The sequence below is a fragment of the Amycolatopsis sp. NPDC045836 genome, from assembly GCF_056431745.1.
Window position 1 is genome coordinate 53,882 of record NZ_JBWKKF010000016.1, and the last position, 108,300, is coordinate 162,181.

The 108,300-nt window shown below is 71.0% G+C and carries 116 protein-coding genes, 1 tRNA gene and 3 pseudogenes (2 of these 120 only partly in view); 57 read left to right on the forward strand and 63 right to left on the reverse strand.

All coding sequences use genetic code 11. The annotated features are described in order from the left end of the window. The 6 genes from AC07EG_RS28185 to AC07EG_RS28210 form a co-directional block, all read right to left on the reverse strand. Window positions 1-13, reverse strand: the beginning of a protein-coding gene (locus AC07EG_RS28185) for a HemK2/MTQ2 family protein methyltransferase (protein WP_478256219.1). The gene continues 710 nt to the left of window position 1, outside the view; the window shows 13 of its 723 coding nt (coding positions 1-13); it begins with the start codon at window positions 11-13; its stop codon lies beyond the left edge, outside the window. A 115-nt stretch (window positions 14-128) separates the two neighbouring features. Next, a complete protein-coding gene (locus AC07EG_RS28190; protein WP_478256220.1) occupies window positions 129-1,094 on the reverse strand; it encodes a zinc-binding dehydrogenase in 966 nt (321 codons plus the stop codon). A 95-nt stretch (window positions 1,095-1,189) separates the two neighbouring features. Further along, complete coding sequence (argG, locus tag AC07EG_RS28195; RefSeq protein WP_478256221.1) at window positions 1,190-2,635, reverse strand: argininosuccinate synthase; 1,446 nt, start codon at window positions 2,633-2,635, stop codon at window positions 1,190-1,192. Window positions 2,636-2,716: 81 nt separating this feature from the next. After that, complete coding sequence (locus tag AC07EG_RS28200; RefSeq protein WP_478256222.1) at window positions 2,717-3,856, reverse strand: DUF222 domain-containing protein; 1,140 nt, start codon at window positions 3,854-3,856, stop codon at window positions 2,717-2,719. A 140-nt stretch (window positions 3,857-3,996) separates the two neighbouring features. Further along, a complete protein-coding gene (locus AC07EG_RS28205) occupies window positions 3,997-4,437 on the reverse strand; it encodes a hypothetical protein (RefSeq protein WP_478256223.1) in 441 nt (146 codons plus the stop codon). Continuing rightward, on the reverse strand, window positions 4,434-5,027 hold the full coding sequence (locus tag AC07EG_RS28210) for a TetR/AcrR family transcriptional regulator (RefSeq protein ID WP_478256224.1): 594 nt from the start codon (window positions 5,025-5,027) through the stop codon (window positions 4,434-4,436). Before AC07EG_RS28210 ends, AC07EG_RS28205 begins: the two co-directional genes overlap by 4 nt. Window positions 5,028-5,111: 84 nt before the next feature. On the opposite strand from AC07EG_RS28210, the gene AC07EG_RS28215 reads away from it, so the two are divergent. Then, window positions 5,112-5,993, forward strand: a complete 882-nt coding sequence (locus AC07EG_RS28215) for an aminoglycoside phosphotransferase family protein (RefSeq protein ID WP_478256225.1) — start codon at window positions 5,112-5,114, stop codon at window positions 5,991-5,993. Here the strand turns inward: AC07EG_RS28215 and AC07EG_RS28220 are convergent. From AC07EG_RS28220 to AC07EG_RS28245, 6 genes are all read right to left on the reverse strand, one after another. After that, window positions 5,990-7,531 (reverse strand): glycosyltransferase family 39 protein, encoded by a 1,542-nt coding sequence (locus tag AC07EG_RS28220; protein WP_478256226.1) that lies wholly within the window; start codon window positions 7,529-7,531, stop codon window positions 5,990-5,992. The two genes, AC07EG_RS28215 and AC07EG_RS28220, sit on opposite strands and share 4 nt — an antisense overlap. A gap of 111 nt (window positions 7,532-7,642) precedes the next feature. After that, complete coding sequence (locus tag AC07EG_RS28225; protein ID WP_478256227.1) at window positions 7,643-7,774, reverse strand: hypothetical protein; 132 nt, start codon at window positions 7,772-7,774, stop codon at window positions 7,643-7,645. Between the two features lie 143 nt (window positions 7,775-7,917). Then, window positions 7,918-8,400, reverse strand: a complete 483-nt coding sequence (locus AC07EG_RS28230; RefSeq protein ID WP_478256228.1) for a hypothetical protein — start codon at window positions 8,398-8,400, stop codon at window positions 7,918-7,920. Next, on the reverse strand, window positions 8,388-9,203 hold the full coding sequence (locus AC07EG_RS28235) for a TRAP transporter large permease subunit (protein WP_478256229.1): 816 nt from the start codon (window positions 9,201-9,203) through the stop codon (window positions 8,388-8,390). The genes AC07EG_RS28230 and AC07EG_RS28235 overlap by 13 nt, the downstream gene beginning before the upstream one ends. Window positions 9,204-9,241: 38 nt before the next feature. Next, entirely contained in the window at window positions 9,242-10,063 is an 822-nt protein-coding gene (locus AC07EG_RS28240; protein ID WP_478256230.1) for an HpcH/HpaI aldolase/citrate lyase family protein, read from the reverse strand. Further along, window positions 10,060-11,247: a CaiB/BaiF CoA transferase family protein gene (locus tag AC07EG_RS28245; protein ID WP_478256231.1), complete on the reverse strand. Its 1,188-nt coding sequence runs from the start codon at window positions 11,245-11,247 to the stop codon at window positions 10,060-10,062. Before AC07EG_RS28245 ends, AC07EG_RS28240 begins: the two co-directional genes overlap by 4 nt. A 121-nt stretch (window positions 11,248-11,368) precedes the next feature. On the opposite strand from AC07EG_RS28245, the gene AC07EG_RS28250 reads away from it, so the two are divergent. Beyond that, window positions 11,369-12,040, forward strand: a complete 672-nt coding sequence (locus AC07EG_RS28250) for a GntR family transcriptional regulator (RefSeq protein ID WP_478256232.1) — start codon at window positions 11,369-11,371, stop codon at window positions 12,038-12,040. Here the strand turns inward: AC07EG_RS28250 and AC07EG_RS28255 are convergent, their stop codons facing one another. After that, a complete protein-coding gene (locus AC07EG_RS28255; protein ID WP_478256233.1) occupies window positions 12,041-12,640 on the reverse strand; it encodes an FMN reductase in 600 nt (199 codons plus the stop codon). A 20-nt stretch (window positions 12,641-12,660) separates the two neighbouring features. Further along, window positions 12,661-13,761 carry an LLM class flavin-dependent oxidoreductase gene (locus AC07EG_RS28260; RefSeq protein WP_478256234.1) on the reverse strand — a complete coding sequence of 367 codons (1,101 nt, stop codon included), beginning with the start codon at window positions 13,759-13,761 and terminating at the stop codon, window positions 12,661-12,663. Window positions 13,762-14,192: 431 nt separating this feature from the next. Here AC07EG_RS28260 and AC07EG_RS28265 point away from each other — a divergent pair, with 431 nt between their 5' ends. Further along, window positions 14,193-14,681: a MarR family winged helix-turn-helix transcriptional regulator gene (locus AC07EG_RS28265; RefSeq protein ID WP_478256235.1), complete on the forward strand. Its 489-nt coding sequence runs from the start codon at window positions 14,193-14,195 to the stop codon at window positions 14,679-14,681. On the opposite strand, the gene AC07EG_RS28270 is transcribed toward AC07EG_RS28265, so the two are convergent. The 8 genes and pseudogenes from AC07EG_RS28270 to AC07EG_RS28305 form a co-directional block, all read right to left on the reverse strand. Next, entirely contained in the window at window positions 14,670-15,356 is a 687-nt protein-coding gene (locus AC07EG_RS28270; RefSeq protein ID WP_478256236.1) for a hypothetical protein, read from the reverse strand. The two genes, AC07EG_RS28265 and AC07EG_RS28270, sit on opposite strands and share 12 nt — an antisense overlap. A gap of 82 nt (window positions 15,357-15,438) precedes the next feature. Then, window positions 15,439-16,989, reverse strand: coding sequence for an outer membrane protein assembly factor BamB family protein (locus tag AC07EG_RS28275; protein WP_478256237.1), 1,551 nt, complete (start codon window positions 16,987-16,989; stop codon window positions 15,439-15,441). Beyond that, entirely contained in the window at window positions 16,986-18,785 is a 1,800-nt protein-coding gene (locus tag AC07EG_RS28280) for a flavin-containing monooxygenase (protein ID WP_478256238.1), read from the reverse strand. The genes AC07EG_RS28275 and AC07EG_RS28280 overlap by 4 nt, the downstream gene beginning before the upstream one ends. Before the next feature lie 23 nt (window positions 18,786-18,808). Then, window positions 18,809-20,005, reverse strand: a pseudogene (locus AC07EG_RS28285) (cytochrome P450). After that, window positions 20,002-21,186, reverse strand: coding sequence for an NAD(P)/FAD-dependent oxidoreductase (locus AC07EG_RS28290; protein WP_478256239.1), 1,185 nt, complete (start codon window positions 21,184-21,186; stop codon window positions 20,002-20,004). The pseudogene AC07EG_RS28285 and the gene AC07EG_RS28290 overlap by 4 nt, the downstream one beginning before the upstream one ends. Further along, the gene (locus AC07EG_RS28295; protein ID WP_478256240.1) at window positions 21,183-21,380 is read right to left on the reverse strand and encodes a ferredoxin; all 198 of its coding nucleotides are present in this window, start codon (window positions 21,378-21,380) and stop codon (window positions 21,183-21,185) included. The genes AC07EG_RS28290 and AC07EG_RS28295 overlap by 4 nt, the downstream gene beginning before the upstream one ends. Window positions 21,381-21,406: 26 nt before the next feature. Then, window positions 21,407-22,045 carry a TetR/AcrR family transcriptional regulator gene (locus AC07EG_RS28300; RefSeq protein ID WP_478256241.1) on the reverse strand — a complete coding sequence of 213 codons (639 nt, stop codon included), beginning with the start codon at window positions 22,043-22,045 and terminating at the stop codon, window positions 21,407-21,409. A gap of 546 nt (window positions 22,046-22,591) precedes the next feature. Then, entirely contained in the window at window positions 22,592-23,254 is a 663-nt protein-coding gene (locus AC07EG_RS28305) for a TetR/AcrR family transcriptional regulator (RefSeq protein ID WP_478256242.1), read from the reverse strand. 242 nt (window positions 23,255-23,496) lie between these two features. Here AC07EG_RS28305 and AC07EG_RS28310 point away from each other — a divergent pair, with 242 nt between their 5' ends. Then, a complete protein-coding gene (locus AC07EG_RS28310) occupies window positions 23,497-24,906 on the forward strand; it encodes an MFS transporter (RefSeq protein WP_478256243.1) in 1,410 nt (469 codons plus the stop codon). A gap of 39 nt (window positions 24,907-24,945) precedes the next feature. Next, a complete protein-coding gene (locus AC07EG_RS28315) occupies window positions 24,946-25,167 on the forward strand; it encodes a hypothetical protein (protein WP_478256244.1) in 222 nt (73 codons plus the stop codon). Here AC07EG_RS28315 and thrS read toward each other — a convergent pair. The 5 genes from thrS to AC07EG_RS28340 all read right to left on the reverse strand — a co-directional run bounded on the left by thrS (window position 25,164) and on the right by AC07EG_RS28340 (window position 29,991). Further along, window positions 25,164-26,369, reverse strand: a complete 1,206-nt coding sequence (gene thrS, locus AC07EG_RS28320) for a threonine--tRNA ligase (protein WP_478256245.1) — start codon at window positions 26,367-26,369, stop codon at window positions 25,164-25,166. The genes AC07EG_RS28315 and thrS overlap by 4 nt on opposite strands. 165 nt (window positions 26,370-26,534) lie before the next feature. Continuing rightward, the gene (locus tag AC07EG_RS28325; RefSeq protein ID WP_478256246.1) at window positions 26,535-27,419 is read right to left on the reverse strand and encodes an aminoglycoside phosphotransferase family protein; all 885 of its coding nucleotides are present in this window, start codon (window positions 27,417-27,419) and stop codon (window positions 26,535-26,537) included. An 8-nt stretch (window positions 27,420-27,427) separates the two neighbouring features. After that, window positions 27,428-28,396, reverse strand: coding sequence for a glycosyltransferase (locus AC07EG_RS28330; protein ID WP_478256247.1), 969 nt, complete (start codon window positions 28,394-28,396; stop codon window positions 27,428-27,430). Continuing rightward, the gene (locus tag AC07EG_RS28335; protein ID WP_478256248.1) at window positions 28,397-29,647 is read right to left on the reverse strand and encodes an RNA polymerase sigma factor; all 1,251 of its coding nucleotides are present in this window, start codon (window positions 29,645-29,647) and stop codon (window positions 28,397-28,399) included. It abuts the gene before it with no gap. Window positions 29,648-29,652: 5 nt separating this feature from the next. Beyond that, window positions 29,653-29,991, reverse strand: a complete 339-nt coding sequence (locus AC07EG_RS28340; RefSeq protein WP_478256249.1) for a YciI family protein — start codon at window positions 29,989-29,991, stop codon at window positions 29,653-29,655. 126 nt (window positions 29,992-30,117) lie between these two features. Here AC07EG_RS28340 and AC07EG_RS28345 point away from each other — a divergent pair, with 126 nt between their 5' ends. From AC07EG_RS28345 to AC07EG_RS28355, 3 genes are all read left to right on the forward strand, one after another. Further along, on the forward strand, window positions 30,118-31,110 hold the full coding sequence (locus AC07EG_RS28345; RefSeq protein ID WP_478256250.1) for an NAD-dependent epimerase/dehydratase family protein: 993 nt from the start codon (window positions 30,118-30,120) through the stop codon (window positions 31,108-31,110). Window positions 31,111-31,123: 13 nt separating this feature from the next. Beyond that, on the forward strand, window positions 31,124-31,318 hold the full coding sequence (locus AC07EG_RS28350) for a DUF2795 domain-containing protein (RefSeq protein WP_478256251.1): 195 nt from the start codon (window positions 31,124-31,126) through the stop codon (window positions 31,316-31,318). Window positions 31,319-31,560: 242 nt separating this feature from the next. Beyond that, entirely contained in the window at window positions 31,561-31,953 is a 393-nt protein-coding gene (locus AC07EG_RS28355; protein WP_478256252.1) for an STAS domain-containing protein, read from the forward strand. Here the strand turns inward: AC07EG_RS28355 and AC07EG_RS28360 are convergent. From AC07EG_RS28360 to AC07EG_RS28375, 4 genes are all read right to left on the reverse strand, one after another. Further along, a complete protein-coding gene (locus AC07EG_RS28360; protein WP_478256253.1) occupies window positions 31,917-33,017 on the reverse strand; it encodes an endo-1,4-beta-xylanase in 1,101 nt (366 codons plus the stop codon). The two genes, AC07EG_RS28355 and AC07EG_RS28360, sit on opposite strands and share 37 nt — an antisense overlap. A 91-nt stretch (window positions 33,018-33,108) precedes the next feature. Next, window positions 33,109-33,996, reverse strand: coding sequence for an alpha/beta fold hydrolase (locus AC07EG_RS28365; RefSeq protein WP_478256254.1), 888 nt, complete (start codon window positions 33,994-33,996; stop codon window positions 33,109-33,111). A 100-nt stretch (window positions 33,997-34,096) separates the two neighbouring features. Then, window positions 34,097-35,335: an alpha/beta fold hydrolase gene (locus AC07EG_RS28370; RefSeq protein WP_478256255.1), complete on the reverse strand. Its 1,239-nt coding sequence runs from the start codon at window positions 35,333-35,335 to the stop codon at window positions 34,097-34,099. Then, window positions 35,328-35,807 carry an AAA family ATPase gene (locus tag AC07EG_RS28375; RefSeq protein WP_478256256.1) on the reverse strand — a complete coding sequence of 160 codons (480 nt, stop codon included), beginning with the start codon at window positions 35,805-35,807 and terminating at the stop codon, window positions 35,328-35,330. Before AC07EG_RS28375 ends, AC07EG_RS28370 begins: the two co-directional genes overlap by 8 nt. 117 nt (window positions 35,808-35,924) lie before the next feature. On the opposite strand from AC07EG_RS28375, the gene AC07EG_RS28380 reads away from it, so the two are divergent. From AC07EG_RS28380 to AC07EG_RS28390, 3 genes are read left to right on the forward strand one after another with little or no spacing between them, the layout of a single operon-like run. Then, on the forward strand, window positions 35,925-36,968 hold the full coding sequence (locus AC07EG_RS28380) for a FecCD family ABC transporter permease (RefSeq protein ID WP_478256257.1): 1,044 nt from the start codon (window positions 35,925-35,927) through the stop codon (window positions 36,966-36,968). A 1-nt stretch (window position 36,969) separates the two neighbouring features. Then, entirely contained in the window at window positions 36,970-37,752 is a 783-nt protein-coding gene (locus AC07EG_RS28385; RefSeq protein WP_478256258.1) for an ABC transporter ATP-binding protein, read from the forward strand. Further along, window positions 37,749-38,726: an ABC transporter substrate-binding protein gene (locus tag AC07EG_RS28390; protein WP_478256259.1), complete on the forward strand. Its 978-nt coding sequence runs from the start codon at window positions 37,749-37,751 to the stop codon at window positions 38,724-38,726. Before AC07EG_RS28385 ends, AC07EG_RS28390 begins: the two co-directional genes overlap by 4 nt. Here the strand turns inward: AC07EG_RS28390 and AC07EG_RS28395 are convergent. The 3 genes from AC07EG_RS28395 to AC07EG_RS28405 form a co-directional block, all read right to left on the reverse strand. After that, window positions 38,723-39,064: a VOC family protein gene (locus AC07EG_RS28395; RefSeq protein ID WP_478256260.1), complete on the reverse strand. Its 342-nt coding sequence runs from the start codon at window positions 39,062-39,064 to the stop codon at window positions 38,723-38,725. The genes AC07EG_RS28390 and AC07EG_RS28395 overlap by 4 nt on opposite strands. Before the next feature lie 9 nt (window positions 39,065-39,073). Next, window positions 39,074-39,220: a hypothetical protein gene (locus AC07EG_RS28400; protein ID WP_478256261.1), complete on the reverse strand. Its 147-nt coding sequence runs from the start codon at window positions 39,218-39,220 to the stop codon at window positions 39,074-39,076. Window positions 39,221-39,680: 460 nt separating this feature from the next. After that, on the reverse strand, window positions 39,681-40,445 hold the full coding sequence (locus AC07EG_RS28405) for an SDR family NAD(P)-dependent oxidoreductase (RefSeq protein WP_478256262.1): 765 nt from the start codon (window positions 40,443-40,445) through the stop codon (window positions 39,681-39,683). Window positions 40,446-40,532: 87 nt separating this feature from the next. On the opposite strand from AC07EG_RS28405, the gene AC07EG_RS28410 reads away from it, so the two are divergent. The 4 genes from AC07EG_RS28410 (at window position 40,533) to AC07EG_RS28425 (ending at window position 43,190) form a co-directional block, all read left to right on the forward strand. Continuing rightward, window positions 40,533-41,372 carry a helix-turn-helix transcriptional regulator gene (locus AC07EG_RS28410; RefSeq protein WP_478256263.1) on the forward strand — a complete coding sequence of 280 codons (840 nt, stop codon included), beginning with the start codon at window positions 40,533-40,535 and terminating at the stop codon, window positions 41,370-41,372. A gap of 105 nt (window positions 41,373-41,477) precedes the next feature. Then, window positions 41,478-41,711: a hypothetical protein gene (locus tag AC07EG_RS28415; RefSeq protein WP_478256264.1), complete on the forward strand. Its 234-nt coding sequence runs from the start codon at window positions 41,478-41,480 to the stop codon at window positions 41,709-41,711. A gap of 37 nt (window positions 41,712-41,748) precedes the next feature. After that, entirely contained in the window at window positions 41,749-42,588 is an 840-nt protein-coding gene (locus AC07EG_RS28420; protein WP_478256265.1) for a class I SAM-dependent methyltransferase, read from the forward strand. Beyond that, a complete protein-coding gene (locus tag AC07EG_RS28425) occupies window positions 42,588-43,190 on the forward strand; it encodes a TetR/AcrR family transcriptional regulator (protein WP_478256266.1) in 603 nt (200 codons plus the stop codon). Before AC07EG_RS28420 ends, AC07EG_RS28425 begins: the two co-directional genes overlap by 1 nt. On the opposite strand, the gene AC07EG_RS28430 is transcribed toward AC07EG_RS28425, so the two are convergent. The 5 genes and pseudogenes from AC07EG_RS28430 to AC07EG_RS28450 form a co-directional block, all read right to left on the reverse strand. Beyond that, window positions 43,180-43,521, reverse strand: coding sequence for a DoxX family protein (locus AC07EG_RS28430; protein WP_478256267.1), 342 nt, complete (start codon window positions 43,519-43,521; stop codon window positions 43,180-43,182). The genes AC07EG_RS28425 and AC07EG_RS28430 overlap by 11 nt on opposite strands. Before the next feature lie 82 nt (window positions 43,522-43,603). After that, window positions 43,604-43,828: pseudogene (locus AC07EG_RS28435) on the reverse strand (prolyl oligopeptidase family serine peptidase); the annotation flags it as partial. Window positions 43,829-43,991: 163 nt separating this feature from the next. After that, window positions 43,992-44,183 (reverse strand): annotated as a pseudogene (locus AC07EG_RS28440) (prolyl oligopeptidase family serine peptidase); the annotation flags it as partial. Between the two features lie 142 nt (window positions 44,184-44,325). Next, a complete protein-coding gene (locus AC07EG_RS28445; RefSeq protein WP_478256268.1) occupies window positions 44,326-44,796 on the reverse strand; it encodes a hypothetical protein in 471 nt (156 codons plus the stop codon). Window positions 44,797-45,050: 254 nt separating this feature from the next. Then, window positions 45,051-45,281 (reverse strand): hypothetical protein, encoded by a 231-nt coding sequence (locus AC07EG_RS28450; protein WP_478256269.1) that lies wholly within the window; start codon window positions 45,279-45,281, stop codon window positions 45,051-45,053. Window positions 45,282-45,316: 35 nt separating this feature from the next. Here AC07EG_RS28450 and AC07EG_RS28455 point away from each other — a divergent pair, with 35 nt between their 5' ends. Next, complete coding sequence (locus tag AC07EG_RS28455) at window positions 45,317-46,006, forward strand: nitroreductase family protein (RefSeq protein WP_478256270.1); 690 nt, start codon at window positions 45,317-45,319, stop codon at window positions 46,004-46,006. A 3-nt stretch (window positions 46,007-46,009) separates the two neighbouring features. Here the strand turns inward: AC07EG_RS28455 and AC07EG_RS28460 are convergent, their stop codons facing one another. Beyond that, window positions 46,010-46,345, reverse strand: a complete 336-nt coding sequence (locus AC07EG_RS28460) for a hypothetical protein (RefSeq protein WP_478256271.1) — start codon at window positions 46,343-46,345, stop codon at window positions 46,010-46,012. Window positions 46,346-46,489: 144 nt separating this feature from the next. Here AC07EG_RS28460 and AC07EG_RS28465 point away from each other — a divergent pair, with 144 nt between their 5' ends. The 9 genes from AC07EG_RS28465 (at window position 46,490) to AC07EG_RS28505 (ending at window position 53,271) form a co-directional block, all read left to right on the forward strand. Further along, the gene (locus AC07EG_RS28465; RefSeq protein WP_478256272.1) at window positions 46,490-46,888 is read left to right on the forward strand and encodes a hypothetical protein; all 399 of its coding nucleotides are present in this window, start codon (window positions 46,490-46,492) and stop codon (window positions 46,886-46,888) included. A gap of 10 nt (window positions 46,889-46,898) precedes the next feature. After that, on the forward strand, window positions 46,899-47,534 hold the full coding sequence (locus AC07EG_RS28470; protein WP_478256273.1) for a class I SAM-dependent methyltransferase: 636 nt from the start codon (window positions 46,899-46,901) through the stop codon (window positions 47,532-47,534). A gap of 278 nt (window positions 47,535-47,812) precedes the next feature. Next, on the forward strand, window positions 47,813-49,126 hold the full coding sequence (locus AC07EG_RS28475) for an ATP-binding protein (RefSeq protein ID WP_478256274.1): 1,314 nt from the start codon (window positions 47,813-47,815) through the stop codon (window positions 49,124-49,126). Beyond that, complete coding sequence (locus tag AC07EG_RS28480; protein ID WP_478256275.1) at window positions 49,123-49,554, forward strand: roadblock/LC7 domain-containing protein; 432 nt, start codon at window positions 49,123-49,125, stop codon at window positions 49,552-49,554. The genes AC07EG_RS28475 and AC07EG_RS28480 overlap by 4 nt, the downstream gene beginning before the upstream one ends. After that, entirely contained in the window at window positions 49,551-49,904 is a 354-nt protein-coding gene (locus AC07EG_RS28485; RefSeq protein ID WP_478256276.1) for a DUF742 domain-containing protein, read from the forward strand. Before AC07EG_RS28480 ends, AC07EG_RS28485 begins: the two co-directional genes overlap by 4 nt. Continuing rightward, window positions 49,882-50,475 (forward strand): GTP-binding protein, encoded by a 594-nt coding sequence (locus AC07EG_RS28490; protein WP_478256277.1) that lies wholly within the window; start codon window positions 49,882-49,884, stop codon window positions 50,473-50,475. Before AC07EG_RS28485 ends, AC07EG_RS28490 begins: the two co-directional genes overlap by 23 nt. After that, complete coding sequence (locus tag AC07EG_RS28495) at window positions 50,472-51,854, forward strand: cytochrome P450 (RefSeq protein WP_478256278.1); 1,383 nt, start codon at window positions 50,472-50,474, stop codon at window positions 51,852-51,854. The genes AC07EG_RS28490 and AC07EG_RS28495 overlap by 4 nt, the downstream gene beginning before the upstream one ends. Next, window positions 51,836-52,942, forward strand: a complete 1,107-nt coding sequence (locus AC07EG_RS28500; RefSeq protein ID WP_478256380.1) for a cytochrome P450 family protein — start codon at window positions 51,836-51,838, stop codon at window positions 52,940-52,942. Before AC07EG_RS28495 ends, AC07EG_RS28500 begins: the two co-directional genes overlap by 19 nt. Before the next feature lie 20 nt (window positions 52,943-52,962). Next, window positions 52,963-53,271 carry a DUF6191 domain-containing protein gene (locus AC07EG_RS28505; protein ID WP_478256279.1) on the forward strand — a complete coding sequence of 103 codons (309 nt, stop codon included), beginning with the start codon at window positions 52,963-52,965 and terminating at the stop codon, window positions 53,269-53,271. On the opposite strand, the gene AC07EG_RS28510 is transcribed toward AC07EG_RS28505, so the two are convergent. Continuing rightward, on the reverse strand, window positions 53,231-53,710 hold the full coding sequence (locus AC07EG_RS28510) for a hypothetical protein (RefSeq protein WP_478256280.1): 480 nt from the start codon (window positions 53,708-53,710) through the stop codon (window positions 53,231-53,233). The two genes, AC07EG_RS28505 and AC07EG_RS28510, sit on opposite strands and share 41 nt — an antisense overlap. Before the next feature lie 161 nt (window positions 53,711-53,871). Between AC07EG_RS28510 and AC07EG_RS28515 the strand changes: the two genes are divergently transcribed. Next, the gene (locus AC07EG_RS28515) at window positions 53,872-55,725 is read left to right on the forward strand and encodes a GTP-binding protein (RefSeq protein WP_478256281.1); all 1,854 of its coding nucleotides are present in this window, start codon (window positions 53,872-53,874) and stop codon (window positions 55,723-55,725) included. Here AC07EG_RS28515 and AC07EG_RS28520 read toward each other — a convergent pair. The 4 genes from AC07EG_RS28520 to AC07EG_RS28535 all read right to left on the reverse strand — a co-directional run bounded on the left by AC07EG_RS28520 (window position 55,691) and on the right by AC07EG_RS28535 (window position 59,833). Next, entirely contained in the window at window positions 55,691-56,359 is a 669-nt protein-coding gene (locus AC07EG_RS28520) for an enoyl-CoA hydratase-related protein (protein WP_478256282.1), read from the reverse strand. The genes AC07EG_RS28515 and AC07EG_RS28520 overlap by 35 nt on opposite strands. 2 nt (window positions 56,360-56,361) lie before the next feature. Beyond that, window positions 56,362-56,991: a TetR/AcrR family transcriptional regulator gene (locus AC07EG_RS28525; RefSeq protein ID WP_478256283.1), complete on the reverse strand. Its 630-nt coding sequence runs from the start codon at window positions 56,989-56,991 to the stop codon at window positions 56,362-56,364. Window positions 56,992-57,143: 152 nt separating this feature from the next. Continuing rightward, on the reverse strand, window positions 57,144-57,443 hold the full coding sequence (locus AC07EG_RS28530) for an NEW3 domain-containing protein (RefSeq protein ID WP_478256284.1): 300 nt from the start codon (window positions 57,441-57,443) through the stop codon (window positions 57,144-57,146). Beyond that, window positions 57,440-59,833: a glycoside hydrolase family 95 protein gene (locus tag AC07EG_RS28535; protein ID WP_478256285.1), complete on the reverse strand. Its 2,394-nt coding sequence runs from the start codon at window positions 59,831-59,833 to the stop codon at window positions 57,440-57,442. The genes AC07EG_RS28530 and AC07EG_RS28535 overlap by 4 nt, the downstream gene beginning before the upstream one ends. Before the next feature lie 167 nt (window positions 59,834-60,000). Between AC07EG_RS28535 and AC07EG_RS28540 the strand changes: the two genes are divergently transcribed. The 5 genes from AC07EG_RS28540 (at window position 60,001) to AC07EG_RS28560 (ending at window position 64,418) form a co-directional block, all read left to right on the forward strand. Continuing rightward, window positions 60,001-61,281 (forward strand): hydroxyacid-oxoacid transhydrogenase, encoded by a 1,281-nt coding sequence (locus tag AC07EG_RS28540; protein WP_478256286.1) that lies wholly within the window; start codon window positions 60,001-60,003, stop codon window positions 61,279-61,281. Next, window positions 61,275-61,694: an acyl-CoA thioesterase gene (locus tag AC07EG_RS28545; protein ID WP_478256381.1), complete on the forward strand. Its 420-nt coding sequence runs from the start codon at window positions 61,275-61,277 to the stop codon at window positions 61,692-61,694. Before AC07EG_RS28540 ends, AC07EG_RS28545 begins: the two co-directional genes overlap by 7 nt. 18 nt (window positions 61,695-61,712) lie before the next feature. Next, complete coding sequence (locus tag AC07EG_RS28550) at window positions 61,713-62,837, forward strand: hypothetical protein (RefSeq protein ID WP_478256287.1); 1,125 nt, start codon at window positions 61,713-61,715, stop codon at window positions 62,835-62,837. Window positions 62,838-63,021: 184 nt separating this feature from the next. After that, window positions 63,022-63,453 carry a hypothetical protein gene (locus AC07EG_RS28555; RefSeq protein ID WP_478256288.1) on the forward strand — a complete coding sequence of 144 codons (432 nt, stop codon included), beginning with the start codon at window positions 63,022-63,024 and terminating at the stop codon, window positions 63,451-63,453. Between the two features lie 68 nt (window positions 63,454-63,521). Beyond that, entirely contained in the window at window positions 63,522-64,418 is an 897-nt protein-coding gene (locus AC07EG_RS28560; RefSeq protein WP_478256289.1) for an alpha/beta fold hydrolase, read from the forward strand. Here the strand turns inward: AC07EG_RS28560 and AC07EG_RS28565 are convergent. After that, on the reverse strand, window positions 64,415-66,829 hold the full coding sequence (locus tag AC07EG_RS28565) for a glucan 1,4-alpha-glucosidase (RefSeq protein ID WP_478256290.1): 2,415 nt from the start codon (window positions 66,827-66,829) through the stop codon (window positions 64,415-64,417). The two genes, AC07EG_RS28560 and AC07EG_RS28565, sit on opposite strands and share 4 nt — an antisense overlap. Window positions 66,830-67,116: 287 nt before the next feature. Here AC07EG_RS28565 and AC07EG_RS28570 point away from each other — a divergent pair, with 287 nt between their 5' ends. The 6 genes from AC07EG_RS28570 to AC07EG_RS28595 all read left to right on the forward strand — a co-directional run bounded on the left by AC07EG_RS28570 (window position 67,117) and on the right by AC07EG_RS28595 (window position 74,743). Beyond that, window positions 67,117-69,075, forward strand: coding sequence for a hypothetical protein (locus tag AC07EG_RS28570; RefSeq protein ID WP_478256291.1), 1,959 nt, complete (start codon window positions 67,117-67,119; stop codon window positions 69,073-69,075). Further along, entirely contained in the window at window positions 69,072-70,553 is a 1,482-nt protein-coding gene (locus tag AC07EG_RS28575; protein WP_478256292.1) for a type 1 periplasmic-binding domain-containing protein, read from the forward strand. The genes AC07EG_RS28570 and AC07EG_RS28575 overlap by 4 nt, the downstream gene beginning before the upstream one ends. Window positions 70,554-71,227: 674 nt before the next feature. Beyond that, the gene (locus tag AC07EG_RS28580; RefSeq protein WP_478256293.1) at window positions 71,228-72,307 is read left to right on the forward strand and encodes a sensor histidine kinase; all 1,080 of its coding nucleotides are present in this window, start codon (window positions 71,228-71,230) and stop codon (window positions 72,305-72,307) included. Continuing rightward, window positions 72,300-73,373, forward strand: coding sequence for a histidine kinase (locus AC07EG_RS28585; RefSeq protein WP_478256294.1), 1,074 nt, complete (start codon window positions 72,300-72,302; stop codon window positions 73,371-73,373). Before AC07EG_RS28580 ends, AC07EG_RS28585 begins: the two co-directional genes overlap by 8 nt. Beyond that, a complete protein-coding gene (locus tag AC07EG_RS28590; RefSeq protein WP_478256295.1) occupies window positions 73,352-74,008 on the forward strand; it encodes a response regulator in 657 nt (218 codons plus the stop codon). Before AC07EG_RS28585 ends, AC07EG_RS28590 begins: the two co-directional genes overlap by 22 nt. A 102-nt stretch (window positions 74,009-74,110) precedes the next feature. Continuing rightward, window positions 74,111-74,743, forward strand: a complete 633-nt coding sequence (locus AC07EG_RS28595; RefSeq protein ID WP_478256296.1) for a hypothetical protein — start codon at window positions 74,111-74,113, stop codon at window positions 74,741-74,743. Here the strand turns inward: AC07EG_RS28595 and AC07EG_RS28600 are convergent. Then, entirely contained in the window at window positions 74,727-75,521 is a 795-nt protein-coding gene (locus tag AC07EG_RS28600; protein WP_478256297.1) for an SDR family NAD(P)-dependent oxidoreductase, read from the reverse strand. The genes AC07EG_RS28595 and AC07EG_RS28600 overlap by 17 nt on opposite strands. A 92-nt stretch (window positions 75,522-75,613) precedes the next feature. Here AC07EG_RS28600 and AC07EG_RS28605 point away from each other — a divergent pair, with 92 nt between their 5' ends. After that, entirely contained in the window at window positions 75,614-76,102 is a 489-nt protein-coding gene (locus AC07EG_RS28605; protein ID WP_478256298.1) for a beta-class carbonic anhydrase, read from the forward strand. A gap of 5 nt (window positions 76,103-76,107) precedes the next feature. Here AC07EG_RS28605 and AC07EG_RS28610 read toward each other — a convergent pair whose 3' ends face one another. Next, window positions 76,108-76,446, reverse strand: coding sequence for a hypothetical protein (locus AC07EG_RS28610; protein ID WP_478256299.1), 339 nt, complete (start codon window positions 76,444-76,446; stop codon window positions 76,108-76,110). Between the two features lie 67 nt (window positions 76,447-76,513). Next, on the reverse strand, window positions 76,514-77,536 hold the full coding sequence (locus AC07EG_RS28615) for a YdcF family protein (protein WP_478256300.1): 1,023 nt from the start codon (window positions 77,534-77,536) through the stop codon (window positions 76,514-76,516). Window positions 77,537-77,735: 199 nt separating this feature from the next. Here AC07EG_RS28615 and AC07EG_RS28620 point away from each other — a divergent pair, with 199 nt between their 5' ends. Next, window positions 77,736-78,113 carry an STAS domain-containing protein gene (locus AC07EG_RS28620; RefSeq protein ID WP_478256301.1) on the forward strand — a complete coding sequence of 126 codons (378 nt, stop codon included), beginning with the start codon at window positions 77,736-77,738 and terminating at the stop codon, window positions 78,111-78,113. On the opposite strand, the gene AC07EG_RS28625 is transcribed toward AC07EG_RS28620, so the two are convergent. Then, the gene (locus tag AC07EG_RS28625) at window positions 78,097-81,051 is read right to left on the reverse strand and encodes a glycoside hydrolase family 3 protein (protein ID WP_478256302.1); all 2,955 of its coding nucleotides are present in this window, start codon (window positions 81,049-81,051) and stop codon (window positions 78,097-78,099) included. The genes AC07EG_RS28620 and AC07EG_RS28625 overlap by 17 nt on opposite strands. A 198-nt stretch (window positions 81,052-81,249) precedes the next feature. Between AC07EG_RS28625 and AC07EG_RS28630 the strand changes: the two genes are divergently transcribed. The 6 genes from AC07EG_RS28630 (at window position 81,250) to AC07EG_RS28655 (ending at window position 87,945) form a co-directional block, all read left to right on the forward strand. After that, a complete protein-coding gene (locus AC07EG_RS28630; protein ID WP_478256303.1) occupies window positions 81,250-82,254 on the forward strand; it encodes a LacI family DNA-binding transcriptional regulator in 1,005 nt (334 codons plus the stop codon). Between the two features lie 63 nt (window positions 82,255-82,317). After that, complete coding sequence (locus AC07EG_RS28635; protein WP_478256304.1) at window positions 82,318-83,532, forward strand: sugar ABC transporter substrate-binding protein; 1,215 nt, start codon at window positions 82,318-82,320, stop codon at window positions 83,530-83,532. Further along, the gene (locus AC07EG_RS28640; RefSeq protein ID WP_478256305.1) at window positions 83,529-84,419 is read left to right on the forward strand and encodes a carbohydrate ABC transporter permease; all 891 of its coding nucleotides are present in this window, start codon (window positions 83,529-83,531) and stop codon (window positions 84,417-84,419) included. Before AC07EG_RS28635 ends, AC07EG_RS28640 begins: the two co-directional genes overlap by 4 nt. Beyond that, window positions 84,416-85,225, forward strand: a complete 810-nt coding sequence (locus tag AC07EG_RS28645; RefSeq protein ID WP_478256306.1) for a carbohydrate ABC transporter permease — start codon at window positions 84,416-84,418, stop codon at window positions 85,223-85,225. The genes AC07EG_RS28640 and AC07EG_RS28645 overlap by 4 nt, the downstream gene beginning before the upstream one ends. A 9-nt stretch (window positions 85,226-85,234) precedes the next feature. Continuing rightward, window positions 85,235-87,184: a glycoside hydrolase family 31 protein gene (locus AC07EG_RS28650; RefSeq protein ID WP_478256307.1), complete on the forward strand. Its 1,950-nt coding sequence runs from the start codon at window positions 85,235-85,237 to the stop codon at window positions 87,182-87,184. A 32-nt stretch (window positions 87,185-87,216) separates the two neighbouring features. Next, window positions 87,217-87,945 carry a hypothetical protein gene (locus AC07EG_RS28655; protein WP_478256308.1) on the forward strand — a complete coding sequence of 243 codons (729 nt, stop codon included), beginning with the start codon at window positions 87,217-87,219 and terminating at the stop codon, window positions 87,943-87,945. Between the two features lies 1 nt (window position 87,946). Here AC07EG_RS28655 and AC07EG_RS28660 read toward each other — a convergent pair whose 3' ends face one another. Next, complete coding sequence (locus AC07EG_RS28660; protein WP_478256309.1) at window positions 87,947-88,456, reverse strand: hypothetical protein; 510 nt, start codon at window positions 88,454-88,456, stop codon at window positions 87,947-87,949. A 92-nt stretch (window positions 88,457-88,548) separates the two neighbouring features. After that, window positions 88,549-88,974 (reverse strand): nitroreductase family deazaflavin-dependent oxidoreductase, encoded by a 426-nt coding sequence (locus AC07EG_RS28665; RefSeq protein ID WP_478256310.1) that lies wholly within the window; start codon window positions 88,972-88,974, stop codon window positions 88,549-88,551. Window positions 88,975-89,062: 88 nt separating this feature from the next. On the opposite strand from AC07EG_RS28665, the gene AC07EG_RS28670 reads away from it, so the two are divergent. Beyond that, window positions 89,063-89,136 (forward strand) — tRNA-Ile (locus tag AC07EG_RS28670). Window positions 89,137-89,307: 171 nt separating this feature from the next. Here the strand turns inward: AC07EG_RS28670 and AC07EG_RS28675 are convergent. Further along, window positions 89,308-90,582, reverse strand: coding sequence for an AfsR/SARP family transcriptional regulator (locus AC07EG_RS28675; protein ID WP_478256311.1), 1,275 nt, complete (start codon window positions 90,580-90,582; stop codon window positions 89,308-89,310). Between the two features lie 157 nt (window positions 90,583-90,739). Here AC07EG_RS28675 and AC07EG_RS28680 point away from each other — a divergent pair, with 157 nt between their 5' ends. The 3 genes from AC07EG_RS28680 to AC07EG_RS28690 all read left to right on the forward strand — a co-directional run bounded on the left by AC07EG_RS28680 (window position 90,740) and on the right by AC07EG_RS28690 (window position 94,042). Next, complete coding sequence (locus tag AC07EG_RS28680; protein WP_478256312.1) at window positions 90,740-92,218, forward strand: PucR family transcriptional regulator; 1,479 nt, start codon at window positions 90,740-90,742, stop codon at window positions 92,216-92,218. A 295-nt stretch (window positions 92,219-92,513) separates the two neighbouring features. Further along, window positions 92,514-93,614, forward strand: a complete 1,101-nt coding sequence (locus AC07EG_RS28685; protein WP_478256313.1) for a C1 family peptidase — start codon at window positions 92,514-92,516, stop codon at window positions 93,612-93,614. A gap of 8 nt (window positions 93,615-93,622) precedes the next feature. After that, entirely contained in the window at window positions 93,623-94,042 is a 420-nt protein-coding gene (locus AC07EG_RS28690) for a hypothetical protein (protein WP_478256314.1), read from the forward strand. Here AC07EG_RS28690 and AC07EG_RS28695 read toward each other — a convergent pair. The 5 genes from AC07EG_RS28695 to AC07EG_RS28715 form a co-directional block, all read right to left on the reverse strand. Continuing rightward, window positions 94,030-94,383, reverse strand: coding sequence for a protease inhibitor I42 family protein (locus AC07EG_RS28695; protein ID WP_478256315.1), 354 nt, complete (start codon window positions 94,381-94,383; stop codon window positions 94,030-94,032). The two genes, AC07EG_RS28690 and AC07EG_RS28695, sit on opposite strands and share 13 nt — an antisense overlap. A gap of 40 nt (window positions 94,384-94,423) precedes the next feature. Next, on the reverse strand, window positions 94,424-96,070 hold the full coding sequence (locus AC07EG_RS28700; RefSeq protein ID WP_478256316.1) for an alpha-amylase family glycosyl hydrolase: 1,647 nt from the start codon (window positions 96,068-96,070) through the stop codon (window positions 94,424-94,426). A gap of 92 nt (window positions 96,071-96,162) precedes the next feature. Next, entirely contained in the window at window positions 96,163-96,957 is a 795-nt protein-coding gene (locus AC07EG_RS28705; RefSeq protein ID WP_478256317.1) for an ABC transporter permease, read from the reverse strand. Next, a complete protein-coding gene (locus tag AC07EG_RS28710; protein ID WP_478256318.1) occupies window positions 96,957-97,715 on the reverse strand; it encodes an ABC transporter permease in 759 nt (252 codons plus the stop codon). Before AC07EG_RS28710 ends, AC07EG_RS28705 begins: the two co-directional genes overlap by 1 nt. Before the next feature lie 3 nt (window positions 97,716-97,718). After that, window positions 97,719-98,675, reverse strand: a complete 957-nt coding sequence (locus AC07EG_RS28715; RefSeq protein ID WP_478256319.1) for an ABC transporter ATP-binding protein — start codon at window positions 98,673-98,675, stop codon at window positions 97,719-97,721. Window positions 98,676-98,829: 154 nt separating this feature from the next. On the opposite strand from AC07EG_RS28715, the gene AC07EG_RS28720 reads away from it, so the two are divergent. Beyond that, window positions 98,830-99,255, forward strand: a complete 426-nt coding sequence (locus AC07EG_RS28720) for a DUF2000 domain-containing protein (RefSeq protein ID WP_478256320.1) — start codon at window positions 98,830-98,832, stop codon at window positions 99,253-99,255. 88 nt (window positions 99,256-99,343) lie between these two features. Next, window positions 99,344-100,300, forward strand: coding sequence for a DMT family transporter (locus tag AC07EG_RS28725; protein ID WP_478256321.1), 957 nt, complete (start codon window positions 99,344-99,346; stop codon window positions 100,298-100,300). Here the strand turns inward: AC07EG_RS28725 and AC07EG_RS28730 are convergent. Continuing rightward, the gene (locus AC07EG_RS28730; protein ID WP_478256322.1) at window positions 100,251-101,429 is read right to left on the reverse strand and encodes a pyridoxal phosphate-dependent aminotransferase; all 1,179 of its coding nucleotides are present in this window, start codon (window positions 101,427-101,429) and stop codon (window positions 100,251-100,253) included. The genes AC07EG_RS28725 and AC07EG_RS28730 overlap by 50 nt on opposite strands. Before the next feature lie 257 nt (window positions 101,430-101,686). On the opposite strand from AC07EG_RS28730, the gene AC07EG_RS28735 reads away from it, so the two are divergent. From AC07EG_RS28735 to AC07EG_RS28750, 4 genes are all read left to right on the forward strand, one after another. Continuing rightward, window positions 101,687-102,343, forward strand: coding sequence for a type 2 periplasmic-binding domain-containing protein (locus AC07EG_RS28735; protein WP_478256323.1), 657 nt, complete (start codon window positions 101,687-101,689; stop codon window positions 102,341-102,343). An 83-nt stretch (window positions 102,344-102,426) separates the two neighbouring features. Next, the gene (locus AC07EG_RS28740; protein WP_478256324.1) at window positions 102,427-103,188 is read left to right on the forward strand and encodes a formylglycine-generating enzyme family protein; all 762 of its coding nucleotides are present in this window, start codon (window positions 102,427-102,429) and stop codon (window positions 103,186-103,188) included. Then, a complete protein-coding gene (locus AC07EG_RS28745; RefSeq protein WP_478256325.1) occupies window positions 103,185-103,820 on the forward strand; it encodes a molybdopterin-dependent oxidoreductase in 636 nt (211 codons plus the stop codon). Before AC07EG_RS28740 ends, AC07EG_RS28745 begins: the two co-directional genes overlap by 4 nt. A 38-nt stretch (window positions 103,821-103,858) precedes the next feature. After that, complete coding sequence (locus AC07EG_RS28750) at window positions 103,859-105,235, forward strand: class II 3-deoxy-7-phosphoheptulonate synthase (protein ID WP_478256382.1); 1,377 nt, start codon at window positions 103,859-103,861, stop codon at window positions 105,233-105,235. A 3-nt stretch (window positions 105,236-105,238) separates the two neighbouring features. Here the strand turns inward: AC07EG_RS28750 and AC07EG_RS28755 are convergent, their stop codons facing one another. From AC07EG_RS28755 to AC07EG_RS28770, 4 genes are all read right to left on the reverse strand, one after another. Further along, complete coding sequence (locus AC07EG_RS28755) at window positions 105,239-106,054, reverse strand: TrmB family transcriptional regulator (RefSeq protein WP_478256326.1); 816 nt, start codon at window positions 106,052-106,054, stop codon at window positions 105,239-105,241. A gap of 88 nt (window positions 106,055-106,142) precedes the next feature. After that, complete coding sequence (locus AC07EG_RS28760; protein WP_478256327.1) at window positions 106,143-106,445, reverse strand: hypothetical protein; 303 nt, start codon at window positions 106,443-106,445, stop codon at window positions 106,143-106,145. Next, window positions 106,438-106,773: a DUF3253 domain-containing protein gene (locus AC07EG_RS28765; RefSeq protein ID WP_478256328.1), complete on the reverse strand. Its 336-nt coding sequence runs from the start codon at window positions 106,771-106,773 to the stop codon at window positions 106,438-106,440. Before AC07EG_RS28765 ends, AC07EG_RS28760 begins: the two co-directional genes overlap by 8 nt. Window positions 106,774-106,777: 4 nt before the next feature. Continuing rightward, entirely contained in the window at window positions 106,778-107,257 is a 480-nt protein-coding gene (locus tag AC07EG_RS28770) for a hypothetical protein (protein ID WP_478256329.1), read from the reverse strand. 251 nt (window positions 107,258-107,508) lie between these two features. On the opposite strand from AC07EG_RS28770, the gene AC07EG_RS28775 reads away from it, so the two are divergent. Both AC07EG_RS28775 and AC07EG_RS28780 read left to right on the forward strand, forming a co-directional pair. Then, window positions 107,509-107,952 carry a Fur family transcriptional regulator gene (locus AC07EG_RS28775; RefSeq protein ID WP_478256330.1) on the forward strand — a complete coding sequence of 148 codons (444 nt, stop codon included), beginning with the start codon at window positions 107,509-107,511 and terminating at the stop codon, window positions 107,950-107,952. Then, window positions 107,949-108,300 carry the 5' portion of a catalase gene (locus tag AC07EG_RS28780; protein ID WP_478256331.1) on the forward strand. It continues 1,163 nt past the right edge of the window, so 352 of the gene's 1,515 nt are visible here — the first part of the coding sequence; the start codon lies at window positions 107,949-107,951; the stop codon falls past the right edge of the window. The genes AC07EG_RS28775 and AC07EG_RS28780 overlap by 4 nt, the downstream gene beginning before the upstream one ends.

Genomic DNA, 108,300 nt, shown 5'->3' on the forward strand with positions numbered 1-108,300 from the left:
TCAGCGCGGCCAACGGCACAACCGAGCGTGACGAGTGGCCAGACCACCCACTCAACCCTGAATCTCCACTTCGGAGCCCGCGCAGGTCGAGAATAACGGCCGTTTTCCCACTCGACCCGCTGTCGAGGTCACGGCACGAGCACGACCTTGCCGGACGTGGCGCGACTCTCCAGCGCGGCGTGCGCGGCGGCGGCTTCAGCGAGCGGGAAGGTCTGCACAGCGGGCACCAGCACCCCCTCGGCCGCCGCGGCCAGCGCACGGGCCTCGAACCTCGGCCCCTCGCCGAGCCGGTCGAGCAGCACCACAAGCGCGTTGGTGACGGTAATCCCCCGCGCGGCAGCGAGCTCCGGATCCGGCGTGTAGCTCTCCTGGGAGGCGTTGCCAATGGTGACGAACCGCCCACCGTCAGCGACCAGGTCGAAAGCCGCCCTGGCCTTCTCACCGCCGACACCGTCGAGCACCGCCGTGACCACCCGGCCCCCGACCGTCGCCTCCCAATCCGGTTCGTTGTAATCCACGGCCAAGTGCACGCCCAGCGCGCGCACCATCTCGACCTTGCCCGGCCCACCAGCCGCGCCGATCACGGTGGCACCGAGGTCGCGTGCGTACTGGACGACCAACTGCCCGATCCCACCCGCAGCCGAGGTCACCAGCACGGTGTCGGCAGGCGTGAGCCGGGCGACGTCGAGCAACTCGAGCGCAGTGGTGCCGGTGACCACCATGGCGACCGCCGCTTCGAACCCCAGATCGCCAGGGATCCGATGCAGCGCTGTCACGTCAGCGACGGCCAGTTCCGCATAACCACCCGGGCTGCTCGCACCCACCACCACACGCGTCCCTAGCCACACCGGATCGACACCCGGGCCGACGGACTCCACCGTACCGGCTACTTCGCCGCCGAAGATCGACGGCAACTCGGGCGGCGGCGGTGCCAACTCCATCGAAATCCCGGACCGCATCACCGTCTCGATGAAGTGGACTCCGGCCGCCCGGACCGCGATTCGAACCTGGCCGGGCCCCGGTTCGGGGTCGGCGACCTCCTCGTAGCGCAGGTTCTCCGCCGGGCCGTATTCGTGCAACACCGTCGCGTACATGACCGCGAGTCAACAACCTCAACCAAGATTCAGGTCAAGTGCACGTCCCTCGCCACTGGATCGCCAGCGGCGAGGGACGGCCGGTGCAGCAGCAGTCAGTCGGTGCCGGATTCCATCGCGGCACGATCCAGTATTTCGTCGCTCGACGCGCGGCCACGAGACGCGATGGCCTCGGCGCCGCCCTCCGGCATCGCACCGATCAAGCCGGTGGACGCCGCCTGGGCCGCACCGATCAACGCGGGATGCCCGGTGCCGACCATGCCGAGCCCGGCGTACTGCTCCAGCTTGGCGCGGGAGTCGGCGATGTCGAGGTTGCGCATGGTCAGCTGACCGATCCGGTCGCCAGGACCGAACGCGGAGTCCTCGGTGCGTTCCATCGACAGCTTGTCCGGGTGGTAGCTGAACGCCGGTCCGGAGGTGTCCAGGATCGAGTAGTCGTCGCCGCGCCGCAGCCGCAGGGTCACCTCGCCGATCACCGCCGTGCCGACCCACCGCTGCAGCGACTCCCGCACCATCAGCGCCTGCGGGTCGAGCCAACGGCCCTCGTACATCAACCTGCCGAGGCGCCGACCCTCGTTGTGGTACTGCGCCAGGGTGTCCTCGTTGTGGATGGCGTTGACCAGCCGCTCGTAGGCGGCGTGCAGCAGGGCCATGCCCGGGGCCTCGTAGATGCCGCGGCTCTTGGCCTCGATCACCCGGTTCTCGATCTGGTCCGACATGCCCATGCCGTGGCGGCCGCCGATCGCGTTCGCCTCCATCACCAGGTCGACGGCACTGGAGAACTCCTTGCCGTTGATCGTCACCGGACGGCCCTGGTCGAAGCCGATCGTCACGTCCTCGGTCGGAATCTCCACCGCGGGGTCCCAGAACCGCACGCCCATGATCGGGTCCACGGTCTCGATGCCGGTGTCGAGTTGTTCCAGCGTCTTCGCCTCGTGGGTGGCGCCCCAGATGTTGGCGTCGGTCGAGTACGCCTTCTCGGTGCTGTCACGGTAAGGCAGGTTGTGAGCCTGCAGCCACTCCGACATCTCCTTGCGGCCACCGAGTTCGGTGACGAAGGCGGCGTCGAGCCAGGGCTTGTAGATGCGCAGTTGCGGGTTGGCCAGCAAGCCGTAGCGGTAGAACCGCTCGATGTCGTTGCCCTTGAAGGTGGAGCCGTCACCCCAGATCTGCACGTCGTCTTCGAGCATCGCACGGACCAGCAGGGTGCCGGTGACCGCGCGGCCGAGCGGGGTGGTGTTGAAGTAGGTGCGGCCCGCCGACCGGATGTGGAACGCGCCGCAGCTCAGCGCCGCCAGGCCCTCCTCGACCAGTGCCGCACGGCAGTCGACCAGGCGCGCGATCTCGGCGCCGTAGGCGGTCGCCCGCCCGGGCACCGAGGCGATGTCGGGCTCGTCGTACTGGCCGATGTCGGCGGTGTAGGTGCACGGCAGTGCACCCTTGTCGCGCATCCAGGCGACCGCGACCGAGGTGTCGAGGCCACCCGAGAAGGCGATGCCGACCCGTTCGCCGGTGGGCAGGGAGGTGAGAACCTTGGACATGGCAAGAGTATGCATCCAGGAGCATAATCATGCAAATCCGGGGTAGGAAGCGGTGTTGACCAGTGCTGATCGGGTTGGTGCTCACTGGCCCAGCGGCTTCGGCTTGCTGGTGTAGTGCTGGTTGGCGGGCGTGGTGATGGAGAGGGTGCCGTCAGGCTTCACGGAGTGCTGCCAACCGGGCACGTCGCGGAGCTTGTGGTCGGCGCGGCAGAGTCCGACCAGGGTTTTGGCGTCGGTCGGGCAACCCTCGGCCCAGCCGCGGCCCCTGTCGTCGCAGTGGTCGATGTCGCCGAAGTGGGCGGGCCGAGTGCAGCCTGGGTGGCGGCACTCTCGGTCGCGCACCCGCACCAGTTCGGCCAGTCCCGCCTTGGGCCGATAGCGCCGGCGGCCGAGTTCGAGGATCTGTCCCGATGCGGGATCGGTGATGATGCGCTGGAACACGGTCTTGCGCCCGGAGGCGATGTGTCGTGCCAGCCGGGCGGGAATCGGGCCGTGCCCGGCGAGTTCGGCGGGATTGTTGCGCAGGCCGGCGTAGGTGAGGGCGTCGAGGTAGAGGTAGACGTGAGCTTTCACTTCGCCGCCGAACTGCTTGCCCAGCAACATGTCCAGGGCCACATCGGCCCGTAGTTGGTCCAGTGTGCGGGTTTCTTCCGAAGTTTTCAGCTGGCGGGCTTGCTGGTCCACGTGGACGTAAGCCGCGGTCGCCTTCTCGGCGGGCGCATTTCGCAGAGACAATCCGGCCACGCCGGACGCGCCGTGGCTCAACCGGAAACGGCGCTGCTCCTGCTGCTTTTTCGCTCGCTCCTCGTAGCCTTCCGGATCGGCTCGGGCCACTGCCGAATACGTTGATCTCCTCGCTTGGGTTGGATTCTTGTCGGCCAGCCGACCGGCCATGACCTCGTCGACCATCGCGGCCTTGTCGGCCGTGAGCCAGGTGGCTGCGTTGTTGACCGCGACGGCCGAAGCCATCGGTACCCGGCCCTGCTCAACCAGGCTCAGCACCTTGGGGAAGTGTCTGACGAGCCCTTCGGTCTGGCCGATCATGTTGTGCGCCTTGAACTTTGTCATGTTCAGCGCCATGGCCAGTTCTTCGGCCACGCCGCGCTTGATCGTCGACGCCTCGGCGAACGCGACGACTTGCCGCGCGAGCCGGGCTTCGAGCCGGGCGATCTCGGCGGCGGTGGACTTCAGGGCGGTGAGGTTTTGCTCCATGGTTTCCATGCCGCCGAAGCTATCAAACACGTGTTCGATGATCGACGAGATTAGCTCGGACGAGTGACATTCTGGGTTGCAAGCGTGGGACTTGTGTGCGTGAATACCGAGTTCGGCAGGATTGGTGTGGTAGGAACAGAACGTAGCGCTCAGGCGGGGACGGGTCGCCGCCGCGAAAACCAGCCGGCGTAGGTGAGGGCCAGGCCGATCAACGCCAGTGCGCCGAAGAAGACGCGGGCCAGTAGCAGGCCTGTCGGCGAGAGCATGGTGGCCTCGACACCTGACTGTGCTGCACCGGGCGCCGCGATCAGCAGTACGCCTCGCAGCGCGACGAACCAGCCGAACAGCGACAGGGTGACCGCCAGTGGGCCCCGCCAGCTGCGGTGCCCGCCGATGATCACCAGTCCGCCGCCCAGCATCAGGGCGCCGAGCATCAGCGTCAGGGCCGGGTCGGTGAACAGATCGGTGGTGAGCCCTTGCAGTGAAGGCAGTCGGATCGCATAGATGGTGGTGAACACGGCGATGTACGGGCCGATGACGCGGGCGAACGCGCGAGTGCGCCGCTGCGCGTCGGAATCGACGGTGCTCATGACTTCTCCCCACTCCGGCCTTCCGGCCGATAGCCCGCCTGGTGGCAGACGGCGCGCAGGAATCTTTCGGTTTCGGCCGGCGTGCTGGTGTCGGGTCTGGTGGCGAGGTGCTGCCAGGTGGCGCCGGTCAGCAGGTCCAGCAGTACGTCCGGGTCGGTGTCCGGGGGTAGTTGCCCGCGTTCGCGGGCCTCTTCCAGTACGGCCCGCCGGGCGTCATCGCGGTGTTGGCCGAGCTGGTGCCGGTAGGTGGCGGCTAGTTCGGGATAGTCCTCGATCGTGCCGTAGAGCCGTCGCAGCAGGCGGCGTTGCGACGGGTCGGCGAGCAGTTGCGCCCATGTTGTCAGCAGGTGTTCGAGGTCGCGGATCTCGGGTTTCTGCGGTGGATCGCCGTAGGCCGATTCGATGGTGGCGAGGAGCAGTTGCACCTTGTCCGGGAAGCGCCGGTACACGGTTGCCCGGGTGACACCTGCGCGCTTGGCCACTTGTTCGATGCTGAACGCTTCGGCGCCGCGTTCGAGGAACAGTTCCAGGCCGGCTGCCAGGATCGCGGCGTCGGCTTCCTTGCTCCGCGGGCGGCCGACGGTGCTCATATCGATTACGATACAATACAGACTTGTATTGTAAAGTGACAAAATGCGTTGCTGACGTTAGAGGTGCACCGAGAACATCGGAGCGTGCTGACTCATCTCGACGGCCGTGCCGGTATCGACGCTGCTCTGGTGCGACGATTGATCACTGCGCAGTTCCCGCGCTGGCGTGACCTCCCGGTGACGCCGGTCGAGGTCGACGGCTGGGACAACCGGACCTATCGCCTCGGGGACTCCATGACGGTGCGGTTGCCGACTGCCGCGAGCTACGTCCCCGCCGTGGCCAAGGAGAACGAGTGGCTGCCGCGGCTGGCGGCTGCGCTGCCGGTGGCTGTGCCGAAGATCCTCGGCGAGGGAGTACCGGGGGAAGGCTATCCGTATCCGTGGTCCGTGCGGGGCTGGATACCTGGGGAGACCGCGAATCAGGAACGCATCGATGATTTGCCCGCTTTCGCGGTGGCGGTGGCCGAGTTCATTCGCGCCCTGCAGCGTTGTGACACCACCGGCGGTCCGGGCGCTGGCGCGCACAGCTTCTACCGAGGTGCTTCGCCCGCCTGGTACGACGAGGAGACGCGTCGGTGTTTGTACTTGCTGAACGGGCAGATCGACACCGTGCGAGCCGCTGAGGTTTGGGAAGCCGCGCTCGAAGCGGAGTGGACCGGCACGCCGGTGTGGTTCCACGGGGACATCGCGCACGGAAATCTGCTGGTGGCGGGCGGGAAGCTCACCGCGGTCATCGACTTCGGCACGTCCGGGGTCGGCGACCCGGCCTGCGACCTCGTGCTGGCGTGGACGATGCTCACCGGCCGGAGTCGAGACGCGTTCCGGGAAGCGGTCGAACAGGACGAAGGTACCTGGGCCCGTGCCCGCGGCTGGGGACTGTGGAAGGCGATGCTCACCCTGTCCAAGAGCACTGACCTGCGACAGTCAGCCGAGCAGCAGCGCGTGATCGGAGAGCTGCTCGCTTAGGACTGCATCGGGCTCATGTACTGCCAGCTCTGCTCCCACGAGCGCACCGGACCGCGGCAGATGTACACCGGCATGCCCTGGGTGCCGTTGTTGATCCGCTGCCCGTTGTCCACCAGCGTCACCGGCTTGACCTCGTTGAACAGGGACTTGGCGTCTTCGGGCGAGAAACCGATGACGATCGCGGTGGTGGCTGTTTCGGGCGGGCTGCCGAAGTACCAGTACCCGCGGTGCGGGCTGTGCACCGGCGGCAGGCCGCGTTCCGGGCCGTACTCGTCGAGCGCGCTCGCCTGCCAGTAGTGCCCGGCCAGTACGGTCGTGGTCGCGCGCTCGGATTCGGGCAGCGCCAGGTACGCGCGTTCCACGGCGTCGACCATGTGCGGCCAGCCGAACTCCTCCAGGTGCATGTTGGCCGGGCTGAACGGCTGGTTCTCGAAGTGGGACAGCGGCCAGACCGGCGGTCCGCTCGGCAGGCCCCACAGCATCAGCCCGCCGCACACCGCGTAGATCGGGCCGGCGATCCAGCGGACGTGGGCACGCCGTGGCCGGCGCTGCTCGATCACCACCGCCGCGGCCGCCCAGCACACCACGAACAGGCCGGCCATGTAGAACGGGCGTCCGTCGCTGTACCAGAACGCGAAGATGATTCCCGCTGCTGCGAGGCCGTAGAAGCGGAACGGGCGCAGCGTCGGCGCGAAGAGCAGGGCGAGCACGCCGACGCACAGCAGTGCCGCACCCAGCGGACCGGCGACGTACGCGTACGCGACCGGGAAGAAGGTTTCCTTGCCACCACCGGCTGCTTCGATCTCCTTGGCCACGACCTCGGTCATCGCGGCCTGCGGCCAGTCGTGGGCCCGCTGCCACAGCAGGAACGGCACGGCGAGCGCGGCGGCGACCAGGCCGCCGAACCACAGCTGCTTCTTCACCAGCATCACGCGCGGGCCGAGCAGCAGCACGGCGATCGCGATGCCCACCCAGAGCACCGCCAGCATGGCTTTGGCCTGCAGGCCGACGGCGGTGGCCAGCCCGGCGTAGAGCAGCAGCCGGTCGTCGCGCTTGCGGACCCAGCGCACCACCAGCCAGCTGGTCAGCGTCCAGAAGAACGAGTCGAACGACTGGGTGGACAGCGTGTGCCCGGCGCCGTACATGAAGAACGGCGACACCGCGTAGGCCCCGGCGGTGAGCAGCTGCGCCAGCTTGCCGCCGCCGAGTTCCCTGGCGATCAGCGCGGACAGGAACACCCCGAGGACGACCAGCGCGATGATCGGCAGCCGGGTGCCGACCACCGAGTCGCCGAACAGCAGGTCCATCGCCCGCGCCACCAGCGGCACCAGCGGCGGCTGATCGGCCAGCCCGCTGCCCAGGTGCCGCCCGGCGGCCCGGAAGTACAGTTCGTCGCCGAAGAAGCCGTAGCGCCCGCTGGTGAGCAGCAGCAGTGCCGCGACCGCGCCCGCGACGGCCGAAACCGGGCGCCAAGCGAGTGGGGGTGCGGTGACCGGCGTCGGTTCGGGTGTGCGTTCGGCTACGGCACTGCTCTGCAAAAGATTCTCCGAAACTGCGTCGATGTCGACAACCTAGGCTGCCACAACACCGGAATCGGCACGTTTCCAGGCCCCGTGAGCGCGCCGGGAAGGTGTGCGGCGCCACACGGTTCAGTCCCCGCCGGCCGACCAGTCGTGCAGGTACGACAGGGCGAAGCCGAGCAGGCCGGTCACCGCGGCCGACGCGGTCATCGGCACGGCGAGCAGGCCGGCCACGCCTTCGACCAGTGAGTCGTCGCCCATCACCCAGGTCGGCCGCCTGACCCAGCACGAGCGCCACGCCGAGCACCAGGAGAACCCCCAAGCCGAGCTTGAAGACCGGCATCATGATGGCCTTGAGCAGCACGCGGGGACGGGATTCGGTCATCGGGAACTCCTGAGCGGGATCAACCGGCGAACATGGGCAGCAGGCCGACGGCCACCAGCACACCGATGGCCAGGACCGGCAGCACGAACCAGAGGCTCAGCCGGACGAACATGCGGGCCGGGTCGACCCCGGCGACACCGCTGGCGATGTAGATCGGCGCCGCACCGGACGGGGAGGCGCCCTCGGTGGAAGCGAAGATCAGGATGGCGACGGCCGCGGCGACCGGTGACACTCCGGCGGCCACCAGCGCGCTGAAGCTGACGCCGCCGACCGCGGCGATGACCACGGCCGGGGCGTCGATGCGTTCCATCAGCCCGGACAACTCGGCGACCAGGCCGAGTTCACCCAGGCAGGCGGCCGCGGCGAAGGCGAAGAACAGGGTGGCGCCGATGACGGCGTACTTCGGGGCCATCGCGCCGAGCAACTCGTTCCAGCCGCGGCCGGTGCGGGGCAGCCTGCGCCAGGCGACCAGCATCGTGCCGATGATCATCAGCACCGGCATCCAGGCCACGATGCTGATCTCGCCGGCCGCGTCTTCGCCGATCCAGCCCCCCAGCAGCCGTTGCCCGGTGTCGATGGTGAAAACACCGGGATCGCGATGCCGGTGTAGACCAGCAGCGACGTCCAGCCCTGCCGCCAGGCGACCCGGAACGGCAGGATGTCTTCGGGTTCGACGCGGCCGATCCGGTGCCGCCGTATCCAGATGAACACCACGACGAACCGGTAGAGCACGGTCCACAGGCCGCCGGCGAACGCACTGGCCAATAGCTGGTCGGCGGTCAGCACCGGGACGACCGCGGCCGGGCCGAGCAGCAGGAACATCGACGAACTGGGCGGGATGGAGTGCCGAGGGCCCGCGTCGCCCGCGACCAGGCTCGCCGCCAGGTCCGGCCACCACTTCGAGCGGATCATCCACGCAATGGTCACCGAGCAGACCGAGGCCGCGATGCCGGAGCCGGACCCGGCCGGGCCGCCCAGCAAGGCGGAAGCGGCTGTCGAGACGTAATTCGAACCGCCGCGCATCCGCCCGAAGACGGCGTTGAGCAGGGTGACTTGGCGGTTGATCAGTCCGAGTTCGGTGAGCAGGTAGCCCATGAAGACGAACGCGAGTGCGGCGAACACGACTTCTCCGGCGGCGGCGTCGGCTATGCCGGACGCGGCGAGCGAAAACGCGTCGGTTCCGCCGAACAGGCAGACCACCACGAAGCCCAGCACCATGGCTTCGCCGATGTTGCGTTTGAGGACGGCGTCCCAGACCAAGATGACGGCGAGGTAGGTGATCAGCGCCCAGACGGCGACGCCCATGAGGTACTCGTTTGTAGCGAGGGCATGTGAAGGGTTGTTCAGGCGGCCAGGCGCGCGGCCAGGTCGAGCACGCGGCGGGCGCGGTCGACGATGGGCTGGTCGACGAAGGTGCCGTCGGGCAGGGCGATGGCCCCGCGCGCGCCGGCGGCATCGGCGGCCCGGACCACTTCGCGGGCCCGGGTCACCTCCTGGTCGGTCGGCGCGAAGGCGCGGTGCACCACCGGGATCTGCCGGGGGTGGATGACCGAGCGGCCGAACATGCCGAGTTCCCGGCCGCGCCGGGTGCTGTGCAGCAGCCCGTCGTCGTCCCGGACGTTGGCGTGCACCGACATGGCCGGTGCGGGCAAGCCCGCGGCCGCGGCGGCGAGCACCGCCCGCAGGCGCAGGTGGTCCAAGGCGTCCGGCGCGGTGAGCGCCAGTGCCGAGGCCAGGTCCTGCTCGCCGAGGCCCAGGCCGGCGACGCGGGGGTGGGCGGCGATCTCGTCCATCGCGGCGAGGCCCCGGGCCGATTCGATCAGCACCCACACCGGGAAGCCCTCGGGCAGGAGCTCGTCGAGCGCGTCCAGCTGGGTGGTCGATTCGACCTTGGGCAGGCGGATGCCGGACAGGCCGGGAAGGCCGGCGAGCGCGGCCAGGTCGGCGCGGCCGCGGTCGCCGTCGTTGATCCGGACGTGCAACGGCGGGGCATCGTGTGGATGGGCGAGGTGCCGGCTCACGGTGCTGCGCGCGGCGTCCTTGTCCGCGGGCGCGACGGCGTCTTCGAGGTCGATCAATACGACATCGGCCCCGCTCGCGGCGGCTTTGGCGAATCGTTCCGGGCGGTCACCGGGAACGTAGAGCCAGGTCAGCGGGGTGTTCACGCGATCACGCCCTGCTCGCGGAGGTCCGCGATGCGCACCGCGTCGTAACCGAGTTCGCCGAGGACTTCGTCGGTGTGCCTGCCCTTGGCCGGGCCCGGCCAGCGGATTTCGCCGGGCGTCTCGGAGAGCCGGAACTGCACGTTCTGCACGGTGACTTCGCCAAGGTCGTCGTCGGGCAGGTCGACGAAGGTGCCGAGGGCCTGGTACTGCGGGTCCTTCACGATGTCGGAGGCGTCGTAGACCAGCGCGATGGCTGCCTGCGCCTCTTCGAAGGCGGTGATCACCTCTTCGCTGTCGCGTTCGGCGATCCACGCCGCGACGGCGCTGTCCAGTTCTTCGACGTGCGCGACCCGGCCCTGGCCGGTGGCGAACCACGGTTCGTCGATCAGCTCCGGCCGGCCCACCAGGCGCATCACCCGCTCCGCGATGGACTGGGCGCTGGTGGAGATCGCCACCCAGCGGCCGTCCCTGGTGCGGTAGGTGTTGCGCGGGGCGTTGCTGTTCGACCGGTTGCCGGTGCGCTGCGGCAGCACCCCGAGTGCCTTGTAGGCGGTCACCTGCGGGCCGAGCAACCCCAGGATCGGCTCGATGATGGCCATGTCGATGACCTGGCCGCGGCCGGTCTGCCCGCGGGCCTCCAGCGCGACCATGATCGCGTAGGCCATGGCCAGCCCGGCGATGCCGTCGGCCAGCGCGAGCGGCGGTAGCACCGGTGGCCCGTCGGGTTCGCCGGTGGAGGACGCGAATCCGCTCATCGCTTCGGCGAGGGTGCCGAAACCGGGACGGCCGGCCATCGGGCCGGTCTGGCCGAAGCCGGTCATCCGCGCCACCACCAGCCGCGGATTGATCTGGTGCAGTTCGGCGGGACCGAGGCCCCAGCGTTCCAGGGTGCCCGGACGGAAGTTCTCGATCAGCACGTCGCTGCGGGCAGCCAGCTCACGCAGGATGCGCTGGCCGTCGGCGGAGGACAGGTCGACCGCGGCGGCGCGCTTGTTGCGGGCCAGGGACTTCCACCAGAGGCCGGCGCCCTCGGCGGCCGGTCCGTGCCCGCGGGCGGGGTCGCCCTTGCGGGGGTGCTCGATCTTGATCACGTCGGCGCCGAAGTCGCCGAGCATGGCTGCCGCGGACGGCCCGGCGAACAGGGTGGCGACATCAAGTACGCGCAGCGACGACAGGGGGCTCATGACTCATAAGTTATAAGATCTGGATCGAATGACGATGATCGTGTTGCGCAGGTCACAACCGCGGTTCCCGGTAGCGTGGTCGCCACCGCGGGTCATCGAGCAGAACAGAGGGGCGACGAGCATGGCTGCAGGTCCGACGGACCGGCCGGGACCGCCGCAGAGCAAAGCGGACTACGTCTACGCGTCCCTGCTCGACGACCTGCGCAATGCGCGCATCTCCGGTGGCACTCCGCTGCGGGCGACCGAGATCGCCCAGCGGCTGGGCGTGTCCATCACCCCGGTGCGGGAAGCGCTGCGGCGCCTCGAGAACGACCGGCTGATCCGGTACGAACAGAACCACGGCGCGACGGTGATCGACCTGTCCGCCGACGCCCTGGTCGAGTACTACAGCGTGCGGGCCGTGGTGGAGGGCCTCGGGGCCCGGCTGGCCGCCGAGCGGATCACCGGTGAGCAGCTCGACCGGCTGTGGGCCATCCACGACCGGATGGTGGCCGACGAGGAGGCGGGCCGGTACGAACTGCTCGGCGAGCAGAGCCGCGAGCTCCACCTGGCCATCGCGGACATCGGCGGCCCCGCCTTCCTCGGCGCGCACGCCAGGGCCGTGCGCAACAACTTCCCGGTGCCCGCGCACGCGTCGCTCTGGCTGGACCCCGACCAGGCGCGCAACCACCTCACCGTGCACGAGCAACTGCTCAAGGCGCTGAAGGCGGGCGACGGGATCACCGCCGAACGCATCATGGTCGACCACGTGCGGTTCAGTGGCCGGTACCGGCTCGACCGCGCCGGTTCCTGATCAGCCGCCGTTCCGGAGGAGCTGCTCGAAACTGGGTACCGAGCTGAACTCGCCGGCGGGTTTGCGGGGCTGCGCGGCGAGCACCTTCCCGGCCAGTTCGGCACCCGCCCGGTCGATCCGCTGCCGCAGGGCGCCGTCGTCCGCCCAGTCGTCGGTGGCGGCGAACACCGAGGTGGTGACCACGTCCGCGTGCAGGTAGGTGAACAGCGGCCGCAGGTTGTACTCCAGGGCCAGCGAGTGCCGCGGGGTGCCGCCGGTCGCGCCGAGCAGCACGGGCAGCCCGGTCAGCGACTCGTTGTCCAGGATGTCCACGAAGGACTTGAACAGCCCGGAGTACGAGGTGGTGAACACCGGGGTGACCGCGATCAGCCCCTGTGCGCCGGCGATCCGGTCGAGCACCTCCGGCAGGCCGCCCGCCGGGAAGCCGGTCAGCATCATGTTCACCACGTCGTGGGCGATGTCGCGCAGTTCGACGGTGTCCGCGGTCGCGGTGCCGCCTTCGGCTTCGATGGCCGCGACGGTGGCCGCGCTCAGCCGGTCGGCGAGCATCCGGGTGGACGACGGCTGCCGCAGCCCCGCGGAGAGGGTGACGATGTTCATCGGGTGGTCTCCTCGGCTGCTCAGTTGACGAGTTCGGTCTGCGATGCCCGCTTGGCGGCGACGCGGTCGGCGTGGCTGGGCGGGCCGGCGGGCACGTGCACGGGACGCTGCGCTTCCATCTCCTTGCGCAGCACCGGCACGACCTCTTCGGCGAGCAGGTCGATCTGCTCCAGCACGGTCTTCAGCGGCAGACCGGCGTGGTCGACCAGGAACAGCTGGCGCTGGTAGTCGCCGACGCCCTCGCGCATGCCCGCGTACCGCTCGATGACCTGCTGCGGGCTGCCCACGGTCAGCGGGGTGCTCGCGGTGAAGTCCTCCATCGACGGGCCGTGGCCGTAGACGGGCGCGTTGTCGAAGTACGGCCGGAATTCGTTCCAGGCGTCCTGCGAGTTCTTGCGGATGAACGCCTGGCCGCCGAGGCCGACGATCGCCTGGTCGGCCTGGCCGTGGCCGTAGTGCTCGAAGCGCTGCCGGTAGAAGTTCACCATCTGCGCGGTGTGCGACATCGGCCAGAAGATGTTGTTGTGGAAGAAGCCGTCGCCGTAGTAGGCGGCCTGCTCGGCGATCTCCGGGCTGCGGATCGAGCCGTGCCAGACGAACGGCGGCACGCCGTCCAGCGGGCGCGGCGTCGAGGTGAAGCCCTGCAGCGGCGTGCGGAACTTGCCCTCCCAGTCGACCACGTCCTCCTCCCACAGCCGTCGCAGCAGGGCGTAGTTCTCGATGGCCAGCGGAATGCCCTGGCGGATGTCCTGGCCGAACCACGGGTAGACCGGGCCGGTGTTGCCGCGGCCGAGCATCAGGTCCATCCGGCCGTCGGAGATCACCTGGAGCATGGCGTAGTCCTCGGCGATCTTCACCGGGTCGTTAGTGGTGATCAGCGTCGTCGACGTGGACAGCGTGATGTTCTTGGTGACCCCGGCCAGGTAGCCGAGCAGGGTGGTCGGCGAGGAGGCGACGAACGGCGGGTTGTGGTGTTCACCGGTGGCGAAGACGTCGAGCCCGGCCTGGTCGGCGTGCTGGGCGATCTTCAGCATGGACCGGACGCGCTCGGTGTCGCCGGGGGTCTGCCCGGTGGTGGGGTCCGTGGTCACATCGCTCACGGTGAAGATGCCGAACTGCATGGGGGCCTCCTGTGGTCCGCCGCGCCCGGGGTGGCGCTACCCGGGTAAACGTCTTGCGCGGAAGAATATTTCCCGCGAGACGATTGGCGCGCGCCGGGTGCCTTTTCGGCCAGGTGTGACACGTCTTCGCGCTTAACGCGGGTATTGATGCAGATGCCCTGCGGGTGGTGGCCGAGGTGCCGGTCGATGAACGCTCACTGGACGTCGATGTGCGTCGGCTGGTTCGGCGGCCCTGTTCGGATCGATGGTCACTGGGAGGGGTCAATGTGCGGAAGGCGCTTCGGTGGCGGGTAGGTTGACGCCGCCGCTGAAGTGGATCTTGGGCATCGAATCCCCATCGCGATTACCTTCATCATAAAATTACTTTACAATGAAGGTAGTTAGGTCGGCGATAAATTGTCAAACCTGGGGGCAAGGCAACGGGGGTGGGCATGGAGAAGGTCGGGTCCAGCGGGCTGACACCGGTGGACCGCGTGCTGGACGGGTTGCGCGGGTTCGGCGCGCACTACACCGAATTCACCCGGGGGTTCGCCGACCACCTCGGCCTGCATTCGAGGGACGCGGCGGCGCTGGTCGAAATCCTGTACGCCGAGGACAAAGGCACGCCGCTGTCACCGGCGCGGCTGAGCGAGCGGATTTCCCTGAGTTCGGGGGCCACGACGGCGTTGCTCAACCGGCTGGAACGGGCCGGGCACATCGTGCGCAGCCGCGAGCAGAGCGACCGGCGGATCGTGACCTTGCGCAGCAGCCCGGAGATCCAGGGGCCGGGCCGGGAGTACTTCGGTCCGCTGGCGAAACACCTGACGGCCCTGCTGGCCAGGTACCCGGCGGCCGAGGTGGCCCGGTTCGAGCAGTTCCTGGCCGATCTGCAGACCACCATGGACGAGGTGCTGGCGGAGCAGCGGAACTCAGGGCCGTAGGGCGTCCACGGCGGCGCTGGCCACTTTGAGCGAGTCGGCTTCGCAGGTGGCGGTGCTGACCGAAGCGTCGGCGTCGGCGTAGTACCGGGTGGAGATGTAGACGTTGCCGATGAGCACGTGGATGCCGCAGTCGTCGTTGGAGAACGACGTGCGGGCGGCCTTGTCGGCGCCGGGCACGTCGACGGACGGGCCGGGGCTGCCCTGCTCGGCCTGGCTCTCGTAGTACCGGTCGGCCCAGTCCGTGCCCGCGCCGGACTTGCCGGGCAGCGAGGTCGCCAGGTAGTACGACAGTTCGACGCGGATGGGGCTGTCACCGGAATCCCACAGGCACGAGTGACCGGCCGTGGTGGTGTCCGGGTCGGAGCTGCCGGGGGTGGTGGCTTCGTCGGTCATCTTCTCCGGCAGGCCGGTGACCCCGCGTTCGACCGCGGCGCAGTCGGGCGCCTCGGTGAACCGGTCGGGCGGGCCCGCCGCGCTGCTCGGTGCCGGGGCGGCGGTGCGTGCCGGGGCGTCGCTGTTCGCGTCGATCAGGAGCCACGCGCCGACGCCGAGCCCCGCCAGCAGCACCACGCCCACCACGCACAGGGTGACGATCAGGCCGGTGTTCGACTTCTTCGGCGGCGGATAACCGGGATAGCCCTGGTAGTGCTGTGGCGGCGGGTAGCCGGGCTGCATCTTCTCTGTCCCCTCGAACGCGCGTGCGAGGGGGAGTAGATCACATCGAGCCCGGCCACCCGTCGTGTGGAGCGCACTTCACTCAGGCCGGAAACCGGACCAGCGTGCCATTTCCGTCAGCGGCGAGGTAGAGCGAACCGTCCGGGGCCGTGGTGAGGCCGGCGAACCGGATCGGGGTGCCCGGCAGGCCGTGGCAGAACAACTCCCGGTCGGGCCACGGAACACCCACCGCCAGGTCCTCGGCCTCGATCCGGGTTTCGCCGGTGGTCAGCGAGATCGCCCGCAGCCGGCGCTCGGCGGTCTCCACGGTGAACAGTTCGTCGCCGCGCACGGTCAGGCCCTGGGGAGCGCCGAGGCCCGACGCGATCGGGACCGCCTCGCCGTCGTCGATCCGGAAGACAGCGCCCCGGCGGTCGTCGCTGACGTAGCACCGCTGTGCCGGGTCGAGTGCCACGTCCACCGGGTGGTCGAGGCCGTCGGCGAGCACGGTCACCGTGTCGTCTGTGCCGTCTGTGCCGTCTGTGCCGTCTGTGCCGATGGCCACCACCCGGCCGGCGTCCGCTTCGGCGACGATCAGCGCACCGTCGTCCCGGACGGCGATGCCCATCGGGCGGGCCAGGCCGTGCGCGCGCAGTCGCGTCTCGCCGGTCGCCGGGTCGTAGGTGCTGACCTGACCGTACTGCGACGTGACGTGGATCAGGTCGCCGTCGGCGGCCACGCCGTGCGAGAAGATCAGCAACGCCTGTGTTCGGACGCCGCCCGGGGCCGCCGGGTCCGGGCCGGCCAGGCGGTAGTGGTCGCCCGCGTGGACCCGGCCGCCGAAGTCCACCGTCACGCCGAACGGGCCGTCGAAGCCCGGGTCGACCACCTGGCGGGTCCGGCCGTCCGGCCGCAGTTCGGCGATGCCGCCGCTGGCGTAGCTGGAAACGAACATCCGGTTCTCCGCGTCGAACGCGGCGTTGTCCAGCCCGACGACACCGCTGGTCACCAGCGTGCGTTCGCCGTTGCCGAACAGGTCGATCCGGGTGACGATGCCCGCTTCGCCGCGGGAGAGCACGAGCAGCGTGCCGTCGAGGTCGAACCGGACGGCGACCGGCTCGTGCACCTCCTCGGCGACCAGTTCCGGGGCACCGCCGCCGGGTGGCAGCCGGAACACCTGGCCGGTCAGCATGTGCGGGTAGTACAGGCAGCCGTCCGGGCCGAGCTGCATGGCGTTGCCCATGGCCAGCCCGCCGGTCAGCACACGCGCCTCACCGCCGGTCAGTTCCAGGACCCGGCCGTCCGGCTTCATCTCGTTGACGAACAGCCGGTCGCCGACGCAGGCGATGCCGTTCGGCAGCTGTACGTCTTCGGACACCAGCTCGTAGGCACCGGCGGGGTCGCGTCGCCACACCCGGCCGGGCACCAGGTCGGTGACGTACATCGAGCCGTCCGCGCCGAACGCCAGATCGTCCGGCGCCTCGATCGGGCCGCCGGCGGGCACCACCACCTCGATGTCTCCCGAGGCGACATCGACGGCGCTGATCTGCCCGGCGAGGAACTGCGCCACGTACAACCGGCCGTCCGGGCCGAAGGACACCCCGTTCGAGCCGGGCAGCCGGTTCGGCGGGTTCAACCGCCGGCCGTTGCTCATTCGGCGTCCGCCAGCACCTCGTGCATGCGGTTCGCCCGCCAGTCCCGCAGCACCTCGTGGAAGGCGACCGGGCCGTCGCCGAAGGTGAACCGGCGTTCGAGCGGCATGCCTTCGTTGTTGTAGTAACCGGGGGTGCATTCGGCGTGGAACTTGTACTGGTCCGCGGCCTTCTCCTCGATCGTGGTCAGCCACGCGCTCTCGGCTTCCGAGGTCGGCTCCACGCAGCGCACCCCGCGCCGCCGGGCTTCGGCGACGACTTCGCCGATGTGCGTCGCCTGCTCGTCGAGGATGTGCACGAAGTTGACCGAAGCGGCGTTCTGCAGCGGCCCGAGGTGGAACAGGTTGGGGAACTTGTGGCTGTAGAAGCCGTGCAGCGTCCGCGGCCCCTGGCCCCAGTGCTCGAAGATGGAGATGCCGCCGCGGCCGTGCACCGGCAGCTGACCGGACAGCACCCCGGAGATGCCCACCTGGAAACCGGTGGCGAAGATGATGCAGTCCACCTCGTACTCCCGGCCGCCGACCACCACCGCGCGTTCGGTGATCCGCTCGACCCCGCCGTGGTCGGCGGTGTCCACCAGGGTGACGCTGGGCCGGTTGAACGTCTGCAGGTAGTCGTCGCTGAACGTGGGCCGCTTGCACATGTAGCGGTACCAGGGCTTCAGCGTTTCCGCGGTCGCCGGGTCCTCGACGATCGCGTCCACCCTGGCCCGCAGTTCGTTCATCTTCTGGAAGTCGACGATTTCGTCGAGCTGCTCGCGCTGCTCGGCGGACAGCTCCGGGTAGGCGTCGCTGGGGATGAGCTTCTGCAGCAGCTGGGCGCTGCCGGTCCAGCCGTCGGCGACCAGGTCCTCCTCGGCGGGCCTGCCGGTGACCACGTGCAGGAAGTTGTCGCGGCGGCGGCGCTGCCAGCCGGGTTCCAGCGAAGCGGCCCACTCCTGGTCGGTGGGGCGGTTGCCGCGGACGTCGACCGTGGACGGGGTGCGCTGGAAGACGTAGAGGTGCCCGGCGTCCCGTCCGAGGTGCGGCACGATCTGGATGGCGGTGGCGCCGGTGCCGATCACCGCGACCTTCTTGTCGGCGAGCCCGGTCAGGCCGCCGTCGGCGTCACCGCCGGTGTAGTCGTAGTCCCAGCGGCTGGTGTGGAAGGTGTGCCCGGTGAAGTTCTCGATCCCGGGGATGCCGGGCAGCTTCGGGCTGCTGAGGGTGCCGCTGGAGACGACCACGTACTGCGCCCGCATCCGGTCGTCGCGATCGGTGCCGACGATCCATTCGGACTCGTCGTCGTCCCAGCGCAGCGACGTCACCTTCGTCTGGAAGCAGGCGTCGCGGTAGAGGCCGAAGTGGCGGCCGATGGCCCGCGAGTGCTGCCGGATCTCCTCACCCGGCGAGTACTTCCACCGCGGCACGTAGCCGACTTCCTCCAGCAGCGGCAGGTAGACGTAGGACTCGATGTCGCAGTGGATGCCGGGGTAGCGGTTCCAGTACCAGGTGCCGCCGAAGTCGGCGCCGTCGTCGATCACCCGGATCCGCTCGACCCCGGCCTGGCGCAGCCGTGCCCCGGCGAGCAGGCCGCCGAACCCACCGCCGACGACGATGGCGTCGACGCGGTCGGTCAGCGGTTCGCGGTGGAAGTCCGGATCGGCGTGCGGGTCGGCGGCGTAGGCACCGAATTCGCCGACCGGGCGCTGGTACTGGGCGTTGCCGTCGCGGCGGATGCGCCGGTCGCGTTCGGCCCGGTATCTGGCGCGCAGGGCGTCGGGGTCGAAGCCCAGGTCCTGGACGTGCGGGGTGGTCATGACTGCCTCTCTGCTGCGGGGGATCACCAGGTGACGGGGAGTTCGTAGACGCCGTAGACGAAGCCGTCGTGCTTGAACGGGATGTCGTCGAAATCGGTGGCCAGGGCCAGGTCCGGCGCGCGCCGGTAGAGGGTGCGGTAGACGACCTCGAGTTCCAGGCGGGCCAGTGGCTGGCCGAGGCACTGGTGCACGCCGAAGCCGAAGGCGACGTGGTGCCGGGCTTCGCGGGTGATGTCGAGCCGGTCGGGGTCGGGGAAGGCGTCGGCGTCGCGGTTGGCGATCTCGTTGGGCAGCACCAGGCCCTCACCGGCGCGGACCAGCTGCCCGGCGACCTCGAGGTCTTCCAGTGCGACCCGGCGTCGGCCGCCGTGGGTGATGTTGAGGTAGCGCAGCATCTCCTCGACCGCGTGCGTGGCGACGGCGGGGTCGTCGGCTTCGCGCAGCAACTTGAGCTGGTCGTGGTTGCGCAGCAGGAGCAGGGTGCTCAGCGCGATCATGTTCGCCGTGGTCTCGTGGCCGGCGATGAGCAGCAGCACGGCCATCGCGGTGGCCTGCTCCAGGTCCAGCTCGCCGGTCTTGATCCGGTCGCAGAGCCGCGACAGCAGGTCGTCGCCGGGGTCGTCCATCTTGGACATCAGCAGGCCGGCCAGGTAGCGGCCCAGGTTGCCCGACGCCTCGGTCCGCTGCTCCGAGGTGGAGTTGCGGTTGATCATCGTCTTGCTGTTGTCCTGGAAGAAGCCGTGGTCGGCGTAGGGCACGTCGAGCAGTTCGCAGATGACCAGTGAGGGCACCGGCAGCGCGAAGCCCTCCACCAGGTCGGCGGGCTTCGGGCCGACGAGGAACTCGTCGAGCGCGTCGTCGACGATCTGCTGCACCATCGGCCGCATCGCGGCCACCTTCTTCACCGCGAACGCCGAACCGACCATGCGCCGCAGCCGGGCGTGTTCCGGGTCGTCCATGCCGATGAAGCTGAGCGTGGCCCGGCCGGGGGCCTGCCGCGGATAGGCCGGGTGGTTCATGTCGGCGCTGACCCGCGGGTCGGTGAGCACGGCGCGCTGGTCGGCGTAGCGGGTGACCAGCCACGGCGTGCTGCCGTCTCAGAGCCTGACGCGGGTCATCGGCGCTTCCCGCTGCAGTTCACGCAGTTGGGGCGGCGGGTCGAACGGGCAGCCGTCGGCCCTGGCCATCGGGTATTCCGGGGTCGGGACGGTGCTGGTCATGGGGTTCCTCCGGGGGTGGGGTCGGCGAGGAGCCGCCGGCGGTGCAGCCGGGCTTGTTTCGGCATGTTCCAGCCGAGTACGCCGACGGGCCTGCCGTGGCGTTCGCAGGTGGCGACGAAGCGCCGGGTGGCGGGATCGCCCTCGACGACGCTCACTCCGGCGTCGGCCGCGAGCACCCCGTGGAGCTGGAGCTTGGCGTCGAACTGGTCGGTCCAGAAGTAGGGCACCGGGGTGTACGGGCGGTCGGCGCCGAGGATGTTGTCGGCCACGGCCACCGCCTGCTCGGTGGCGTTGGTGCGGTTTTCCAGCCGCAGCAGGGCACCGAAGCGCTCGTGGTGCCAGCGCGCCACGTCACCGGCGGCGTAGATCCCCTCGGCGGCGCGGCAGCGCGAGTCGCACACGATGCCGTTTCCCAGTACCAGGCCGCTGTCGGCCAGCCAGCCGGTGCAGGGAACGGCGCCGAGGGCGACGACCACGAGGTCGGCCTCCAGTACCTCGCCGGTGCTCAGCCGGGCGCCGGTGACGTGACCGTCCGCGGCGGTCAGGCCGTCGACACCGGCGCCGAGCCGCAGCTTCACCCCGTTCTCGGCGTGCAGTTCCGCCAGCAGCCCGGACACCAGCGGACCGAGCTGGGCGGCCATCGGCGCGACCTGGGGTCCGGCCAGGACGACCTCCACGCCGAGGCCCCGGGCGGTGGCGGCGGTCTCGGCGCCGAGCACCCCGTCTCCGACAACGACGAGTCTTCGGGCGGCGACCAGGTCGCTGCGCAACGCCAGGGCGTCGTCCATCGAACGGACCACGTGCACGCCGCGCAGCTCCTCCTGACCGGGCAGGGTGCGCGGGCGGACACCGGTAGCCAGCACGATCACGTCGGCGGACAGCGCACGACCGGCTGCGGTGCGCACGGTGCGGTTCGCCGCGTCCAGCGCCACGGCGGCGTCGCCGAGCAGGAACCGGGCGTCGAGCCGGTCGAGCGCTTCGCGGGGTCGCAGCTGTGCGCGTTCCGGCTGCCAGGTGCCGGCGAGCACCTGCTTGGACAGCGGCGGCCGGTCGTACGGCAGGTGCGGTTCGTCGCCGAGCACCGTCAGCTCGCCGGAGTAGCCCTTGCGGCGCAGTGCTTCCGCGGTGGACAACCCGGCCGCGGCGGCGCCGACCACCAGCACGCCCGCCGGGTGGTTCACGCTTCGCTCAGCGAGATCGCGGCGGCCGGGCACACCTCCGCCGCCTCGCGCACGGCGGTCCGCAGGTGCTCGGCGGGTTCGGCGTCGAGCAGCAGCACGACGCCGTCTTCGTCGCGCTGGTCGAACACGTCGGGCGCGGCCAGCACGCACGAACCGGCACCGCAGCACTTGTCCTCGTCGACGGTGATCTTCACGTCGTTTTCCTCTCGGTTACTTCGATTCAGCGGCCGGTCGGGGTGACCGGCGCCGTCCACAGGCCGGTGATCGCGTCGATCAGGCCGGTGGCCGTGCTCGCCCAGCTCCGGGTGGTGTCCGGCCGGGGCTCCCCGGCGAGGGCGCGTTCCCGGTCGGCGCAGCGGTGGGCGATCAGGTGCCTGGCCATGTCGCTGCGTTCCAGGTGCACCGGCACCGGCAGGTCGGGCAGGCAGTGGTTGAGCCGCGCGACCACCAGCTGCACGGACTCGGCCGCCAGTGCGTCGTCGACGACGATCCGGCGCAGCACCGGATCGGCCATCACCTGCTCGCCGAAGCGGGCGAACCAGGTGGGGTTGCCCAGTTCGGCCAGGTGTTCGGTGAACGGCCGCACCAGGCAGGCGACCCAGTCGCGGGCCTCGCCCCGGTCTCGGGTCCGCTCGATCAGCCGCACCCGCTTCTCGTCGATGGCCCCGGCGTGCCGGTCCATCACCGCCCGCACCAGCCCGATCCGGTCGCCGAAGTGGTAGCCGACGGCGAAGTTGTTGCCCTGCCCGGCCGCCTCGCCGATCTGGCGGTGCGAGACGGCGGTGACGCCGTGCTCGGCGAACAGCCGCTCCGCCGAGGTGAGGATCGCCTCGCGGGTGCTGAGCGCACTGCGGCCCACCGTGCCTCCTCACCTCGCCGGGCTGCTCCTGGAAAACAGCTAACCGGCATCCCGACCTTGAGTCAAGCGACTGACTTAGATGGACGGCCGGAGTCTCCCCGCTGCCGGAGGCGCCGGAGGATCGGTCGGTGCTGGGGCGGGATTAGTCAGTGAGGGGCCGAGGATCAGCCGGTGAGGGCGGCCGGTTCAGCAGGGCGGGGGAACGGGGCTCAGTCGATGGTGAGGGCGTCCAGCGGCCGTCAACGGCGGCGGATCTACCAGTGATAGCGGCGACGGGATTCAGCTGGTGATGGCAGCGGATCAGTTGGTCATGCTGGGATCAGTCGATGGGTGGGCGGTCCAGAGCCGTTGGTGGCAGCAGGGGCAGCCGATGGTGGCGGCAAGGATCAGCCGGTGATGACGCAGGGATCAGCCGGTGATGATGGCAGGGGGCCAGTCGGTGATGACGGCGGGGACCAGCGAGTGGTGGGGCGGTCCAGGGGCCGGTGAAGGCAGCGGATCGGCCCGTGAAAAGGCAGGGGATGGACCGGTGATGGGGGCGGGAGATCAGCCGGTGATGGGGGCGGTCCAGAGGCCGGTGATGGCGTCGACCAGGCCGGTGGCGGCTTCGTCCCAGGTGGCGCGCGGGGTGGCGGTGCCCTCGGCGAGGGCGCGTTCGCGTTCGGCGACCACGTGCACCATCAGGGTGCGCAGCATGTCGCCGCGCTCGGCCCGGACCTCGTCGGGCAGGTCCGGCGGGCACTGCCGGAAGTTGTCCACCACCAGCTGCAGCGACGGCGTGGCCAGTGCTTCCTCGGCCATGATCGGCCGGAACGCCGGATCGGTCATCACCTGCGCGCCGAAACGGGCGTACCACGACTCGCCGTCGAACGAGGCCAGGTGCGCGGTGATCGGGCGGACCAGGCAGGCCACCCAGTCCCGGATCTCGCGTGAACCCTCGACGGCCGCGGCCATCTCCATGCGCAGCGCCTCGATCGGGCCGGAGTGCTTGCGGATGATGGCGCGGACCAGATCGGCCTTGGTGCCGAAGTGGTATCCGACGGCCGCGTTGTTGCCCTGCCCGGCGGCGGCGCTGATCTGGCGGTTGGACACCGCGTAGAGGCCCTGCTCGGCGAACAGCCGCTCGGCGGTGGTCAGGATCTGCTGCCTGGTGGCGCCGACCTGTGCGGCCCGGGGGGTTCTGCCGACATCGGTCACCACGATCACCACCGTACAGGGACGGTGCGCAGGTCTCTGACCACGAGTCCCTCGACGCGGTCGAAGTCTTCCGGGGCGACCCCGCGCCGCGTCAGGTCGTTGCCGGAGACATGCTCCAGTGCGCTCGGGATGGGGTGGTTCGGCAACGGTCCTCCTCGGGGTGTGCCGGGCAGTCAAACCGGGCGCATTATGCTAAGTCAAGCGTTTGCTTTAATCCTGTGTTGTCGAGAACCGGAGGCCGCCCCGTGGCAGCCATGCCCGTGACCACGCCCGACCCGCCCGCACCGGTGGCGGCCCGCCGTCCGGGCCTGGTCGTCGCCGTGCTCGCCTTCGGCGGGGTGACCGTCGCGCTGATGCAGACGGTCGTCATCCCGCTGGTGCCGCGCCTGCCGGAGCTGCTCGGGTCCACCCCGGCGGACACCGCGTGGGCGATCACCGCGACCCTGCTCGCCGCCGCGGTCGCCACGCCGACCACGGGCAGGCTCGGCGACATGTACGGCAAGCGCCGGATGCTGCTGATCAGCCTCGGCCTGCTGATCGCCGGTTCGGTGCTCGCCGCGCTGAGCACCAGCCTGGCCCCGCTGGTAGTGGCCCGCGTGCTGCAGGGCCTGGCGTCCGGGGTGATCCCGCTCGGCATCAGCATCATGCGTGACGAACTGCCCGCCGAACGGCTCGGTTCGGCCACCGCCCTGATGAGCGCTTCGCTCGGCGTCGGCGGGGCGCTGGGCCTGCCGCTGGCCACCCTGCTGGCCGAGAGCGTCGACTGGCACGTGTTGTTCTGGGTCGCCGCCGGGCTCGGGGTGGTGGCCACCGCGCTGGTGGTCTCGCTGGTGCCGGAGTCGGCGGTCCGCTCGGGTGGCCGGTTCGACTTCGTCGGCGCGACCGGGTTGTCGATCGTGCTGCTGTGCCTGCTGCTCGCGGTGTCGAAGGGCGCGGAGTGGGGTTGGGGCAGCGGCCTGACGCTCGGGTTGTCCGGGACAGCCGCGGTGGTGCTGCTGGCCTGGGGCTGGTGGGAACTGCGGACCGGGGAGCCGCTGGTCGATCTGCGGACGTCGGCTCGCCGTCCGGTGGCGCTGACCAATCTGGCGTCGGCGGTGTTCGGCTTCTCCATGTTCGCCATGTCGCTGGTGCTGCCGCAGCTGCTGCAGCTGCCCGCCGCCACCGGGCACGGCCTCGGCCAGCCGATGGTGGTGGTCGGCCTGGTGCTCGCGCCGTCCGGGCTGGTGATGATGGCGGTGGCACCGGTGTCCGCGCGGATCACCCGGCTCAGCGGGCCGCGCACCACGCTGATCACCGGCGCGCTCGTGGTGGCCTGCGGGTACGGGCTCAACCTGGTGCTGATGAGCGAGATCTGGCAGCTGGTCGTGGTGTCCAGCCTGATCGGCGCGGGCATCGGCCTGGCGTACGGGGCGATGCCCGCGCTGATCATGTCGGCGGTGCCGGTCACCGAGACCGCCGCGGCCAACAGCCTCAACACGCTGATGCGCTCGATCGGTACCTCGGTGTGCAGTGCGGTGGCCGGGGTGGTGCTCTCGCAGCTGACCGTGCCGTTCGGGCCGGCCGCGGTGCCCTCGCCCGCCGGGTTCCGGCTGGTGCTCGCCATCGGCGCGGGTGCCGCGCTGACCGCCGCGCTGGTCGCCTGCTTCATCCCGCGGCGGCCCTGACCGGGTTAGGGTCGGGGGACGAGCAGAGGAGCGAGTGCGATGACCGAACCGCAGGGTGACTACACCGAGGGCGGGGTGCCCAGCTTCGACTACGTCCGCGACCGGATCGAGCAGCGTTCCACCACGGCCGCCGGGGCGACCGAGCTGGCCGGGATCGGCGGCGGCGAGACCGTCGAATCGCTGGACGAGAAGCTGGCCAAGCGGGACGAAGCCGCCAAGTCGAAGCTGGACGAGATCCGCCGGTCCATGCGCGAACGCTAGACCAGCGACGGGGCCGCGCACGCCGAGTGGACCTCGGCGAGGGCGGCGTCCGCCGGTTGTCCCGGCAGGCGACGTCCGTCGCGCAGGCGCAGGGCGGCTTGGCCGTCCGCGACTTCGCGTGCGCCGAGGACCGCGTGGAACGGCACCAGCCTGCCGTCGCGGATGCGGGCGCCCAGGCTGCCGTGCTCCGGCCCGGCGACCTCCGCCCGCAACCCGAGCGCGACCGCCCGCGCGGCGAATTCGCCGGCGCAGGCGGCTTCGGCCTCGGTGGTCGGCAGCACCAGCAGCTGCACCGGGGCCAGCCACGCCGGGAACGCCCCGCCGGTCAGCTCGACCAGGTGCGCGACCAAGCGTTCCAGGCTGCCGAGCACGCTGCGGTGCACCATCACCGGCCGGTGCCTGCCGCCGTCCGGTCCGGTGTAGTGCAGGTTGAACACTTCCGGCTGGTGGAAGTCGAGCTGCACGGTGGACAGGGTGGCTTCGCGGCCGGCCGCGTCGGCGACCTGGACGTCGATCTTGGGGCCGTAGAACGCGGCTTCCCCTTCGACGGCTTCATAGGCCAGTCCCGAGCCCTCCAGCACCTCGGTCAGCATCGCCGACGCCCGGCGCCACTGGCCCGGCGCGGCGGCGTACTTCCCGCCCGCGCCGGGCAGGGACAGCCGGTAGCGCGCGGGCCGGATGCCGAGTTGAGCACAGGCGACACCGATCAGCCGGAGTGCCGCCGCGGCCTCCTCGACGGCCTGGTCCGGTGCGCAGAAGACGTGCCCGTCGTTCAACTGGATGGCCCGCACCCGGGACAGCCCACCGAGCACCCCCGACGGTTCGGCCCGGTACATGCCGCCGAGCTCGGCCAGGCGCAACGGCAGTTCGCGGTAGCTGCGGCCGCGGGAACGGCAGATCAGCGCGTGGTGCGGGCACAGGCTCGGCCGCAGCAGCACCTGGTCCGCGCCGAGGTCCATCGGCGGGAACATGTCGTCGCGGTAGTGCGCCCAGTGCCCGGAAAGCCGGTACAGCTCCCGTTTGCCGAGCACCGGCGAGTGCACGTGCTGGTAGCCGGCCCGTCGTTCGCCTTCGCGGAGGTACTGCTCCAGGGCGTGGCGGACGGCGGCCCCGGCGGGCAGCCAGTACGGCAGGCCCGCGCCGAGCAGCGGGTCGCTGCCGAACAACCCGAGTTCGCGGCCGAGTTCGCGGTGGTCGTGCATCGTGGTCTCCTCGTCCGGCGGAGCGGGCGACCACGTGCGAAAGCCCGGGGCAGCCGCCCCGGGCTTTCTGCGGTGAACAGGGATCAGCGCGCCGGGACACTCTCCGGCGTCGTGGTGTTCGCAGCGCGCTTCATGTCTTCCAAGGTAATCACGCGGGCAACGGAATTACCGCTGTGCCCAGCTCAGCATGAACCGGCCCCACGGGTCGTCCGGCCGGTGGCGCAGCAAGCTGACGGCGATGGCCGGGGCCATCGCCCGGCACCACGCCCACAACCGGTCCGGGCCGACACCGGGCACGCGCTCGCTCAGCAGTTCCACGCGCTGCCGCGCGGTTTCCTCGTCGGTGGTGCCGTGGAGCGCCCAGTCGACCAGGTCCATGGCCTGATCACCCACGCACGGACGCGGGTCGATGGCGACCAGGCCGCGGCCGTGCCCCGCCCGCACCACGTTGCCCGCGTGCAGGTCCCCGTGCACCAGGCCGGCACTGCCGCCGCGAGCCAGTTCCCCGCAGACGGCCCGGCTTTCGGCGAGCAGGCCCGGCAGGAAACCGAGCGACGGCAGTTCCTTCGCGCGGCGGTCCATCAGGTCGAAGAGGAACTCCACCCGGTCGGCCAGCGACGGCAGCGTGACCCCGGCCGGTGGCCCGACACGCAATCCACCGAGCAGCGGAACGACTTCGTCCAGCGTCCAGTCGGTGTCGTCCAGGCGTACCGGTTCGGGCAGCCACTCCAGCAGCAGCGCGCCGCGCCCGGGATCGGCGCCGAGCAGGTCGACGGCGTGCCGCACCCCGGCCAAGGCACGCAGCGCGACGGCCTCCTGGTGGGCGATCTCCGGTTCCGGCGTCAGCTTCAGCACCGCCTGACCGTGCACAGTGGACTCACACCGCAGCACCACCGAATTGCTGCCCGCGGGCAGCAGGCCCAGCGGGCGCAACCGCCAGTCGGCGGCGACGTCCTCGATCAGCGCCTCCAGGTCGTCGCACCAGGCGGCCGCCGCGTCGCCGAAGCGTTGCAGCAGGCGGGCACGGGACGTATCCGGAAGCGCGATCATGCGCTTGATTATGGGAGGAATTCCGGCAGCCGCCGAGCGATTTCCCCGGGTGAGGGCATGGCGGCGATCTCCGCGGCGATCGACCGTGCCGCGTCGCGGTAGCTGTTCTCCTTGGCGGGCAACAATTTCCAGAGGGCATCGGTGATCGCTTCGGCGACGGGTTCGGTGCGGATCCCGGCACCCGCGGCACACAGCGCGCCGGTGTTGGCGAACTGGTCGGCGCCCTGGGGCAGCAGCAGCTGCGGGAGGCCGGCGGCGAGCGCGCCGAGCGTGGTGCCGCTGCCGCCGTGGTGCACCACCACGGTGGCGTGCCGCAGCACCTCCGCCTGCGGCACCCAGGACCGCACGGTGACGCGATCGGGGGTCTCCCCGAGCTGACCCGGATCGACCCGGCCGGTCGCGACCACCACGTGCGCCCCGGTGTCCGCCAGGCCGGTCAACGCGGTGGTGAGCAGTTCCGCGGTGCCGAACGCGGTGCCCAGCGTCAGGTAGATCAGCGGGGCACCGGGCTCCGGCCACGACCCGGGCGGGGCGTACGGCACGGGCCGCAGCGGGATGCGGTTCCCGGTGGCCAGGAAGTCCGGGTCCTGGATCGAGGGCGGGCAGATGTCGAAGTGCGGGCGGTCGCCGGTGGGTGGTTCGAGGCCGATGCCCGGCGGGAACAGGCGGCCGAAACCGTGCCAGATCGCCGGGATCCCGGCGGCCGCCGCCGCCTCGGCCACCCCCGGCAGGCCCCACCCGTGCACCACCAGCTCCGGGCGCAGGCGCGTCAGTTCCGGGGCCAGGTCCTCGGCGTAGATCTCGTAGAACGAGTCGGCCGGGCGGAACGGCCGCAGCCCGTTCGCCGCCAGCGGCTCGTGCACGGACTCCCCGGCGGCGAAGTGCACCTCGTGCCCGGCGGCCCGCACGGCGGTGGCCAGCGGGATCAGGGGATAGGTGTGGCCGGCCGACGCCAGGCCGGCGAACAGCACGCGCATCTACCCGGCCTCCAGCTTGCCCCGCAGGTACTTGCGGTCCGCCTCGCTCCCGGCCAGTTCGAGCGCCTGCCGGTACGCCTGCCTGGCTTCGGCCACCCTGCCGAGCCGCTGCAGCAGATCGGCACGGGCGGCGGGATACGGGTGGTGGGTGCGCAGCAGCGGCTCCCCGGCGAGTTCGTCGAGCAGCGCCAGGCCCGCCTCCGGCCCGTCGCGCATGGCCACCGCCGCGGCCCGGTTCAACGCGACGACCGGCGACGGCGTGAGCTGGAGCAGCACGTCGTAGAGGCCGGCGATCTGCGGCCAGTCGGTGCTCGCCAGGTCGGCGGCCTCGTCGTGCAACGCGGCGATCGCGGCCTGCACGCCGTACGGGCCGGGTGGCCCGCCGGTCAGCGCCACCGGCACCAGCGCGGTGCCTTCGGCGATCATGGCGCCGTCCCAGCGGGTGCGGTCCTGCTCACCGAGCAGCACCGGCTCACCGCCGGTGCCGGTGCGCGCGTCCCGCCGGGCGTGGGTCAGCAGCAGCAACGCCAGCAATCCGGTGACTTCGCGTTCGGCAGGCAGCAGCCGGTGCAGTATCCGGGTCAGCCGGATGGCCTCCTCGGCCAGGTCCAGCCGTTGCAGGTCCGGGCCCGAACTGGCCGCGTACCCCTCGGTGAAGATCGAATACACCACGCCGAGCACCCCCGGCAGGCGCTCCGGCAGTTCTTCCGGACCGGGCACGCGGAACGGGATGCGGGCCTCCCGGATCTTCTTCTTCGCCCGCACGATCCGCTTGGCCATGGTCGCGGACGGGACGAGGAACGCCCGCGCGACCTCGGGGGTGGTCAGGCCCGCCAGGCAGCGCAGGGTCAGCGCCGCCCGGTCCTCGGCGGGCAACGCGGGGTGCGCGCAGGTGAAGAACAACTGCAGCCGCTCGTCCGGCAGTTCGGCGCCGTCGGCCGGTTCGCCGGCCGGGGCCCGGTCGGCCTCCACCTGCAGCACCGCCAGCCGCGTGGCCAGCACCTGGTCGCGGCGCAGCCGGTCGACCGCGCGGCGCCGGGCCGTGGTCATCAGCCAGGCACCGGGTTTCGGCGGCACGCCGTCGACCGGCCACCGCGCCAGGGCGACCTCGATGGCCTCGGAGGTGACCTCCTCGGCCAGGTCGAGGTCGCCGAAGCGGCGGACCAGGGCGGCCAGCAGCCTGCCGTGTTCCTCGCGGAACACGGCCTCGACAGATGACACAGACGACACGGGGTTGACCGGCGCGCCCATCGCCGTCAGCCGAAGTCGGCGACTGGGCGCACCACGATGGAACCGCCGTCGCGGGCGCCGGGGCAGCGCGCCGCCCAGTCCAGCGCGACGTCGAGGTCCGGCACGTCGATGACGTAGAACCCGCCGAGCACCTCACGGGTCTCGGCGAACGGCCCGTCGGTCACCGTGCGCTTGCCCTCGCGGTCGACCCGCACGGTGGTCGCGGTCACCAGGTCGGCCAGCGACTCACCGGAGACCAGGATGCCCGCGTCGCGGACCTCCTTGTCGTAGGCCATCCAGTCGGCGGGGGTGCAGTCGGGCTCGGTCATCTCGGCGGCGGCGTGGATCAGCATCAGGTATTTCACGGTCTCGGCTCCTTGCTCGGTCGTGCTCGTGCCCCCACTACGAACGAGCCGGGCCCGGATGGACAGGCTAGCCGGAGAAATTTCCGACTTTGTTTGCGACCGGGGGCGCCGGGTATCGCCGGGGGTATGTCCCAGGTAATCGTCACCGGTGCCACCGGGAACCTCGGCGTGGCCGTGCTGCGGGCGTTGTCCGCCGAACCGTCGATCCGGTCCGTGCGGGGGCTGGCCCGCCGCGCGCCGGACTGGCAGCAGCCGAAGACGGAGTTCGCCGAAGCCGACATCGCCGCCGACGACCTGGACTTCACCGGCGCCGACGCGGTGGTCCACCTGGCCTGGCAGTTCCAGCCCGCGCGGTCCCCGGAAACGACCTGGCAGGCGAACGTGCTCGGCGCGATCCGGGTGTTCGAAGCCGCCGCGCGGGACGGGGTGACGACGCTGGTCTACAGCTCGTCGGTGGGCACGTACGCGCCGGGGCCGGTGGATCGCCGGGTCGACGAGACCTGGTCGACCCACGGGTGGCCCGGTGCGGCCTACCCGCGGGAGAAGGCGTACCTGGAGCGGTACCTGGACTCGTTCGAGCAGGCCAATCCGTCGATGCGGGTGGTGCGGCTGCGACCGGCGTTCATCTTCCAGCGACCGGCCTCACCCGAACAGCGGCGCATCTTCGCCGGACCGCTCGTGCCGCGGCAGCTCATCCGCCCCGGCCTGCTGCCGTTCGTGCCGGACATCCCCGGCTTGCGGGTCCAGGTGGTCCACGCCGACGACGTGGCCGACGCCGTGCGCCGCGCGCTGCTGCGACCGGTGCGGGGTGCGTTCAACCTCGCGGCCGAACCACCGCTGGACGGCCGGGCCCTCGCTTCGAAACTGGGCAGGCCGCTCGTGCCCGTGCCGCGGCCGGTGGTGCGCTCGATGGTCGCGGCCGCCTTCCGGCTGCACGCGGTACCGGTCGATCCCGGCCTGTTCGACACGGTGGTGCGGTTGCCGCTGATGGACACCGGGCGCGCCGGGGACCAGCTCGGCTGGACCCCGCGGACCGGGGCCTGGGAAGCGGTCGGCGAACTGCTCGCCGGCCTGCACGACAACGACGGTTACCCGACACCGCCGTTGCACGCCGATTGACGGAGGAGAAGGCATGAACAAGGCGAACCCCATCGAGCTCCAGAAGCACCTGGCCGGGGTGGACTACCCGGCCAGCCGCGACGACCTGGTGCAGACGGCGCAGTCGAACGGCGCGGACGAGGGCACGCTCGACCTGCTGCGCAAGCTGCCGGACCGCGAGTACGAGGGACCCAGCGGGGTCAGCAAGGAGCTCGCCGGCGAGAGTTGATTCCGGCCGGACAGCGCCGGGAACGCAGCGCGAGCGACTGCCCCACCTCGGGCGAACGGGCCCAGCGTGTGGGTGACGTGGCCGCGACACCGTGCGTGGCGGGCCGCCGGAAGCGGGCGACCTCGGGTTGTCCGCCCCGGCGAAGCCCCGTACGGTCGGGAGCGAGGTTCAGCCAGGAGCCCAGCCGGGCGGATGCCCGGTCTGCCCGAACGCCACGCCACCCACGGCAGGGAGCAGCTCCGATGAATTTTTCCGTGCACCGTCCCGGTCCGCCGCTGTCCGTTCGCAGCACCTCGCTGACCGACGAGATCGGCCTCCTCGCCCCCAGCGGTGACATCGACATGGCGACCGCGCCGATCCTGGCGGCCGCGTTCACCGACCTGCGGCTCAAGCACGCACCGCGGGCGGTGGTGGTCGACCTCGCCGGGGTGAACTTCCTGGGCAGCGCCGGTCTGTCCTGCCTGGTGCGGGCGCGATCGGAACTGCCGCTGGCGCTGTCCCGGTCGCCCCACGCGGTCCGCCGCGCGCTCGAAGTCGGCGGACTGCGTGAGTACTTCATGACCTACGACACCACTGAAGAAGCGCTGGACGCCCTTCGTCAGCGCTGGGCGGCGAGCGCCGAGCGCAACGCGTAGTAGGCGGGTTTGCGGGAGAAGTCCTCCCACATCACCGTCGCCGCGCCCTCGCCTTCGAAGAACACCGGCACCCACGAGTACTTGTCGGTGAACCCCCAGATGGTGAACGAGTCGCAGCCACGGACGTTGAGGCAGGCGGTCAGCGTGCGCTGGTAGTACTCGGCCTGCTGGGTCAGCTGCGCCTCGGTCGGGACGCCGCTTTCCGGCAGGTCCATGCGCACGTCGAGTTCGGTGATCGCGGTGGCGAGGCCGAGCACGGAGAACCGGGACAGGTTGGCTTCGAGGTCGGCCGGGAAACCGTAGCGGGTGCTCAGGTGCGCCTGTGCGGAGAAACCGTGCACCGGCACGCCCTGCGCGCGCAGCTGCTGGATCAGCGCCAGGTACGCGTCGCTCTTGGCGTTCACGCCTTCCACGCCGTAGTCGTTGAAGAACAACTCCGCGCGGGGATCGGCCTGGTGCGCCCAGCGGAACACGTCGGCGATGATGCCGGGGCCGAGTTCACGCAGCCAGATGTTCTCGGTGGTGCGCAGCGCTCCCGTTTCGGTGAAGATTTCGTTGGCCACGTCCCATTGCTGGATGCGGCCCCGGTAGCGGCTGACCACCGTGCGGACGTGGTCGTGCAGGATCGCCCGCAGTTCCTCCGGGGTGAACTCGCCGTTCTCCAGCCACTCCGGGTTCTGGCTGTGCCACAGCAGCGTGTGCCCGCGCACCACCTGGTGGTTCCGCTTCGCGAACTGCACGATCGCGTCGGCGGCGGCGAAGTCGTACCGGTCGCGTTCGGGGTGCAGGTACTCCCACTTCATCTGGTTCTCCGGGGAGACCGAGCTGAACTCGGCGCCGAGCAGCGCGCGGTACGGCTGGTCGGCGGTGAACGGGTCCGGATAGGGCATCGTCTCGTGGTGCCCGCCACCGGCGACCGCGCTGCCGATGCGGAAGCCCTTCGGCGCCGCCTGCCGGAGGGACTTCGCGTGCACCCCCGGCGGCGCGGCCGAAGCCGTCGCGGACAGCGGAACCACCAGGGCCAGTGCGGTGAACACGGCGGTGACCAAGCGGAGCGGCTTCATCGGCACTCGCTTTCTCGCGACCGAAAGTTTCGAAATCAAACAGGAAAATTTCGGCAAAAAGGTAAGCCGCGAGCGGCGGGCACGTCAAGGGTCAGGGCGCGTCGAGGAACGGCTGGATGGCGGGCAGCAGGACCTCCGTGCGTTCCACCAGGCTGATGTGGGACGCGCCGGGCACGATCAGCAGCTGCGACGCCGGCAGCGGATTGAGGTCACCCAGCACGCCACCGCCGAGCAGCCGGAACAGCTCCACGGTGTGCTCGGGCAGCACGAGGTCGGAGTCGGCGGCGATCAGCTGCACCGGGGCCTTGATCGCCCGGACGGTCTCCGCCGGGACCTGCGGCGTGTGGCGGTCGAGGTCCTTGGTCTTCTCCAGGAACACCGGCCAGTGCGCCGGGTCGGGGTTCTTCGTCAGGTACTCGGTTTCGAACACCGAGCCCGCCAGGTCCTCCGGCTTGAGTTCGTCGATGCCGTCCAGCACCCCGGGGTGGAACCCCGAGTTGTTGTAGGAGACCGCGGCGAGCACCAGCTTGCGCACCTTGTGCGGGTGCCGGACGGCGATCTGCAGCGCCACCGAACTGCCCATGCTGTAACCGAAGAAGTCGGCTTGGGCGACACCGAGCTGGTCCAGCAGCGCCACCGTGTCGTCGGCCATCTGCTCGATCGCCAGCGGCCGGTCGATGTCGGCGGTGTGCCCGTACCCCTGCTGTTCCACCGCGATCACCCGGCGGCCCTGCGCCAGCGCGGGCTTGAGCTTGCCGAAGGAGGTCTCGATGGTGGACAGCGAACCGTGCAGCAGCACCAGCGGCCGCCCCTGCCCCTGGGTCTCGTAGTACATGTTCAGGCCGTTGACCTGCGCGTAGTGGCTTTCCGGCGGCGGGGGACCGGCGGCGGGCTCGCTGTGCCCGCTGTCGGACTGGCAGCCGGCGAGCAGCAGCACGGCGAGCACCGCCGCGGCGGTCGGCCTGAACTTCGGGGTCATCTCGGTCTCCTCCGGTCGCACGGGTGGTCCGCGGTGCACAGGAGTGTCGGGCGAGGACCCGCGGAATCGACGGCGGACCGGAATTTTTCCCCCGGATCGCTCAGGCGTGCCCGCGGGCGAGCGCGATCAGCCGGTCGAGCACGTGGCCACCGCTGACCCGCAGGCCGTTGTGCTCGTACTCGCTGGTCAGCCACGGGCGCAGGCGCGGCAGCAGGCGCGCGGTCCGCTCCGACAGCGCCCGGTCGACGTAGGCGTCCTCGCTGTAGATCGCCGCCGCGGCGGGGACCTCGCACTCGCGCAGGCGGTCGGCGTCGTACAGCCGCGGCCACTCGTGCTCGGCGAGCAACTCGGCGGCTTCGGCCAGCGGCGCCAGGCCGGGGTCGTCGAGCAGGGTCCACGGGTAGACATGCTCCCCGCTGAACAGGGTGATGTCGTCTTCATACGCGGCAGGCCGCACCCGCGCCGCCGACCAGCGGGTGGCGTGCCCGTCGGCGTAACTGGCCTCGTGGATGACCGCGTAGAGCGGGTTGCGCCCGCTGAACGGCAGCGCGGCGGCCACGTCGTGGGCGAACGCCGGTGACGCCGGGTCGCGTTCGATGAGGTGGTGCAGGCGCTCGGCGCCGTCGCTCATGCCGAGCACGCTGCCGGCGTGCCGGAACAGGCGGCTGGTCAGCGGCGCGCCGTTCGGCAGCACGACCTCGCCGGCGTCCAGCCGGGCGTGCAGCGCGCGCACCCGGTCCCGGTCGCCCGGGTACCGCTGGTAGTACCGGCGGTTGCGCTCCAGCACGGTTTCGTAGGTGGCGCGGTAGACCTCGTCCGGGTGCAGGCCGACGGGCGGCAGCCCGCCGGTGATCAGCGCCTCCCGCAGGCCCTGGGGTGCCGACGAGAGGTAGTGCAGCGTGCAGAACCCGCCGAACGACTGGCCGAGCACGCTCCACCGGTCCACCCCGAGCGCGGCGCGGATGAACTCGGCGTCGCGCACGATGGAGTCGGCGCGGAAGTGCTTGAGGTAGTCGGCCTGCTGGCGGGGCGTGCGGCCGGGCAGGGTGCCGACCGGGGTGGACCGCCCGGTGCCGCGCTGGTCGAGCAGGAGCACGCGGTAGTCGGCCAGTGCGCGGGCCAGCCAGCCGGGGGCGACCGGCGAGCCGGTCGGGCGCGGCGCCTCCTGCCCGGGACCGCCCTGCAGGTAGACCAGGAACGGCCGGTCGCGACCGGCCGGATCGGCGACCTCCCTGGCGAACACGGTGATCTGCTCACCGCCGGGGTCGTCGTGGTCCAGCGGGACCTGGAATTCGTGTTCGGTCAGGACCAGTCCGGGGATGTGCACGGTTTCAGCCACGAACCCGATCTTGCCAGCCAGGTGCCGGCCTGGCGTTGCCCGCGCAACCGGACCACCACCAGGACTCCCGGACGATGTGGTTCCCGGTCGGTGAAGAAGGTGCGCAGCGGCCTTCGGTGTTGCCGCCGGGGATCGGGCTGCCGCGGCCGAACCGGCGCCGCAGCGTCCGGCCGAGCACCCTGGCGGTGGTGAGCGACCGGGGGTGGTCGAGCCGCACCAGCACCTGGGTGCGGGCGGTCAGCCGCTCGCGCACCTGCTCACCCCGCCCCTCGATGGCCCAGGTGCCGCCGTCGGTGTGGGCCAGCACCCGTTCCCGCCAGTCCGGCAGCACCGTCCAGTCCGGACCGAGGTAGAAGGCTTCGAACTGGGGGAACGGCACACCCAGCCGGGCACTCAGCTCGGCCGCGAGGGTGGTCTTGCCCGCGCCGGGCGGGCCTGCCACGGCGATCCGCCGCGGCCGGTCGACGGGCATCGGTTCGGTCGCCCCCCAGTACGCGCATGCGGCCGAGCTTATGCCCGTTCCACTATTTGACAATGAAGTTCATGTTCGGCCAACCTGCGTCGGGCGAACGGCGGAGGCGGAGTGGTGATGGGGAGAACCCGGCGGGACGCGGTGTGGGTGGCCGCCGGACTGGGCGTGGTGCTGATCGGCTCGATCGTGCTGGCGATCGGCCTCGGTTCGGCGGTGATCCCGCCCGCCGACACCGCGCGGTACCTGTGGGCGGCGATCACCGGCGACGGCATCAGCGCCGGGGAGTTCACCCGCTACCAGATCATCTGGCAGGTGCGCACCCCACGCGTGCTGCTAGCCGCGGTGGTCGGCGCCGGGCTCGGCGCGGTCGGCGTGGCGATCCAGGCCATGGTGCGCAACGCCCTGGCGGACCCGTTCATCCTCGGCGTCTCGTCCGGCGCGTCGGTGGGCGCGGTCGCGGTGACCTCCTTCGGGGCGCTCGGGGCGTTCGGCATCTACGCGGTGTCGATCGGGGCGTTCCTCGGTTCACTGCTGGCTTCGGTGCTGGTCTACGCCGCCGCCCGCTCGCGTGCCGGGATCACGCCGTTGCGGCTGGTGCTGACCGGGGTCGCGCTGGCGTTCGGGTTCGAGGCCGTGATGAGCCTGATCATCTACTTCGCCCCGGACAGCGAGGCCACCAGCACGGTGCTGTATTGGACGATGGGCAGTTTCGGTGGCGCCACCTGGGGTTCGCTGCCGGTGGTGGCGGTCGCCGTGGTCGCCGGGGTGGTGGTGCTGCGCCGGTACGCCCGCAGCCTGGACGTGCTCTCCCTCGGCGACGAGACCGCGGCCAGCCTCGGGGTGCGCACGGAATCGGTGCGGCGCGGGCTCTTCGTGCTGACCGCGGTGGTGACCGGCGCGATGGTCGCGGTCAGCGGTGCGATCGGCTTCGTCGGCCTGGTGATCCCGCACCTGGTGCGCATCGTGTTCGGCGCCTCGCACGCGCGGGTGCTGCTGATCGCCCCGCCGGCCGGCGCGATCTTCATGGTCTGGGTGGACCTCGCCGCGCGCACCGTGGTCGCGCCGCGGGAACTGCCGCTTGGGGTGATCACCGCGGTGATCGGCGTGCCGGTGTTCATCACCCTGATGCGCCGCCGCGGCTACCTGTTCGGAGGGCGCTGAGGTGGAACTCCGCTTCGATGGCGTTTCCGTGGTGCTCAACGGGAAGACCCTGGTCGACCGGCTGAGTCTGGAGGCCGGTTCCGGGCAGGTCGTCGGGCTCGTCGGCCCGAACGGCTCGGGCAAGTCGACCGCGTTGCGCTGCGTGTACGGCGCGCTCGCCCCGCACGGCGGCACGGTCTGGCTGGGCGAGGACGACCTCGCCGCGCTCGGCACCCGCCGCGCCGCCCGGGCGATCGCCGCGCTGACCCAGGAAAGCAGCAGCGAATTCGACTTCACCGTCACCGAACTCGTGGAACTGGGCCGGTTCCCGCACCTGAACGGCAATCGTGCGCTCACCGCGCGGGAGCGGGAACTGTGCCGGGACGCGATGGACCGGCTCGACGTCGCGCACCTGGCCGGCCGCGGGGTGCTCTCGCTGTCCGGCGGGGAACGCCAGCGCGTGCTCATCGCACGGGCACTGGTGCAGGAACCCGCCGTGCTGGTGCTCGACGAACCGACCAACCACCTCGACGTGCGGCACCAGATCGAGCTGCTGTCGATGCTGCGCACGCTCGGCCTGACCGTGCTCGTGGTGCTGCACGACCTCAACCTCGCGGCCGCGGTGTGCGACCGGATCGGTGTGCTGTCCGCCGGATCGCTGGTCCGCGCGGGCACCCCGGCCGAGGTGCTCACCGCCGGCCTCGTGCGCGAGGTGTTCGGCGTCGAGGTGACCGTGGTGGACCACCCGCTCACCGGCGACCCCCAGCTGCTCTACGCCCTCACCGACAGAAGGAGTCCGGTATGAACAAGGCGGTTCCCGCGCTGGCCGCGGTGGTGCTGCTGACCGCGGCCTGCGGTGCCCAGGTCGAAGGCACCGCGCCGGGTGCGCAGGAGGTGGTGGTCAAGCGGTGCGGCGAGGAGGTGCGCTACACCGAACCGAAGCGCTCGGTGGTCTACGAAGCCGGTAGCGCCGACAAGATGTTCGCCCTCGGCCTGACCGAGCACGTGCACGGGTACGTGATGCCGCCGGCGAACCCGCCGGTGTCGCAGTCGCCGTACGCCGCGGAGTACGCGAAGGTGCAGTTCCTCGGCGACGACCTGCTCAACCGGGAACTCGTGGTCGACGCGAAAGCCGATTTCGTGGTGGCGGGCTGGAACTCCGGTTTCAGCGACCAGCGCGGCATCACCCCGGCGATCCTGGACGGCCTCGGCATCCAGAGCTTCATGCACACCGAATCGTGCTTCAACTACCCGAACTTCCCGGAGAAGGTGACGCCGTTCGAAGGGCTGTACACGGACCTGACGCGACTGGGGCAGATCTTCGGCGTCTCCGAGCGGGCGGAACAACTCGTCGCCGACTACCAGCGCCGGGTGGACCAGGTGGCCGCCGCGGCCCCCAAGGGCGACCCGGTCAAGGTCTTCCTCTACGACTCGGGCACCGACCAGGCGTCGACGGCGGGGAACCAGGTGCCGCCGAACGACATCATCCGCTTCGCCGGTGGCCGCAACATCTTCGACGGCGTCGACGCCCGCTGGACCAAGGTCGGCTGGGAAGCCGTGGTCGACGCCCAGCCGGAGGTGGTGATCATCCTCGACTACGGCGACAAGCCGGCGCAGGAGAAGATCGAATTCCTCAAGTCGTCCCCGGCGACAGCGCAGCTGCCCGCCGTGGTGCACAACCGGTTCTACGTGTTGAACTACAACGAGGGCATCAGCAGCCCGCGCAACATCGACGGTCTCGAGGGCTTCGCGAAGTACCTGCGGGAACTACCGCGTTAGGCCGGGCCGCCGCCGTAGCCGATTTTGTTGCCGTCGGGGTCGCGGTAGGTGATCTTGCGCACGCCGTTGTCATAGGTTTCGCGCTGAAACGGCTCCAGGCCGCGTTCGGTGATGCCGTTCACGGTGGCGTCAAGGTCCTCGAGGAACAACGTGGTGAGCGCGTGACCGGCGTGCTCCGGGCGCAGTTCGATGTAGACGGAGCGGTGCTCCTCGATCTCCCAGACGGCCTCGATGTCGTTCGGGAAGAACGTCGGCGGTGTCCCGAACAGCCGCTCGTACCAGGCCAGCGCCGCGGGGAAGTCGGAAACCGAGATGCCCGCATACAGGTGGGTGCCCATGGCGGGAGCCTAGATCCAGGCGACCGTGCACCGCCACGGCACGGTGACCTGGTCGGTGCGCACCTCGCCACCGGCCAGGCGCAGCCGCGCCAGGGTGTCCGGTGGTGGCTCGGGCGAACGTCCAGTTTCAGCGCGCCGCAGCAGCCGCCGATCCACCGGGGCACTCGCCCCGAACGGCCGGGGCGGCGTTGCGCTACCACGGCGGGCACCAGCACTTCGGCTACTGCGAACAGCCCCCGTGGCGGGCGGATTCGGCCCGGTGCACGCCGACGCGATCAACGAACGCGGTGACGTGCTCGGGACCGCCTCGCGCGAAACCCGGTCGGAAGCCGTGACCACCCCGCTGGCCACCCCGCCCGGCTACCAGCTGACCGGCGCCGGGTCGCTCCGCGGCGGCATCGTGGCCGGCTACACGCGGGCCCTCGCCACATACGCCGACCTCGTCAACACCGGTGGCCAGGTGATCGGCCGGGACGAAAAGCACGCATCCGCCGTGTGGCAGCTCACCAAATTCGTCGACGCCTTCCCGGCCAACGGAATCCCGACGCGTGTCTTCGAGGACGGCAGCGTGCCGGTGGCGGTGGTTCTGTGTGTGGCGCGTCGCCTGCACCGGAACCTAGGACAGCATGCCGCCGTCGACGCGGAGCACCGTGCCGGTCACGTAGGAGGCCCGCTCGCTGAGCAGCCACGCCGCCGCCTCGGCGATCTCGGCCGGGTCGGCGGCGCGGCCCAGCGGGGTCCCGGCGTTGAGCCGGTCGATGACCCCGGGGGACGCGTCGTCCCAGCTGCGCAGCATTTCGGTGAGCGTGGTGCCGGGCGCGATCGCGTTGACGCGGATGCCCTCCGGGCCGTAGGTGGCCGCGGCCGACGCGGTCAGGCTGTTCACCCCGCGCTTGGCCGCGCCGTACGACGGCAGTTCCGGGTTCGCCATCAGGCTGCCGACGCTGGAGTTGTTCACGATGGCGCCGGTGCCCGCGGTCGCCCGGATCGCGTCGATTTCGGCGACCATGGCCACCCAGGTGCCCTTGAGGTTGACCGTGTAGACGTGGTCGAACTCGGCTTCGGCGGTCCGGTCCATCGGGCCGGGCGGGGGATTGGTGGCGGCGTTGTTGAAGGCCACGTCGAGCCGGCCGTACAACTGGACCGCGTGCTGCACGGCGGCCCGGATGCCGTCCGGGTCGGCGAGGTCGCACACCACGTGATCGGCGGTGCCGCCCGCCGCGCGGATCTCTCCGGTGACGGCCTTGAGCTGGGCTTCGGTCCGGGAGGCGAGCAGCACCCTGGCGCCTTCGCGGGCGAACAGCCGGGCCGCGGCGGCACCGATGCCGCGGCCGGCGCCGGTGACGAAGGCGACCTTGTTCTCGAGCAGTCGTTGGGTCATGCCGTCGAGCCTGCGTCCGGCCGCCCGCGGTAACCAGGCATCGGCGGTACCTGGCTGAGCGCGGGTCGTCCCGCGCACACTGGGGGCGTGGACCGCAGAGAACTCGCCGGCTTCCTCCGCAGCAGGCGGGAACGCATCACACCCGCCGACGCCGGCCTGCCCGCCGGGCGGCGACGCCGGACGCCGGGGCTGCGCCGCGAGGAGGTCGCGCAGCTGGCGTTCATCTCGGCCGAGTACTACACGCGGCTGGAGCAGGCCAAGGCACCGCGGCCGTCGCGGGAGGTGCTGGCCGGGCTCAGCCGTGCGCTGCGCCTGTCCGATGTGGAACGCGACCACCTCCACCACCTCGCCGGAGCGCCACCCGGTCCGCCACCGGGGCCCTCGCGTGAGGTGCGGCCGAGCATCCTGGCGCTGCTGGACCGGTTGCCGCAGGCGGCCGCGTTGGTGCTGTCGGCCACCTACGAGGTGATCGCGTGGAATCCGCTGGCGGCGGCGTTGATGGAGGACTTCTCGGCGTTGCCGCGGCGGCAGCGCAACCTGGTGCGACGCGCTTTCCTCGGCGAACGGGGGCTCTACGGCCTGGCCGGCGCCAGCGAGTTCGCGCCGAGCGCCGCCCGGCACCTGCGTGCCACCGCCGCGCGGTATCCCGACGACCCCGAACTGGCCGAGCTGATCACCGAACTGCTCGACGGCAGCGAAGAGTTCGCCCGGCTGTGGGCGTCGCACGACGTGAGCACGAGACCCGAGCTGTGCAAGACCTTCCAGCACCCGCAGGTCGGCCCGATCACCGTCACCTGCGACGTGCTCGACATCGCCGACCGTGATCAACGCGTGGTCCTCTACACGGCCGAACCGGGATCGCGCTCGGACGAGGCGATGCGCTTGCTTTCCGTGATCGGCACCCAGCGCCTGGACGTCCCTGGCTAGCCGATTCCGCTGGGTGACGCGGGCCGGTCGCGGATCGTGACGCGGTAACACCGCGCCGGGCGGCGGCGACTACGGCCCTGAGGGGACGGACTGCGAGGCGTGCCAATGGATCGGGATTGCGGTGCGGTGGACCGGCTGCTGGCGGCCTGGCGAGCGGAGATCGACAGCGTGCCCCTGCCGGAACTGGTGTCGACGGAACAGGCGCTGGCGATCCTCGCCACGCGCGGCTGCCCCGGCCGCCCGGACCGGGGCAGGCGCTCGGCCTGGATGCGCGCGCGCCTGAGGTGCCGCCCACCGGCCTCCCTCAGCCGGCCCCGCCCCACCCGTGACCCGCGGTGACTTTCCGTCCACCCGGTCGCGCGGGCATTATGAACGCATGTTCACAAACATCGTCAACACCGCTCAGGCGGAGGCGTGGAACGGCTACGAGGGTGAGCACTGGGCCGCGCACGACGACCGCTTCGACGCGGTCAACGGCGGGTTCAACGCGTTCGTGCTGGACGCCGCGGGCGTCGGCGAACGGGACCGGGTGCTCGACATCGGCTGCGGCAACGGCCAGCTGACCCGGCAGGCGGCACAACGGGCGCACCTCGGCCGGGTGTCCGGGGTGGACCTTTCCGGCCCGATGCTGGCCACCGCCCGCGCCAGGGCGGCGGGCGAACGGCTGGGCAACCTGAGCTTCGAACAGGGTGACGCGCAGGTGCACCCGTTCGAACCGGGGTCGTTCGATGTGGCGATCTCCCGGTTCGGCGTGATGTTCTTCGCCGATCCGGTGGCCGCCTTCGCGAACGTCCACCGGGCGCTCGCGTCGCCGGGACGGCTGGCGTTCCTCTGCATGACCGAACTCGACGGTACCGACCTCGGCCGCGTTTTCGCCGCGATGGAACCGTTCCTGCCCCGGCCGACCGGCGCGGACGGCACCGGGCCCACGTCGTTCGCCGATCCCGCACGCAGCCGGGAGGTGTTGTCGGCGGCCGGTTTCACCGGGACGACCTGCACGCGGGTGGAAGCGGACCAGGTGTGGGGGCGGGATGTCGCGGAGGCGGCGGCGTTCATGGCCGGCTGGGGCCCGGTCAAGCACCACTTGGGACTGGTCGACGCCGAAACCGCGGCCCGTGCCAGGGAGGCGCTCACCACCGCACTGGGTGCGTTCGCCCAGCCCGGCGCCGTCCGGTTGCGAGGCACGGCGTGGCTGGTCACGGCGGCGAAATCCTGATGTCACCGCGGAAAGCGGCGGCTCTGCCGGACGGGCGGTCGCTGCGCGAGCACCTGGTCGACACGGCGAAGCAGCTGATCTCCGCCCACGGCACCGCCGGACTCACCGTGCGCGCGATCGCACGGGAGGCGGGCGTCGCGGATGGGGTGCTGTACAACCACTTCGCCGACAAGGAGGAATTGCTGGCGAACGCGTTGCGCGCCTATGTCCGTGCGGTGGAAGCGGAACTCGGCGAACTGCCCGAGGCCGGTTCGGGCACCGTCGAGGCGAACCTGCGGGCGCACCTGGACCACGGGCTGGCGCTGCACCGGGCGATCCTGCCCGCGTTCACCGGTCTGCTCGCCCAGCCCGCGGTCCTCGCCCGGTTCGGTGAACTCGGCGGCCGCGGGGAGGACTGGCGTGACCGCCTGCGCGACTACCTGCGGGCGGAACGGTCCCTGGGCAGGCTGGCCGCCGGCGCGCGGGTCGACGCGGCGGCGGCGATGCTCGTCGGTGTGTGCCACGAAACCGTGCTGTCGGCGCTCCTCCCGCACACGGCCCCGGCCGAGGTGCCCGCCGTCGACGACGTGATCGCCGTGGTGCTCGCCGGCCTCACTGGCTGAGCGCCAGCGACGCGACCACGGGCGCCAGGTACAGCAGCGGTGCCGGGATGTGCGCGAAGGAACGCGCGCGGATGATCGTGACCACCGCGCCGGTGAAGTACAGCACCAGCCCGATCGCCGCCGCCAGCCCGATCCACGGCACGAACAAGCCGGCGACCAGGCCGAGCGCACCCGCCGCCTTCGCCGTGCCGAGCCACGGCCACCACGACCGGGGCACGCCGTACTCGGCCAGCGGCTCCACCACGAACTTCAGGCGGGCGAAGATCGCGAACGCCGAGAACGCGACGAACGCGGCGGCGAACCCGGTGACGACGACGTAGGTGACAGACATCGGAACTCCTCAGCGGTAATGGCAGAACACCACGTCGACCCGCCGTCACCCGCCGATGTGACCGCCCCGGGAGTGGTTCGGGTCACTCCGCCCCGAGGACGGCGAAGCGGTTCCGGCTGCGGTGCAGCAGGTCCACCTGGTGGGCGCGTTCGCTGATGCGGTGGCCGTCACGCGGGTAGACGGCGAACTCGTGCGGGACGCCGTGGTGGCGCAGGGCGCGGTGGAAGTGGATGGCCTGGCTGAGCGGGACGCCGGTGTCGGCCTCGCCGTGCACGATCAGGATCGGCGTGGACACCTGGGCGGCGTGCGTGACCGGGCTGAGGGCGGTGTGCGAGCCCGGCCCGCCAGACGGTGCCGCCGCCGAGGCCGCCTTCCAGCACCCCCTCCCCCCCGGTGCCCACCAGCATGCCCCGGTCGCTGATGCCGGCCCCCATCAGCGCCGCCCGGAACCGGCCGGTCTGCGTGACGGCACACGCGCCGGCGAAGCCGCCGTGGCTCCAGCCGCCGATGCCCAGCCGGTCCGGATCGGCGACGCCTTCCTCGACGAGCAGGTCGATGCCGGTGAGCACGCCGGTCCATTCACCGCAACCCACCGCACCCGCCACCGAAGCCGCGAACTCGTGCCCGTGCCCCAGGCCGCCACGCGCGTTCGGCAGGAACACGGCGTGCCCCGCGGCCGCCAGCCACTGCCCGGACGGGAACCAGTTCAGGGGAACGAATCCGCGTACCGGTCGTCCGGGCCACCGTGCACGAGGGTGACGAGGGAGAACGGGCCGTCGTCACGCGTGCGGCCCGGCGGCAGGATCAGCAACCCGTCGAGGTCGCAGCCGCCGGACCGGTAGGCGAGTCGTTCCTGCGTGCCCCAGGTGACCCGCGCAGTTCCGGGCGGGTGTCGGTGAGCTGCCGCCACGGGCCCGCCACCGGGCCGGTGTGCACGCCCGGTGGTTCGTACGCGGTGCTCACCAGCGCCGCCACCACCTCACCCGAGTCGCTCGCGCTGAGCGCCGACACCTTGCCCGTCATCGTGCGCACCCGCTGGAAACCGTGGTCGTCCAGGCGGTACAACGCGGTGTCGAGGCCGTCGGCGAACAATGCGAGCGGACCGGCACCCGAGGCCGCCAGTTCGATCGGGCAGCACGGCATTCCGGCGGTGAGGTTGCGGTGCTCCGCGTCGAACACCGCGAGCCCGCCGATCAGCCCCGGTCCGGTGGTGGCCAGGTACAGCACGCGCCAGCCGCCGGCGCTGTGCCACCACACCGGCGAATGCACCAGCAATTCGGTCTCGCCCAGGTGCCGTTCGGTGACGGGTGCACGGGATCCCGTTCCGGGCTCGCCCGCGTGAGCACGGCGAGCAGGTCGTCCGGCCGTCGCGCGATTTCGATGACGTGACGGCCACCCAGTACGGCCGAGGAGTGACCCGGGAGGCGCAGTCCGTTCCCCGGACGCGGTTCGGTCCAGGCCACGGGGTCCGAGTGGTCCGGTTCCGGCCGGGGCACCACCACCACTTCGCCCGAACGAGCGGCACGCAGTCACCCGTCAGCGCCTCGATTTCCCCGGTGCGGGAAAATCCGTTCCACACCTTGATACAGCCAGCGCGAATCCGGCTTCGCGCCCCGTGCGCTCAGCTGCCGCGGAGAATCGCCGTCGGTCACCCACAACGCCCCGTCGACCAGGTAAGCGACCCAGCGCCCGTCCGGGGAAACGCGTGATTCGGTGGGTTGCACGGCGTCGATGACGAGTTCCGCGGCCAGCATTCCCATTGTGCGAACACCATCCGGCTTCGAGAATGGCTGCCATGACGCACTGGACCCCGAACTACGGCGATCCCTTCGAACCGGTGCCCTACCGGCCCGCCCGCCCACCGGCGGACGAATCGCTGGCCACCGCGGCCGACCTGCGCCGCCGCATGGACACCCGCCGCACCGTGCGGGCGTTTTCCACCGACCCGGTACCGGAACAGGCGGTGCTGGACGCGATCGCGGTCGCCGCCACCGCGCCCAGCGGTGCCCACCAGCAACCCTGGACCTTCGTGCTGGTCAGCGATCCCGAGGTCAAGCAGCGCATCCGCGAGGCGGCCGAGGAGGAGGAACGCCTGTCCTACGAAGGCAGGCTGGGGGAGGAGTGGCTCTCGGCGCTGCGCCCGCTGGGCACCGACGCGGTCAAGGCCCACCTGACCGACGCGCCCTACCTCATCGTGGTCTTCCAGCAGCGGTTCTACCTCGACGAGCACGGCGACACGCACAAGCACTACTACGTCGACGAATCGGTGGGCATCGCGGTCGGCATGCTGCTGACCGCGCTGCACCTGTCCGGCCTGGCGGCGCTGACGCACACCCCGTCGCCGATGCGGTTCCTCGGCGAGCTGCTCCAGCGACCGCGCAACGAGAAGGCGTTCGCGGTCATCCCGGTCGGGTATCCGGCGGACGACTGCGTGGTGCCGAACCTGGTGCGCAAATCGCTGGACCAGGTGCTCGTGCGCCGCTGAGCGTCAGCGCGCCTGCTGCGGCCACTGCTGCGGGTGCGGCTGCGGCCCCGGCATCGGCGCCGGGACCGGGCGCGGACGGGAGTTCACCGCGGCCGCGGCGACCAGGCAGCCGACCCCGGTCAGCGCCAGCATGAGCTGCAGCGCGTAGTGGTCCGCGTCCAGCCGGAGAAAGGTGTCGGTGCTCTTGGTGGTGTGGCACTCCACCCAGCCGACGGAGTTGGGCGGCTTGCAGGTCCACTCCATCATGCCGGCCAGCCGGGCTTCGTCCGACATCACCGCGCTCACGCCGAAAGCCGAAGCGAGGAACAGGAAACCGAGGATCAGGAAGGTGAGCTTCACCGGCGCCAGCGTCCGGGTGCCGCTTTCACCCCGCTTTCACCTGTGGGTCGATCGCACCCTGGGCGAACCCGCCCGCCCGTTCTAGGTTGGAAGTTGTCGAACTGATCTCCCTTTTACGGGAAACGGCAACTGCGGGGAGCTGGGATGAACGGGAAACTGCGGCGGTTCGCGGTGGTGCTGGCCTGCGGCATCGGCGGATTCGGGCTGGCGGCGGGCACCGCCCAGGCGGCCGGGTACGTGCCGGTGCCGGGCGACTACGAATACGACACCAGCCGGGGCGCCTGGCACGACTACTGCACCTGGTCGCCGGACATGCCGGTCGTGCCGCCGTGGGGCCAGGTCGACTTCCGCGGCCCGTGCGCGCACCACGACATGTGCGAGGAAGCCGGTGGCGCCAACACCCTGCGCTGCGACCGGTTGTTCTTCGACAAGATGCACCAGCAGTGCGAGCACACCTTCGGCGCCGGCCCGGCCCGCGGCCCGTGCGACTTCATCGCCGACACCTACTACAACGTCGTCCGCAACACCGGGGACCCCGCCTAAGCTCGGTCCCGTGATCGGTGTGCGGCGCAGCTACGACCGGGTCGCGGGAAAGTACGCGGCGGAACTGAGCGGCGAGCTGGCGGGCAAGCCGCTCGACCGCGCCGTGCTCGATGCGTTCACCGAGCTGACCGGCGGTGGTGTCGTGGCCGATGTGGGGTGCGGGCCCGGCCACGTCGCCGCCGCGCTCACCGCGCACGGCACCCGGGTCGTGGCCGCCGACCTGTCGACCGGCATGTGCGCCCAAGCGCGGCGGCACGCGCCCGTCTGCGCGGCCGACATGACCGCGCTGCCGTACCGGACGGCCGCGCTCGCCGGGATCGTCTGCCTGTACGCGGTGATCCACCTGGACGCTCCCGGTCGCGCGAGGGCCTACCGGGAGTTCTCCAGGGTGCTCCGCCCCGGTGGGCACGCGCTGATCTCCGGGCACACCGAGGATGCCGAAATCCGGCCCGGTGGCAGCCGGACGCTGACCGAGTGGTGGGGCGAAAGCGTCGGGCTGACCTTCTACTTCCTCGATCCAGAACGGGAAATCGCCGCGCTCGAAGACGCCGGCCTGACGCTGTCGGCCCGGCTGGACCGCGCGCCGCACCCCGGGGCCGAGCACGCGAGCGCGCGTTGTTATTTGCTGGTGCGGAAATCCGCGTAGGCGCGGGCGCTGCCGCCGATTTCTCCCAGACCCGTGAGATTACGAACCGTTTGCGCTACGGTACTCGCTGCTGACATCGCGCCGGCCGCGATGTGACCTCCGTCCCCCGCCGTTGTGGAGCCGCGCACATGCCGTCCTGCCCCGGGCTCGCCCGAATGCTCATCGCCCGGTACGGCGGTCACCGCCGGGGCGCGGACGTGGCGCGGATTCCGGCGATCGCCTAGCCGACTGGTGGCCCGTGACCGGTCGACCGTGAGGAATCCATGGAATACCCCCTGTTGACGACAGGTTTGCTCTGCCTGCTGTTGCTCTGCCTCGTGCTCGCCGTGCTGCTCGTCCGCCAGCGCCGCGTCACGGTCAACCTCGGCCGGTACCGCGACGCCGCGGTCGCCGAGCTGACCGCCCGTGAGCACGAGGAACGGCACCTGATCGAAGTCCGGCTGCCCGCGCTGGCGGAATCGCTGGCCAACCCGTCGGTGACCGTGCCGGGCCCGTTGCGCGACACCGGCGCCGGCGACCCCCACCGCGGCGTGCTCGAGACGATCACCGAACTGCTCGGCCAGACCCGCCGCCAGGCCGCCGAATCCGCCGCCGCGACGCTGCGGGCGATGATGCGCACGGTGCAGAACCTCGCCGGTGAGCAGCAGGTGCTGATCTCGGAGATGGAGGTCCGCCACGACGACCCGGCGGTGCTCGACGGCCTGCTCGGCCTCGACCACGCCAACGCCCAGCTCGGCCGCCGCGCCCAGGCCACCGCGGTGCTCTGCGGTTCGTGGCCCGGCCTGCAGCGCTCGGCCGCCACGCTGACCGACGTGGTCCGCGGCGCCACCGGCCGCATCCGCGACTACGCCCGCGTGCAGATCCCCGCCCCCTCGGACACCGCGGTGATCAGCCAGGCGGTGGAACCGGTGGTGCTCGCGGTGGCCGAACTGCTGGACAACGGCGCCCGCCACTCCCAGCCCGGTTCACCGGTGCAGGTCACCTTCCAGCAGGCGCACAACGGGCTCGCCATCATCATCGACGACGCGGGTGTCGGCATGACCGTGGAAGCCGTGCAGCGCGCCGCGTGGCTGCTCGACGGGCACGGCGGCCAGGACATCGCCGCGCTCGGCGTGCCGCCGCGCATCGGGTTCGCGGTGATCGGCGCGCTCGCCAGCCGGTACGGGTTCCGGGTCTCGGTGGACACCCGCTCGCCCTACGGCGGGGTGCGCGCGGTGCTGTTCCTGCCCACCGAACTGCTCACGCGGATCACCACGCCCGCCACCGCCCCGGCTCCCGAGCCCGCTCCGGTCCCCGCGCCCGCCGCGGTCACCCCGAGCCCGACGCCCCGGCCCAGGCCGGAACCGGCCGCCCCGGCGCCGGTGAACACGGACCTGGGCACCACCGCGCACGGCCTGCCCCGGCGCCGCCGCCGCAGCGCGGCCGCGACCCGCCCGGCCACCCCCGCCGCCGCCCCGGTCGCGCAGGCCGCGCCGCCGCCGTCCGCATCGTCCGCGCCCTCCACGAACTCGGTCGCCACCGCCGCGGCCTGGCAACGCGGCACCCGCCGCGGCCGTGCCAATTCCGCCGACGCAGAAAGGGAATCCCAGTGAGCTTGAACAGCACGGACGCGACCACCAACCGGCTCGGCTGGATGCTCGACCAAGCACTCCAGATGCCGGAAACGCTCTACGCCGTGCTGCTCTCCGCCGACGGGTTGCTGATGGCCCACTCCAAGGGCATCGACCGGGACGACGCCGAGCGCACCGCCGCCGCGGTCTCCGGCCTGCAGTCGCTGGCGCGCGCCACCGGCGAATTCTGCCGCCAGCAACCGGAGAAGTGGCGGCAGACGCTGATCGAGTTCGACGGCGGTTTCGTTTTCCTCACCGCCGCCGGCCAGGGCGCCTACGTCGCGGTGTCCACCACCGGCCGCGTCGACGTCGAAGGCGTTTCCTCCCGCATGCAGGAACTGGTGCAGCGGCTCGGTCAGGAACTGACCGCCCCGCCGCGCTTCCCGTCCGCAGGCGGCAGTCCGGCATGACCCGGAACCGGCGCGAGCAGGCACTGGTGCGGCCCCACGTGGTCACCGAAGGTCGCGCCCACCCGACCCGCAACACCCTCGACGTGGCCACCGTGGTGCTCGCCACCTGGGCGCCGGTGGTCGGGCTGAGCCCGGAGAAGCGGCGGGTGATGGAACTGTGCCGCGGTGGCGCGCTGGCCGTCGCCGAGGTGGCCGCCCACCTGAACCTGCCGACGAGCGTGACCAAGGTGCTGCTGTCCGACCTGCTCGACTCCGGGCACATCGAAGCCCGCGCCGCCGTGCGCCAGGCCGACATCCCCGACCACCAACTCCTGCAGAAGGTACTCGATGGCCTCCGTGCTCTCACCTGACGGATACGTCCCCGCCACCGTCCGGACCTCGGTCAAGATCCTGGTCGTCGGGCCGTTCGCGGTCGGCAAGACCACCTTCGTCGGCACCCTGTCCGAGATCCGCCCGCTGCGCACCGAGGAGACCATGACGCAGGCGGGTGCGGTGGTCGACGACCTGTCCGGGGTCCGCGGCAAGGACACCACCACCGTCGCGATGGACTTCGGCAGGCTCACCCTCGGCGGCGACGTGGTGCTCTACCTGTTCGGCGCGCCGGGGCAGCAGCGGTTCACGCAGATGTGGAAGGACCTCGCCTACGGCGCCCTCGGCGCGCTGGTGCTGGTGGACCCCACCCGGCTCGAGGAGTCCTTCGACGTGATGGGCCTGCTCGAAGAACTGGGCCTGCCGTACGCGGTGGCCGTCAACGAATTCGACGGCGCACCGCGGTTCCCCGAAGAAGAGCTCCGCGAAGCACTCGACCTGCTTCCGGAAACCCGCCTGGTCAGCTGCGACGCCCGCGACCGCGGGTCGTCCGCGCAGGCACTGATCAGCCTCGTCGACTACCTCTTCCACCCCCGCCAGGAGCTTTCGTGACCTCTCCCGCCGCCGGACCGCCACCCGGCTGTCCCGCGCACGCCGAGCGCGCCCGCCTCTACGACGAGGAGTTCGCCCGCGACCCCGCCGGGGTCTACGCCAGGATGCGGGCCGCGCACGGGCCGATCGCCCCGGTCGAACTGGCGCCCGGGGTGAACGCCAGCCTGGTCATCGGCTACGAAGCCGCGCTGGAGGTGCTGCGCGCGCCGTCGACCTTCCCCCGCGACCCCCGGCGCTGGCAGCAGAACCAGCCCGAGGACAGCCCGGTCATGCCGATGATGGGTTACCGGCCCAACTGCCTGTTCACCGACGGCGCGGTGCACGCCCGCCTGCGCAGCGCGGTCACCGGCAGCCTCTCGCGGGTGAACCCGCACGCCCTGCGCGACTACGTCGAGAAGACCGCGCGCGAGCTGATCTCCCGGTTCTCCGCCGGCGGCCGGGCGGACCTGCTCAGCGACTACGCCACCACGTTGTCGCTGCAGGTGTTCAACCACCTCTTCGGCTGCCCGCCCGCCCTGGGCGACCGGCTGGTGGCCGGGATGCGCGGCATCTTCGACATGGTCGACCCCGAGCGCGCCAACGCCGAGCTGACCGCGAGCATGCTGGAACTGCTGGCGCTCAAGCGCAAGCAGCCCGGCCAGGACGTGCCGTCGTGGATGATGGCGCACCCGGCGCGGCTGACCGACGAGGAACTGCTGCACCAGCTGGTGCTGCTGATGGGCGCGGGCACCGAGCCGCAGCAGAACCTGATCGCCAACGGCATCCGCCTGCTGCTGGTCGACGACCGCTTCGCCGGCGACCTGGCCGGGGGCAGCCTGCACGTGGAGGACGCGCTCGAGGAGATCCTCTGGGGCGACCCGCCGATGGCGAACTACTCGGCCGGGTACCCGTGGCCCGCGGTGGACCTCCTCGGCACCCACCTGCCCGCCGCCGAACCGGTGGTGATCAGCTTCGCCGCCGCCAACACCGATCCCGCGCTGCGCGCCGAGCAGCGCGTCGGCAACCGCGCCCACATCGCCTGGGGCGCCGGGGTGCATTCGTGCCCCGCGCAGGGCCCGGCCCGGCTGATCGCCACCACGGCCATCGAAACCCTGCTCGACGCGCTGCCCGACCTGCGCCTGGCCGTGCCGGAGGACCAGCTCCGCTGGCGCCCCGGCCCGTTCCACCGGGCACTGGCCTCGCTGCCCGTGCTGTTCACCCCCGTCGTGCCGAAGTCCGCAACCGCCGAACCGACTGGAGAGCACCGTTGGAATCCGCACCCAGCCCCTTCGTCCTCGACCCCACCGGCCGCGACATCCACGCCGAGAACGCCGAACTCCGCGCCCGGGGCGCCGCGACGCTGGTGGAACTCCCTGGCCAGGTGGTGGCGTGGTCAGTAACCGACCCCGAACTGCTCAAGCGGCTGCTGAGCGACCCGAAGGTGTCGAAGGACCCCCGGCAGCACTGGGCGGCTTGGCGGGAGGGCACCGTGCCCGCGGACTGGCCGCTGATGATCTGGGTCGCCGTGCAGAACATGTTCACCGCCTACGGGGGTGAGCACCGGCGCCTGCGGTCGCTGGTGTCGAAGGCGTTCACCTACCGCCGCACCGAGGCCCTGCGGCCGTGGGTCGAGGAGATCACCCACGGCCTGCTCGACCGGCTCGACGGCATGTCCGGCACGGTGGACCTGCGTGAGAACTTCGCCTACCCGCTGCCGATCGAGGTGATCTGCCAGCTGTTCGGCGTGCCCGACGAGCACCGGCCCGACCTGCGCAAGGTGGTCGACGGGGTGTTCAACACCACCGCCACCCCCGAAGAGGCGGCGGCCAACGGCGAGCAGCTGTACCGGATCCTCGGTGAACTGGTCGCCACCCGGCGCGCGGAGCCCGGCGACGACCTCGCCAGCGGCCTGATCGCCGCCCGCGACGAGGACGGTTCCGCGTTGCAGGAGGCGGAGCTGGTCGACACGCTGATCCTGATGATCTCGGCCGGGCACGAGACCACGGTCAACCTGCTCGACCACGCGATCACCGCGCTGCTGACCCATCCCGCGCAGCTGCGCCAGGTGCTCGGCGGCGAGTACACCTGGGGCGACGTGATCGACGAAACCCTGCGCTGGCAGGCACCCGTGGCACACCTGCCGCTGCGCTACGCCGTGGACGACATCGTTGTCAGCGAGACGCTGACGATCAAGGCGGGCGAAGCGATCCTGGCTTCCTACGCCGCCGCGGGCCGGGCCCCGGAGACCGCGGGTGAGAACGCCGACGAGTTCGACCTGTCACGGCCGAACAAGAACCACCTCTCCTTCGGTCACGGCGTGCACTTCTGCCTCGGTGCCCCGCTGGCCCGGGTGGAGGCCGAGATCGCGTTGCCGGCGTTGTTCGCCCGGTTCCCGGACCTGGCACTGGCGGTCGACCCGGCGGACCTGCCGACCACCGCGTCGTTCATCTCGAACGGCCACCAGTCGCTGCCGGTCACCCTGCGCTGAACCCGGGTACCTTGGCCGGTGTGGACCCGGTGGAGACGCTGCTCGCCTGGAGCATTCCGGCAGGCACCCTGCTGATGGTGGCGGTGGGGGTGGTCGAACTCGTGCGCGCCAGAGGGCGCAGGCGAGCGGGCACCCCGCTCACCGCCACCTACATCAACGAGGTGACCGCGATGTTCTACGGCACCAAGCGGCGGGAACTGGAACACCGGGCCGCGGTGGAGATGCTGCGCGACGAGGAGGGCGACAACGCCCCGCCCGCGCACGGCATCGACCTCGAACGCGGCACGGTCATCCTGCCGCCCGGCGATCGAGCTTCCGGAACGCGCTGAACAGGAAGGTGCCCATGGCCGCGGTGAGCACCAGGCGGACCACGTTCAGCGCGTTCCACTGCCACGCCGTGGCCGTCAGGTCGGCCGATAGGTAGTCCTCGCCGAACATCCGGCGGACGAGCCCCGCGACGATGTACACCGACAGCGCGACCGCGACCACCGCCGTCACGCCCGCGCGCCGGTAGTCGCGCGCGAGCTCCTCGTCGGAGTTGCGCCACCACAGCACCCACACGAGCAGGATCACCAGCGGCACGATCGGCACGAAGTACAGGGTCGGGCCGGTGGTGGTGAAGAACCCGTGCAGCCGGGTGAACTGGGCCGGGCTGTCCACCACCCAGTTCGGCGAAAGCACCACGGCTTCGTAGAGGTTGCCGAAGAACCAGTACGCCATGCCCAGCACCGCGACCAGCGTGAGGCGACGCTGAGTTTTCCCGGCCATGCGGCCGATCCTAGCGCCCGCGAAAATTGGAATGCCGTCGAACGGCGGAGGTTGCTACCGTGCTGCCCGCCCAGCACGCGGAGCGGAGGAGAACCCATGCGGCGAGTGACCGACAGGCCCCATCGACTGTTGCTCGCTCGCAGACAAGGAACTCCTCCCGCATGCGGATGCTCAACCTCGGCATCGTCGCCCACGTCGATGCCGGAAAGACCAGCCTGACCGAACGCCTCCTGTTCGACGCGGGCGCCATTCCCGACCTCGGTTCCGTCGACGACGGCAGCACCCGGACCGACGGCATGGACCTGGAACGCCGCCGCGGCATCACGATCCGCTCGGCGGTCGCCGCGTTCACCACCGCCGGGCACGAGGTGCACCTGATCGACACCCCCGGCCACGCCGATTTCGTGGCCGAAGTGGAACGCGCGCTCGGCGTGCTCGACGGCGCGGTCCTGGTGCTTTCCGCGGTCGAAGGCGTGCAGGCGCACACCCGCGTGCTCATGCGCACCCTGCGTGCCATGGCCGTGCCCACGATCCTGTTCGTCAACAAGATCGACCGCCCCGGTGCCCGCGGATCCGCGCTGCTGGCCGACATCCGGCGGTTGCTCAGCCCGGCGGCGGTCGCGGTGAACGACCCGTCCGGGCTCGGCACGCGGTCCGCTTCGGTGACCGATCTCTCCCCGGACGCCGACTGCGCCGAAATCCTGGCCGAACGCAGCGACGCCGTCCTCAAGTCCTATGTGGAGGGACTCGATCCCCGGCTGCTGCGGGCGGAACTCGTCGCGCAGGCACGACAGGGCTGGGTGCACCCGGTGTTCTTCGGCTCGGCGATCACCGGAACCGGCATCGACGCCCTCCGCCGGGGCATCGTGGACTTCCTGCCGTCCACCGGCCCGGCCGCGTCCGAGGAACCCCTGGACGGCACCGTTTTCGCCGTCGAACGCGATCGTACGGGGCAGCGGTTCGCGGTGGCCAGGCTGTTCTCCGGAACGCTCGCCGCCCGCGACCGGGTCACCTACATCGGCGGTTCCGGCCGCGCGACCGCCGTGCTCGACACCGACGGGCGACAGGCCCGGGTGCCGGCGGGTGGCATCGCCCGGATCGCCGGGGTGCCCGGACTGCGCGTCGGCGATCGGCTCGGCACCACGCCGGGCACCGCGGAACCACCGCGCTTTCGCTTGCCCACGCTGGAAACCGTGGTCACGCCGGGCGAGGGCACCAGCGCACCCGCGTTGTTCGCCGCCCTCGGCCAGCTCGCCGACCAGGACCCGCTGATCGGCCTCCGCCGCGGACCCGACCACGGCAGCCTGGTGGTGTCGCTGTACGGCGAGGTGCAGCGCGAGGTGATCGCCGCGCGACTCGCCGAGGAGTTCGGCGTGATCGCGCAGTTCTCGCCCACACGGGTGGTCTGCGTGCACCGGCTCACCGGCATCGGCGGCGCGGTCGTGCGGATCGGCGACACCAAACCGGTGTTGTTGTGGGCGACGATCGGCCTGCGTGTGGAGCCGGGCCCGGTCGACTCGGGAGTGCGGTTCGTCCTGGCCGTCGAACGCGGTTCACTGCCCGCCGCGTTCCTCACCGCGATCGAAGAGACCACTCGTGCCACGTTGCGCGAGCACTCGGTGGTGGACTGCCTGGTCACCCTGACCCACAGCGGCTTCTCCAGCGTGTTCAGCACCGCCGCCGACTTCCGGACCCTCACCCCGCAGGTCCTCGCCACCGCGCTGGCCCAGGCGGGCACCGTGTGCTGTGAACCGTGGGAACACCTGGACCTGGACCTGCCCGAAGACGCGCTGAGCCCGGTGCTCACCCTGCTGACCCGGTGCGGTGGCATTCCGGGGACCCCGCTGGTGACCGCCGGAGCGGCCGCCCTGGAGGCGGAAGTACCGTCAGCGCGACTGCGGGAAATCGAGCAGGCCCTGCCCGGCCTCACCGGCGGCGCGGGCGTGCTGACCGCTCGTCCCGCCGGGCACCGGGAGCCCGTCAGGCCGTCGGGGCCGGAGCACGCAGGGCGGTGACCGCGGTGGCGAACATGGTCGACTTGATCGCGCCCAGCGTGCCCCGGTCCTTGCCCGCCAGCCCGCGCACCAGCTCACTCGCCTGGTCCAGCAGCTTCGACTCGGCGGCGACGGCGTCGACCAGCCCGAGCGCCTGCGCGTCCGGCCCGCCGAAGCGACGGCCGGTGGTCATCGACGCGACGGCGGCGGCCGGGGTCAGCTTGCCCTGGATGAGCGCGGCCATGCCCGGGGTGAACGGGATGTTGATGTCGGCTTCGGGGAAGCAGAAGTAGCCGCGGTCCTCCCGCATCACGCGGTAGTCGTGCGCCATCGCGAGCATGGCCCCGGCCCCGAAGGCGTGCCCGTTCAACGCGGCGACGGTCGGCACCGGCAACGTCAGCAGGCGCGCGAACAGCTCCTGCACATCGGTGACGTACTGGCCGGCCTGGTCGCCGTGGGCGGTCAGCCACTCCAGGTCCAGGCCGTTGGAGTAGAACTTGCCGCCGCCCACGGTGACCAGCGCCGCCGGGGCGCTGCCCGCGGTGACGGTGTCCAGCGCGGAATTGACGCTCTCCAGCCAGTCCGGCGAAAAGCGGTTCTCTCCGTCGCCGAGGTCGAGGATGTGCACGGGTTCCTGGTACTGCAGTTCGGGCACGGTCAGTCCTTCACGGATCGAGGAGCGGGTGGATCAAGGGCGAGCACCGCGCGGACGGCGGCGTCGAGGCGCCGCCGGGCGTCGGCGCTGACTCCGTCGCCGTCACCGGGCGGGCCGGTCAGGGCGCGGCGGAACAAGGCGGTCGGCAGGTCGACCACACAGGTGGTGATCACTTCGACGGCGGCGCCGTCCCGCCGGCCCCACAGCCGGTCGGCGAGCCGGACCAGCAGCGCGACCAGTCGCTTGTCCAGCGCGAGCAGGTCGTCGGCGAGGTCGGCGGGCAACTCGGGACCGAGCAGGTCGTCGCGGTTGACCAGCAGCAACATGCGTGCCGCCGCCGGTCGCTGCCGCGCGAACACGGCGGGCGCGCTGGCCGCACCCAGCACGGCCTCCACTGGATCAGCTTGCTCGGCCAGCTCGGTCTGCCGGTCGAGGAAGTCGGTCGCCGCCCGCAACCACACCCGTCCGAGCAGCGCGTGGATCGAGCCGAACGCGTGGTAGATGGTGCCGTTCGGCACCCCGGCCTCCGCTGCCAGCGTCCGCACGGTGACCCCGGCGGCCCCGACCTCGGCGATCAGCCGCTCGGCGGTGTCGAGCAGCGCATCGAGATCGTGCACACGAGGGCGAGGCATGTCCGACACTGTAACAGAACACGCGCTCCAAAACTCCCATGAACCAGAACCCACTCGCCCCGGGTGCTCGAGTCGCCTCGGAGAACAGTCACAGCAGTCGGCCTCGGTGACGAACCCGCCTGAGGCGGCACCTTCAACCGCTCGGCCCTTGCTCAGATGCCCACATGTCGCAGGGCGCGTACCTCCCACCCGTTGCCGCCGACCGTCGCATGCAACGTCGCCGCACTCGTACCCGGCGTGACTTCGAAACGATGAGTACGCCCCGTCCCGGCACGCAACGGTGCGGACGGCTGGACGGAGGACAGCGCGGTCCAGCCCTCCGGCAGGTCAAGCTGAACATCCCCACGTGGCAGTGCGGCGCTGGCAGCCGCCACGGTGACCTCAACGCTGACCGGCACCCCCACCTTCACCGCCTCCGGTGCCGCGATGGACACCGAGGCCAGCGGCTTCACCTCATAGCGGTGCCCCCGCTCAGCCGCCAGCGTGACCCGATCGCCGTCCCTGGCGACCTCGACAGTCCGGCCAGTGGTCGTGTCGTGCACCTCGAACGGGCCGGCGAACAGTCCCCCCGGACGTCCACCGCCCCGTCCCGGCCCGCGGTCAAGGCGATACGACTCGGTGTGCCGCCGCTCCAGTCGAGGTCGACGGTCAGGTCACCGCGCGCCCGCAGCCCCCGCACCGAACCGGTGTCCCAGGTGGCGGGCAGCGCCGGCAGCACATCCACCACTCCGGCGTGGCTCTGCAGCAGCATTTCCGCGATGCCCGCGGTGGCCCCGAAGTTGCCGTCGATCTGGAACGGCGGATGGGTGTCCCAGAGATTGGCCAGCGTACTCGTCTTCAGCAGCTCCGAGAGCATGGTGTGCGCGTGGTCACCGTCCAGCAGACGGGCCCAGAAGTTGATCTTCCACGCCTTGCTCCAGCCGGTACCGCCGTCCCCGCGCGCGGTGAGCGAAACCTTCGCGGCCTCGGCGAGTTCGGGAGTGCCGCTCGGAGTGACCCGGTTGCCGGGGTGCATGGCGAACAGGTGCGAGGCATGCCGGTGCTGGTTGCCGGGGTCGTCCAGGTCGGCTTTCCACTCCTGCAACTGTCCCCAGGAACCGACTCGCAGCCCGGGGTCCAGCCGGTTGAGCACGTCCACGGCCTCGGCGGCGAACTCGTTGTCGCCCAGCTGGTTCGCGGCTTCGACGGTGTTCGCCAGCAGGTTTCCGACGATCTGCTGGGACATCGACGCACCGGCGGTGAACGGCCCCTGCTCGGGTGAGTAGCTCGGGGTGACCACCAGCCTGCCGTCCCGCGGGTCGACGACCAGTTCGTCGATCCAGAACTGGGCCAGCGACTTCATCATCGGATACGCCCGCTCGCGCAGGAACGCCTCGTCACGGGTGAACCGGTAGTGCTCGTAGTAGTGCTGGGCCAGCCAGGCGCCGGATTCGGGGAACCAGAACGCGGTGGCCCAGTCGTGCACCCCGGTGAAGCCGAACGGGTTCGTCTCGTTGTGCACCACCCAGCCGCGGTTGCCGAACATCTGCTCGGCGGTCACCTCACCGGCCGGCACCATCGAATCCACGTAGTCGAACAGCGGCGCCGTGGTCTCGGTGAGGTTCGTGGTCTCGGCCGGCCAGTAGTTCATCTGCAGATTGATGTTCACGTGGTAGTCCGCGCTCCACGGCGGCGAGGTGGAGTTGTTCCAGACGCCCTGCAGGTTCGCCGGAAGCGACCCCGCCCGTGAGGACGCGATCAGCAGGTAGCGGCCGTACTGGAAGTACAACACCTCCAGCGCCTTCCGTGCCGCAGGCGAGGCCGTGCCGTCCTGGTAGGCGCGCAGCAGGTCGTCGGTCGGCACCGCGGGCGGCTGCTGCCCGAGCTGGAGGTCGACCCGATTGAACAACGCCTGGTGATCGGCCACGTGCGCGGTCCGCAGCGCGGCCAGCCCCTTGGTGACCGCTTGGTCCACGCGCTGAGTCACTTCAGCGATCGGGGTCCGACCGGTCCGGTACGCCGGATAGACGGGGGAGTAGTCGGTGCCCGCGGCCAAGACCAGGGTGACCGCGTCGGCGTCCTGCACGGTGACCGAGCCGTCCGCGTTGTCGGTGCGCGTGCCGCCTTCGTTGAGTACTTTGACCTGCGCGGCGAAGCGCATGCCGTTGTCGTGGAGGTGGCCGGAAAACGTGAGACGACCGTCTCTCGCGCTCGCCGACTTCGCCCGGTTGTCCGGCGCGGTGATCGCGGTGGTGAATCCGATCCGGCCCGGCTGCCCGGCGGCCAGTCGCGCCACGAGCACGTTGTCGGCGGCGGAGGCGAAGTACTCGCGGGTGAACTCGGTGCCGCCGGAGGTGTAGCGCACGCCGGCAGTGGCCGTCGATATGTCCAGGTAGCGACGGTAGTCGGTGACCTGAGGCGGTGCCTGCGACTGCGTCAGCCGGAGGTCGCCGAAGGTCTGGTACGCACCGAATCCGTGCTTCGGCTGGCCGAGCTGGTCGGCCACCCATTCCGGGTCCGCCTGCCCCTCGGCCTCGATGCGCTGCTGAACGGTTTCGAGGGCACCCGGGCGAGGAGCGGTCCAGTTGCCGAAGTCGTAGCCGGGGGACCCCGGCCCGCCGGTCCACAGCGTCTTCTCGTTGAGCTGGAGCTGCTCGTCCTGGACGCCGCCGAACACGCTGGCTCCGAGCGCTCCGCTGCCGATCGGCAGCGACTGGGACTCCCAGTCCACGGCCGGTTCGTCGTACCAGAGCGTCATCCCGTTTTCCTGACGCGGCGGCTCGGCGCTGGCCGCCGGTACCGGGATCCCGGCGAGCAGTGCCCCGATGGCAAGCAGGGCCAGCCGATCACGTGTCCTGGTCATCAGGCTCCCTCAGCAAAGATCCGATGCATCCACGATGTCGTCCGGTCGATCACCGGGAAATGGTGCACTTCACGCCTAAGTCATCCGATGTCCCGACTGTTCGACGATAAGGGCATTCAGGAATCCGGAGCAAGACCCCGACCGGCGGTGCGGGGTACGGTAACGGCGTGCCTGCAGCTGACTACGAAACGGTTTTCACCTACGGCGCCCCGGCACTGAAGTACGGGAGCGGCGCGAGCGACGAGATCGGCTACGACCTGACGCAGTACGGCGCGCGCCGCGTGCTTGTGCTCACCGACCCCAACGTGGCGGCCACCGGCTGGCCGCAGCGGATCGCCGACGGCATCACCAGTTACGGCATCGAGGCCGAGGTCTTCGACGGCGTGCACGTGGAGCCGACAGACGTGAGCATGGGCAAGGCGGTGGACTACGCCCGCGGACACGGCCCTTGGGACGCCTTCGTCGCGGTCGGCGGCGGGTCCAGCATCGACACCGCCAAGGCGGTCAACCTGCTGACCAGCAACGACGGCGAGCTGATGGACTACGTCAACGCCCCGGTCGGTGGCGGCCGAGCACCGAGCGCGCCGCTGAAACCGCTGGTCGCGGTGCCGACGACCACCGGAACCGGTGCGGAAAGCACCACGGTGTGCGTGCTGGACGTGCTGTCGCTGCGCGTGAAGAGCGGAATCAGTCACCTGCGACTGCGCCCTTCGCTGGCGGTGGTGGACCCGAGGCTGACGGTCAGTCAGCCCGCTGCGGTGACCGCGGCCAGTGGCATGGACATCCTGTGCCACGCGGCGGAAAGCTATACCGCGAAGCCGTACACTTCGTTCGCCCGCAAGCGGCCGGAAGAACGAGTGCCGTACTGCGGGTCGAACCCGCTGGCGGACATGTTCGCCGAGGAGTCGCTACGCCTGCTGTCGCGGTCGCTGGCGGCGGCCGTGGCGGATGGTTCGAACCTGCAGGCGCGCGAGGACATGGCCCTGGCGGCGACCTTCGCCGGGCTCGGGTTCGGCAATGCGGGCGTGCACATCCCGCACGCCAACGCCTACCCGGTGGCCGGCCAGGTCCGCGACTTCCATCCGGCGGGCTATCCCGGCGAGGAAGCCATGGTGCCGCACGGCATGGCAGTTTCCCTGACCGCGCCGGCGGCCTTCCGCTTCACCTTCGAGGCGGCCCCCGAGCGGCACGTGCGGGTGGCGCGCTTGCTGGCGCCGGAATTCGAATGGTCCGGGGACGCTGCCGAACACCTGCCCGCCGTGCTGCGTGACCTGATGGAGCGCATCGGCATCCCGAACGGTATCGGCGCAGTCGGCTTCAGCGAGTCCAATGTGGATTCACTTGTCGAAGGAACACTCAAGCAGCAAAGACTGTTGGCGACCGCGCCCCGCGAACCCTCCGAGGAGGACCTCGCGTCCATCCTGTGCGACTCGGTGACGCTGTGGTGAGCGAATATCCTCACGTCCAGACGATTCCGTTGCGCTGGAAGGACAACGACGTCTACGGGCACGTCAACAACGTCGTGCACTACTCGCTGATGGACACGGTGATCAACACCTGGCTCATCGAGCAGGGCGGCCTCGACATCGAACGGGGCGAGGTGATCGGGCTGTGCGTCGAGTCGCACTGCAACTACCGCGGCTCGGTGTCCTTCCCGGGGTCACTGGCAGTCGGCTTGCGGGTCGGACACCTGGGCCGATCGAGCGTGCGGTACGAGATCGGCATGTTCGCCGACTCTGGTGCGGGCGAACTGATTGCTGAAGGTCACTTCGTGCACGTTTTTGTGGATCGGGCGTCGAGGCGCCCGGTGGAGGTGGTTGGCAGCTTACGCAAGTCGCTGGAGGCCCTCACCAGGGCCTAAGATCACCTTCACCTGATCGTGTATCGGCTGATCGAACGTGTGTTTGATAACGTCGAGTACGTGGCAAGAACATCCGAGGAAATCCTCCTCTCCATGCGAACCATCGTCTCCAAGGTCGCCAAGCTCGAAGCAGTACTGGCACGGGAGGCGGTGGCATTCAGCGACGCCGTCCAACCCGCGAACGACGTGGCCGAGCGACTGGCGAAGGCCTTGTGCTTGACCAAAGCCAGAGCACAGGACCTTCTCGGCGACGCATGTGCCCTGACCGACCGGTTCCCCCAAATCTTCACCCTGGTAGAACGCGGGCACGTGCCCATGCCCTCCGCGGTGGCGGTGAGCAAGGCCGCTGCCTGGGTGAACGACGCCAAGGTGCCGGTCGTGGACACGGTGATGGCTGGTCGCCTGATCGGGAAGAATCCGACCGCGGCGCGCCGCTCGGCCAACCTGGCTGCCGCTCGCGCCGACCCGCTTGGAGACGAGAAACGCCCACGCCCCCAAGAGGAGGACCGTGAGCTGCAGTTGCGGCCCGGCCCCGCTGGGACCGCCAGCCTCATCTTGCGGAGGGCACCGGCCGAGAAGGTCGTGGCCGCGTACCGCTGCGTCGATGAGCACGCCCGCAAACTCGCAATCTCTGACGAGACACGCTCCAGGGAACAACTGCGGGCCGACGTCTTGCTCAATATGTTGACCGGCAAGCGAATCGATAGCGATGACAAGCCTGGGTTCAAAACCACGTTGACGCGTTCGTTCTCGAGGGCTCGCGTCGGCATTCCGTCGAGTTGGCCGGTCATGGGGCGATCGCAGCGTCGCTGGAGCGGCAAATCGTCCGCAGGCGCTCCACAGTGTTCCACTGCGTCATCATCGACCCCGCCACCGGCCGACCCTGAGGAATCGGCCGCCAGTGTTCTTGTCCCTAGGCAGGCCTCGGCAAGGAACGCCAGGTCCGCCACCGCGAAAGCTGTCGCCCCATGTGCCATCGTTCCGCACACTCCATCGATTTCGATCACTGTGAGGCCAACGGCAAGGGCTGGAGCGACGGGTACCGGGCCGATCCCAGCGCGCCGAACGTTCTGCACCGCATCGCCCGCAAGGTCTGTGACATCCCCAGCTGACACCACCGCACCCACCCCGATGGGACAGTGACGAACGCCCACCGCCGAGAACCAGGTTGGCGCCGATAAACCGAAGGTTCCGGGCGTATCAGGCGTGCGGCGTTTCGGCTGGGTGAACGCGCCGACGAAGTGTAGAGAATTGACATCCTCGGAACGAGCCAGGAGTGCTTGGATATGGGGATGGCCGTTGCCGCGCTGGTGTTCTCCTGGCCGGATTGATCATCGCGGCGTTTGCCGCGTGGTATGCCCGTGGGCAGAAGCGCGCTGCCGAGCTCTCGGCGATCGAGGCGAAACGCGCCGCCGACGCTGCCGCCGAGATCGCCGCAGTGGAGAAGGCACGTCGTGCGGATGAGGTGGCTGAAGCTGGGCGCTGCCGGGTGCGCTTCATCCTGCTCCATGAGGGTGGCCATGAATACCTGCTCCGCAATGTAGGGACCGACAGCGCGTATGGCGTCTACGTGGACACCGGCGGATTGGGTTACGAGGACGAGGTCACCGACTTCGACGAGTTCGAATCCGGCCACGAGTGCAGGTACCTGCTGACCAGAACGGCGGATCTTGGCCTCGCCGAGCATGTGGTGGTCACGTGGCATCATCGCGAAGATCGCACCGATCAGCCTCAGACGGCGAGGCTGGTTGGGCCCTAACTGAGGTACGACCACCGTCGAAGCGAAAGCGGTGCGGTGGGAGCGCTCGCCTGTGTCAAGATCAATGCATGAGCTTCTCTTCGATCGCCCGGGTCAGCACGTCCGTGCTGGACATCGCGTACGAGTGGGCGGGGGATCCGGCCGGTCCGCCGGTGGTGTTGTTGCACGGCTTTCCCTACGACGTGCGGGCCTATGACGAAGTCGCCGGTCGGTTGGCGGAGCGGGGTGCTCACGTGATCGCGCCGTACTTGCGTGGTTTCGGCGAGACCCGCTTTCGGGATGAAGACACCATGCGCTCCGGGCAGCAGGGCGCACTTGCCCAGGACCTTCTCGAGCTGCTCGATGGGTTGGGTATCGAGAAAGCTGTTGTGGCCGGGTATGACTGGGGTGGGCGGGCGGCCTGCATCGCGGCGGCGCTGTGGCCCGAACGTGTCGCCGGGTTGGTCACCGTCGACGGCTATAACGTGCAGAATCTCGCGTATGCGGGTGAACCCGCCCCGCCCGAGTGGGAGCGCACCTACTGGTACCAGTACTACTTCCACTCGAAGCGGGGCAGGCGCGGCCTCGAACGCAACCGCGACGAGCTGTGCGAACTGCTTTGGCGGACGTGGTCGCCGGAGTGGGACGGAGCCGCCGCGGCCTTTCGGGCCAGTGCAGGCAGCTTGCACAATCCGGACTTCGTCGACGTGGTGATCCACTCCTACCGTCACCGTTACGGCCTGGCCGAGGGCGATCCCCGATATCAGGGCATCGAGGACCGCCTCGCCGGAGAGCCGCCGATCACTGTGCCCACCGTTGTGCTGGAGAGTGGCGCCGACGGCATCGGCGGCCCCAGCGCGACGGAGGATCGCGAGCACTTCACCGGCGAGTACACCCACCGGCTCCTGCCGGGGATCGGGCACAACGTTCCGCAGGAAGCACCCGGAGCTTTTGCCGAAGCCGTGGTTGCCCTGCTCGGAACCTAGGGCCGCCAGGTGTCGTTCAACGTGAGCGTGCACCCGTTCGAGGTCGTGGCCGTCCGGTTGTCGCCCGACTCCCAGGTGACCGTGCTGCCTTCCTTGCGTAGGTACTTGTACTGGAACGTGGTGCCCTTCGGCAGCCCGGCGCTGGTCGTCCACACCGGATAGGTCGCTGAGGACATCGGCAGTGCGTTCGCCGGGTTCCACGAGCCCAGTTCTGGCCGGTCACCGACGACGAAGATGTTCTGCCCCCACGAGGTGCTCGCGTTGACGGAAAACTTCGCCGAGACGCTGGCGCAACCGTTTGCGTACCGCTGCTTGACCACCGACGGAGTCTCCACCGGCGCACCTGCGTCGATGGAGTGCGCGAGTCGGACGAACTGCGCCATCGACCACGCCAGCGGCGTCGCCGAGCCGGTGCCTTCGCCGAAGGTGAAGCCCGCCGTGCTCGCCCGGTCCCACACCTGTTCCGGAATCAGGTAGCCCGGGTTTGCCGCGGCCGCCATGGTGGCCAGGTGAGTTGAAGCCGACCGCCCGTTGGCGAGTTCGTACTCACCGCGTTCCCCGGTCAGCAGCGGCCACAACCGGCCGGCGCCGGCGCCGGTGTACGGGCCGCCGGAGGGGGTTTCGCCGTAGCCGTCGTGATTGTAGCGGTACCACATCGGGCCGTTCGGCGTGTTCACCTTGATCGTCGAGTCGATCTCGGGCAGTGTGGCGGCGACGTCCGGGTCGGCGGCCGGTTTCACACCGAGCCGCACCAGTTCCAGGAATCCGGCGTCGATGATCGAGCGCTCGTCGTGGTTGCCTCCGCCGTTGGTGAGGCTGGTGTTCTGGCCGTCGTCGGGATTGCCGTTGCCGTCGATGCGCTCGAAGTACCGGCCGTCGCCGAGTGGGCCGGTGGTGGTGAACGTCCAGCCGGTCACCTGCGCCTGCCACTGGTCGGCGGTGGTGCGGTAGGTGTTCGCGCTCGCGGTGTCGCCGTTGCGCTCGGCGAGGTCGGCGGCGCAGATCAGCCCGGCGATCTCCGCGGCGATGGTGGACGGCGAGTAGCCGCCGTTCTCCTCCCAGCGTTCCTGCGGGGTGGACGGGCCCCGCGACACCAGGAAGTCCGCCGACTTCTTCACCTTCGCCCACATCGCCGCGTCGAACCGGCCGAGCTGCCACACCAGTACGATCGGGAACGCCACCTCGTCCAGTTGCAGGCTGGTCCAGCAGTTGGTGCCGTCGAGGCGGGTGTTCTGCGGGAACGACCCGTCCGGTCGCTGCTGGACGTTGAACAGGTAGTCGGCCGAGCGGTTGGCCGCCGCCGTGTCGCCCGCGGCGATCTGCGCGGTCGAGACCTGGTAGAGGTCACGAGACCAGACCGCGTGGTATCCGCAGTCGCCGGTGCCGTTCGCGTTCTTCGCCTCACCCCACGGGTTGGTCAGCGAAGCGACGTTCGCGCCGAGGTAGGTCTTGTCCTCGTGCGCCTTCAGCGTCATCAGCGCGACGTTGTACTGCGTGGTCAGCCCGGCGCCGGTGATCGAACCGGGTACCGCGGCCAGCGACGACAGGTAAGCGCTCCAGCCGGACCGGTACGAGCTGTCCGCGGCGGTGAACCCGCCCGTCAAGGACGCCGAAGCGTTCGCCGAGGCGGTGCCGCGGTTCTCCCCGAAGCCCAGCGCGAGCGTGAACGTGGTGTCGGTGCCGACCGGAATCTGGCCCAGTTGCACCAGGTTTCCCGGTGTGCCCGCCGAGTCGTACTGCGTGTCGAGGGCGTGGTTGCCGCTGAGGTCGACGTAACCGTCACTCGCGCTGCCGCTGTAACCGCTGGTCAGCTTGGTGAAACCGGTGGAAGCCGCCAGCGCGCTGGAGACCGGGCCGTCGGAGGCGACCAGTTGCCCGCCCGACGACGCGCCGGTGTCGCCCATGCCGCTGTTGTTCAGCGACGGGTTGTACAGCGCGTACAGTTGCAGCGGGCCGCCGGTGAGCACTTCGAACCGGGTCTGGATCAACACGGTCGCCCTGGCCGGGTCGGTGGTGTGCGTTTTGGTGATCCGGTAGCGGCCGTTGGTCGCGGTGTTGATCTGGCGGTAGCTCAGCGACCGGGGGTCGGTGAGCACCACCTGCTTGCTGGTGTGGTCGCGTTCCAGCTGGGTGAACCCCACCCCGTCGGACACCACGTACTGCAGGTCCTGGACGTTGGCCACGTCCACGGTCGGGTAGTAGACCTCGTGGTTGATCCCCTGGCCGAGGGTGAACCACACCTTCGAGGTGTTGGTGGCCGAGGTGCCGAAGCCTTGTTTGCCGCCGGTGGTCCAAGCCGAGTCGGTGCCCGGCGCGCCGGGTGCTTCGGCTGCAACGGCGGCGGGTGCGGGCAGCAGGAGCGGGGTCAGGGACAGCAGGGCGGTGGCCGCCCACGTGCGCGAACGTCTCATCGGACAGGGTCCTTCCCACGGACTTCGTTGGCTGCCGGAATTTGTTGTTCGTCGCAACATATTGCTCGACAACCCCGGGCACCAGAGCCGATCGGGGTAACCGGACCACCGCGCCGACTGGTCCACTCGGTGGCTGTTTCCACTGGGCGGATCACCGGAAAGCGGGAGCGCTCTGCCCCGATCGGCGGTATGAGCCAGGGTGGGCAACCATTTCGCTCACCCGTTTTCCGATCGTGACGAAGGCTCCCTATATTTGTTTTCTCCTACTGGTCGAGCAAAGGGCGAAGATGCCTAGCGAGCCGAACCGGCTGGCCGGATTGCGGCCGATCACCGTCGGGCTCCTCGAAAAGTGCCTGGCGCGGCCAGGCGGGCAGAGCTGGGGGCCGCCGCTGGTGGTCGCCCTCGGCGCGCGCGGAACCGGGAAGACCGCGCTGCTGCGGGATTTGGCCGACCGCTGCGCCGACGTGCCGCACGCGCAGGTCGATTTCGAGAAAGAGGACTGGGCGAACATCGAGCCGAGGGAACTGCTCGGCCACATCGCGTTCGAGCTGAGCAGGCATTGGCGCCAGTTCGGCCGGATCGCTTTTCCGCGGCTGTGGCTGTGCATGCTGGTGGTCGGCTCGCCGGTGGAAATCGGCGACCGCAGGTTGGCGCTGCGCAAATTGCGCGAGGTACTGGCGCAGAACCAGCCGCTGGAGCAGAACCGCGAGGCCGTGGTCGACGTGGTGCGCCTGGCCGGCGGTATCGGCGGGCAGGGCACGCCCGGCTGGCCCGAAGCCACCGATCTGCTGCTGCGCGGGCTGAGCTGGTACGACCGCCGCCGGCTGCTCGGCAAGATCAAGGGCCTGCCCGCCAGCTCCGGCAGTCGCGAGGACTTCCTGATCGAGATCGCCCGCTGGGCCCAGGGCGACGAGGACGACCGCGCCGCCGCCGACGCCACCTTCTGCGACGCCTTCCTCGCCGACCTCCGCCGTGCCTACTCCGGGGTCAACCGCGCCCGCCGCACGCTGAACGCCGCGGTGCTGCTGGACAACACGCACACACCCGGCGGCCAGGCGTTCCTCCGGGTGCTCGCCGAAGCCCGCCGACGAGCCGGTCCCGAGATCGATCCGCTCGCCGTGTTCGCCACCAGCCGCGGCTGGAACCCGGACTGGAACGAGAGCTGGCACCCGCCGACCGCGTCCGGAGCGGACGAACCGGAGCGGCGCCGCCCGTCCACCGAGCGCACCAACGGGCTGGCTTGGCCCCGCCCGCGCCGCCCGTCCGAAGTGGACGACGACTGGGCGGGCCCGGTGGAGCAGGCGCACGGCCGCTGGTGGCCGTGGTACCTGATGGAACTCGGCACGTTGTCCCAGGACGACACGGTGGACCTGGCGGTGACGCACGACATCCACCCCACCTCGCGGCTGCCCGGTTTCGTCCACCGGCTGACCGACGGCCACCCCGGGGCCACCACCGAGGTGCTGGACCGCATCGCGCGCAGCTACGACCGGGCGAACCCGACTTCGCTCCGCTCGGTGCTCCAGCACGAGTTCCCGCGGCTGCGCGAGTACCTGCTGCAGGACTTCCCGGTGTCCAGCCGCGAGGACCTGATCACCGCGAGCGCGGCGCAGGACGTGGAAATCCTGTTCCACCGCGAGATCCTCGCGCTGCAAATGCCGGCTGGTGAAGGCGCGTTGTTCAAGACGCTGAGCGACAACCTCTGGCTCTGCGCCGAGCCCGGCGACGTCCCGCACTACGTCCTGCATCCGCTGTTGCGGCGAGTCCTCCTCGGTGAACTCGCCGCGCGCGGTGACGACCACGAGTTGAACTGGGACCGGGTGCACACCCTGTGCCGGGACTTCTACGAACGCGGCGGCCGCACGGTCGCCGCGCGGTACCACGACCTGGCCCTGGGCAACGTCGCCGACGCGGTGGCCCACCTGCGCAAACCCTTCGAGGGTGAACTCGACGTGCGGCAGGCGCAGGCGTGGCTGGCCGAACTGGACCACGTCACCGCGGCGCCGAACCGGCTGGACAAGACCGCCGAGCCCTACGACCAGGTGCAGGCGCACGCCGGGCAGTGGGCGGACGAACTGGAGAGCACGCTCGCCTGGCTGGTGGTCTCGCTGTGGATCGCACGCGACCCGCTCGGCGATCCCGGCGGCACGCTGGACAGCACCATCGAGAGCAGTTTCCACCACCTGGCCCAGGGCAGGGGCCGCGGCTCGATGCTCCTGCACGAACGCGCGGAGAGGTATCGATGAGCACCGGAACCGACCGGATCACCCCGCCGAAGCCCGCGTGGTGGAAGTGGCTGTGGGTGGGCGGCGCGGCACTGCTGGCCGCGGCCGTGGTGATCGCGGTGACCGTGGTGGTGCCCGCGATCGACCAGGCTTCGCGGACCTGCGGCGAAGGCGTGGAGCGACGCGGTGAACACGGCGAATGCATCGGCGTCACCGACGGCCGCTATGTGTTCTCCTCGGACCTGGCCGACGTCGAAGGGCGCATCCGCGCCGAGAACGACGCCGTCGCCGCGTCGGGCAAGCCCTACGTCAGCATCGCGGTGTTCCTGCCGATGACGCTGGCCGAGGCGGACATCCTGTCGCCGGAATGGGTGCGCCACCAGTTGCAGGGCGCCTACCTCGCGCAGTACCGGGCGAACAACTCCGGGACGTGGGGCAGCACCCCGCAGATCCGGCTGCTGCTGGCGAACCCGGGCAGCAGGCTGGCGCAGTGGGAACCGGTGGTCGCCGAACTGGAGCGCCGGATGGAGGCCGAGCACCTGGTGGCGGTCACCGGCATCGGGTTGAGCCTGGACGACGCGAAGCGGGCGATGACCCGGCTCTCCGAGTTGAAGCTGCCGATCATCGGGTCGCACCTGGCGGCCGACGAACTGTCGCAGATCCCCGGGTTCCTGCGGGTTTCGCCGACCAGCTCGACCTACGGGCGGTCGGCGGCGAACTACGTCAAGCCGACCGCGCGCACGGCGGCGCTGGTGCAGGACAGCAATCCCGGCGACCTGTACCCGAAGACGCTCGCGGACGCGTTCACCGCCCAGTTCGCCGACGACGGGCACCGGATCGTCGGGCGCGTGGAGCTGTACGACTCGACCCTGCCCGGGGTGGAGAACACCTTCCTGCAGATGATGCCGAACCTGTGCGGCAACGATCCCGACGTGGTCTACTTCGCCGGCCGGGAGAACCACCTGACCGCGTTCGTCGCGCAGCTGGCCCAGCGGCCGTGCCTCGACGACCCGGTCATCGTGCTGACCGGCGACCTCGCCTTGGTCGACGCCCCCGGCCCGGCGATGCGGCGCGGCCTGGAGGCGAACGTGACCGTGCTCGCGCCGGGCCTGGCGCACCCGCAGGCGTGGACGACCACCCCGCAGCAGTTCAACCCCGCCTCGGTGGCCGGGTTCCGGGAGGCGGGCTGCAAGGACTGCTTCGAGGCTCTCTTCCCCGGTGAACGGCTTGACGACGGGGTTGCCATCCTGGCCCACGACGCGGTGCTGACCGGGGTGTGGGCGATCCGGCACTCGGTGGCGAACCCGGCGGGCAAGGTGACCGCGCCGGATGTGCTGCAGGTGCGCAACCGGCTGCACGGCGAGCTGGCCGTGCCCGGTGCCAGCGGCGACATCTCCTTCGACGACCGCGGGGACCCGGTGAACAAGGCGGTGCCCATCCTGCGGGTGCGGGTGGACGACACGCCGGAGTTCCTGGCGCTGGCCGCACCTGGCGGTTGAGCCGGGCGCACCGCGATGGTTGAGCGCGGGCGTTGCCCGTTGGCCGAGCCGGGCGAACCCTCTTGGCCGAAGCTCGGGTCGTGTCCGGTGGTCGGTGCGGGTGCACTGGTGTGAGCACTCGGAGTGCACCCGGTGGCTGAGTTCGGCCACATCCCCGTGGTTGAGCGTGGCCCTGAGGTTGAACACCGGGCGCACCCGTTGACCGGATGCGGGCCGTGCCTGTTGTTGAGCCTGGGGTGGACCTGGTGGCTGAGCGCGGGTCCAGTGGTTGAGCCCTGGTCGGACCCAGCGACTCAATGCGGGCGGTGCCTGGTGGCTGAGCCCGGGCATACCTGGTGGCCGGCCCGGGTGACACGGTGGCTGAGGTCGGCCACCCGGGTAGTTGTGCGGGCCGCGCCTGGAACGCACCTGGTGTCTGATCCCGGCCGCCCCTGGTGGCGGGCTTGCCTGCATCCGGTGGCTGGCTGGGCCGTGTTCGGTGGCTGGGCACTCGGGGACATCTGTTGGGCTGGGCCGCACTCGATGGGTGGGCTGAGTCCCCTGTTGAACCCGTCGCACCCGGTGGCGAGTTCGGCCGGTGGCTCGGCGGGAGCTCCAGTGGCTCCCGGCTACTCCGGCGGGTGGTTGAGTCATCTGCTTGACTGCCTTCCGTGCCGCCTGTTCGTGATGCCTCTGTGGAAGCGGAGTCGGTCGCGGTGGTGGGGCGGTTCGCCGGGGTGGCCCGGGGGGCTGGGCTGCTGGTGCTCAGTGTGTTCGGGGTGCTGGCCACCCCAGCCGGTGCGTTGCCGCTGGCGTTCGGGTTGCTGGGGCTGGCGTTGCTCGCCGGGGGTGCCGAGTTCTTCGCCGCGCGCACCGGTCGCGGCAGGCGCACGGCGTTCGCGCTGGCCATGGTGCGGGCGGCGGCCATCGGCGCCACCCAGCTGCTCACCGCGCCCGATCCGGCCGAGCTGAACCAGTGGGCGCTCAACGTGCTGACCATCACCGCGATCACGTTGCAGTGGGAGTGGCCGCCACGGGTGACCGTGCCCGCGGTGAGCGTGCTGCTGGTGGTCCAGCTCGTACCGCTCGCGCCGGAGGAGGGCGTGGGCACGGTGTTGCGGGTGTTGATCGAGAGCGTGCTGGCGCGTCTCGCCTTCCTCCTGCTGCTGCGGTCGACCCGCCGGCTCGACCGCGCGCGGGAACGACGTGCCCGGCTCGAACGCGAGGAGGCGCTGGCACTGGAACGCCGTCGGCAGGAGCGGGAGTACCTGGCCGTGCTGCACGACACCGCGTCGGCGACCTTCCTGATGGTGGCGCAGCGCGGGGCGACCGCCGACCCGGCCGAGGTCGCCGAGTACGCGCGGCGTGACCTGCGCATCCTCACCGGTGCCCGTGGACATGACAGCATGGTCGACCTGGAGTCCTCCCTGCGCGGCGTGCTGGAGCAGAGTCCCGTGCGGGTGGACGCGCGGTTCTCGCCGGTGCCGCTGTTGCCCGCGTCGGCCGCGCTGGCGCTGGTGCGTGCGGTGCGTGAGACGCTGCTGAACGTCGAGCGGCACGCGGGGGTGGACGAGGCGGAACTGGTCGTGGAGGACGGCGTGCGTGTCGTCGTGCGCGACACCGGCCGCGGTTTCGACCCGGCCGAGGTGCCTCCGCACCGGCGTGGCATCCGGGGGTCACTGGTGGAACGGCTCGAAGCCGCCGGCGGCCGGGCGACGGTGACTTCCGCGCCGGGCCGGGGGACCACGGTCGAACTGGTGTGGCCGGATGACTGACGTCGCGGCGGACCGGGTGGCCGGCGTGTGCCGGATCGCGTTGCTCGTGGTGGTCGCCGCGATCCAGCCGGTGCTCAGCCTGCCCGGGGTGCACGGCGCCGCCGACTGGGCCGCGTTCGGCACGCTGAGCGCGGTGACCGTGGTGGCCGCGTGGTGGGTGCTGCGCGGCCGGGCGGTGCCGCTGCCGGTGGCGCTGGCCGGGGCGGTGGTGGTGCTGGCGGCTTCGGCGGTGGCCACCTGGGTGGTGCCGCCGGAGGAGTTGTTCGGCGACCAGCACTGGTCCTTCGGCTTGGTCGGCTGGCACCTGCTGGTGCTGCTGTTGGACCGGCCGGCGCTGGCGGTGGCCGGGCTGGCCGCGCAGGTGGTGCTCAACCTGACCCGCCTGGTCACCACCGCGCCCACCGACCGCGCCGAGATCGGCGGGGTGGTGATCGTCGTGCTCAGCGTGATCAGCTTCCAGCTGGCCACGCTCGCGCTGACCCGGCTGGTGCGGCGGCGGGCGCGGCAGGCCGCCGAAGCCGCCGCCGAGCGCGACCGCCAGGCGCACCGCAAGGCGCTCGCCGAGCAGCTGGCGGCCGACCAGCGGATCCGGTTCGCCGGGCAGCTCGGCGCCACGCTGCCGCTGCTGGCCGCGCTGGCCGACCGCACGCTGGACCCGCGGGCGGCGGAGACCCGGCAGCGGTGCGTGCTGGCGGCGACCCAGCTGCGGCGGTTGTTCGCCGAGAACGACGACGTGCCGGACCCGCTGGTGCACGAGGTGTCCGCCTGCGTGGACCTCGCCGAGCGGCGTGGGCTGACCGTGGCGCTGGCGGTCAGCGGTGAGCCGACGCCGGTGCCGACCGAGGTCCGCCGCGAACTGACCGCGCCGCTGATGACCGCGCTGGTGGGCGCCCGGTCGCAGGCGCGGGTCAGCGTGCTGCGCGGGGGGCACGAGGTCCGGGTCGCGGTGGTCACCGACGGCGAACCGGGTGAGCCGCCCCACGGCTCGCCGCGGGTGCGGGTCGAGTGCCACACACTGGGTGAGCGGCTGTGGATGGAGGCGAAATGGCGTTCGGAACCGAGTTGAGCGCGGTGGTGATCGACGACCACCCGGCGGTGCGGGCGGGTGTGGTGCACTGGCTGAGCTCGGGCAGACCGCCGATCCGCGTGGTCGCCGAGGGCGAGGACGTGCGCGTGGCGTGGGTCGGCGAAGGCGCGCGGGCGGACGTGGTGATCCTCGACCTGCACCTGAACAGCACCACCCCGGCGATGGGGGACCTGCGCCGGCTCACCGAGGCGGGCAGGCGCGTGGTGGTCTACTCGATGCGCGCCGACGACGACATCGCCTTGCAGTGCCTCGAACTGGGCGCGCTGTGTTACCTGACCAAGGCCGAAGGCGACGAGCACCTGGTGGAGGCCGTGCGCGCGGCCGGTGGTGACCGGCCGTACACACCGCCGTCGCTGGCCGGGGCGCTGGCGGGGGACCGGTCGGACCGGCGGCCCGCGCTGTCGGCCAGGGAGACCGAGGTGCTCATCGAGTGGTTCCAGTCGGAGTCGAAGGAGTTCGTCGCGCACCGGCTGGGCATCTCGCCGAACACGGTGAACTCGCACCTCGAGCGCATCCGGATCAAGTACGCGCAGATCGGCAGGGAAGCCCCGACCAAGGCGGCGCTGGTGGCCAGGGCGATCCAGGACGGGCTGATCGGCGTAAGCGATTTGTGATCGGCTGTGGTGCGATCGGGCCACACCGGACGACCTGGCCGGCGACTACGGTGCGTGGCGAGCGCGCCGTAATCGATTCGGCGGGGGAGTCCGAGGAGATCCATGAAGCACGACCGCACCGCCCTGTTCGCCACCGGTTTTGCCGCGCTGCTGGTGCTGTCCGCGTGTGGCGGGGGCAACGAGCAGTCCGCCGCCCCGGCGCCCGCGCCTGCACCTGCCGAGTCGGCCGCACCGGCCTCCGCGGCTCCGTCGTCGTCGGAGGCCCCGAAGAGCGCCGGTTCCGCTGAGGTGACCGCGCCCGGTACCGAGCTGAAGGTCGGTGACCGCGCGGTGGTGCCGTTCAAGTACGGCACCGACAAGACCGGCACCATCGCCATCACCGTCAACGCGATCGAACTCGGTTCGAACGCCGACCTCGCGTCGTTCGGCGACAAGGCCAAGGGCATGACGCCGGTGTACATCCGGATGACGGTGGAGAACGTGGGCGGCACCGACCTCGCCTACAGCTCGGTCCGGCTGCGGGCGGTGGGCCCGGACGGCCGCGGCACCGGCGTGATCATCACCGGTGAGACCCCGCAGTGCGAATCGGAGTCCGCGAAGAAGGACTTCACCACGGCCGGCGCGAAGTACGAGACCTGCGAGCTGCAGGCCGTCCGCGAAGGCGGCGAGGTCGGCGGTGCGACCTACACCGACAGCGACGAGTACAAGGACGACGCGGTCATCTGGAAGAAGTGACCGCGGCCAGCCGGGCCGCGTCGGCGGGGTCGAAGAGGTCGTTGCCCACCTCGATCCGCTGGTGCAGGTGAAAGGCGCTGAGTGCTTCGGCCGGCGGTTCGTCGAGCAGCGCGAGCAGGTGCGGGACCACCGCTGAGGCCGGTTTCGCACTTGCTTTCTGCTGGGCGATGAACCGGGCCGTCGCGGCGTCGTAGTCCCCGGCGAAACCGGTCGCCGTGGTGCCCGGGTGGAACAGCACGTAGGCCAGCCCCGGGTGCCGCTGGGCGAAGTCGACGCCGAGGAAGTCGTTGAGCCGCCCGGCCTGGAACATCGCCCGCACGCCGTCGTACGCCCGGGTGCTCTGCAGGTCGTCCCAGGCGACCGGGGTGTCGTGCCCAGGCCCGGCCACGTTGAGCACCACCGCCCGCCCGGCCTTCTCCAGCGACCCCAGCAGTTCCTCCCCGAGCACGGCGCGGCTGGCGTAGAACAACGCGAAGTTGTGCTCGAACCCCTCCGCGGTGACCACCCGGTTCGTCTGGAAGTACCGCGCGCAGAGCACCAGTCCGTCGACGACCGGATGGGTGGCCGCGAGCTCCGCGGCCACCGCACGGGTGTCCGCCAACAGGCTGAGGTCGACCGGGTGGAAGGTGAGCAGCCCGCCGCTCTCGCGGGCCAGCCGGGCACCCCGCTCCCGGTTCCGCCCGAGCACCACCACCCGGTCACCGCGGGCGGCCAGCGCCCTGGCCAGCGCCGCTCCGATGCCGTCCGTGCCGCCGGTGACCACCACTGTCTTGGACATGACCAAACGGTACACCAAAATGAACCAACGAGTTCAAGTCCGGCATGTGGGCGTGGTTGCGGCCCGGCCGCCCGGGGCGTCGACTTGACCGCATGACTGCCACGGACGAACTGCTCGCCAACAACGCGCGCTACGCCGAATCCTTCACCGGGCCGCTGCCGCTGCCACCCGCCAGGCAGCTCGCGGTGCTCGCCTGCATGGACGCCCGGATCAACGTCTACGGCGTGCTCGGCCTCGAAGAAGGCGAAGCGCACGTCATCCGAAACGCCGGCGGCGTGGTCACCGAGGACGGCATCCGGTCGCTGGCGATCAGCCAGCGCCTGCTCGGCACCAGGGAGATCGTGCTGATCCACCACACCGACTGCGGCATGCTCACCTTCACCGACGACGAGTTCAAGGCCGCCATCCAGGACGACACCGGGCTCAAGCCGTCCTGGGCCGCCGAGGCGTTCGGTGACCTGGAAACCGACGTCCGCCAGTCGATCGCGCGCATCAAGCACAGCCCGTTCATCCCGGTCAAGGAATCCGTGCGCGGTTTCGTCTTCGACGTCGCCACCGGGAAGCTCGACGAGGTTTCCTGAGCGGCTCAGTTCTGGTTGCCGTAGGTCTGCTCGCACGGCCAGCCGTCGCGGTCGGCGTCCCAGTTCAGCGGATAACCCGCGGCGAGCCAGGCGTTGTACGCGGCGGTGTAGGAGTAGCCGTTGCTGTGCATCCACTGGCAGGCCGTCTGGTCCCGCGGCGGTTTCGCCTGCACGGCGGGCGGGGGCGCGGTCACCGTCACCGGCGGCGGCACCACGACCGTCTGCGCAGGCGCCGGTGCCTGCACCGTGACCGTGCCCGGCGCCTGCGGCACCGCTTTTCCCGGTACTCCCGCGCAACCGGTCAGCAGGAACAACGCGCCCGCGACCGCGATTCTTTTCACCATGCCCGGAAATGCTCCGGCAATGCGGGAGTCGCGGCTACGGCCCATCGACCCGGTGCGTGCCGGGTCTTCAGGCCCGGTTCAGCGCCACCAGCCACGGCAGCGCGACCAGCAAGCACAGCAGGATCACGTTGGTGCGCCAATAGTGCACCAGCAGTGCGATGAACTCCCGGATGAACGCGCTGGGCAGGAAGTACAACGCGGTCGGCGCGCCGAGCACGTGCACCGGCAGCCGCATCCGGCGGGCGGTCACCGCGGTGCGGAACACGTGGTAGTTGTTCGTCACCACCACCACGCTTTTCTTCCGCTCGGGTCGTTCCCCGAGCACGGCGAGGCCGAGGCGCAGGTTCTCCTCGGTGGTGGTCGCCGCTTCCTCCAGCAGCACCCGGTCCCCGGGCACCCCGTGTCGCACCAGGTGGTCGCGCATCGCGGCGGCTTCGGTGGTGTCCTCGCCGGGTCCCTGTCCGCCCGAGACGACGATCAGCGGCGGCTCCCCGGCCTGCCACCGGTACAGCTGCCGTGCGCGGTCCAGGCGGCTCGCCAGCAGCGGCGGCACTTCCGTGCCGTGCAACCCGGCGCCGAGCACCAGGATCGCGGTGATCCCGCGACGGCGCACGACCCGCCCGTAGAGCACCGAATACCCCAGCAGGCAGGCGAAGAGGAAGGTGAGGTAGGCGCAGGCGAGCAGCACCGAGCCGAGCGCGGCCATCGCCCACCGGCTGCTGCCGGGGCCGATCACCAGCGTCAGCACCACCACCGCGGTCAGCGCCACGCCCGCGGCCAGCGAAAGCACGTTGGCGGGCCGGTGTCCTTCGCGCCGCCACATCACCACGCCGTTGCCGAGCAGCGCCACCGGGGTGAACAGCGCCACGATCGCCACCGCGGGCAGCAGCAGCGACTCGCGCACCCAGCCGGGGGAGAACACCAGCAGCGTCAAGCCGAACAGCGTGGCGGCCACACCCAGCCACACCGCGTTGCTCACCCGCCGCGGTTCGGCGAGCACACCCGCCACGAACACCGCCAGTGCCATGGCGGACAACGATCCGTACAACGCGCCGATGACGGTCTCCTCGTGAACCGGGCGGTGGGGCACATCACCTTAGGCGATGCCAGCCGAGGTGAGCGGGGCCGACCACCACCCCGCTTCCGCCCCCTGGTCCTGCACCATCGGGTGATTCCTTGTACGGTCGTGGTACTTCGGTTCAGACAGCAGCCGTCACCCACTCCGGTTGGACAACCGCATCCGGGGGCGGCGCTGCGGCGGTGCCCCCGTGTGTACGTGAGGAGGCCGCATGCCTTACCCCCATGCCCGCGCCAGCATGACCGTCTCCACCACCGCGGAAGCCACCGTGGTCATCGTCAGCGGCGAAATCGACTCGCTGATCACCCCGCGCCTGCGGGACCAGCTCGCCACCGAGGTCCGGCTCGGGCCCGCGGCCGTCGTGGTCGACCTGACCGAGACCACCTTCTGCTCGTCGGAGGGCCTGGCCACGCTGGTGGGTGCCTGCGGCGACGCGCACGCCGCGGGCATCCCGTTCACCATCGCCACCCGTCAGCACGCCGTGCTCCGCCCGCTCCAGCTGCTGAGCCTGGACAAGCTGCTGGTGGTCAAGCCGACCGTGGCCGAGGCGCTGGAGTGGGCGGCCCGCCCGCTCACCACGCAGAACTGAGGCGGAAGGTCCCCAGCGACAGCGCACCGTCGAACACCAGGTACAGGTCGGCCCGCCCCCGGGCGCCGGTCAGCGGAGCCGACACGGTCGCGTAGTCGTACCGGCCGCCCGTGCCCGGCACCGCCAGGGTGCCGAGCACGGGGCCGGCCGGTCCGCCGGTGCGGACGGTGATCGTGGCCGGGCCGGGTGCGGAAACCAGCGCGGTGATTCCGGCGGCGTGCAGCTCGGCGTCCCGGAAGCAGATCCAGCCGTCCCCGGCCGAGGTCACCGACGTGCCGCGCTCCTTCGACCGGTCGGTGAGGGTGATCCCCGCGTAGTCGTCGAAGTTCTCCGCCTCGGTCACGCGGTGCAGGTCGCGCGGTGGAATGGCCTCACCCCGCACGCGCACCGTGCCCCGCACCCGGATGTCCGCGCTGGACGACCCGATCAGCACGTCGTGCGTGGCCGTTTCGACCACCCAGCGGTCCCGGGTGACGTCCCAGTGCGCGAGGTCCGCGGCCCGCAGGGGCAGCGTCACGGTCTTGGCTTCCCCCGGCGCCAGGTGCACGCGCGCGAACGCCCGCAGCCGCAGGTTCGGCTGCGGATCGCGGGAGGTCCGCTGGTGGGTGTAGAGCTGCACGACCTCGGCACCGGCTCGCGTGCCGGTGTTCGCCACGACGACGTTCACGCCGACCTCGCCGTGGGCGGACATCGACAGCGCGCTCAACCGCAGGTTCCGGTAGTCGAACGCGGTGTAGGACAGGCCGAAGCCGAACGGGTACAGCGGGTCGCCGGTGAAGTACTGGTAGGTGCGTCGGGCCTTGATGATGTCGTAGTCGAGCAGGTCCGGGAGGTCGGCCGCCGAGCGGTACCAGGTCTGGGTCAGCCTGCCCGCCGGGTTCACGTCGCCGTAGAGCACGTCGGCCAGCGCGTGCCCGGTCTCCGCGCCCGCGTGCGTGGTCCACAGGATCGACCGGAGGTGCTCCTGCGCCCAGCCGATCGTGGTCGGATAGCTGTTCTCCAGCACCAGCACGGTGTCCGGATTGGCCTGGCGGACCGCTTCGAGCACCGCCTGCTGCGCGCCGGCCAGGGCCAGGTCCTGCCGGTCGTCGTCCTCGCGGCCGCTGATGAACGGCATGCTGCCCGCCACCACCACGGCGACGTCGGCCGCGCTCGCCACCGCGACCGCTTCCTCGATGCCGCTGCGCACGACCTCCTTGGTGAACACCGTGGCCTCGGCGGCCGACTCCGCGGTGATCCTCAGCCGCCCGTCCGCGCCGGCGACCACGTACTTCTGGTCGCCGAACCACGAGTCGTCCACCTCGTTGCCCGCGTACTCCAGCACGTGCCCGCCGCCGTGGGCGACCAGCTTGAACTGCTGCTGCACGAACCAGCCGGTCGGCTGCACGGCGTCGTTCACCAGCGTGCGATCCGGTCCGAAGGAGACGAACCGGCCGTTCGACACCGCGCGCAGGGTGACGATGCCCTCACCCCAGTCGCAGACGTCGAACAGGGTGTCGTCCCCGGTGGACGCGGAAACGGTCAGCGCGGTGGCGGCCGCGGTCGCGGTGACGTGACCGCCGGGGGCGCGCAGGGCGATCCGGTCCACGCCTTCGGCGGTGCTCACCGCCGCACCCGCCGCCTCGGTGATCCCGAGCAGCGGCGTGATCCGGTAGGGCAGCGCACCGGAGTACCAGTCGGTGTAGAGCGTGTCCGCGAGCTGGCCGATCACCGCGACCGTGCGGCCACGCGGCAGCGGCAGCAGCCCGTCGTTCTTCAGCAGCACGATCGCCCGCGCGGCGGTCGTCCTGGCCAGCGCCCGGTGCTCCGGGGTGTCCACCACCTCCTTGCCCAGGTGCCCGTACGGTCCGCCGCCCGGGTCGAACTCGCCGAGCCGGACGCGCAGGCTGAGGATGTGCCGGACCGCGTCGTCCACATCGGACTCGGCGAGCAGGCCCTGCGCCAGCGCCGCGTGCACGGCCTCGATGGTCTTGGCCGAGTTGGTGTCGTCGACGGTGAAGCTGTCCAGCCCGGCCTTGAGCACCGCGGCGTCGGCTTCCGGCTGGGTGGCGAAGTAGCCCTGGCTGCCGGTCAGGTTGTTCGGCCCGCCGGCGTCGGTGACGTTGCACAGCGGGCGGGCCGTCCAGGAGCGCACCACGTCGTTGTGGTCGTGGTGCGCGGTCATCGGCCTGCCGTTGACCAGGTTGTACGCCGACATCACGCCGGTGGCGGCGTCGGCGGAGAGCGCGGGCCGGAAGGCGGACTCGTAGTACTCGCGCTTGACCCGCGGTCGCAGCACCGACGACGTGGTGTCGCGCCGGACCTCGTTGTTGTTGGCCAGGTAGTGCTTGAGCACCGGGGCCGCCCGCAGCCGGTCCGGGTCCTCGCCCTGGATGCCGCGGCCGTAGGCGGTGGAGATCACGCCGGTGAGGTACGGGTCCTCGGAGTAGCCCTCTTCGTTGCGGCCCCAGCGCGGGTCCCGCAGCAGGTTGACCACCGGCGCCCACAGCTGCAGCCCCCAGACGCCGGGGTTCTCCGCGTGGAAGCCGCGGGCCTCGGTGCCGACCGCGGTGCCGACCCGCTCGACCAGCTCCGGGTCCCAGGTGCTCGCCAGCCCGATGGCCTGCGGGAACACCGTCGCCGTCGCGGTCACCACCGCCCCGCCGTTGGACCTGTCGGTGGACCACGCCACCCCGTGCAGTGCTTCGGTGCCGGTTTTGAACGCCGCCACCCCCAGCCGTGGCACCGGGGCCTGGTACTGGTGCAGCAGCGCGACCTTCTCGTCGAGCGTGAGCCGCCCGAGCAGGTCGGCCACCCTGGCGTCCAGGCCCAGTGACGGGTCGCGGAACGGGAACTCGGCGGCCTGCGCCCCGGCCGGGCGCGGTGGCGCCAGGGCCAGCAGGGGAGCCGCGGCGGCGATCGCCAGCACGCGGCGGCGGGACACGGGATCGTTGAACACATCCACCTCCGGACAACGCTGTCGAAGCGATTCGACAGTCATCGAGGACCTGTCGGGATAGCAGTGGTGCGCGGTGTCCGGGACTATGGCACCGTGACCGTGGCCGGGTCAACGGTCCTTGTGTTCTTCGGCGGACTGGCCTAACCTCACGCACCCAGACATTCGTCGATGCGCTTCGACTCCGCGGGAGGGTGCGGGATGATCACCATCGCCGACGTCGCCCGTGATGCCGGGGTCGCGCCGAGCACGGTCTCGTACGTGCTTTCCGGCAAGCGCTCGATCTCCGCGGAGACCCGCCGCCGGGTCGAGGCCAGCGTCCGCAAGCTGGGCTTCCACCCGCACGCCGGGGCCAGGGCGCTGGCCAGCAGCCGCACCCAGGTGCTCGCGCTGGTGGTCCCGCTGCGCGCCGACATCCACGTGCCGGTGGTGATGCGGTTCGTCACCTCGGTGGTCACCGCCGCCCGCAAGCACGACCACGACGTGCTGCTGCTGACCGCCGACGAGGGCCCGGACGGGTTGCGCCGGGTGGCCGGTTCGGCCAGCGCCGACGCCATCCTGGTGATGGACGTGGAGGCCGACGAGCCGCGGGTGCCGGTGCTCCAGTCGCTGCTGCGGCCGGTGGTGCTGATCGGCGTGCCGGACGACCCGGCCGAACTGTCCTGTGTGGACCTCGATTTCACCGCCGCCGCGGTCAGGTCGGTGCAGCACCTGGCCGACCTCGGGCACACCGAGATCGCGTTGATCGGGCCCTCGCCCGCGGTCTACGAGCGGGGCACCAGTTTCGCGGGCCGGTTCCTGCGTGGTTTCGCCGCCGGCGCGCGGGAACGCGGCCTGCGGGCCACCAACCACGCCTGCGCCCCGTCGTACGCGGCGGTGCGCGAGTGCGTGGAGAAGATCCTGGCCGGGCAGCCGGAGCTGACCGGGCTGGTGGTGCACAACGAGGCGGTGCTCGGCGGGGTGCTGGCCGAACTGCAGCGGCACGGCAGGCGCGTGCCGCGGGACGTGTCCGTGGTGGCGGTCGCCCCGGAGGACATGGCCGCGCAGTACTCGATCCCGCTGACCACCGTGGCGATCCCGTCCGACGACGTGGGCCGGATCGCGGTGGAGATGGCGATGCGGCAACTGGACGGGGCGGGTTCGGCCGAGGTCAGGCTGCTGTCGCCGAGGCTGACGCCGGGGGAGAGCACCGCGCGCCGGCGCTGAACCCGCCGGTGTGCCCGGTTCCGCCCGCGGTGTTTCGAAGCGCTTCGATCAACGGAGGACCAGATGAGCAGTGCAGCTCGAACCCTCGTCGTCAGCGCGCTCAGCGCACTCTTGCTCGCCGCCTGCGGTCCCGGCGAACCCGGGCGGGCCGCGGGGGAGATCACCGCCCTGGACTACTACGCCGACCAGCAGGGCAGCAAGGCGTGGCAGCAGGTGCTGGACACCTGCGCCGCCGAAACCGGGATCAAGGTCACCCGGCAGACCGTGCCGACCGACCAGCTGCTGCCCAAGATCCTCAAGGACGCCAGTTCGCGCACGCTGCCGGACCTGCTGTTCGCGGACAACCCGTCGCTGCAGCAGATCGCCGCCACCGGCGCGCTCACCCCGCTGACCGACTACGGCATCTCCACCGACGGGTACTTCCCCGGCATCGTCAAGGCCGGGACCTACCAGGACAAGGTGTACGGCCTCGCGCCGGGGGTGAACGGGCTGGCGCTGATCTACCACAAGGACTTGTTGCAGCAAAAGGGGATCGAGCCGCCGCAGACCTGGGAGCAGCTCAAGGCCGCAGCCGCCGCGCTGACCGCCGACGGCAGGTACGGCCTGGCGTTCTCCGCGCTGGCCACCGAAGAGGGCGTGTGGCAGTTCCTGCCGTTCTTCTGGAGCAACGGCGCCGATCTGGCGCAGCTGGACTCCCCGCAGTCCGTCGAGGCGATGCGCTTCGTCAGCGACCTGGTGACCGCGGGCTCGGCGTCGAAGTCGGTGCTCAACTGGAACCAGAACGACGTGGCCGACCAGTTCGTCACCGGCAACGCGGCGATGATGGTCAACGGCTCGTGGAACCTGGCGCGGCTGGACGAGACGGCCGGGCTGGACTACGGCGTGGTCCCGATCCCGACGCCGCGGGCCGGGGTCGCCCCGGTGGTCGCGCTCGGCGGTGAGGTCGGCGCCATCCCGGCCACCGGCGCCGACCGCCAGCAGGCCGCGGCGAAGGTGCTCGGCTGCATCCTCAGCGAACCCAACATGGTCGCCTGGGACAAGGCGCACGCCTACGTCCCGTCGAAGGCCGGCGTGGCGAAGCGGTTCGGCCAGGAGAACCCGGCCATGCAGCCGTTCGTCACCGAGGTGGAGACGGCGCGGTCCCGGACCGCCGAACTGGGTGAGAAGTACTCGACGGTCTCACAGGCGCTCGGCGGGGCACTGCAGTCGGTGCTGGCCGGGCAGCAGTCGCCCGAGGACGCGCTGCGGGCGGCGCAGGAGCAGGCGGGCAGGCCGTGAGGCTGGGCGCCTCGCGCTGGGCCTTCCTGCTGCCCGCTCTGCTGTACGTGCTGTTGTTCTTCGGGTACCCGCTGGTCAACAACGTCTCGATGAGCCTGCGTGAGTACTCGGTCCGCTCGTTCTACACCGGCGAAGCGCCGTTCGCCGGGCTGGACAACTACGCGGCGGTGCTCAGCGACCCGCTGTTCGGCACGGCGGTGCTCAACACCGCCGTGTTCACCGTCGCGTCGATCTTCTTCCAGTTCACCATCGGCCTGGCGCTGGCGGTGTTCTTCAGCGGCCGGTTCCCGTTGAGCGGACTGCTGCGGTCACTGCTGTTGCTGCCGTGGCTGCTGCCGCTGGTGGTCAGCGGCGCGGTCTGGCGGTGGATGCTGGACCAGGACCACGGCGTGCTCAACGCGGCCTTGCGGGCGGCCGGCCTCGCCGACGGGCCGACGCCGTGGCTGACCGATCCCGGCTGGGCGCTGCCCGCGGTCGTCCTGGTGAACATCTGGATCGGCATCCCGTTCAACCTGGTCATCCTGCACGGCGGCCTGCGGGCCATCCCGGCGTCGCTCTACGAGGCGGCGGCACTGGACGGGGCGGGTGCCTGGCAGCGGTTCCGGCACGTCACCTGGCCGCTGCTGCGCCCGGTCACCGCGGTGGTGCTGATGCTCGGGCTGGTCTACACGATCAAGGTGTTCGACGTGATCATGGTGGTCACCGGCGGCGGCCCGGCCAACGCCACGCAGACCCTGACCACCTGGGCCTACCAGCTCTCCTTCGACGGGGACTTCGCCTTCGGGCAGGGCGCGGCGGTGGGCAACCTGCTGGTGCTCGTGGCCACCGCGTTCGGCCTGCTCTACCTGCGTTCGGCGCGGGCCCAGCTGGCGGAGGCGCAGCGGTGACCCGGTACCTGCGCACCGCGGCGGGCACCGCGGTGGTGATCGTGCTGCTGTTCCCGCTGTACTGGATGGTCAACGCGTCGCTGCAGCCGGCGGGTTCGCTGCTCAAGCCGTCACCGGACTGGGTGCCGGTGCACGGCACGCTCGACGGTTACCGCAGCGCGCTGGCCACCCAGGGCTCGCACCTGCTGGCCAGCCTGGCGGTCGCGGCGGGCACCGTGGTGGTGTCGCTGGTGATCGCCGTGCCCGCCGCCTACGCCCTGGCGCAACTGCGTGTCCGCGGCGTGCAGGCGTTCGTCTTCGCGCTGCTGATCGTGCAGATGGTGCCGGGGCCGGTGATGGCGAACTCGCTCTACACCCTGTTCAGCGAGTTCTCCCTGATCGACAGCTACGCGGGCCTGGTGCTGGCCGACTCCACCGCGACCATCCCGTTCGCGGTGCTGGTGCTGCGGGCGTTCATGCTCGCCATCCCGCGTGAGCTGCCGGAGGCGGCCAGGGTGGACGGCGCCGGGTACTGGCGGGTGTTCGCCTCGATCATCGTGCCGGTCAGCCGCAACGCCATGGTCACCGCCGGGCTGTTCTCGTTCCTGTTCGCCTGGGCCGACTTCCTGTTCGCCGTCACGCTCACCACGGGACGGGGGATCGAGCCGATCACGGTCGGCATCTACCGGTTCATCGGCAACCAGAGCGCGGACTGGAACGCGGTGCTGGCCACCGCGGTGCTGGCTTCGATCCCGGCGGCGGTGCTGCTGGTGATCGCGCAGCGGTACGTGGTCGCCGGGGTCACCGGCGGCGCGCTCAAGGACTAGGGAGTGTGCATGATCGAAGTGCGGGTGCGCCACGAAGTGATCCGGATCGAGCCGTGGGGCCCGGACAGCCTGCGCGTGCGCGTGGGCAGGCACCGGATCGTCGACGACGTGCCGGGCGCGCTGGTCGCCCCGAAACCGTCCGAGGTGCAGGAAACGGAGCATCGGGTGGTCAACGGTGCCCTGACCGCTGCGGTGGACCTGGTCGGCACCGACACCGGCGTGGTGCCGGTGCTGTCGTTCACGCGCACGGACGACGGCGCCGAGTTGTTCTCCGAGCAGCGTGCGCACTTCTGGTGGCCCGGCCCGCGCCTGCGTGAGGAACGCGGTGGCGGCTACGCCCGGCTGGAGCAGCGTTTCCACGCCTACGAAGGGGAGCGGTTCTTCGGCCTCGGGCAGCACACGCACGGGCGGCTGGACCAGAAGGGCATGGTGCTCGACCTGGTGCAGCGCAACGGTGAGGTGTCGATCCCGTTCGTGCTCTCGAGCCGGGGCTACGGCCTGCTGTGGAATTCGCCCGCCCTCGGCCGGGTGGAGCTGGCGGAGAACGGCACGCGGTGGGTCGCCGACTCGGCGCGGCAGATCGACTACTGGGTCACGGCCGGTTCGCCGTCGCAGGTCCTGTCCCGCTACGCCGACGCGACCGGGCACGCGCCGATGCTGCCGGAGTGGGCGAGCGGGTTCTGGCAGTCGAAGCTGCGTTACCGCAGCCAGGCGGAGCTGCTCGCGGTGGCCAGGGAGCACAAGCGCCGCGGCCTGCCGATGTCGGTGCTGGTGGCGGACTTCTTCCACTGGACGCACCTCGGCGACTGGCGGTTCGACCCGGCCGAGTGGCCCGACCCGGACGCGATGATCGCCGAACTGGACTCGCTGGGCATCCGGCTGATGGTGTCGATCTGGCCGTCGGTGAGCCCGCTGAGCGCGAACTACCCCGAGCTGCGCGACCGGGGGCTGCTGGTCGGCACCGAACACGGGGTGCCGGTGCACGCGCCGTGGCACGACAAGGGTTTCGACGTCGAGATGCCGGTCACCTTCTACGACCCGACCAATCCGGCGGCACGCGAGTTCGTCTGGTCGGTGGTCAAGCGGAACTACTACGACCGCGGGGTGCGGGCGTTCTGGCTGGACGCCTGCGAACCCGAGTTGCAGCCGGGGCACCCGCACAACCTGAGCTTCCACAGTGGACCGGGGACCGAGGTGGCGAACCTGTACCCGCTGGCGAGCGCGCAGACCTTCCACGAGGGCGGTCGCGCCGCCGGCGCCGACGACGTGGTGCTGCTGTGCCGGTCGGCGTGGGCGGGCAGCCAGCGCTACGGCGCCGCGTTGTGGTCGGGTGACATCCCGGCCACCTGGGCTTCGCTGCGGGCGCAGGTGCGGGCCGGGCTGAACGTGGCGGTTTCCGGCATCCCGTGGTGGACCACGGACATCGGCGGTTTCCACGGCGGTGACCCGGAGTCGCCGGAGTACCGGGAGCTGATGGTGCGGTGGTTCCAGTACGGGGTGTGCTGCCCGCTGTTCCGGTTGCACGGGGTGCGGGAGCCGCGCGGGTCGTTCGGACCGGACATGACCGGCGGGCCGAACGAGGTGTGGAGCTACGGGGAGGTGGCGGGGGAGCTGATCGCGCAGTCGCTGTGGCTGCGGGAACGCCTGCGCCCGTACCTGATGACCCAGATGCGCACCGCCCACGAGCACGGCACGCCGCCGATGCGCCCGCTGTTCGTGGAGTTCCCGGAGGACGCCGGTTCCTGGGCGGTCGACGATGAGTTCCTGTTCGGCCCGGACCTGCTGGTCGCCCCGGTGCTGCACGCGGGCGCCACCACGCGCGAGGTGTACCTGCCGCCGGGGGCGACGTGGACGGACGCGTGGACGGGCGAGGTGTGCAGCGGCGGCCGGGTCGACGCCCCGCTCGACCGCATCCCGTTGTTCCTGCGTGACGGAGCGAAGTTGCCGATCTCCGGGTGATCCACCGGTGAGCCGGGCGCGTAGTAGTCGGCATGGCGTGGCGAGTGGCGAACGCACTGCAGGAACTGCTGGCGCAACTGGACGCGCTGGCCCCGGACCGCAACCGGGCCAGCGACGGCTCGATCGGGGACGGCGCGCACCAGAACCGTGACAGCGACCACAACCCGTGGTACGGCCCGGGCATCGTGACCGCCCGGGACTTCACCCACGACCCGGCGGGCGGGCTCGACTGCCACTGGCTGGCCGCGCGGCTGGTCGAGGTGCGGGACCGGCGGATCAAGTACGTGATCTGGGACGACCGGATCGTGGACTCGCGGACCAGCCCGTGGGTGTGGCGGCCGTACCACGGGGAGAACCCGCACACCAAGCACCTGCACCTGTCCGTGATGCCCAACCCGTCCTGCGACGACGTGACGCCGTGGGACCTCGGCGCCACCGCCGCGGCGGTCGACAACGAGGAGCACAGCGTGGAACTGACCCCGGGCACCTACGTGTCCAAGACCCTCGTCTGCCCGGCGGTCCCCGCCGACCTGGTGGTGAGCCTGGGCTTCGTCTCGTTCACCGTGCACCACACGAAGTTCTTCGGGCCGACCCCGGAAGCGGGGAGCGCCGAGCTGGCCGCGTACGGGGAGCAACGGGTCGACCCGGCGCGGCCGTACGTGCTGCCGGTCCCGGCGGGGGCGCTGACCGCGGAGGTGCTGTACTCGCTGGAGGTCACCCAGCCGCAGCACACGGCGGTGGCCGCTTTCCGAACCCGCTGACTCACCGCTCCGACACCGAGGTCACCTTCACCGACAACTCCTGCTTCGACGACTTCGTGGAGATCGACTCCTCGGGCGTGTACGAGGCGGTGTCCCCGGTGACCCGGAAGGAGCCGATTTGGGCACCGTCTTCTCCGCCGCTCACCTCGTAGGTGACGGTGTAGGTGATCGAAGGGTCGAGTTCCGCGCCGCGGTACTCCGGCTTGATCGAATACTCGAGTGAGCAACCGGCCGAGCCGAAGCACTTCTTCGACGTCACGTTGAGCTGGATGCCGAAGTCACCGGCGTCCGGCGTGTAGTAGTTGCGGGTGGTGGTCGTGGTCGGCGCCGCCGCCCGGGCGGGCGTGCTCTTGCGCACGCAAGGTGGCTGCTCCGACGAATCTGCGCACACCGAGGGTGGTGTGGCCGCCGTTTCCGCCTTCGACCCGGTCAGCACGACGACGGCCACTCCGGTCGCGGCCAGCAGGACCACCGCCACGAGCAGGAGGAAGGTGCGACGAGTAACGGCCATGGTGGTCCTCCCGCGCGGTTGATGTGCCGGATAACTCGCCACCAATCCGCGCGGTGTTACTCGCCCGCCCGGTCGGGTGAGGGCGGAAGACCCTATTTCCGGGTCAGGACCACCAGTGGTATTTCGCGGTCGGTTTTTGCTCGGTAGGAGCGGTAGGTGGGAAACAGTTCCACCATCGCCTCCCACAGCCGGTCCCGCTCGGCCCCCTCGGCGCGCGCCGCGACGGCGGTGAACTCCTCGGCCCCCACCTGCACGGTGACCTCCGGCTCGGCGGTCAGGTTGAGGTACCACGCGGGGTGTCGGGCGGCCCCGCCGTTGGAGGCGACCACGACGTACCGGCCGCCGTCCTCGCCGTAGTAGAGGGCGGTGCGCCGCAGCCGGCCGCTCTTGCGCCCACGGGTGGTGAGCAGCAACGCGGGCACGCCGTGGAACACGCCACCCTGCTCGCCGCCGGTCTCGAGGTAGCGCCGCACGTGCTGGGCCACCCACGCGGTGGGGCTGTCCGTCGGTTCGGGCACGCCCTCACCCTAGCGACGTCACCCACCCCGCGATGCGGTAAGTTCGACGGGCGATCCGCGGGGGTCCCATCGCGCCCGCAGTCGTGTGGGGCCGGTAGCTCAGTTGGTCAGAGCAGGGGACTCATAATCCCTTGGCCGCGGGTTCGAGCCCCGCCCGGCCCACGAGGGGTTGCTTCGGTTCTTTCACCGCTTCGGAATACGAGGGCGGCGCAGGGCTGGCGGCCGTTCGGCCCGACGATGATTCCGGAAAGGCGATCGCGCACCATTTTCGGGGCGCAGTTCGAGGTGCGCGATCTCATTCCACGGGGAATAGCGGGTAGTGCTGGGCCGCGATCAGCTCGTCGCCGGGGTCGCGGGCGGGAGGCGGTGGAGTTTGATTCGGTGGGCGCCGTCGCGGGCGGCGAGGCCGGTCAGCGGGTCGCGGCTGGTCACCAAGGTGAAGCAGGAGGCCGAACCCGGCAGCAGCGGGCGCACCTGCTCGGCGCTGCCCGCGTTGTCCAGCAGGAGCAGCATCCGGCGCCCGTCGACCAGGGAGCGGAAGCGGGCCGCGCGTTCGGCGAGGGCTTCGGGCACGTCCACCACACCGAGCGTGCGCAGGAGGCCGGCGAGCGCGTCCGAAGGGGAGACCGGCCCGCGCAGGTCCACGTAGAGCCTGCCGTCCGGGAAACTGTTCCGCCGCCGGTGTGCCCAGTGCACGGCCAGCGCGGTCTTGCCCGCCCCCGCCGCACCGGTCACCAGTGAGATCCCGTCCGGCAGCAGGCTGTCCAGCTCAGCCAGCTCCTCCTGCCTGCCGGTGAAGCCGGGCACGTCGACCGGTAGTTCACGGGACCGCACGAGGTCGCCGTTCAGCACGCGGCGATGGAGTTCACGCAACTCCGGGCCGGGTTCGAGGCCCAGTTCGCTGACCATCGTGTGCCGGGCCCGCCGGTAGGCCGCCAGCGCCTCGGCCCGGCGACCGGCGTTGTGCAGCGCGGTCACCAGCAGCAGGTGCGCTCGTTCCCGCAGCGGGTGTTCAGTCAGGAAGTCGGTGAGCTCGCCGAGGATCGCTTCGTGCAGACCCGCGTTCAACTGGGCCTGGTGGAGCGCTTCGGTCGCGGTGAGCCGGCGTTCGACCAGGCGACGGCTCCAGTCGGTCAGCGGCGTCACCCGCAAATCCGCGAACGGCGTACCGCGCCACAGCGCCAGTGCCGCCCGCAACGACTCGATGGCGCGCTGGGGCTCCCGGTCCACCAACGCCAAACCCGTCTCGAGCAACGCGTCGAAGCGGTCGGCGTCCACTTCGCCCGCCCGGACCCGCAGCTGGTAGCCGACGGTGTGGAACGACAGCCGATCGGGGTCGTCGAGCACCCCGCGCAACCGGTGCACGTGCACCTGCAGCTTCCGCACGGCCCGCGGATCACGGCCCCCGTCCCACAGCGCGTCGGTGAGCAGGTCCACCGCCACCAGCCGGTTGGACCGGGCGAGCAGCGTGCCCAGCAGGGTCCGCTGCAGCCGCCCGGACACCACGCGCAGCCGGTCACCGGATCGGACCTCCACCGGGCCCAGCACCCGGAACTCCGTGCGACCCCCCGATCTCGCGGTCCTCGGCAGCAGCAACCTGGTGGTCATCGGCCTTCTTCCCTCGGTGCCCCTTCCGGCGTCACCGGGAACGCTAGACTGCCGAGGCGAGCCGCCCCCAGTGTCGATGTGCACAGTGCGACCGGCATCCGGTCACCGTCCGCTGTGCCGGCGGGGCGACAGGACGAAGGCGTAGGAGCTGCCCGCGATGCCCAGCCGGTCCGACCACGAGCACCTGCGCCTGGTGTACCGGCAGGCGTCCGGCCCGGACGGCGTGCGGCGGGTGCTGGAACTGCTGGCGCACCGGTGCGGGGCGCAGGTGGTGCTCGCGGGACCGGGTGAGGGGCAGGCGGTCCCGCCGGACTCCGGGCCACTCCTGCGCCTGATCGAGCAGGACCTCGCCGAGGACGTGCTCAGGGTGCGGGCCGGGCACGTCGACTCCGCCGCCGTGCACGCGGCGGGGCAGGAGATCGCGGTACTGCCGGTGGGGCCACCCCCCGAGCGGCCGGTGCTCGTCGTGGCGCGCCGGGGTCCGCTGACCGCGCAGCACCGCGGCTTGCTCGCCGCCGCGGTGGATCCGCTCTGGCTGTGCTGGCGCGCCGCGCTCGCCGAGCAGCGTGCCGAGCGCTTCGGGCAGGCCGACGCGGCGATGCGCGAAGCGGTGCTGCACCTGCTCATGGTGGGACACCTCTCCGGCGCCCGCCGGACCGCGGCGGTGCTCCGTCCACCACTGCCCGAGCCGGCCCGGGTCCACGTGATCGCGGCTGCCCCCGGGTCCCGCGACCGGCTTTCCCCGCGGTGCCGGGAAGTCTTCGGCGAGGCCGCCTGGGTGGTGCCGTGCCCGGTGTACAGCGGGCACGTCATCGTCATCTCCCCGGCCGAGCCGGGTGATGACGGGGAAGGCACCGGCCCGGCCCCGAGCCGCCTGATCCGGGAACTGGCCGAAACGGTGCCCGGGATCCGGATGGGCGTCGGGCAGCGGGTCGCGCTGCGAGACCTTCCGGTCGGCTACAAGCAGGCGTTCCACGCCCTGTCGGTGGCCCGCCACCGGCCCGAGCGCTACGCCCGGTTCTCGCCCCGCACCGAGCTGGCCGAGTTGCTGGGGCACGCCGGGCAGGCGTGGGCCGCGAGCACGCTGGCGCCGCTGCTGGCTCACCGGCCCGCCCGTGCCCAGGACCCCGACACCTTCGAACTGCTGGCCACGTTGCTGTCGTGGCTCGATTTCGGTGCCAGGGCGGCGTCACAGCTGAAGATCCACCGGAACACGCTTTCCGCGCGCCTGCATCGCATCGGTGCCGAACTGCGCCGCGACCTCACCCGCTTCGCCACCCAGGCCGAACTCCACCTGGCGTTGCAGTTGGTGGACGAGCGGCCGCACCCCTACGCCGCGACCGAGCCGATCGAACTCGGCGAACTGCTGAACCGCCCGGAAATCCGGCGCTGGGCCGGGGTCCAGCTGGCTCCGCTGCTGGCCGACGACCGGCGGGTGCTGCTGACCACCGTGCGGACCTGGTTCCAGCACGACCTGCGCACGACCCCGGTGGCGACCGCACTGGGGCTGTCCGGGCACGGCCTGCGCAAGCGCCTGGCCCGGGTGGAAGCCCTCCTCGGCCGGGCGCTGCTGACCGGTCCGTCGGCCCGCTACGACCTGTTCCACGCGCTCCGCGGTTACGAAGCCGACAGCTGACTCTCTCTTTCCGGTCACATTGTTGTTTGCCTGCGTCCAAGCAATTCGGCATTGACGCGCATTAGCACATCGGAACGACTCCCATCCGGTGCTCTCCGGAGTCCGCGGAAGTCCAGGTCGGTGGCCTATGGACAAAGGGCTTCGGCAAGCGTACTACTGAGGTTGCGACGTTCTCCGTACTCCGGGGACCAGGCCGGGGAGGTCCTACTTTGTTGCGCTCTCACCGCCGAGCCGGTAATCCGGAGAACTGATCGCATTCGCGGTGAAAACCCGACTCTCATTTTGAGGAATCGTCATGCCCGAAAAACCGGAATCATTGCGGCCACTGGATCTCGACGACCTGCGCAGCGCGCTGGCCGAGGCCGGGCAGCCGTGGGACAGTGGGCTCACCTCGATGACCGCCATGGAGGAGCCCGAACGCGTCATCCGGCTGGGGGTGCCGCCCCGGCCCGAACTTCCCGACCACGACGAAGCCGTGGCCGCCACCGTGGGCGGCTTCCAGGCGGCGGGCGCGCCGACCGCGTTCGACCTGCGGAACGTGAGCGGCGTCAGCTACGACACCGCCGTCAAGGACCAGGGCGGTTGTGGTTCCTGCGTGGCCTTCGGCGCGGCCGCGGCCATGGAGACCGTCTTCCGATTCACCCGCCGGACGCAGCTGCCGGTGGACCTCTCGGAAGCCCAGCTGTTCTACTGCCACGGCCGGGCCGAAGGCCGGAACTGCGGGAACGGCTGGTGGCCGGACCGGGCGCTGATCGCGGCCCGCGACAAGGGGATCACCTTCGAGGACTACTACCCGTACACCGCCGGGGACCAGAACTGCGCGAACCTGAACGCCGACTGGCCGAACCGGCTGGCCAAGGTGACCAGCTTCGAAACGATTTCCGGCAACGGCCCGAAGATGAAGGAATCCATCGCCACCTACGGTTCCGTGGTCGCCTGCTTCAACGTCTACCAGGATTTCTTCAGCTACCGGAGCGGGGTCTACCGCCACGTCACCGGGGACCTGGCCGGTGGGCACTGCGTCGTCCTGATCGGCTACGACGACGCCGCCGGGTGCTGGATCGCCCGCAACAGCTGGGGCACCGGCTGGGGTGAGTCCGGTTACTTCCGCATCGCCTACGGGGAATGCGGGATCGAAACCTACCAAACCTGTGCCGTGTACGGCGTGAACATCCGCGCCTGGCTGCCCAACCAGCAGATCCAGGGCCTGTGGAGCAACGAGGCCGACGCCAACGTGTGGACCTACGGTGCGCAGCGCGGCTGGCTCAAGCTCGACAGCGGTTCACCGGTCACCTCGCACGCCATGCTCGACGAACTGGCCGCGGCGAAGGGCGCCGGGCAGCCGGTCGGGTTGTTCGAGGACAACGGCAGTGTGAAGCAAATCTACGCCTGGTAAGGAGGATCATGTCGAATCACCGATCGGCACCGACGCTCACCCCGCCCGCGGTCCAGGGCACCTCCGACGTCGACGTGCCGGGCACGTCGGCCCCGACCGCCATCAGCGACGCCCAGATCGCCGCGCTGGTCACGGAATCCACCCCGCTCGCGGGACCGACGGCGCTGCCCTCGGCCGCCGCGGAAACGGTCACCGAGGTCACCGGCACCTGGCGCAACAACGTCAAGATCGACGCGCTGTGGTCGGTGGACGAGACCCGCAACGCCTGGGTCCGCGTCGTGGGCCTCGGCTGGCGGAAGATCTACAATGGACGCGACGGCGCGTACGCGGCCTTGGTGACGTTGTGCAGCCAGGCCCGGCAGACCAATCGCACGGTCAGCTTCCGGGAGGAAGCGGACGGCATGATCTACGAGGTCTACCTGTGGTGAGCACCCGGGGAGCCCGGACGACGGTCCGGGCTCCCCGGCTCCGCCACGGTCACCGAAATGCGGCGTTCTTCGAGTGGGACGGATTCCCATTCCCGGTTCAGCCGTAGCGCCACTTCGCAGCGACCCGGCGCGGTCGCCCGCAGCCGGAATTCCCGTTCCCCGCCCGCGCCCACCCCGGCCTTCGCGGTGTGGTGCCTTTCGCTGCCCGCCGTTTCCAGGCCGGTGCCGGACAATTCGAGGACCCACACGTATCCGGTGGTCGCGTTCTCCGGCAGGCGAATGATCAGTTCGTCTTCGACAGCGGCCTCGACCGGGTCCGCACCGGTTATTTCCAGCTCCACCACTTCAACCTGACCGCGGTGGAAGCCGGTGTCAAGGGAATCACCGCCGCAGGTCGAGGATCGCGTAACCGAACCCGCCGACGGCCAGGGTTTCGCCGTCGACGCGCACGCCGCTGCTTTCGACCGGGCGGGCGTGGCGCAACCGGCGGTCGGGCACGGCGGTGGTGGCGGCGTCCCGGCGGGGGTTGAGGGTGACGAGGAAGCGGTCACCGCGCAGGTAGGTCAGCGGGTAACCGTCGTCGAAAACCCGGACCGGGCTCCGGGTGCCGAGTTCGGGGTGCCGCTTGCGCAGGGCGAGCAGCCGCCGGACGAAGTGCAGCAGGGACCCGCGGTCGCGGAGCTGCGCTTCGACGGTCGGCCGGTTCGGGTCGGGGTCGATCGGGAGGTAGAGCCGGTCGGCGGGCGCGGTGGAGAAACCGGCGTTGGGCCCGGAATCCCACTGCATCGGCGTGCGGTTGTTCTGCCGTCCGGCGCTGCCTTCGACCTCGGGCAGGCCGCCGACCGCGCGCAGGCCGATCTCCTCGCCGTAGTAGATGGCGGGCACGGTCGGCCAGGTCAGCAGGAACGTCCACGCCGCGGGGAACTCCGCCGGCGTGCGGACGCCGTTGTTCAGCCGGGTCGCGCTGTCGTGGTTGGCGATCGGCATGATCGTGTGCCCGCCGCTGCCGATGGCCTTCGTCGCGGTGGTCCAGGCGTCGACGAAGGTTTTTGCCGTGCCGCCACCGGACGCGTCGAAGTAGGGGTTGTCGCGCCACAGCGACCGCCACGGTGCTCCGTCGCCGGGACCGTTGACGGGCAGGTAGAAGTCGCCGTCGAAGCCCGCGGGCACCGATGTCGCGGGATCGCCCCATTCGGAGACGAGCACGGCGCCGGGGTGGCGGCGGCCCGCCCACGCGCGCAGTTCACCCCACAGCTTGCCGGTTTCCACCCAGCCGGGGTCGTCCTTGACCAGGGTCGCGGCCATGTCGCAGCGGAAGCCGGAAACCCCGAGCCGGAGCCAGTGGTCCAGGACCGCGCGCATCGCGGCCCGGTTGGCCCGCGGGCCGTCGGCGTCGACGGGCAGCCGCCACGGCTCGGCGGGGTTCATCCGCGCGTAGCCGTAGTTGAGGGCGGGTTGCGTGGGGTAGTAGTTCATCCGGAAGGCGCCGGGTCGGGGTCCCGGCGAAGCGACGAACTGTTCGGGCAGCGAGCCGTCGGCGGGCAGCTGTTCGGGCGTCGCCCAGATGTAGCGGTCGTCGGTGAAGTCCCGCAACGAGTTCAGGAACCACGGGTGCTGGTCGGACGAGTGACCGGCGACGAGGTCGAACAGCACGCGGATGCCCCGGCGCCGGGCGGCGCCGACCAGGCGGGAGACGTCCTCTTCGTCGCCGTAGCGCGGGTGGACGCCCACGTAGTCGGTGACGTCGTAACCGCCGTCGGTGAACGCGGAGGGGAAGACCGGGTTGACCCACAGCGTGTCCACCCCGAGCCAGCGCAGGTGGTCGAGGCGCTCGACGATGCCGGCCAGGTCGCCGATCCCGCTGCCGTCGGTGTCCTGGAAGCTCTGCGGGTAGAGCTGGTAGAGCACGGCGTCGGCCAGCCAGGACGCCGAGCCCGGGGCGGCGGCCACCGGCGCGGGCGGCAGCACCGCCGCGCCCGCGAGCGCCGCGCCGGTGCCGAGCAGGAAAGACCGCCGGGAAACCACCATCGTCCGCTCCCAAGTTTGACTACGTATGCACGAACGTGGACAAGGTACGGCAGCGAAAGAGATAAAGGAAGTGCTTCACGTATTCTGGGTGGTCAGGTGCCGAACTCGATCTCCCCGGTCACGCGGCCGCGCCGGACCATGCGGCCGAAGGACAGCGCCGCCAGCACGAGCCAGCCGAGGGCGACGGCGAGTTCGAGACCCAGTCCGGCGAGCACGGTGCCCGGGGCGGCGCCGTCGAGGGTGGCGCGGATCGCGGCCAGGCCGTGGGTCATCGGCAGCGCGGCGCAGATCGCCTCCAGCCAGCCCGGCCAGAACGAGGTGGGCACGCTGACCCCGCAGAAGGTCATCAGCGTCAGGTAGCTGACGTTGAGGGCGACCCAGCGCACGCCGGGGAAGCCGAGCACCAGCGAGGCGACGAAGGTGCCGTAGCAGTAGCAGGCCAGGCCCACCACCGCGATCATCAGCGGCACGAGCAGGGCACGCGGCTGCGGCAGCGTGACGCCGAACAGCGGTGGCAGCACGAAGAAGGCCACGGTCGCCGCGGTGATCCCGGCGGCCAGGTGGTGCAGCCCGCGGCCCAGGTAGACGGTCACGTGGGTGGACGGGGCGGCGACCATCAGCGCCAGCGTGCCCGCCCGCCGTTCGCCGATGGCCAGCAGGATGACCACGGTGGCGTCGATGCTCACCACGGCGACGGCGTTGCCCACGAGCAGGTACTCCACCTGCTCGGCCGAGCCGAGCAGCCGCCCGATCAGCGCGTAGAAGCAGACCTGGACGAGCAGGCGGGCCAGCCAGGTGAAGGTCCAGGTGCGCCAGGTGTAGAAGGCGGAGAAGTCGGCGTAGGAGGCCAGGGCCGCGTGCTTGAGCACCCGCCACTGCGCCCGCATCACGCATCACCCCGCGTGCGCCGCAGGCGCAGCACCAGGCTGAGCAGGAACCAGCCCGCCAGCAGCCCGGCCAGGCCGAGCCCGCCGATCGCGAGCAGCCGGGGCCCCGCGTGCTCGACCGGGGCGGCGCCGAGCGCGTCGCGCATCAGCTCGGCGGAGAACGACAGGAACACCAGCCAGGACAGCGGTTCCAGGAAGTCGGGCAGGTAGGAGACCGGCACCATCACCCCGGAGAGCAGGTAGATCGGGAAGCTCAGGAAGTTCTGGTACACCCCGCCGTTGCGGCTGAGCAGCATCCCCGCGCAGAACACCAGCGCGGTGCCCGCCATCGCGAACAGCGAAACCGCCATCGCCGCGGCGAACACGCCGGGGTGGTGCACCTCGGGCACGCGGTCGAACAGCAGCCAGCCGAGCAGCCAGGTCTCACCCAGCGGCAGCACGCCGAGCAGCATCACCGCGGAGATCCGGCCCAGCAGCACCGGGTGCGGCGGGGTCGGCCCGGCCTGGGTCAGCTCCAGCGTGCCCAGCCACTTCTCCACCTGGACCAGATCGCCCGCCACCGCGATGGCGAACGACCACAGCCCGATCAACGCGGGCGCCAGCAGCGCGTTGGCCACCAGGTCCGGGCGGGCGGCGTGCACCACCACCGAGAGCAGCACCACCGCGGTGAACGGAATGGTGCACAGGCTGAGCAGGTCGTCCGGCTGGCGGCGGATCAGCCACAGCTGCACCCGCAGGCCGGTGACGTAGGCGCGCACCGGTCACAGCCCCATGCCGCGGGGGCCGATCAGATCGAGGTAGACGTCCTCGAGCGTCGGCGGCACCGCGCGCACGCTGAGGACTCCGTCGTCGAGCAGCGACGCGAGCACGGCCCGCGCCGACGCCTCACCGTCGGTCCGCACGCACAGCAGTCCCTCGCGGTCGGTCACTTCGAGCACCCCGGGCAGTTCCCGGACCCTGGCGGCGGCCGGGGCGGGCACGTCCTCGGCCTCGACCCGGCGGTTCCTGGCCGACATGGCGGCCAGCCCGCGTGGTGTCTCGGTGGCCACCACGCGGCCTTCGTCGATCAGCGTCACCCGCTGGCAGACCGCTTCGGCTTCGGCCATGTCGTGCGTGGTGAGCAGGATCGTCAGCCCGCCGGCCCGCAGTTCGCCGACCAGCTCGCGGAATTCGCGGGCGGCGACGGGGTCCATGCCGATGGTGGGTTCGTCGAACAGGACGACCTCGGGATCGCCGATCAGCCCCCGCGCCAGGTGCAGCCGCTGCTTCATGCCGCGGGAGAAGGTTTCGACCAGTTCACCCGCCTTGGCGCCGAGGCCGAACCGGTCGAGCAGCTCGTCGGCCCGGCGGGCGGCGCGGTCGTCGGGCAGCCGGTACAGCGCGGCCCAGTAGCGCAGGTTCTGGCGGGCGGTCAGGCGCCCGTAGAGGCCGCGTTCACCGCCGAAGACGAGCCCGAGGCGGGGCCGCACCGCGGCGGCCTCGCGCACCACGTCGTGGCCGAGCACGGTGACCGAGCCGGAATCGGGCAGCAGCACGGTGGAGACGATCTTGCACAACGTGGTCTTGCCTGCTCCGTTGGGCCCGAGCAGGCCGTGCACCTCACCGGCGGCGACCGACAGCGACAACCCGTCCAGCGCCACGTGGTGCTTCGCGCGTTTCCCCCTGCCGGTGCGGAAGGTGCGGCGCAACTGCTCCACGCGAACCGCGGTGTGGTCCATCGGCGCTCCCCTCGGTGCGGGGAAGGATAGCGGCCGCGGCGGACCCCGCCGACGCGTTTCCGGCGCAGTGGCAGGGGGTGGTTTGACGGTTGCGGCGGCGGCTCCCTAGCCTGGCGTAACCACAAGGGTGGTTACTCGAACGAAGGGCAGGAGCATGAGCACCCCAGGACAGCCGGAGAAGGTGGCGATCGTGGTGGACGAGGGGCTGCCGCCGGGGTTGGCGGCGAACACCGCGGCCGTGCTGGCGCTGAGCATCGGCAGGCAGGTCGAGGCGATCATCGGGCCCGAGGTGAAGGACGCCGACGGCAGCACGCACGCCGGCATCACCACGATCCCCATCCCGATCCTCACCGCGTCCGCCGCCAAGGTGCGGGAGATCCGGAACGGGGCCAAGGCGGCCGACGCTGACCTGCTCGTCGTGGACTTCACCGACTGCGCCCAGCGGACCCGCACCTACACCGACTACACCGGGCTGCTCGAGGCGGCCACGGACGGCGAGATCAACTACCTCGGCGTGGCCCTGTACGGGCCGAAGAAGGCGGTGCAGCGGCTGACCGGGAGCCTGCCGCTGCTGCGCTGAACCACCGTTGACAGGGTTCGCCGCCGGACCCTACCGTGTGAGGCGTAACCACGAGGGTGGTCACTATCCAGTGGACAAGGGGGCCGGGTTGACCAGGATCGAGCAGGAGAACGGGACGCTCACTCCCAGCGGACCGGTCACCGGGCCGTCCCTCTACGGCCCGCTCGCCTGCGTTGTCATCGCCGCGGCGTTGCTGAGCAGCTCGTACACGCTGACCAAGGTCGCGCTGCGCGACGTGCCGCCGCTGACCATCGGGCTGATCCGGTTCACGCTCGCCGCGCTGGTGCTGGCGGTGTGGGTGCACGTCGTCCGGCGCTACCCCCGGCCCTCCGGCGCGGACCTGCGCCGGCTCGCGGTCGGCGGGCTGCTCGGCATCACCTGCTACTTCGCGGTGGAGAACATCGGCGTGGAACTGGCGACCGCCGCCGACGCGGCGTTGCTGGTGGCCGCCTACCCGGCCATCACCGCGTTCCTGGAGCTGGTCATCTACCGCCAGCGGACCAGCCCGAGCGGTCTCCTCGGCATCGGGCTGGCCGTCGCCGGGGTCTGCTTCGTGGTCGGTTACGCCCCCGGCGCCGGCGGGAACCGGCTGGTCGGCGACATCCTGCTGGTGGTCAGCGGGGTGATCTTCGCGCTGTACAACTTCTCCACCCGGCCCGTGGCCAACCGGTACCCGACCCCCGTGGTGCTCTACTACCAGTCGGTCGCGGGGGCGATCGCGTTCGTGCCGCTCGCGTTGCTGGAGGCAGGCCAGTGGCGCGCGCCGGAGCACCCGGCGGCCACGGTGGGTTCGCTCGCCGCGCTCACCGTCCTGTGCTCGATCGCCGGACTCGGCCTGTACGCCAAGTCGCTGCAGCGGCTGCGCCCGAGCACCGCGGTGAACCTGCTGAACCTGGTGCCGGTCTTCGGGCTGGTGATCGCGGTCGTCACGCTCGGGGAGTCGGTGACCCCGCTGCAGCTGGCCGGGGGGCTCGTCGTGGTCGTCGGGGTCGCCATCACCACCCGCAACGAGCACCGGACGGTGCGGGAGTCCGTGACTCGATGAAGGAAACCAGCCGCTTCGCGCCCACCACGATCTGCTCCTCCGACGTGGTCAGCGACAGCCGGAGGAAGCCCTTCCCGCCGGGGCCGAAGGCGGAGCCGGGGGCGACCGCCACCCCCTCCTGGTCGAGCAGCCGCAACGCGAACTCCCGGTCGTCCACGCCGGTCGCGGTGATGTCGACCCAGGCGAAGAAGGCACCCGCCGGCACGGGCGGCCGGAACCCGGCGTGCTCGAACGCGGCGAACAGCGCGTCCCGGCGGCTCCGGTAGGTCTCGCGCATCTCGGCGACCCGGTCCTGCGGCCCGCTCAGCGCGCTGAGCGCCGCCCACTGCGCGGGTTCGCCCACGCAGGCGAGCAGGGATTCCTGGCAGCGGGACACGACTTCGGCGGTGTCCGGCGGCACCGCGAGGTAACCGACCCGCCAGCCGGACATCGCGTAGGTCTTGGAGAAGCTGTAAGCCGAGATCACCCGGTCCCGCGCCACCGCGGCGGCACTGGTGAAGCTGCCGTCGAAGGTGATCTCGTCGTAGCACTCGTCGGAGACGACCCAGAGCCCGCGCTCGCGGGCGAAGTCCAGCAGTTCACGCATCCGGGCCCGGTCCACCACCCCGCCGGTGGGGTTCGACGGCGAGTTCAGCAGCAGGACCCTGGTGTCCGGGGAAACGTGCTGCGCCAGCCCTTCCGCGGAAGGGACGAACCCCGCGGCGGCGTCGAGCGGGTAGCGCTCGGCGCGCAGCCGGAGCAGGCGGGCCATGGTCAGGTAGTTGGGCCACGCCGGATCGGGCACCAGCACCCCGTCGCCCGGCCGGGTCACCGCGAGCAGCGCGGCGAAGATGCCCTGGCTGGCGCCCTGGGTCACCACGACGTGGTCCGGTTCCACCCGGTATCCGTTGCGCGCCAGCAACTTCTCCGCCAGCGCCGCCCGCAGCTCCGGCAGTCCCGCGCTGGGCAGGTAGTGGGTGCGGCCCGCGCGGGCCGCGGTGTGCGCGGCGTCCACCACGTGGGCGGGGGTGGGGAAGTCCGGATCCCCGATGTCGAGCCGGATCGCCTGCTCGTGCCGGGCGGCCAGCGCGGCGATTTCCCGGATACCGGAATGCGGTAACGCGCGGGCGGCCTCATTCAATTCAGCCATCGTTCATTCCCCAGTGGGTGGTGTGAGCAGGCGCGAAATGGACTCGAAGGCGCCTGGGCGGACAATTCCGCTGGGCGGATCGAGGTGGTCCGCGGGCGGACGAGCGGTACCGCCGATTCGCAGTTGTAGCCGATTTCCGCCGCCGGGTCAAAGCGTTGACTCCGGCTTCGGCGCTGCCCTAGCATCGATGGCCGTAACCATGAAGGTGGTTACTGATCTTGGTCCCGGTGCGCCGGGACCCTTTGGGGGTGATCGGCTTGGGGAACCAACGCGTCCGTGATCGGCTCAGACCGGGGATCGGCGCGGCGGCACCGGTCCGGGAACTGGTGGTCCGCACCGCGGAAGTCCGGCTCGGTGAGGTGATAGCGACACTCGGCCCGAAGGGGACCAGCAGCGAGGCGGCGGGCTGGGACCTGGCGGGCCGCCTCGGCACCGCCGGGGACGAGGGAGCCGTGGCGCTCTTCCCGTCCTACGAAGAAGCGTGCGCCGCGGTGAAGGACGGGCGGGCCAGCAGGCTGCTCGTCGCCAACGCCTACCAGGGCATCAGCGAGTTCTACATGGACCGGGTGCTGGGGCTGGAGCGGGCGTTCGTCTTCGACACACCGCGGTACGGGCTGGCCTCCAGGCAGGACCGCCCGTTGCCGCTGTCCTGCGGGATCAGCACCCACCCGGCGCCGCGCGCGCTGATCGGGCAGCTGCTCCCGCCCGGCTACGAAGTGGCCGAGGTGGACTTCGCGCTGTCCACCAGCGCCGCCGCCGAACGCGCGGCGAGCGGTGAGGTGGACCTCGCCCTGACCACGTGGCCCGCCGCGCAGCGGCACGGGCTCCGGTTCATCTCCCCCACCCGGCCCATCCGGATGCTGTGGTCGGTCTTCGCCCGGCTTCCACTGGGCGACCGGATTTCCCCGGAGTAAACACCGGGACACCAACCGTGGCCGAAATCCACGGTGGTATCCGCGTGCCCGGTTCACTGATTCCTTCGTCAAGGAGAACAGTCGTGAGCAGAATTGTGCTCGAATCCGCCCAGCTCATTCCCGGCGGGCGGTTCAGCCGGGGGTCTTCGCTCTCGCCGGATGAACAACCGGTGGCCGAGATCGAACTCAGCCCCTTTTACCTCGACACTTATCCGGTGCTCAACCGCCAGTTCGCCGAATTCATCGAGGACGGCGGTTACCGCCAGGCGCAGCTGTGGACGCCCGCGGGGTGGGCGTGGCTGGCGTCGGCGGGGGTGAGCGCGCCCAACTACTGGGACGACCCGCTCTGGTCGGACCCCGGTGTGCCGGTCACCGGGGTGAGCTGGTGGGAGGCGCTGGCCTACGCCAGGTGGGCGGGCCGGACGCTGCCCACCGAAGCCCAGTGGGAATACGCATGCAAGGGTCCCGCGGGCCACACCTACCCGTGGGGTGAGGACGAACCGGACCTGAGCATGGCGAACTTCGCCCCGGACTGCGAGCCGGTGGAGCGCCGGCCGACCCGCCCCGACGAGTTCCCGCGCAACGTCTCCGAGTTCGGCTGCCACGACATGGTGGGGAACTTCGCGGAGTGGTGCCTGGACAACTACGCGGTGGCGTACCGGACCTCGGGCAAGGACCCGGTGTACCGCACCCGCGAGGAAGACGACCACGTGGCCCGCGGCGGCTGCGGCCTGCACGACGCCGACTACCTGCGCAGCTCGGCCCGCGACCACTACCACCCGGGGCTCCGCGACAACCTGATCGGGTTCCGCTGCGCCCGTCCCGCGGAAGGACTGGACTCGTGAACGCACCCACCCCCACCAAACGCGGCCGCAAGCCCAGTTCCCTGCGCTACTACCAGGACGGCCCGCCGGAGCGGGTCGACCTGGCCGCCTGGCGGCTGGAGATCGCCGACCCCGGTGGCGTGCTGGGGCAGCTGAGCCACGCCGACCTCCAGTCGGTGCCGAGGGTCGAAGAATCCCGCCGGTATGTCTGCGTGTGCAACTGGAGCGTGCGCGAGGACTGGGGCGGGTTTCTGCTCGAAGACGTGCTGCGGCTGGCGGGCTGGCGGGGCACCGGCGAGGGCCTCTACCTCCGGCAGCGGAGCATCGGCACGCCGGAGAAGGGCGTGTACGAATCGACCATCCCGCTCGGTGACGCGCTCGCCCGGCGGGCGCTGCTGATCGACCGCGTGGACGGGGGAGAGCTGCCCCTCGAACGCGGGTATCCGTTGCGGCTCATCGATTTCGGCCTGTACGGCTACAAGAGCGTCAAGGGGCTGAGCCGGCTCGAAATCACCACCGCGTTCGAATTCGGCGAATGGGAGCGCAAGGCCGGGTACGAGCTGGACGGGCAGATCCGGCCCAAGCGGTACCGCTTCTGCGACCTCGGCAGGCACCACTTCATCGACGGTCCCGGCGAAGTGGTCGAGCTGTGAGCCCGGAGGCCGTGCTCACCGAGCGCGCTGCGGAACCGCTGGCCGACTGGGCGGCCACCGCCTGGTTCGAGACCGCGGCCACCCCGGCGCCCACCGGACCGCGTGCCCGGCTGGCCGAGGTGTGCTCGCGCCCGGCGGCGCAGCAGCCCCCGTGGGCGGACGAAGCGGCCCGGCGGCGGGTGTGCGGGGTGCTGGAGAGCGTGCCGCCCATCGTGGTGCGGCCCGAGGTCGACCGGCTGCGGGAGCAACTGGCCGAGGTCGCCCTCGGCCGGGCGTTCCTGCTGCAGGGCGGTGACTGCGCGGAGACCTTCGCCACCAACACCGAGTCCCACATCCGGGCCAACGTGCGGCTGCTGCTGCAGATGGCGCTGGTGCTCACGCACGGCGCGAGCGTGCCGGTGGTCAAGGTCGGCCGGATGGCCGGGCAGTACGGCAAACCGCGGTCGAAGGACGTCGACGCGGACGGCCTGCCCGCCTACCGGGGCGACATCGTGAACTCCGCGGTCGCCTCGGCGCCGGCCCGGGTGGCCGACCCCCAGCGGATGCTCGGGGCCTACGCGAACTCGGTGACCACGATGAACCTGGTCCGCGGCCTCGCCGGGGGCGGGCTCGCCGACCTGCACGGCGTGCACCGGTGGAACATGGACTTCGTGCGCGGCTCGGCGGCCGGGGAACGGTTCGAGGCGCTGGCCGCCGAGATCCAGCGGAGCCTGCGGTTCATGGAGTCCTGCGGGGTGGCCGCCGGGCCGCTGCACGCCGCCGAGATCTTCGTCAGCCACGAGGCGCTGGTGCTGGACTACGAGCGGGCGCTGGTCCGGTGGGAGCACGACGACCGGCCCTACGACCTGTCCGGGCACTTCCTGTGGATCGGCGAACGCACCCGGCAGCTGGACGGCGCCCACGTCGCCCTCGCCGAACTGCTCGCGAACCCGGTCGGGGTGAAACTGGGCCCGCAGGCCACCCCGGCGCAGGCCGTCGAGTACGTCCGGCGGCTGGACCCCCGCGGCGAACCCGGCAGGCTCACCCTGATCACCAGGATGGGCAACGACCGGGTGCGCGCGGTGCTGCCCGCGATCGTCGAGGCGGTTACGGCCACCGGGCACCAGGTGGTCTGGCAGTGCGACCCCATGCACGGCAACACGCACAAGTCTTCGTCCGGCTACAAGACGCGGCACTTCGACCGCGTCGTGGACGAGGTGCAGGGTTACTTCGAGGTGCACCGGGCGCTCGGCACCCACCCCGGCGGGATCCACCTCGAACTGACCGGCGAGGACGTCACCGAATGCGTCGGCGGCGGGCAGAACATCTCCGACGCCGACCTCCCGACGCGGTACGAGACCGCCTGCGACCCGCGGCTGAACACCGAGCAGTCGCTGGAACTGGCCTTCCTCGTCGCCGAGATGCTGCGGGGGTGAGCCCTATTCTTCGGGGCGCTGCTCACCCGCGCCGAACTTCTCCCGGAGCACGCTGAGCCCGGGGCCGAAGGCGGCCTCCAGCACGTCGCCGTGCGAGGAGAGCATCTCCAGTTTGTAGAGGTCGTGGCGGATCAGCTCGGTCACCGGGACCACCAGGCCCGGATGGGTGGTCCAGGCCGCCCGGCTGAGCCCGGCGCTGGAGACGTTGCCCGCGATGATCTCCTGGTTGTCGACGCTGACCACCAGCCAGCGCCCGCCGAGGCCCTTGGTGACCTCGTCGGTGAGCGGGTGCGGGTACACCCTGGCGAACGGGTACCCGGGGTCACCGTAGGCGACGGCGGTGACCTCGACCCCGCGCCCGGTCGCGGCTTCGAGCTCCCGGCGCAGTTCGCCGGCGTCCGGGGCCCAGATCTCCAGCATGATCTGGTGCTCCGCGCCCTGCACGAGCTGGCGGGCGCGGGCGATGATCTCCTCGCGGCCCTGGATGTCCCAGATGACCGCGTTGGTGTCCGACTGCGCGGCGTAGTCGTTCATCGCGGCCTCGGCGAGGTCCAGGCTGGTCAGCAGCTCCCCGCGCACCCGGTCGATGAGCTCCTTCGGCGGCACCGGGCCGTACTGCCGCGGTTCACCGTGGGTGACGTGCACCGCGCCCTTCTGCTCCAGGGAGGCGAGCACCTCGTACACCTTCGCCCGCGGCACCCCCGACCGCTTCGCGATGCCGTAGCCGGAGGAGGGCGAGTCCTCCAGCAGGGCGAGGTAGGCGCGGGACTCCCACTCGGTCAGGCCGAGCACCTTCATCTGCGCCGTGGTCGGGGGCATGCTCTTCTTCACGGTAGGCAGAATTGCGCCGGTCGGGTGAACTGTCAATCTGGTGCCGTGCGCGTGGTGCCGCGTTCGGAGCCGGTGGTCAGCCGAGCTCGTCCAGGCCGTTCTGCCAGCGTTGCCGCCGTTCGGCCGGATCCTGCTCCCACCACGGCGGGGTACCGCGCTCACCCAGTGCGACCTTCGCGGTGTGCACGCGGGCGCGGGCGTCCCGCTCGGCGTCCGGGTCCTGGTGGCGGCGGGCCGCGCCGACGTCCCGGCGGGCCCGCATCAGCAGGCGCCGCAGGCGGGCCGCGGCTTCCTCCGGGATCTCGGGGTCGGTGGCGCGCCAGCGACGGCCGCCGATCACCACGAAGTGACCGTCGGGGGTGCGTTCCGGCTCAGCCATCGGCCGGCCGGATGCGGATGGGACCCCGCCAATCGCCGTCCGGGTCGAGGGTCCGGCCGCGCTGGGTGAGGCGAACGTCACCGGCGCGGGCGAGCGCCCTGGCCAGCGCCCTGGCCTGCGGGAGCAGCGGGCGCCAGTCGTCGGCGACGGCCCTGGCGGCGTCGGACGGGCAGGTGCTGCGGTGCTCGCCGCGGGCGGTGGCCAGCGCGAGGATGGCGGCCCGCAGCCGGTCGGCCGGGGTGCCGCCGGTCAGCGCGGCCCTGGCGTGGTCCGCGCCGGGGCCACCGCCGTCCCGGGTCCGCTCCAGCTCACGCCGCGGATCACTCATGCGGTCAGGGTCGCACCGATCGGCGGGGTGCGCCACGCGTGCTCAGGTGGCTGCCGACCAGGCGGGCCGCGGTGCGGGCGGCCTCCTCCACGGCCGCCGGGTGCGTCCCGGCCTCGTGCAGCAGGGCGGCGGTGCGGAACAGGACCAGCAGGTGGCCGGCCAGCGCCCGCGGTGCCCCCGCCTCGGCGGCGAGTTCCGCCAGCCGGTCGCCGAGGGTGTCCTCGTGCCGCCGGATCACCTGGCGGCTCAACCTGCCCGCCTCCGGGGTCGCGGCGAAGGTGCAGCCGGTCAGGTCCGGGTCGAGGGTGCACAGCCGCAGTGCTTCGAACAACGCCAGCAGCCGGGCCCCGGGGTCGTTCCCGGCGACCTGCAGCTGTCGTTCGAAGACCGCCCGCCACCGGATGTCACGACCGTCCAAATAGGCGGCGAAGAGGGCGTCTTCGCCGCCGGGCAACGGTTTCCCGCGGATCAGCTCGGCGGTCACCGGGCACCTCGCCGCGGTGGCACCGCCAGCCCGTGGCGAATGGCGTGGCCCGCGTGGATGCCGTACAGGAAGTCCTTGCAGAAGGTGGTGAAGAGAACGATCGCTTTGCGCATGAGCCGAGGATCACGCGGATCCCGCGGTGGCAACACGGACGTCGGCGCCAAGAACCGCTGAGATCCGGCCAGGTGTGAGAAACCGCGGACCGGGTACCCGGCGTGAACTCGAATCGTTCCAGATTACGGGGGTGCGTGGTGGTCCAAGCCGGTCCGGAAGCCGAGCTGCGCCGAGCCGGGCTGCGGGTGACGCGGCCACGCCTGGCGGTGCTCGGCTGGCTCGCCGACAACCCGCACGCCACCGCCGACGCCATCGTCGGCGGGGCGCGCGAGGCGCTCGGCCGGGTGTCCGTCCAGGCCGTCTACGACGTGCTCGCCGCCTGCGGTGAAGCCGGGCTGGTGCGCCGGATCGAACTCGCCGGTCAGCCCGCCCGCTTCGAAACCCGCACCGGGGACAACCACCACCACGTGGTGTGCCGACGGTGCGGCCGGGCCGAGGACGTCGACTGCGTCCACGGCGCCGCCCCCTGCCTGGAACCGGCCGAGTACGCCGGGTTCTCCGTCGACGAAGCGGAAATCGTGTTCTGGGGTCTGTGCCCGGCGTGCACCCCCGCCCCGGTCCCCGAGGAGAGGAAGCGATGACCGACCAGCCCACCACCAACGACGCCGGCATCCCGGTCGAAAGCGACGAGCACTCGCTCACCCTCGGCCCGGGTGGCCCGATCCTGCTGCAGGACCACTACCTCATCGAGCAGATGGCGCAGTTCAACCGCGAACGCGTGCCGGAGCGGCAGCCGCACGCCAAGGGCAGCGGGGCGTTCGGCCGGTTCGAGGTCACCGCGGACGTCAGCCGCTACACCAGGGCGGCGGTGTTCCAGCCGGGCACGAGGACGGAGCTGGTCGCGCGGTTCTCCACCGTCGCCGGTGAGCGCGGCAGCCCCGACACCTGGCGCGACCCGCGGGGTTTCGCGCTGAAGTTCTACACCACCG

Excerpts from the sequence above, each read along its gene's own strand:
- AC07EG_RS28190 (WP_478256220.1), bottom strand. The coding sequence starts at position 1,094 with ATGTACGCGACGGTGTTGCACGAATACGGCCCGGCGGAGAACCTGCGC.
- argG (WP_478256221.1), bottom strand. The coding sequence starts at position 2,635 with ATGTCCAAGGTTCTCACCTCCCTGCCCACCGGCGAACGGGTCGGCATC.
- AC07EG_RS28200 (WP_478256222.1), bottom strand. The coding sequence starts at position 3,856 with ATGGAAACCATGGAGCAAAACCTCACCGCCCTGAAGTCCACCGCCGCC.
- AC07EG_RS28205 (WP_478256223.1), bottom strand. The coding sequence starts at position 4,437 with ATGAGCACCGTCGATTCCGACGCGCAGCGGCGCACTCGCGCGTTCGCC.
- AC07EG_RS28210 (WP_478256224.1), bottom strand. The coding sequence starts at position 5,027 with ATGAGCACCGTCGGCCGCCCGCGGAGCAAGGAAGCCGACGCCGCGATC.
- AC07EG_RS28225 (WP_478256227.1), bottom strand. The coding sequence starts at position 7,774 with ATGGGCGACGACTCACTGGTCGAAGGCGTGGCCGGCCTGCTCGCCGTG.
- AC07EG_RS28230 (WP_478256228.1), bottom strand. The coding sequence starts at position 8,400 with ATGCCGGTGCTGATGATCATCGGCACGATGCTGGTCGCCTGGCGCAGG.
- AC07EG_RS28235 (WP_478256229.1), bottom strand. The coding sequence starts at position 9,203 with ATGGGCGTCGCCGTCTGGGCGCTGATCACCTACCTCGCCGTCATCTTG.
- AC07EG_RS28245 (WP_478256231.1), bottom strand. The coding sequence starts at position 11,247 with ATGAGCCCCCTGTCGTCGCTGCGCGTACTTGATGTCGCCACCCTGTTC.
- AC07EG_RS28250 (WP_478256232.1), top strand. The coding sequence starts at position 11,369 with ATGGCTGCAGGTCCGACGGACCGGCCGGGACCGCCGCAGAGCAAAGCG.
- AC07EG_RS28255 (WP_478256233.1), bottom strand. The coding sequence starts at position 12,640 with ATGAACATCGTCACCCTCTCCGCGGGGCTGCGGCAGCCGTCGTCCACC.
- AC07EG_RS28260 (WP_478256234.1), bottom strand. The coding sequence starts at position 13,761 with ATGCAGTTCGGCATCTTCACCGTGAGCGATGTGACCACGGACCCCACC.
- AC07EG_RS28265 (WP_478256235.1), top strand. The coding sequence starts at position 14,193 with ATGGAGAAGGTCGGGTCCAGCGGGCTGACACCGGTGGACCGCGTGCTG.
- AC07EG_RS28270 (WP_478256236.1), bottom strand. The coding sequence starts at position 15,356 with ATGCAGCCCGGCTACCCGCCGCCACAGCACTACCAGGGCTATCCCGGT.
- AC07EG_RS28275 (WP_478256237.1), bottom strand. The coding sequence starts at position 16,989 with ATGAGCAACGGCCGGCGGTTGAACCCGCCGAACCGGCTGCCCGGCTCG.
- AC07EG_RS28280 (WP_478256238.1), bottom strand. The coding sequence starts at position 18,785 with ATGACCACCCCGCACGTCCAGGACCTGGGCTTCGACCCCGACGCCCTG.
- AC07EG_RS28310 (WP_478256243.1), top strand. The coding sequence starts at position 23,497 with ATGCCCGTGACCACGCCCGACCCGCCCGCACCGGTGGCGGCCCGCCGT.
- AC07EG_RS28315 (WP_478256244.1), top strand. The coding sequence starts at position 24,946 with ATGACCGAACCGCAGGGTGACTACACCGAGGGCGGGGTGCCCAGCTTC.
- thrS (WP_478256245.1), bottom strand. The coding sequence starts at position 26,369 with ATGCACGACCACCGCGAACTCGGCCGCGAACTCGGGTTGTTCGGCAGC.
- AC07EG_RS28325 (WP_478256246.1), bottom strand. The coding sequence starts at position 27,419 with ATGATCGCGCTTCCGGATACGTCCCGTGCCCGCCTGCTGCAACGCTTC.
- AC07EG_RS28330 (WP_478256247.1), bottom strand. The coding sequence starts at position 28,396 with ATGCGCGTGCTGTTCGCCGGCCTGGCGTCGGCCGGCCACACCTATCCC.
- AC07EG_RS28335 (WP_478256248.1), bottom strand. The coding sequence starts at position 29,647 with ATGGGCGCGCCGGTCAACCCCGTGTCGTCTGTGTCATCTGTCGAGGCC.
- AC07EG_RS28345 (WP_478256250.1), top strand. The coding sequence starts at position 30,118 with ATGTCCCAGGTAATCGTCACCGGTGCCACCGGGAACCTCGGCGTGGCC.
- AC07EG_RS28350 (WP_478256251.1), top strand. The coding sequence starts at position 31,124 with ATGAACAAGGCGAACCCCATCGAGCTCCAGAAGCACCTGGCCGGGGTG.
- AC07EG_RS28355 (WP_478256252.1), top strand. The coding sequence starts at position 31,561 with ATGAATTTTTCCGTGCACCGTCCCGGTCCGCCGCTGTCCGTTCGCAGC.
- AC07EG_RS28360 (WP_478256253.1), bottom strand. The coding sequence starts at position 33,017 with ATGAAGCCGCTCCGCTTGGTCACCGCCGTGTTCACCGCACTGGCCCTG.
- AC07EG_RS28365 (WP_478256254.1), bottom strand. The coding sequence starts at position 33,996 with ATGACCCCGAAGTTCAGGCCGACCGCCGCGGCGGTGCTCGCCGTGCTG.
- AC07EG_RS28375 (WP_478256256.1), bottom strand. The coding sequence starts at position 35,807 with ATGCCCGTCGACCGGCCGCGGCGGATCGCCGTGGCAGGCCCGCCCGGC.
- AC07EG_RS28380 (WP_478256257.1), top strand. The coding sequence starts at position 35,925 with ATGGGGAGAACCCGGCGGGACGCGGTGTGGGTGGCCGCCGGACTGGGC.
- AC07EG_RS28390 (WP_478256259.1), top strand. The coding sequence starts at position 37,749 with ATGAACAAGGCGGTTCCCGCGCTGGCCGCGGTGGTGCTGCTGACCGCG.
- AC07EG_RS28395 (WP_478256260.1), bottom strand. The coding sequence starts at position 39,064 with ATGGGCACCCACCTGTATGCGGGCATCTCGGTTTCCGACTTCCCCGCG.
- AC07EG_RS28405 (WP_478256262.1), bottom strand. The coding sequence starts at position 40,445 with ATGACCCAACGACTGCTCGAGAACAAGGTCGCCTTCGTCACCGGCGCC.
- AC07EG_RS28415 (WP_478256264.1), top strand. The coding sequence starts at position 41,478 with ATGGATCGGGATTGCGGTGCGGTGGACCGGCTGCTGGCGGCCTGGCGA.
- AC07EG_RS28420 (WP_478256265.1), top strand. The coding sequence starts at position 41,749 with ATGTTCACAAACATCGTCAACACCGCTCAGGCGGAGGCGTGGAACGGC.
- AC07EG_RS28425 (WP_478256266.1), top strand. The coding sequence starts at position 42,588 with ATGTCACCGCGGAAAGCGGCGGCTCTGCCGGACGGGCGGTCGCTGCGC.
- AC07EG_RS28430 (WP_478256267.1), bottom strand. The coding sequence starts at position 43,521 with ATGTCTGTCACCTACGTCGTCGTCACCGGGTTCGCCGCCGCGTTCGTC.
- AC07EG_RS28450 (WP_478256269.1), bottom strand. The coding sequence starts at position 45,281 with ATGGGAATGCTGGCCGCGGAACTCGTCATCGACGCCGTGCAACCCACC.
- AC07EG_RS28455 (WP_478256270.1), top strand. The coding sequence starts at position 45,317 with ATGACGCACTGGACCCCGAACTACGGCGATCCCTTCGAACCGGTGCCC.
- AC07EG_RS28465 (WP_478256272.1), top strand. The coding sequence starts at position 46,490 with ATGAACGGGAAACTGCGGCGGTTCGCGGTGGTGCTGGCCTGCGGCATC.
- AC07EG_RS28485 (WP_478256276.1), top strand. The coding sequence starts at position 49,551 with ATGACCCGGAACCGGCGCGAGCAGGCACTGGTGCGGCCCCACGTGGTC.
- AC07EG_RS28490 (WP_478256277.1), top strand. The coding sequence starts at position 49,882 with ATGGCCTCCGTGCTCTCACCTGACGGATACGTCCCCGCCACCGTCCGG.
- AC07EG_RS28510 (WP_478256280.1), bottom strand. The coding sequence starts at position 53,710 with ATGGCCGGGAAAACTCAGCGTCGCCTCACGCTGGTCGCGGTGCTGGGC.
- AC07EG_RS28515 (WP_478256281.1), top strand. The coding sequence starts at position 53,872 with ATGCGGATGCTCAACCTCGGCATCGTCGCCCACGTCGATGCCGGAAAG.
- AC07EG_RS28525 (WP_478256283.1), bottom strand. The coding sequence starts at position 56,991 with ATGCCTCGCCCTCGTGTGCACGATCTCGATGCGCTGCTCGACACCGCC.
- AC07EG_RS28535 (WP_478256285.1), bottom strand. The coding sequence starts at position 59,833 with ATGACCAGGACACGTGATCGGCTGGCCCTGCTTGCCATCGGGGCACTG.
- AC07EG_RS28560 (WP_478256289.1), top strand. The coding sequence starts at position 63,522 with ATGAGCTTCTCTTCGATCGCCCGGGTCAGCACGTCCGTGCTGGACATC.
- AC07EG_RS28565 (WP_478256290.1), bottom strand. The coding sequence starts at position 66,829 with ATGAGACGTTCGCGCACGTGGGCGGCCACCGCCCTGCTGTCCCTGACC.
- AC07EG_RS28570 (WP_478256291.1), top strand. The coding sequence starts at position 67,117 with ATGCCTAGCGAGCCGAACCGGCTGGCCGGATTGCGGCCGATCACCGTC.
- AC07EG_RS28575 (WP_478256292.1), top strand. The coding sequence starts at position 69,072 with ATGAGCACCGGAACCGACCGGATCACCCCGCCGAAGCCCGCGTGGTGG.
- AC07EG_RS28585 (WP_478256294.1), top strand. The coding sequence starts at position 72,300 with ATGACTGACGTCGCGGCGGACCGGGTGGCCGGCGTGTGCCGGATCGCG.
- AC07EG_RS28590 (WP_478256295.1), top strand. The coding sequence starts at position 73,352 with ATGGCGTTCGGAACCGAGTTGAGCGCGGTGGTGATCGACGACCACCCG.
- AC07EG_RS28595 (WP_478256296.1), top strand. The coding sequence starts at position 74,111 with ATGAAGCACGACCGCACCGCCCTGTTCGCCACCGGTTTTGCCGCGCTG.
- AC07EG_RS28600 (WP_478256297.1), bottom strand. The coding sequence starts at position 75,521 with ATGTCCAAGACAGTGGTGGTCACCGGCGGCACGGACGGCATCGGAGCG.
- AC07EG_RS28605 (WP_478256298.1), top strand. The coding sequence starts at position 75,614 with ATGACTGCCACGGACGAACTGCTCGCCAACAACGCGCGCTACGCCGAA.
- AC07EG_RS28610 (WP_478256299.1), bottom strand. The coding sequence starts at position 76,446 with ATGGTGAAAAGAATCGCGGTCGCGGGCGCGTTGTTCCTGCTGACCGGT.
- AC07EG_RS28620 (WP_478256301.1), top strand. The coding sequence starts at position 77,736 with ATGCCTTACCCCCATGCCCGCGCCAGCATGACCGTCTCCACCACCGCG.
- AC07EG_RS28630 (WP_478256303.1), top strand. The coding sequence starts at position 81,250 with ATGATCACCATCGCCGACGTCGCCCGTGATGCCGGGGTCGCGCCGAGC.
- AC07EG_RS28635 (WP_478256304.1), top strand. The coding sequence starts at position 82,318 with ATGAGCAGTGCAGCTCGAACCCTCGTCGTCAGCGCGCTCAGCGCACTC.
- AC07EG_RS28650 (WP_478256307.1), top strand. The coding sequence starts at position 85,235 with ATGATCGAAGTGCGGGTGCGCCACGAAGTGATCCGGATCGAGCCGTGG.
- AC07EG_RS28655 (WP_478256308.1), top strand. The coding sequence starts at position 87,217 with ATGGCGTGGCGAGTGGCGAACGCACTGCAGGAACTGCTGGCGCAACTG.
- AC07EG_RS28660 (WP_478256309.1), bottom strand. The coding sequence starts at position 88,456 with ATGGCCGTTACTCGTCGCACCTTCCTCCTGCTCGTGGCGGTGGTCCTG.
- AC07EG_RS28675 (WP_478256311.1), bottom strand. The coding sequence starts at position 90,582 with ATGACCACCAGGTTGCTGCTGCCGAGGACCGCGAGATCGGGGGGTCGC.
- AC07EG_RS28680 (WP_478256312.1), top strand. The coding sequence starts at position 90,740 with ATGCCCAGCCGGTCCGACCACGAGCACCTGCGCCTGGTGTACCGGCAG.
- AC07EG_RS28685 (WP_478256313.1), top strand. The coding sequence starts at position 92,514 with ATGCCCGAAAAACCGGAATCATTGCGGCCACTGGATCTCGACGACCTG.
- AC07EG_RS28690 (WP_478256314.1), top strand. The coding sequence starts at position 93,623 with ATGTCGAATCACCGATCGGCACCGACGCTCACCCCGCCCGCGGTCCAG.
- AC07EG_RS28700 (WP_478256316.1), bottom strand. The coding sequence starts at position 96,070 with ATGGTGGTTTCCCGGCGGTCTTTCCTGCTCGGCACCGGCGCGGCGCTC.
- AC07EG_RS28705 (WP_478256317.1), bottom strand. The coding sequence starts at position 96,957 with ATGCGGGCGCAGTGGCGGGTGCTCAAGCACGCGGCCCTGGCCTCCTAC.
- AC07EG_RS28715 (WP_478256319.1), bottom strand. The coding sequence starts at position 98,675 with ATGGACCACACCGCGGTTCGCGTGGAGCAGTTGCGCCGCACCTTCCGC.
- AC07EG_RS28720 (WP_478256320.1), top strand. The coding sequence starts at position 98,830 with ATGAGCACCCCAGGACAGCCGGAGAAGGTGGCGATCGTGGTGGACGAG.
- AC07EG_RS28730 (WP_478256322.1), bottom strand. The coding sequence starts at position 101,429 with ATGGCTGAATTGAATGAGGCCGCCCGCGCGTTACCGCATTCCGGTATC.
- AC07EG_RS28755 (WP_478256326.1), bottom strand. The coding sequence starts at position 106,054 with ATGCCCCCGACCACGGCGCAGATGAAGGTGCTCGGCCTGACCGAGTGG.
- AC07EG_RS28760 (WP_478256327.1), bottom strand. The coding sequence starts at position 106,445 with ATGGCTGAGCCGGAACGCACCCCCGACGGTCACTTCGTGGTGATCGGC.
- AC07EG_RS28765 (WP_478256328.1), bottom strand. The coding sequence starts at position 106,773 with ATGAGTGATCCGCGGCGTGAGCTGGAGCGGACCCGGGACGGCGGTGGC.